This is a genomic window from Stenotrophomonas sp. 169 (genome assembly GCF_014621775.1).
In the GTDB taxonomy this organism is placed as follows: Bacteria; Pseudomonadota; Gammaproteobacteria; order Xanthomonadales; family Xanthomonadaceae; genus Stenotrophomonas.
Genome location: NZ_CP061204.1, coordinates 2,232,569 through 2,347,911 on the forward strand (window position 1 = coordinate 2,232,569; position 115,343 = coordinate 2,347,911).

Annotated in this window: 101 protein-coding genes and 1 pseudogene (2 of these 102 running past the window's edge); 80 read left to right on the forward strand and 22 right to left on the reverse strand. The window is 67.0% G+C overall.

All coding sequences use genetic code 11. The features are described from left to right. Positions 1-786, reverse strand: the 5' portion of a protein-coding gene (locus tag ICJ04_RS09590) for an MFS transporter (protein ID WP_188324057.1). It extends 717 nt beyond the left edge of the window; only the first 786 of its 1,503 coding nucleotides appear in the window; the start codon lies at positions 784-786; its stop codon lies off the left edge, out of view. Positions 787-941: 155 nt separating this feature from the next. Here ICJ04_RS09590 and ICJ04_RS09595 point away from each other — a divergent pair, with 155 nt between their 5' ends. The 4 genes from ICJ04_RS09595 to ICJ04_RS09610 are packed head-to-tail and all read left to right on the forward strand — an operon-like array spanning position 942 to position 4,842. Then, positions 942-1,655 (forward strand): DUF3348 family protein, encoded by a 714-nt coding sequence (locus tag ICJ04_RS09595; RefSeq protein WP_188324058.1) that lies wholly within the window; start codon positions 942-944, stop codon positions 1,653-1,655. Beyond that, a complete protein-coding gene (locus ICJ04_RS09600; protein ID WP_188324059.1) occupies positions 1,645-3,855 on the forward strand; it encodes a hypothetical protein in 2,211 nt (736 codons plus the stop codon). The genes ICJ04_RS09595 and ICJ04_RS09600 overlap by 11 nt, the downstream gene beginning before the upstream one ends. Before the next feature lie 2 nt (positions 3,856-3,857). Beyond that, on the forward strand, positions 3,858-4,490 hold the full coding sequence (locus ICJ04_RS09605) for an OmpA family protein (RefSeq protein WP_188327277.1): 633 nt from the start codon (positions 3,858-3,860) through the stop codon (positions 4,488-4,490). Further along, the gene (locus ICJ04_RS09610) at positions 4,480-4,842 is read left to right on the forward strand and encodes a DUF2894 domain-containing protein (protein WP_188324060.1); all 363 of its coding nucleotides are present in this window, start codon (positions 4,480-4,482) and stop codon (positions 4,840-4,842) included. The genes ICJ04_RS09605 and ICJ04_RS09610 overlap by 11 nt, the downstream gene beginning before the upstream one ends. A gap of 187 nt (positions 4,843-5,029) precedes the next feature. Here the strand turns inward: ICJ04_RS09610 and ICJ04_RS09615 are convergent, their stop codons facing one another. Both ICJ04_RS09615 and ICJ04_RS09620 read right to left on the reverse strand, forming a co-directional pair. Further along, positions 5,030-5,776, reverse strand: coding sequence for a SapC family protein (locus ICJ04_RS09615; protein WP_188324061.1), 747 nt, complete (start codon positions 5,774-5,776; stop codon positions 5,030-5,032). A 115-nt stretch (positions 5,777-5,891) separates the two neighbouring features. Next, entirely contained in the window at positions 5,892-6,164 is a 273-nt protein-coding gene (locus ICJ04_RS09620) for a hypothetical protein (protein ID WP_188324062.1), read from the reverse strand. 275 nt (positions 6,165-6,439) lie between these two features. Between ICJ04_RS09620 and ICJ04_RS09625 the strand changes: the two genes are divergently transcribed. After that, a complete protein-coding gene (locus tag ICJ04_RS09625) occupies positions 6,440-8,644 on the forward strand; it encodes a TonB-dependent siderophore receptor (RefSeq protein WP_188324063.1) in 2,205 nt (734 codons plus the stop codon). 327 nt (positions 8,645-8,971) lie between these two features. Here ICJ04_RS09625 and fusA read toward each other — a convergent pair whose 3' ends face one another. The 11 genes from fusA to ICJ04_RS09680 form a co-directional block, all read right to left on the reverse strand. After that, on the reverse strand, positions 8,972-10,999 hold the full coding sequence (gene fusA / locus ICJ04_RS09630; RefSeq protein WP_188324064.1) for an elongation factor G: 2,028 nt from the start codon (positions 10,997-10,999) through the stop codon (positions 8,972-8,974). A gap of 402 nt (positions 11,000-11,401) precedes the next feature. After that, positions 11,402-12,163: a heme ABC transporter ATP-binding protein gene (locus tag ICJ04_RS09635; RefSeq protein ID WP_188324065.1), complete on the reverse strand. Its 762-nt coding sequence runs from the start codon at positions 12,161-12,163 to the stop codon at positions 11,402-11,404. Next, a complete protein-coding gene (locus tag ICJ04_RS09640; RefSeq protein WP_188327278.1) occupies positions 12,160-13,164 on the reverse strand; it encodes an iron ABC transporter permease in 1,005 nt (334 codons plus the stop codon). The genes ICJ04_RS09635 and ICJ04_RS09640 overlap by 4 nt, the downstream gene beginning before the upstream one ends. A gap of 53 nt (positions 13,165-13,217) precedes the next feature. Beyond that, positions 13,218-14,291, reverse strand: coding sequence for an ABC transporter substrate-binding protein (locus ICJ04_RS09645; protein WP_188324066.1), 1,074 nt, complete (start codon positions 14,289-14,291; stop codon positions 13,218-13,220). A gap of 54 nt (positions 14,292-14,345) precedes the next feature. Next, entirely contained in the window at positions 14,346-15,722 is a 1,377-nt protein-coding gene (locus tag ICJ04_RS09650) for an ATP-binding protein (RefSeq protein ID WP_188324067.1), read from the reverse strand. Between the two features lie 121 nt (positions 15,723-15,843). Further along, positions 15,844-16,764: an alpha/beta hydrolase-fold protein gene (locus tag ICJ04_RS09655; RefSeq protein WP_223202844.1), complete on the reverse strand. Its 921-nt coding sequence runs from the start codon at positions 16,762-16,764 to the stop codon at positions 15,844-15,846. Positions 16,765-17,345: 581 nt separating this feature from the next. Next, the gene (gene crcB / locus ICJ04_RS09660) at positions 17,346-17,747 is read right to left on the reverse strand and encodes a fluoride efflux transporter CrcB (protein ID WP_188324069.1); all 402 of its coding nucleotides are present in this window, start codon (positions 17,745-17,747) and stop codon (positions 17,346-17,348) included. Beyond that, the gene (locus ICJ04_RS09665; RefSeq protein ID WP_223203063.1) at positions 17,747-19,042 is read right to left on the reverse strand and encodes a replication-associated recombination protein A; all 1,296 of its coding nucleotides are present in this window, start codon (positions 19,040-19,042) and stop codon (positions 17,747-17,749) included. The genes crcB and ICJ04_RS09665 overlap by 1 nt, the downstream gene beginning before the upstream one ends. A gap of 144 nt (positions 19,043-19,186) precedes the next feature. Beyond that, the gene (lolA, locus tag ICJ04_RS09670) at positions 19,187-19,825 is read right to left on the reverse strand and encodes an outer membrane lipoprotein chaperone LolA (RefSeq protein WP_188324071.1); all 639 of its coding nucleotides are present in this window, start codon (positions 19,823-19,825) and stop codon (positions 19,187-19,189) included. Between the two features lie 79 nt (positions 19,826-19,904). Next, positions 19,905-21,848, reverse strand: coding sequence for a DUF3857 domain-containing protein (locus ICJ04_RS09675; RefSeq protein ID WP_188324072.1), 1,944 nt, complete (start codon positions 21,846-21,848; stop codon positions 19,905-19,907). Between the two features lie 69 nt (positions 21,849-21,917). Next, a complete protein-coding gene (locus ICJ04_RS09680) occupies positions 21,918-24,275 on the reverse strand; it encodes a DNA translocase FtsK (protein ID WP_188324073.1) in 2,358 nt (785 codons plus the stop codon). Between the two features lie 254 nt (positions 24,276-24,529). On the opposite strand from ICJ04_RS09680, the gene trxB reads away from it, so the two are divergent. Further along, positions 24,530-25,501, forward strand: a complete 972-nt coding sequence (trxB, locus tag ICJ04_RS09685) for a thioredoxin-disulfide reductase (RefSeq protein ID WP_188324074.1) — start codon at positions 24,530-24,532, stop codon at positions 25,499-25,501. A 45-nt stretch (positions 25,502-25,546) separates the two neighbouring features. On the opposite strand, the gene ICJ04_RS09690 is transcribed toward trxB, so the two are convergent. Next, entirely contained in the window at positions 25,547-25,951 is a 405-nt protein-coding gene (locus ICJ04_RS09690; protein ID WP_188324075.1) for a hypothetical protein, read from the reverse strand. A 386-nt stretch (positions 25,952-26,337) separates the two neighbouring features. Between ICJ04_RS09690 and ICJ04_RS09695 the strand changes: the two genes are divergently transcribed. From ICJ04_RS09695 to ICJ04_RS09710, 4 genes are all read left to right on the forward strand, one after another. Beyond that, positions 26,338-27,471, forward strand: a complete 1,134-nt coding sequence (locus ICJ04_RS09695; RefSeq protein ID WP_188324076.1) for a GNAT family N-acetyltransferase — start codon at positions 26,338-26,340, stop codon at positions 27,469-27,471. Positions 27,472-27,639: 168 nt separating this feature from the next. Continuing rightward, a complete protein-coding gene (aat, locus tag ICJ04_RS09700; RefSeq protein WP_188324077.1) occupies positions 27,640-28,383 on the forward strand; it encodes a leucyl/phenylalanyl-tRNA--protein transferase in 744 nt (247 codons plus the stop codon). Between the two features lie 144 nt (positions 28,384-28,527). Further along, a complete protein-coding gene (gene infA / locus ICJ04_RS09705) occupies positions 28,528-28,746 on the forward strand; it encodes a translation initiation factor IF-1 (protein WP_005409596.1) in 219 nt (72 codons plus the stop codon). Between the two features lie 131 nt (positions 28,747-28,877). Then, positions 28,878-29,786 (forward strand): hypothetical protein, encoded by a 909-nt coding sequence (locus ICJ04_RS09710; RefSeq protein ID WP_188324078.1) that lies wholly within the window; start codon positions 28,878-28,880, stop codon positions 29,784-29,786. 63 nt (positions 29,787-29,849) lie between these two features. On the opposite strand, the gene clpA is transcribed toward ICJ04_RS09710, so the two are convergent. Together clpA and clpS are read right to left on the reverse strand one after the other, a co-directional pair. After that, complete coding sequence (gene clpA, locus ICJ04_RS09715; protein WP_188324079.1) at positions 29,850-32,129, reverse strand: ATP-dependent Clp protease ATP-binding subunit ClpA; 2,280 nt, start codon at positions 32,127-32,129, stop codon at positions 29,850-29,852. Between the two features lie 327 nt (positions 32,130-32,456). Continuing rightward, entirely contained in the window at positions 32,457-32,783 is a 327-nt protein-coding gene (gene clpS / locus ICJ04_RS09720) for an ATP-dependent Clp protease adapter ClpS (RefSeq protein WP_188324080.1), read from the reverse strand. A 97-nt stretch (positions 32,784-32,880) separates the two neighbouring features. Here clpS and ICJ04_RS09725 point away from each other — a divergent pair, with 97 nt between their 5' ends. From ICJ04_RS09725 to ICJ04_RS09750, 6 genes are all read left to right on the forward strand, one after another. After that, positions 32,881-33,351, forward strand: coding sequence for a hypothetical protein (locus tag ICJ04_RS09725; protein ID WP_188324081.1), 471 nt, complete (start codon positions 32,881-32,883; stop codon positions 33,349-33,351). Position 33,352: 1 nt separating this feature from the next. Further along, entirely contained in the window at positions 33,353-33,814 is a 462-nt protein-coding gene (locus tag ICJ04_RS09730; protein ID WP_188324082.1) for an NUDIX hydrolase, read from the forward strand. Then, positions 33,811-34,950 carry a tRNA 2-thiouridine(34) synthase MnmA gene (gene mnmA / locus ICJ04_RS09735; protein WP_188324083.1) on the forward strand — a complete coding sequence of 380 codons (1,140 nt, stop codon included), beginning with the start codon at positions 33,811-33,813 and terminating at the stop codon, positions 34,948-34,950. The genes ICJ04_RS09730 and mnmA overlap by 4 nt, the downstream gene beginning before the upstream one ends. After that, positions 34,947-35,561 carry a high frequency lysogenization protein HflD gene (gene hflD, locus ICJ04_RS09740; protein WP_188324084.1) on the forward strand — a complete coding sequence of 205 codons (615 nt, stop codon included), beginning with the start codon at positions 34,947-34,949 and terminating at the stop codon, positions 35,559-35,561. Before mnmA ends, hflD begins: the two co-directional genes overlap by 4 nt. Positions 35,562-35,802: 241 nt before the next feature. Then, positions 35,803-36,993, forward strand: a complete 1,191-nt coding sequence (locus ICJ04_RS09745) for a methyl-accepting chemotaxis protein (RefSeq protein WP_188324085.1) — start codon at positions 35,803-35,805, stop codon at positions 36,991-36,993. A gap of 6 nt (positions 36,994-36,999) precedes the next feature. Further along, a complete protein-coding gene (locus ICJ04_RS09750; RefSeq protein WP_188324086.1) occupies positions 37,000-37,239 on the forward strand; it encodes a hypothetical protein in 240 nt (79 codons plus the stop codon). Positions 37,240-37,835: 596 nt separating this feature from the next. Here the strand turns inward: ICJ04_RS09750 and ICJ04_RS09755 are convergent. Further along, positions 37,836-40,607 (reverse strand): EAL domain-containing protein, encoded by a 2,772-nt coding sequence (locus ICJ04_RS09755; RefSeq protein WP_188327279.1) that lies wholly within the window; start codon positions 40,605-40,607, stop codon positions 37,836-37,838. Positions 40,608-40,767: 160 nt separating this feature from the next. Between ICJ04_RS09755 and ICJ04_RS09760 the strand changes: the two genes are divergently transcribed. Together ICJ04_RS09760 and ICJ04_RS09765 are read left to right on the forward strand one after the other, a co-directional pair. Beyond that, on the forward strand, positions 40,768-42,879 hold the full coding sequence (locus ICJ04_RS09760; RefSeq protein ID WP_188324087.1) for a PAS domain S-box protein: 2,112 nt from the start codon (positions 40,768-40,770) through the stop codon (positions 42,877-42,879). Beyond that, positions 42,879-44,654: an EAL domain-containing protein gene (locus ICJ04_RS09765; protein WP_223202845.1), complete on the forward strand. Its 1,776-nt coding sequence runs from the start codon at positions 42,879-42,881 to the stop codon at positions 44,652-44,654. The genes ICJ04_RS09760 and ICJ04_RS09765 overlap by 1 nt, the downstream gene beginning before the upstream one ends. A gap of 533 nt (positions 44,655-45,187) precedes the next feature. Here the strand turns inward: ICJ04_RS09765 and ICJ04_RS09770 are convergent. The 4 genes from ICJ04_RS09770 to flgA all read right to left on the reverse strand — a co-directional run bounded on the left by ICJ04_RS09770 (position 45,188) and on the right by flgA (position 47,878). Continuing rightward, positions 45,188-46,324: an ATP-binding protein gene (locus ICJ04_RS09770; protein ID WP_223202846.1), complete on the reverse strand. Its 1,137-nt coding sequence runs from the start codon at positions 46,322-46,324 to the stop codon at positions 45,188-45,190. Positions 46,325-46,508: 184 nt separating this feature from the next. Continuing rightward, the gene (locus ICJ04_RS09775) at positions 46,509-46,847 is read right to left on the reverse strand and encodes a flagellar protein FlgN (RefSeq protein WP_188324088.1); all 339 of its coding nucleotides are present in this window, start codon (positions 46,845-46,847) and stop codon (positions 46,509-46,511) included. After that, on the reverse strand, positions 46,844-47,146 hold the full coding sequence (gene flgM, locus ICJ04_RS09780; protein ID WP_188324089.1) for a flagellar biosynthesis anti-sigma factor FlgM: 303 nt from the start codon (positions 47,144-47,146) through the stop codon (positions 46,844-46,846). Before flgM ends, ICJ04_RS09775 begins: the two co-directional genes overlap by 4 nt. 75 nt (positions 47,147-47,221) lie before the next feature. Then, entirely contained in the window at positions 47,222-47,878 is a 657-nt protein-coding gene (flgA, locus tag ICJ04_RS09785) for a flagellar basal body P-ring formation chaperone FlgA (protein WP_188324090.1), read from the reverse strand. A 103-nt stretch (positions 47,879-47,981) separates the two neighbouring features. Here flgA and ICJ04_RS09790 point away from each other — a divergent pair, with 103 nt between their 5' ends. From ICJ04_RS09790 to cheD, 62 genes and pseudogenes are all read left to right on the forward strand, one after another. Next, positions 47,982-48,920, forward strand: coding sequence for a chemotaxis protein (locus ICJ04_RS09790; protein WP_188324091.1), 939 nt, complete (start codon positions 47,982-47,984; stop codon positions 48,918-48,920). Between the two features lie 235 nt (positions 48,921-49,155). Next, positions 49,156-49,551: a flagellar basal body rod protein FlgB gene (flgB, locus tag ICJ04_RS09795; protein WP_188324092.1), complete on the forward strand. Its 396-nt coding sequence runs from the start codon at positions 49,156-49,158 to the stop codon at positions 49,549-49,551. Between the two features lie 3 nt (positions 49,552-49,554). Next, positions 49,555-49,962, forward strand: a complete 408-nt coding sequence (gene flgC / locus ICJ04_RS09800) for a flagellar basal body rod protein FlgC (protein WP_188324093.1) — start codon at positions 49,555-49,557, stop codon at positions 49,960-49,962. Between the two features lie 23 nt (positions 49,963-49,985). Next, positions 49,986-50,669, forward strand: coding sequence for a flagellar hook capping FlgD N-terminal domain-containing protein (locus ICJ04_RS09805; protein ID WP_188324094.1), 684 nt, complete (start codon positions 49,986-49,988; stop codon positions 50,667-50,669). A 31-nt stretch (positions 50,670-50,700) separates the two neighbouring features. Then, positions 50,701-51,924: a flagellar hook protein FlgE gene (gene flgE, locus ICJ04_RS09810; RefSeq protein ID WP_188324095.1), complete on the forward strand. Its 1,224-nt coding sequence runs from the start codon at positions 50,701-50,703 to the stop codon at positions 51,922-51,924. A 35-nt stretch (positions 51,925-51,959) separates the two neighbouring features. Next, complete coding sequence (locus tag ICJ04_RS09815; protein WP_188324096.1) at positions 51,960-52,709, forward strand: flagellar basal body rod protein FlgF; 750 nt, start codon at positions 51,960-51,962, stop codon at positions 52,707-52,709. Positions 52,710-52,844: 135 nt separating this feature from the next. Then, complete coding sequence (gene flgG, locus ICJ04_RS09820; protein WP_188324097.1) at positions 52,845-53,630, forward strand: flagellar basal-body rod protein FlgG; 786 nt, start codon at positions 52,845-52,847, stop codon at positions 53,628-53,630. A gap of 10 nt (positions 53,631-53,640) precedes the next feature. Continuing rightward, positions 53,641-54,336 carry a flagellar basal body L-ring protein FlgH gene (gene flgH, locus ICJ04_RS09825; protein ID WP_188327281.1) on the forward strand — a complete coding sequence of 232 codons (696 nt, stop codon included), beginning with the start codon at positions 53,641-53,643 and terminating at the stop codon, positions 54,334-54,336. An 11-nt stretch (positions 54,337-54,347) separates the two neighbouring features. Next, on the forward strand, positions 54,348-55,466 hold the full coding sequence (locus ICJ04_RS09830; RefSeq protein WP_188324098.1) for a flagellar basal body P-ring protein FlgI: 1,119 nt from the start codon (positions 54,348-54,350) through the stop codon (positions 55,464-55,466). A gap of 1 nt (position 55,467) precedes the next feature. Further along, the gene (gene flgJ, locus ICJ04_RS09835) at positions 55,468-56,661 is read left to right on the forward strand and encodes a flagellar assembly peptidoglycan hydrolase FlgJ (RefSeq protein WP_188324099.1); all 1,194 of its coding nucleotides are present in this window, start codon (positions 55,468-55,470) and stop codon (positions 56,659-56,661) included. Positions 56,662-56,669: 8 nt separating this feature from the next. Beyond that, positions 56,670-58,550: a flagellar hook-associated protein FlgK gene (flgK, locus tag ICJ04_RS09840; protein ID WP_188324100.1), complete on the forward strand. Its 1,881-nt coding sequence runs from the start codon at positions 56,670-56,672 to the stop codon at positions 58,548-58,550. Next, the gene (gene flgL / locus ICJ04_RS09845; RefSeq protein ID WP_188324101.1) at positions 58,547-59,755 is read left to right on the forward strand and encodes a flagellar hook-associated protein FlgL; all 1,209 of its coding nucleotides are present in this window, start codon (positions 58,547-58,549) and stop codon (positions 59,753-59,755) included. The genes flgK and flgL overlap by 4 nt, the downstream gene beginning before the upstream one ends. 64 nt (positions 59,756-59,819) lie before the next feature. Next, positions 59,820-61,313 carry a flagellin gene (locus tag ICJ04_RS09850; RefSeq protein WP_188324102.1) on the forward strand — a complete coding sequence of 498 codons (1,494 nt, stop codon included), beginning with the start codon at positions 59,820-59,822 and terminating at the stop codon, positions 61,311-61,313. Between the two features lie 296 nt (positions 61,314-61,609). Beyond that, the gene (locus ICJ04_RS09855) at positions 61,610-63,118 is read left to right on the forward strand and encodes a flagellin (protein ID WP_188324103.1); all 1,509 of its coding nucleotides are present in this window, start codon (positions 61,610-61,612) and stop codon (positions 63,116-63,118) included. Between the two features lie 197 nt (positions 63,119-63,315). Further along, the gene (fliD, locus tag ICJ04_RS09860; RefSeq protein ID WP_188324104.1) at positions 63,316-64,662 is read left to right on the forward strand and encodes a flagellar filament capping protein FliD; all 1,347 of its coding nucleotides are present in this window, start codon (positions 63,316-63,318) and stop codon (positions 64,660-64,662) included. A gap of 112 nt (positions 64,663-64,774) precedes the next feature. After that, positions 64,775-65,194: a flagellar export chaperone FliS gene (fliS, locus tag ICJ04_RS09865; protein WP_188324105.1), complete on the forward strand. Its 420-nt coding sequence runs from the start codon at positions 64,775-64,777 to the stop codon at positions 65,192-65,194. Then, positions 65,191-65,490, forward strand: coding sequence for a hypothetical protein (locus ICJ04_RS09870; protein WP_188324106.1), 300 nt, complete (start codon positions 65,191-65,193; stop codon positions 65,488-65,490). Before fliS ends, ICJ04_RS09870 begins: the two co-directional genes overlap by 4 nt. Continuing rightward, complete coding sequence (locus ICJ04_RS09875) at positions 65,487-66,065, forward strand: PilZ domain-containing protein (RefSeq protein ID WP_188324107.1); 579 nt, start codon at positions 65,487-65,489, stop codon at positions 66,063-66,065. The genes ICJ04_RS09870 and ICJ04_RS09875 overlap by 4 nt, the downstream gene beginning before the upstream one ends. A 274-nt stretch (positions 66,066-66,339) precedes the next feature. Then, positions 66,340-66,975: a response regulator transcription factor gene (locus ICJ04_RS09880; RefSeq protein ID WP_188324108.1), complete on the forward strand. Its 636-nt coding sequence runs from the start codon at positions 66,340-66,342 to the stop codon at positions 66,973-66,975. A gap of 250 nt (positions 66,976-67,225) precedes the next feature. Further along, positions 67,226-68,635: an RNA polymerase factor sigma-54 gene (rpoN, locus tag ICJ04_RS09885; protein ID WP_188327282.1), complete on the forward strand. Its 1,410-nt coding sequence runs from the start codon at positions 67,226-67,228 to the stop codon at positions 68,633-68,635. Between the two features lie 12 nt (positions 68,636-68,647). After that, the gene (locus ICJ04_RS09890) at positions 68,648-69,022 is read left to right on the forward strand and encodes a response regulator transcription factor (RefSeq protein ID WP_188324109.1); all 375 of its coding nucleotides are present in this window, start codon (positions 68,648-68,650) and stop codon (positions 69,020-69,022) included. 1 nt (position 69,023) lies between these two features. Next, the gene (locus tag ICJ04_RS09895) at positions 69,024-70,505 is read left to right on the forward strand and encodes a sigma-54 dependent transcriptional regulator (RefSeq protein WP_188324110.1); all 1,482 of its coding nucleotides are present in this window, start codon (positions 69,024-69,026) and stop codon (positions 70,503-70,505) included. Between the two features lie 223 nt (positions 70,506-70,728). Next, on the forward strand, positions 70,729-71,166 hold the full coding sequence (locus ICJ04_RS09900) for a hypothetical protein (protein WP_188324111.1): 438 nt from the start codon (positions 70,729-70,731) through the stop codon (positions 71,164-71,166). A 184-nt stretch (positions 71,167-71,350) separates the two neighbouring features. Continuing rightward, positions 71,351-71,713, forward strand: a complete 363-nt coding sequence (gene fliE / locus ICJ04_RS09905) for a flagellar hook-basal body complex protein FliE (protein WP_188324112.1) — start codon at positions 71,351-71,353, stop codon at positions 71,711-71,713. 12 nt (positions 71,714-71,725) lie between these two features. Next, a complete protein-coding gene (fliF, locus tag ICJ04_RS09910; RefSeq protein WP_188324113.1) occupies positions 71,726-73,366 on the forward strand; it encodes a flagellar basal-body MS-ring/collar protein FliF in 1,641 nt (546 codons plus the stop codon). A 7-nt stretch (positions 73,367-73,373) separates the two neighbouring features. Next, positions 73,374-74,360 carry a flagellar motor switch protein FliG gene (gene fliG, locus ICJ04_RS09915; RefSeq protein WP_188327283.1) on the forward strand — a complete coding sequence of 329 codons (987 nt, stop codon included), beginning with the start codon at positions 73,374-73,376 and terminating at the stop codon, positions 74,358-74,360. Further along, a pseudogene (locus ICJ04_RS09920) lies at positions 74,357-74,985 on the forward strand (FliH/SctL family protein). The gene fliG and the pseudogene ICJ04_RS09920 overlap by 4 nt, the downstream one beginning before the upstream one ends. Continuing rightward, positions 74,982-76,367: a FliI/YscN family ATPase gene (locus ICJ04_RS09925; RefSeq protein ID WP_188324114.1), complete on the forward strand. Its 1,386-nt coding sequence runs from the start codon at positions 74,982-74,984 to the stop codon at positions 76,365-76,367. The pseudogene ICJ04_RS09920 and the gene ICJ04_RS09925 overlap by 4 nt, the downstream one beginning before the upstream one ends. Then, positions 76,364-76,822 (forward strand): flagellar export protein FliJ, encoded by a 459-nt coding sequence (gene fliJ, locus ICJ04_RS09930; RefSeq protein ID WP_188324115.1) that lies wholly within the window; start codon positions 76,364-76,366, stop codon positions 76,820-76,822. The genes ICJ04_RS09925 and fliJ overlap by 4 nt, the downstream gene beginning before the upstream one ends. Continuing rightward, positions 76,822-77,940, forward strand: a complete 1,119-nt coding sequence (locus ICJ04_RS09935) for a flagellar hook-length control protein FliK (protein ID WP_188324116.1) — start codon at positions 76,822-76,824, stop codon at positions 77,938-77,940. The genes fliJ and ICJ04_RS09935 overlap by 1 nt, the downstream gene beginning before the upstream one ends. A gap of 413 nt (positions 77,941-78,353) precedes the next feature. Continuing rightward, the gene (locus ICJ04_RS09940) at positions 78,354-78,875 is read left to right on the forward strand and encodes a flagellar basal body-associated FliL family protein (RefSeq protein ID WP_223202847.1); all 522 of its coding nucleotides are present in this window, start codon (positions 78,354-78,356) and stop codon (positions 78,873-78,875) included. Positions 78,876-78,884: 9 nt separating this feature from the next. Further along, the gene (gene fliM, locus ICJ04_RS09945) at positions 78,885-79,892 is read left to right on the forward strand and encodes a flagellar motor switch protein FliM (RefSeq protein WP_188324117.1); all 1,008 of its coding nucleotides are present in this window, start codon (positions 78,885-78,887) and stop codon (positions 79,890-79,892) included. Beyond that, on the forward strand, positions 79,889-80,224 hold the full coding sequence (gene fliN / locus ICJ04_RS09950) for a flagellar motor switch protein FliN (protein WP_188324118.1): 336 nt from the start codon (positions 79,889-79,891) through the stop codon (positions 80,222-80,224). The genes fliM and fliN overlap by 4 nt, the downstream gene beginning before the upstream one ends. A 2-nt stretch (positions 80,225-80,226) precedes the next feature. Continuing rightward, complete coding sequence (gene fliO / locus ICJ04_RS09955; protein ID WP_188327285.1) at positions 80,227-80,637, forward strand: flagellar biosynthetic protein FliO; 411 nt, start codon at positions 80,227-80,229, stop codon at positions 80,635-80,637. A 79-nt stretch (positions 80,638-80,716) separates the two neighbouring features. Beyond that, positions 80,717-81,439, forward strand: a complete 723-nt coding sequence (gene fliP, locus ICJ04_RS09960) for a flagellar type III secretion system pore protein FliP (RefSeq protein WP_188327286.1) — start codon at positions 80,717-80,719, stop codon at positions 81,437-81,439. 31 nt (positions 81,440-81,470) lie between these two features. Further along, positions 81,471-81,740 (forward strand): flagellar biosynthetic protein FliQ, encoded by a 270-nt coding sequence (locus tag ICJ04_RS09965; RefSeq protein ID WP_188324119.1) that lies wholly within the window; start codon positions 81,471-81,473, stop codon positions 81,738-81,740. A 107-nt stretch (positions 81,741-81,847) separates the two neighbouring features. Beyond that, positions 81,848-82,639: a flagellar biosynthetic protein FliR gene (fliR, locus tag ICJ04_RS09970; protein WP_188324120.1), complete on the forward strand. Its 792-nt coding sequence runs from the start codon at positions 81,848-81,850 to the stop codon at positions 82,637-82,639. A 135-nt stretch (positions 82,640-82,774) separates the two neighbouring features. Next, the gene (locus ICJ04_RS09975) at positions 82,775-84,880 is read left to right on the forward strand and encodes an EAL domain-containing protein (RefSeq protein ID WP_188324121.1); all 2,106 of its coding nucleotides are present in this window, start codon (positions 82,775-82,777) and stop codon (positions 84,878-84,880) included. A 133-nt stretch (positions 84,881-85,013) separates the two neighbouring features. After that, entirely contained in the window at positions 85,014-86,159 is a 1,146-nt protein-coding gene (flhB, locus tag ICJ04_RS09980) for a flagellar biosynthesis protein FlhB (protein ID WP_188324122.1), read from the forward strand. Continuing rightward, positions 86,156-88,258 carry a flagellar biosynthesis protein FlhA gene (gene flhA / locus ICJ04_RS09985; RefSeq protein ID WP_188324123.1) on the forward strand — a complete coding sequence of 701 codons (2,103 nt, stop codon included), beginning with the start codon at positions 86,156-86,158 and terminating at the stop codon, positions 88,256-88,258. The genes flhB and flhA overlap by 4 nt, the downstream gene beginning before the upstream one ends. Positions 88,259-88,408: 150 nt before the next feature. Then, positions 88,409-90,313: a flagellar biosynthesis protein FlhF gene (gene flhF, locus ICJ04_RS18335; RefSeq protein ID WP_223202848.1), complete on the forward strand. Its 1,905-nt coding sequence runs from the start codon at positions 88,409-88,411 to the stop codon at positions 90,311-90,313. Further along, positions 90,300-91,187 (forward strand): MinD/ParA family protein, encoded by an 888-nt coding sequence (locus ICJ04_RS09995; protein ID WP_188324124.1) that lies wholly within the window; start codon positions 90,300-90,302, stop codon positions 91,185-91,187. The genes flhF and ICJ04_RS09995 overlap by 14 nt, the downstream gene beginning before the upstream one ends. Continuing rightward, a complete protein-coding gene (locus ICJ04_RS10000) occupies positions 91,184-91,927 on the forward strand; it encodes an RNA polymerase sigma factor FliA (protein ID WP_188324125.1) in 744 nt (247 codons plus the stop codon). Before ICJ04_RS09995 ends, ICJ04_RS10000 begins: the two co-directional genes overlap by 4 nt. Positions 91,928-91,948: 21 nt before the next feature. Further along, positions 91,949-92,341: a chemotaxis response regulator CheY gene (gene cheY / locus ICJ04_RS10005; protein ID WP_188324126.1), complete on the forward strand. Its 393-nt coding sequence runs from the start codon at positions 91,949-91,951 to the stop codon at positions 92,339-92,341. Continuing rightward, on the forward strand, positions 92,341-92,973 hold the full coding sequence (locus ICJ04_RS10010; protein WP_188324127.1) for a protein phosphatase CheZ: 633 nt from the start codon (positions 92,341-92,343) through the stop codon (positions 92,971-92,973). Before cheY ends, ICJ04_RS10010 begins: the two co-directional genes overlap by 1 nt. 2 nt (positions 92,974-92,975) lie before the next feature. Next, complete coding sequence (locus ICJ04_RS10015) at positions 92,976-94,814, forward strand: chemotaxis protein CheA (protein WP_188324128.1); 1,839 nt, start codon at positions 92,976-92,978, stop codon at positions 94,812-94,814. A gap of 72 nt (positions 94,815-94,886) precedes the next feature. Then, the gene (locus tag ICJ04_RS10020; RefSeq protein WP_188324129.1) at positions 94,887-95,627 is read left to right on the forward strand and encodes a flagellar motor protein; all 741 of its coding nucleotides are present in this window, start codon (positions 94,887-94,889) and stop codon (positions 95,625-95,627) included. Position 95,628: 1 nt separating this feature from the next. Then, positions 95,629-96,612 (forward strand): flagellar motor protein MotD, encoded by a 984-nt coding sequence (gene motD / locus ICJ04_RS10025; RefSeq protein WP_188324130.1) that lies wholly within the window; start codon positions 95,629-95,631, stop codon positions 96,610-96,612. A 12-nt stretch (positions 96,613-96,624) separates the two neighbouring features. After that, positions 96,625-97,407: a ParA family protein gene (locus tag ICJ04_RS10030; RefSeq protein ID WP_188324131.1), complete on the forward strand. Its 783-nt coding sequence runs from the start codon at positions 96,625-96,627 to the stop codon at positions 97,405-97,407. After that, entirely contained in the window at positions 97,404-98,444 is a 1,041-nt protein-coding gene (locus ICJ04_RS10035; RefSeq protein ID WP_188324132.1) for a chemotaxis protein CheW, read from the forward strand. Before ICJ04_RS10030 ends, ICJ04_RS10035 begins: the two co-directional genes overlap by 4 nt. 298 nt (positions 98,445-98,742) lie before the next feature. Next, positions 98,743-99,051 carry an STAS domain-containing protein gene (locus tag ICJ04_RS10040; RefSeq protein ID WP_188324133.1) on the forward strand — a complete coding sequence of 103 codons (309 nt, stop codon included), beginning with the start codon at positions 98,743-98,745 and terminating at the stop codon, positions 99,049-99,051. Further along, on the forward strand, positions 99,048-99,413 hold the full coding sequence (locus ICJ04_RS10045) for a response regulator (protein WP_188324134.1): 366 nt from the start codon (positions 99,048-99,050) through the stop codon (positions 99,411-99,413). The genes ICJ04_RS10040 and ICJ04_RS10045 overlap by 4 nt, the downstream gene beginning before the upstream one ends. A gap of 46 nt (positions 99,414-99,459) precedes the next feature. Further along, a complete protein-coding gene (locus ICJ04_RS10050; RefSeq protein ID WP_188324135.1) occupies positions 99,460-101,445 on the forward strand; it encodes a chemotaxis protein CheA in 1,986 nt (661 codons plus the stop codon). 471 nt (positions 101,446-101,916) lie between these two features. Continuing rightward, positions 101,917-104,151 carry a methyl-accepting chemotaxis protein gene (locus tag ICJ04_RS10055; RefSeq protein ID WP_188324136.1) on the forward strand — a complete coding sequence of 745 codons (2,235 nt, stop codon included), beginning with the start codon at positions 101,917-101,919 and terminating at the stop codon, positions 104,149-104,151. 301 nt (positions 104,152-104,452) lie between these two features. Beyond that, a complete protein-coding gene (locus tag ICJ04_RS10060) occupies positions 104,453-106,645 on the forward strand; it encodes a methyl-accepting chemotaxis protein (protein WP_188324137.1) in 2,193 nt (730 codons plus the stop codon). 203 nt (positions 106,646-106,848) lie between these two features. Beyond that, positions 106,849-107,628 carry a flagellar brake protein gene (locus tag ICJ04_RS10065; RefSeq protein WP_188324138.1) on the forward strand — a complete coding sequence of 260 codons (780 nt, stop codon included), beginning with the start codon at positions 106,849-106,851 and terminating at the stop codon, positions 107,626-107,628. A 273-nt stretch (positions 107,629-107,901) separates the two neighbouring features. Further along, positions 107,902-108,393 carry a chemotaxis protein CheW gene (locus ICJ04_RS10070; RefSeq protein ID WP_188324139.1) on the forward strand — a complete coding sequence of 164 codons (492 nt, stop codon included), beginning with the start codon at positions 107,902-107,904 and terminating at the stop codon, positions 108,391-108,393. 128 nt (positions 108,394-108,521) lie between these two features. Beyond that, positions 108,522-108,902, forward strand: coding sequence for a hypothetical protein (locus ICJ04_RS10075; RefSeq protein ID WP_188324140.1), 381 nt, complete (start codon positions 108,522-108,524; stop codon positions 108,900-108,902). Positions 108,903-108,998: 96 nt separating this feature from the next. Further along, complete coding sequence (locus tag ICJ04_RS10080; protein ID WP_188324141.1) at positions 108,999-111,353, forward strand: methyl-accepting chemotaxis protein; 2,355 nt, start codon at positions 108,999-109,001, stop codon at positions 111,351-111,353. A 249-nt stretch (positions 111,354-111,602) separates the two neighbouring features. Further along, positions 111,603-113,885, forward strand: coding sequence for a methyl-accepting chemotaxis protein (locus ICJ04_RS10085; protein WP_188324142.1), 2,283 nt, complete (start codon positions 111,603-111,605; stop codon positions 113,883-113,885). Positions 113,886-113,944: 59 nt separating this feature from the next. Then, the gene (locus ICJ04_RS10090) at positions 113,945-114,811 is read left to right on the forward strand and encodes a CheR family methyltransferase (protein ID WP_188327287.1); all 867 of its coding nucleotides are present in this window, start codon (positions 113,945-113,947) and stop codon (positions 114,809-114,811) included. Further along, positions 114,808-115,343, forward strand: partial view of a chemoreceptor glutamine deamidase CheD gene (gene cheD, locus ICJ04_RS10095; protein WP_188324143.1) — the 5' portion only. Its footprint extends 64 nt past the window's final position; 536 of the gene's 600 nt are visible here — the first part of the coding sequence; the start codon lies at positions 114,808-114,810; its stop codon lies off the right edge, out of view. Before ICJ04_RS10090 ends, cheD begins: the two co-directional genes overlap by 4 nt.

Genomic DNA, 115,343 nt, shown 5'->3' on the forward strand with positions numbered 1-115,343 from the left:
ACGGAAGATCGCAAAATCGAGCAGCGGATACGGCAAGGTCTGTTGACGGCGCACGAAGGCAGCACCTGCGATCACCGCCACCAGCAGCGCGATCGCGCCGGTGACCCAGGCGGGCGGCACCGCGATCCAGGACTTGATGGCCAGCACGAGCCCGGACAGCGCGACCAGCGCGAGCAACGACGAGGCGACGTCCCACGTGCGACTGGCATCGGGCACGCCCTTTGGCGCGAGCACCAGGGTGGCGATGATCGCCAGCACCACCACCGGCACGTTGATGAGAAACACCGAACCCCACCAGAAGTGCTGCAGCAGCAGACCGCCGATGATCGGCCCAAGGGCTGCGCCGATGATCGCGACCGAGCCCCAGATCGCGATGGCGATGTTGCGCTCGCGCTCTTCGTGGAAGGTGAGGCCGATCAACGCAAGCGTCGCCGGCATCATCGCCGCAGCCCCCACCGCCAACGCGGCGCGCGCACCGATCAGCTGGCCCGCGGTCTGCGAGAACGCCGCCCCCAGCGAGGCCACGCCGAAGGCGACCAGCCCGGCCAGGAACATGCGGCGATGTCCGATACGGTCACCCAGCGTGCCGGCACCGAGCAACAGGCCGGCCATCACCAGCGGGTAGGCGTTGATGATCCAGAGCTGCTGGCTGTCGCTGGCATCCAGTTCGCTGGCCAGCGTGGGCAGCGCCGTATAGAGCACGGAGTTGTCCAAGGTGACCAGCAACAGGCCGGCCGCCACGGTGAACAGCAGACTCCAACGGCGGGCAGGAGAAAGGAGGGTCATGAGGGCGACACGAAACGAGGAATGATCAAACTATACCGGACGTCCGGTATAGTTGGTGAACGCCACCCGCTGCTGCCGCCATCAGCGTCCTGCCGCACCAGTCAGGCGACAAGGAACGCAAGCGTGTAAAATCGCGTCTTTTGGCCCTTCCGAACATGGCGAAACCGTCACACCGGCCGCCCGTCGCAGGGCCTCCCCTGATCCGCACCCTGGCCCGCTTCGGCCACCCGCCGCTCTCCTCCGACAGCCCCGCCCTGCCCGCCGCGCTGGGCAACTGGGTCGATTGGAACCGCGCGGTCGCCCTGGCGCGCGCGCTGGACGGCGCACTGCCACCGGCTCCAGACGTCGCCGCGACACTGACGCGTGAAGCCGTCGAAGAGGAGTGTGCGCGTGCGCACAGCGCCCACCGCGACGCAATACACGCGCTGGTCGAAGCGCTCGACGATTCACTCGACGCGGCGGAACTGCAACGCCGGCACGCCACACTGCAGCGCGGGCAGCTCACGAGCACCGGCCGCCTGCGCGGCCGACTGCGCGATCTACTGGCGCAAGGGGACGCCCAGTGCGCGCGCCTGGCCGAGATCGATGCGGTGATGGAACAGGCACTGGCGCCGCGTGAGTTCCGCTTGCTGGACGCGCTCGGTGCGCGCCTGGCCGCCCATGCCAAGGCCACCCTGGCACCCGCCGATCCGGAAACCGGTGACGACACGGCACCCGGCACGGCCTCCCCTCCTTCCGCGCCCTGGCCGGCGGCACTACGCGACGATGTGCGCGAACTGCTGCTGGCCGAGCTCGACCTCCGCTTCCACCCGATCGAGGGGCTGCTTGCGGCCCTTCATCCGCACCGAGCAGGACCCCATGCTGCGTAACGCTTTGCACCTGATCATCTTCGTCCTCGGCCTGAGCGCCGCCCTGTGGATCGGCATCGGCTATATCGGCCACCACGCCGTGGGCGCGGCAGTCGCCTTCCTCATTGCAGGCTGCTACTGCGTGGGCGCGATGGAGCTGCTGCAGTTCCATCGCGCCACCCGAGCGCTTGCCACCGCCGTGGCCGACGCAGGCAGTGCACGCGATGACCTCGGCAGCTGGCTGCTGCGCTTGCCGGAGGGGCTTCGCACCGGCGCCCGACTGCGTATCGAAGGAAGCCGCGCTGCCCTGCCCGGCCCGGCGCTGACGCCCTACCTGGTCGGCCTGCTGGTGCTGCTGGGCATGCTCGGCACGCTGCTGGGCATGATGGCGACCCTGCGCGGCACCGGTGTGGCGCTGCAGAGCGCGACCGATCTTGCGGCCATCCGCGGCTCGCTGGCCTCGCCGGTCGAAGGACTTGCTGTGGCGTTCGGCACCTCGATCGCCGGCGTCGCGGCATCGGCCATGCTCGGCCTGCTGTCGGCACTGCTGCGCCGCGAACGCCACGCAGCCGTGCAGGCGCTGGACCTGCGAATCGGCAGCGACCTGCAGGCCCACGGACAGGCATGGCAGCGCAATGAAAGCCTGCGCCTGCTGCAGGGTCAATCCGACCTGCTGCCCACCCTCGTGCAGCAGATGCACGCACTGGTAGAGAGCGTGCAGCAGGCGAACCAGGCCAGTCACGCGCAGTTGGATGCGCGGCAGGACGCGTTCCTGATCCGCCACGAGCAGACACAGCAGCAGCTGACCCAGCAGATCCAGTCCGTCGTGGACGGCATGCAGCAGGCAGGCGCGGCCAGCCACGATCAGCTTGCCGCGCGCCAGGAGGCGTTCCTGACCCGCAACACCGAGGCGCAGGTGCAACTGGCCGATGCGCTGAGTACGTCGCTTGAGCGTGCCGTGACCCGCGGCAGTGAAGCCATCGGCAGCGCCCTGCAGCCCCTGCTGCAGGAAACGCTGGGCAGCCTGGAAGATACCGCTACGCGTACACAGGCAAGCGTGACCTCCGCCGTACAGCAGCAACTGGACGGCGTGCAGGCCGCCATCGACCGCGTATCCACCGAAGCGGATCGTCGCGTGGACAGCGCGCTGCAGGGCCAGCAGCAGTCCAGCCGGGCGCTGCTTGATGCGCTGCGCGGGTCGCATGACGAAGTGATCGAGCGGCAGCAGCAGCGCAACGAGGAGCTGCTGCAGCAGATCGATGCGCGCCAGCGCGAGCAGCAGCAACGGCTGGGCAGCGAATGGTCGGCGCTGGCGGAGCGCCAGCAACAGGCGCTCGCGGCATTGACAGAACACGCGAGTCAATCCGCACAGGCGTCCCTGCTTGCCCAGCAGCACCTGGTCCGCGACACGCTGACCGACCTGCAGCAGCGCCAGGAAGCACTGATCGAGCGCGCTGGCGAAGGCGACGCCGCCCGGCTGACACAGTGGTCGGAGGCCTTCGCCACGATCACCGAACAGACTGCCCTGCGGTGGGAACACAGCAGCGAGCAGGCGCGCCAGCAGCAACAGCAGATCATCGCCACCCTTGAAGCGGCCGCGCGCGGGATCAGCGAAGAAGCGCGCGCACAATCCAGCGCGACCATCACGGAGATTGCGCGCCTGCTGGAAACGGCAAGCGAGGCGCCGCGTGCCGCCGCCGACGTGGTTGCCGAGCTGCGCCAGCGCCTGTCCGACAGCCTGGTGCGCGACACCGCCCTGCTGGAAGAGCGCGCGCAGTTGCTGGGCACGCTGGGCACGTTGATGGAGTCGATCCAGTCTGCCTCGCTGGCCCAGCGCGGTGCCGTTGATGACCTGATCACCAACGCACAGGGGCTGATGCAGCGCACCGGCGAGCACTTTGCCGAACAGGTCGACGCACAAGCGCAGACCCTGCAGGCCGTGATCACCGGCGTCAACGATGCCGCCACCGGCACCCGCACGCTGGCCAGCGGGCTGGAAGGCGCGGTGACCACGTTTGCCGACAGCAGCACATCACTGTCCGCCCACCTGCAGCAGCTCGCCGGTGCGCTGGATGCCTCGCTGGCGCGCAGCGATGAGCAACTGGCTTACTACGTGGCGCAGGCACGTGAAGTCGTTGACCTCAGCCTGTTGTCGCAGAAGCAGATCACCGAGGAGCTTCGCCAGCTGGGCGATGCACGTGGCGCAGCAGGTTCGGCATGAGCCTGCATGACGAACTGGAAGACGAAAGCAGCACCCCCATCTGGGCGGCGTTCGGCGACCTGATGTCGGTGCTGCTGGGCGCGTTCGTCCTGATCCTGGTCGGCGTGGTCGCGATGCAACTGGAACTCACCAGCCGGTTGGACGCAGAGGTAAAGCAGCGCGAAGCCGCCGAGCAGACGCTGGAGCAGGCGCTGGCCGGCCCCTTGGCGGGCGGGCGGGTGACGCTGGTGGATGGGCGCATCGGCATCAGCGGGAATGTTCTGTTCGCACTGAACTCCGATCAGTTGCAGCCCGAAGGGCGCGAGGTACTGCGCAGCCTGGCCGGACCGCTGAAAGGCTGGCTGGCGCAGCGCCAGGACATCCTGATGGTCAGCGGCTTCACCGATGACCAGCCGGTCCACGCCCACAACCGCCAGTTCGCCGACAACTGGGAGCTGTCGGCGCAGCGCTCGCTTACGGTTACCCGGACGCTGATCGCCGAAGGCCTGCCCGCATCTGCGGTGTTCGCCGCGGCCTTCGGCGCCGAGCAGCCGGTCAGCTCCAATGCGGACGAAGCCGGCCGCGCACGCAATCGCCGGGTGGAAATCGCACCAATGCCGCGACCCGGCGCGAAGGCGCCCACCGATGGCCACTGAGCAGGACGTGCAGGGATTGGCGGGCCTGGTCAGGCGGCTGGACGAAGCGTCAGCGTCCGCCGCGCACTATCCGCACCTGCCTGCCTTGCAGCCGCTGCGCGATGCCTGGCAACAACTGCACGCCGACAGCCGCCTGCGCATCGCCTTGCAGCAGACCCCCGCCGAAGGCGGCCCGCTCAATTCGGCCGTCCTGGTGCACCGGATGCTGGACACGATGCACGCGCTGTCGCCAGCGTACCTGCGTCACTTCATCGCCCACGCCGACACGCTGGCCTGGCTGGAACGCTTGCCACCGGCCAACGCAGCAGCCACCAAGCGCCCGCCCCGCAAGCGCGGCAAAGCCGAGCGGTAGAGCCGTGTGGTAGAGCCGACTTTAGTCGGCTTACGGACACCAGCCGACTGAAGTCGGCTCTACCAGGAGCAGAACAGCGCCGCGCCGCGCCGCATGTATCCCACCCACGCATCAGCAGCACCGTGGACGCCCGGGAGCATTACAATCCGGGCGCCCCGTCCATCGGGACGCCCGCGCCGTCCCGCGATCACGCGTCGCGCTGTGCCTGCAAACGCGTCAGGTCAGCAAAACGGGACAGCGACATCAGGTGCTGGTGCACCAGGCCCAGCCAGCCATTGCGGTGCCATTCCAGCACCACTGCATCGGGCAGCGCCTGCAGCTTTTCCACGTCCACCACACTGAAGCCCTGCAGGGTCAGCTCGCGGCCGTTCGGCAGGCGCACATTCGCATTGCGCACGGCCAGCAGGTCGTGTTCGATCAGCGCCTTGGAAAACGCCTGGGTGCGATCATGCTCGCCCGTGAAACGGCCACAGAATTCCATCGCCTGCTGCAACAGTTCGCTCGGCTTGCCGTCAACGAACAGCGCTTCGCCTTCCGTGCCGCCCTTGACCAGGCGATCACTGTCTTCGTCCACACCGAGCACGAAGTTCTGGCTGCCGTCGGTGTCGATGAAGATGAAGGGATGACGGCGCACGTAAGCGGGCACGTAGGTATCCGGCTCCCACTTGCCATCGGTGATGAAGAGGTTGGTTTCCGTGACACCCGTGGCGGCCATCGGCACCGCGCCGGGGCCAGCGAACAGGATCGGGAAGTGATGCAGCGCCAGCGAGAACTCGCCGACGATCAGCGGGATCGCATTGCTCTTCGCCGCAAAATCCAGCTTGCCCGGCAGGATGCGCAGGTCACCGTGGATATCGGACTGCAGCGGCACCGGGCGGCTGTAGAACAGGATGTTGCTGCCTTCTGCGGGCGGGGTGTCGTTGCCGGTCGTCATCGTGGAATGCCATCTCTACTCGTCGCGCCAGCCATCCCGGGCGCGCATGCGGGTGGAACTTCAATCCCGCATTATCAACAAGCCGTGTTGCAATCACCACCCCGTCACGAATGACTCATTTCAGCTGCAGCGGATAACGCTGCCACAACACGTGCACGAGGAAGCCGGTGAGCTCGGCATCCTTGCCGCGGATGGACGAGCGGATCTTGTCCAGCAGCACCATGTCACTGCACTTGCGCACGTCGGCATGATTGGCCTGGCCCGCCCGACGTGCGCGGTAGCGCGCCGCGCGCTGCGCATCGCTCATCGCATACCCGAATTTCGGCGGCCTGCCCCGTTTGCGCGGCAGGGACAGTTCAAAGGTGCCGGGGTCTTTATCGTCGCGCATGCGGGGGGACAGATGAAACGGCCGCGCACTTTATCGTGAGGCATCACTTTAATCCAGCTTTTTCGTCACGAATCCGCTTGATTTCAGGCGTCTCGCGACTGTTTTTCAATCGCCTCCACATACGTCACCCATCGCCAGCTGTTATTGATGCGAATGCTTCTTGATTGCATCTCTGGCTCGGTGGCGTTACGCTGGCTGTCACCTTCATCAACCGCAGGGCCCCGCGCACCTGGATCTGCCTGATCCGTGCGGCGCCGGCCGGCACACGCACGCCCATGACCCAGACCGCACGCGCCCCGCTCTCCTCTCTTTCATGCCACCCGCTCGCCCTCGCCTGCGCGCTCGCCGCGTTCGCACCCGCTGTCCACGCGCAGCACGGCAGCGCTACCGAGCTGGATGCAGTCCGTGTCAACGCGTACCGCGCGGCGAACAGTGTCAGCAGTGCCACGAAAACCAGCACGTCGGTTGCCGAAACACCGCAGTCCGTGTCGGTGATCGAACGCGCCGAGCTGGATGCGCGCGGGGTGCAGTCGCTCAACGATGCCATGCGCTACGTGGCCGGCGTCAGCCTTGAGAGCTCGGGCATCGACAACCGCGTCGACGATTTCCGCATCCGTGGCTTCGATGCGGGTAGCTGGGCGAACAACGTGACCCTGGACGGGATGCGTGCACCGCAGGGCAGCCAGTGGAACCGCAGCATGTTCGACAGTTGGAACCTGGAGCGCGTGGAAGTGCTGAAGGGACCGTCTGCGGTGATGTACGGCCAGGTCGCACCCGGCGGCATGGTCAACCAGGTCAGCAAGACGCCGCAGCCGGACCAACGTCAGCAACTGCGACTGGGGCTGGATGCGCACGGTCAGTACAGTGCAGCGTTCGATGTGGGCACCGGCACCGACGATGATGCGCACCTGGTGCGCCTGGTCGGCCTGTATCGCGACGGCGACACGCAGATCAAGTACACCGAGCAGCAGCATTGGTTCCTGGCGCCGAGCTACACCTGGCAGATGGCCGAGCGCACGCGCATCACTTTGCTGGGCATGTATCAGAAGGACGACGGCGGGTCGACCTACCAGTTCCTGCCGATGGACGGCACGCTGCGCGCCACGTCGCAGGGGCACATGAAGAACACGACCTTCATCGGCGAACCGGACTGGAACACCTTCAACCGCACCCTGTGGACAGCAGGCTGGATGTTCGAGCACGCCTTCAATGACCAGGTGACCTTCAGCCAGAGCGCGCGCCGCACGCACGTGGATTCCCTTTATCGCGGCGTAGTGACCAATGGCGCACTCAACGCCGACGGCCGCACGCAGGCACGACGCGCCACCTACGGCACCGGCGATTCCGATGGGGACACCTTCGATACGCGCCTGCAGGCGCGCTTCACGACGGGCAACGTCGACCATGTCGCGCTGCTGGGCTGGGACTGGCAGCGTGCGGACTGGGAGGGCGTGCGCGGCGCGATGAGCAGTCCGCGCCCGATCGACATCTTCAACCCGGTCTACACCGGCTACGTGCCGCAGGTCACCTCACTCAGTCCCACCGAGGGCAGCAATCGGCAGAGTGGTGTCTACCTGCAGGACCAGCTTGCGCTGGGCAACTGGCGGTTAACGCTGGGAGGGCGCTACGACTGGACCAAGGACGACGCATCGAGCGCGACACGCAATCCGGTCACCGGCGCAACGGTCACGCAACCGCGCAGCGTGATCAAGAATGAAGCATTCACCGGCCGCGCGGGCCTGCTGTACGTGTTCGACAACGGGCTGACGCCGTATGTCAGCTATGCCGAATCATTCCAGCCCTCCTCCACCAGCCCGCTGAACAACTTCGCCGGGACTGCATTCGATCCGGTGACGGGCACCCAGTGGGAGGCGGGCATGAAGTACCAGCCCGCTGCGATCGATGGCCTGGTCACGCTGTCTGCGTTCGACCTGCGCCAGCAGAACCTGCTCACCCAGGATCCGGACCCGAGCCACAACACCTGTGGCGCCACCGCCAATGCGCGCTGTTCGATCCAGGACGGTGAGGGGCGGGTGCGTGGCGTGGAACTGGAGGGACGCGTGACGCCCTTCGAAGGCTTCAGCCTGATCGGCGCCGCTACGTGGATGGATTCGGAGATGACCCGCTCCGACCAGTACCAAGGCAAACAGCTGATCATGGTGCCGGACTACACCGCCTCGTTCTGGGCGGACTACACGTTCCGTGGCGGCGCGCTGGATGGCCTCAGCCTTGCCGCGGGCACACGCTACAACGGGCGCAGCTACGGTGACAGCGCGAACCTGTACCGCATTCCCGGTTACACCCTGTTCGACGCGGCCATCCGCTACGACGTGGGCCGCATCGGCACCAGCGATCTGCAGCTGGCGTTGAACCTGAGCAACCTGGCGGATCGCCGCTACGTTTCTACCTGCACCACGGTGTCATCGTGTTATTACGGCAGCGGCCGCACGGTGATGGCGACCGCACGTCTGGGTTGGTAACAGCAGAAGCCGGTTGTTCGTTCCGGCCCCGCGATGTCGGACACAGGCCGCGCTGCGCGCTCGCCGACCATGGGTCGGCGCTACCGATGCAGCACCGCGCTGTAGCTACCCGGTAGCGCCGAGCCGTGCTCGGCGGCCTTTCGTTCCGGCGCCGCGATATCGGACACAGGCCGCGCTGCGCGCTCGCCGACCATGGGTCGGCGCTACCACTGCAGCGCCCCGGCGATGGCCAATGCGTGCCGCGCTGTGCGCTCGCCGACCCTGGGTCGGCGCTACCCCCGGGCACAAAAAAAAGGGGCGGCCGTGGCCGCCCCTCAGTTCCTTTCCTCATGCTGCCGGCGCGTAGCCATGCAGCTGCATCGTGCTGCTGGCGCGCCCCTGGCTGAGCGAGCGCAACGCGTTGCTGTAGCCCGCCAGTCGGGCCAGCGGGGCCAATCCGCTGACCTGCGATCGACCGTCCTGCTCGTCGATCGCCTGCACCCGGCCGTGGCGCCGCTGCAGGTCACCGACCACGTCGCCGACCGTCGTGGCAGGTGCCAGCACCTCAAGCGCCATCAGCGGCTCCAGCAGTTGCGTGCCGGCCTGCAACAGGGCGGACTTCACCGCCTCTGCGCCAGCGCGATGGAACGCCTGCTCGGACGAGTCCTTCGCATGGGTCTGGCCGTCAAGCAACACGACGTCCACCCCCACCACCGGGTGACCCTGTGGCCCGCTTTCCAGCGCCACGCGCACGCCCTGCTCCACTGCCCGGATGAAGCCACGCGGTATCGCGCCGCCGACCACGCGGTCGATGAACACCACGGCATCGTCGTCGCGGGGACGCAGGTCCAGCACCACGTGGGCAAACTGGCCCTGCCCCCCACTCTGCTTGACCACACGGCCCACCATGCCCAGCACCTCGGCGGCCGGCTTTTCCAGGTAGGCCACCCGGGGCTGGCCCACCCGCACGTCCACCTTCCACTCGCTGCGCAGGCGTTCGATCATCACCTCCAGGTGCAACTCGCCCATGCCCCATACCCGCGTTTCACCGCTGTCCTGATCGGTTTCCACGCGGAACGACGGATCTTCCTGGGCCAAGCTGGCCAGCCCTTGGCTGATGCGCAGCAAGTCACTGGCCTGCACCGCTTCCAGCCGCCATGCCAGCACCGCCGGCTGTGTCTGGATGGCTTCCAGCACCAGCGGCTGCTCCACCGCCGACAACGTCTCGCCGCTGCTGGCGTCCTTCCAGCCCATCACCGCGACGATATCGCCGGCCTGCGCATGGTCGATGTCGTGCAGCTGGTCAGCCTGCACCCGCACCAGCCGCCCTACACGTCGTGAACCGACGCGGGAGCTGGCGACACGGTCGCCCACCCGCAGCGTGCCGGCGTACACGCGCACGAACGCCAGCGCGCCCTGCTGCGGATGCGTGACCTTGAACAGCAGCGCGGCCAGCGGCGCCTGCGCGTCGGGTAGCACGTCCACCACCGATTCGCCCTGGCGGGCAGTCACCGCAGGCCGGTCCAACGGCGAAGGCAGGTAATCCACTACCGCATCCAGCAGCGACTCGATGCCCTTGCCCTTGAACGCAGCACCGGCGAGCACCGGCACCCCAGCGCCGCGTACGGTGATCCGTCGCAGCGCCGCGCGCAGCGCTGCATCGTCCACCGCAGCGCCCTCCAGCCACGCATCGGCCACGCCGTCATCGAGCTCCGCGACGGCCTCGACCAACGCATCGCGCGCTGCCCGCCACGCCACGGCCTCCACGTCCGTCCAGGGTCGCCGCTGCAAGGTTCCTGCAGCGTCCCAGTGCAGCAGCTGGCGATCCACCAGATCGACCCAGCCAGCGAAGTCGCCTTCAGTGCCGACCGGGATGCCCAGGGGCAACGGACGTGCGTGCAGGCGCTCGGCGAGCTGCTGCACCACGCGATCAAAGGACGCGCCGACTCGGTCCATCTTGTTGACGAACGCGAGCAGCGGCACGCCATGCCGACGCGCCTGCCGCCATACGGTTTCAGACTGCGGCTGCACACCGTCGACGGCCGAGAACACGGCGACCGCACCGTCGAGCACGCGCAATGAGCGCTCCACTTCGATGGCGAAATCGATGTGTCCGGGGGTGTCGATCAAGGTCAGGCGATGTGCCGGCAGATCGCGCGGCGCCCAGTGCGCCTGCACGGCGGCCGCGCCGATGGTGATGCCGCGCTCGCGCTCGATCGCCGAAAAATCGGTGGTGGCCGCCCCGTCGTGGACTTCGCCGACGCGGTGGATCTGCCCGGTTTTCCACAACAGGCGTTCGGTGAGCGTGGTCTTGCCCGCGTCGATGTGCGCGATGATGCCCAGGTTGCGGCGCAGCGAAAGGGTGTGGGTGTTCATGGTGGAGCTCCTGCTGATGCCAACCACAAGGAACCGCGTGTCCCGGTTGGCGGCAGGACACGCGGCTAGCGTTCGGTCTCGGCGATCTGGTGCATGGCACGTTCTCCTTCGTGGGTGCGGCGGTTGAAAACAAAAAAAGCGCCCGGTTGGGCGCTCTGCTGGGGGTCCAAGGGCGACCGGTATGCGGTCAGCGGCCTTGCAGTCCACCGGGCAGACGCCCCCGTTCCGCGCAGGCGCGGAGCAGCAGGTGAAACGTCAGCAGCGGAACAGCGTTCATTGGACGGGCCAGCGAATGAAATGGAAGAGAGGCGCTAGTGTGCGCTTGTTCGCGCTGGAAACAAGCGCTGATTGAATGCACCAGCAGAACACTGCAACGGATTACAGGGCATTCGATCGATCTGGCTACACCACCACGACCAGCGGCACCGGCCGCCGTGGGTGTTGCAGCACCAGCACGTCCTGCTGGTACACGCGGCGCAACGTGGATTCGGTCAGCACATCGGCAGGCGGCCCATCCGCCGCCACGCGCCCCTGCTCCAGCAGCACGATGCGATCGGCATAGCCTGCGGCCAGATTGAGGTCATGCAGGACCACGATCACGCACGCCCCGGCATCGGCCAGGCCGCGGACGGTTCGCAGCGTGCGCTCCTGATGGCGAAGGTCGAGCGCGGCCGTCGGCTCATCGAGGAACAGCACCGGCGTGGCCTGAGCCAGCACGCGCGCGAACGTCGTGCGTGCGGACTCCCCGCCGGAGAGCTGCTGCACCTCGCGCTGGCGGAGCGGCTGCAGCTCGGCCGCATCCAGTGCAGCCTCTACCTGGCGTGCATCGTGAGCAGGCTCGGGCGGATGCGGCAGGCGCCCCATCGCCACGACCTCTTCCACGCTGAAGGCAAAGCGCACGGCATGCTCCTGTGGCATCACCGCACGCTCGCGCGCCAGCGCGCCGGCCTGCATCGCCTGCAGCGGCCTGCCATGCAGCAATACCTCGCCCGAATCGGCCTGCAGGTCGCCGCATGCCACGCCGAGCAGGGTGGACTTCCCTGCCCCGTTCGGCCCGACCAGCGCCGTGACGGTGCCGGCCATGAACCCCAGGTCGACCGCCGCGAGGATGGCCCGCTGCTGGCGCACGACGCCCACGTTGCGAAGGGTCAACAGCACGCTCATACGCCTCCCTTGCTGCGCCGCTGCATCACCAGCCACAGGAAAAACGGCGCCCCCAACGCAGCGGAGAACAGGCCAAGTGGAATTTCAGATGGCGGATCCAACGTCCGCGCGATGGTGTCGGCCACCACGATCAGCAATGCACCCAGCACGCCGGACAGTGGCAGCATCCAGCGATGTCCCGGCCCCACCAGCAGCCGTGCCACGTGCGGAACAATCAGGCCGACGAAGCCGACCGAGCCGGCGAACGCGACGGCGGCACCGACCAGCAGCGCACTGAACGCCACCAGCCGGCGACGCGTCCGCGCCACATCCAGACCCAGATGCTGCGCCTGTCGCTCCCCCAGCGCCAGCATGTCCAATGGCGTGGCAAGCCGCAGCAGGCACACCACTCCGATGGCGAACAGCGGCACCACCGCTGCCACATCGGCCCAGTCCGCGCTGGCCAGCGAACCCAGCTGCCAGAACACCAGCGACTGCAGTTGCGCCTCGCTGGCGATATACGTGAAGAAGCCGATCAACGCCGAGCAGAACGCTGCCATCGCGATACCGACCAACAGCAGGGTCGCATTGCCGTCACCCCGGCCGGGCCGGGCAAGCAGGTACGTGATGCTGATCGCCACCGCGCCCCCCGTGAACGCAGCCAGTGGGATCACCCATCCGCCCACGCTGGCCGCGCCGAGCACGATGGCCGCGACCGCGCCCAGGGCCGCGCCCTGGCTGACACCGACGATCCCCGGATCGGCCAGCGGATTGCCGAACAAGCCCTGCAGGCTGGCACCGGCCATCGCCAGCGACGCCCCCACGATGGCACCCAGCAGCACGCGCGGGATCCGCAGTTGCCACACCACGGCCACATCGCGCGCGCTTACCTGTGCGGCATCCACCAGACCCAGCTTCACCCCCAGCGCCTGCAGGACCTCCATCGGCGGCAGGCGCAACGGCCCGACAGCGAAGGACGCCAGCACCGCCGCCAGCAGGGCGATGAACACCACCACAAGCATCAGCTGGCCACGTCGGCGTCGCCGGTCCGGCGGCAGCTGGAACGACATCACGGTCATGCCGGCGGAAGCGCCGCCAGTGCCCGCGCCAGCACCAGCGCGCCTGCCCCCGAGCCCACGCTGGTGTACTTCAACTGCAGGTCCGGCATCACCCACACGCGTCCGGCCTGCCCGGCCGGCGTCTGCTTGAGCGTGGGATAGGCCTTCCACAGACCGTCGGCACCGCCGAACAACTGCAGGTCATGCGCGGTGACCAGAATCACCTCCGGCGCAGACGCCAGGACACCTTCGTTGCTCAGCGCGGAAAAATTGGCCACACCCGCTTCGGTCCCGATGTTCAGGCCGCCCGCCAACGCGATGAGCGTGCCGGAGGCACTGTCTGCACCGGCCACGGTCGGATTGCCGCCAGCGCCGGTAGCCGATACGTGGATGACCCGGGGCCGACGCGTGCTGGCCGCGGCGATCGCGGCGGCTTCTTTCAGCTGTTCTTCCACCGCACGCGCCAGCACTGTACCGGCCTCGGCGCGCCCCACCGCGGCGGCCACCTTGCGCACCTTGTCAGGCGCCGGCTGCAGATCGTCGATGATCACCGCATCCTGCCCCACCGCACGCAGCTTGTCCGCCAGATCGCCATGACGGCGCAGGCTGTTGCCCAGGAACAGTGACCCGCCGAGGCTGAGCACGCCTTCCACGCCCGTAGTGCGATTGAACAGGAAGCGATGGGGCGCGGACCGGCCCGCATCGGTCGTCGCGTTGGTCGGTGCGGCGAATATCTGCGCGCCCTGCCCCAATGCCTCGATCACCGCGATGATGTCATCGCCGCCCGCGATGATGCGGCTGGCATCGTCGACCTCCACCTCCACACCGTCGTCGGACCGGACCCGGGCCGGCAACGTCGCCTCGCCCGCCGCCACCGACGGGACGCGCTCGCCGCCGATCCGTTGCCAGCCGCGCGGCAGCACGGCGGAAGGGTCCGCCTGCTTTTCCGGCGCGGCGGAAGGCGTTGCAGCCGCCTGTACGGCGACGTCGGCCTTCGCCGGCTCGCCACTTCCGCTGCAGCCACTCACGGCAAGGGCGACTGCCATCGCCATGGCCAGCGTCGAAGCGGATCGGGTGATCGGATGGTTCATGCAGGGGCTCCTGGACGGGGCGACACGTGGCCGCCCCGTCGATACGAGTGCAGGTTACGGTTGGCGCAGCGCGATGCGGGTGATCCGGTCACCGTTCGGATCGTCGGCGCCCTTGGATTTGTTCACGGCGAAGACATTTCCCTTCCCGTCGGCACGCACGTGGTTGGGGAAGGTGCCGCCATCGAGATTGCCGACTACCTTTCCATCGACATCCACCACCGTCACCGTCCCCGCACCGCGATTGCTGACGTAGGCCAGCGCGGACACCGGATCGAAGGCGACGTTGAGGGCGCCGGCACCCACGGCGACATCGTGCAGCACCTTGCCTGCCGCCACGTCGACGATCAGCAGGTTGTCACTGCCCTGCGAAGCGACGAACAGACGCCCTGTCTTCGCATCGTAGGCCACGCCGGACGCACTGGCCGCATTGCCCAGTGCGATCACCTTGTCGACCTTGCCGCTGGCCACGTCGATCACCGCTGCTTCGGCGGTACCGATGCTGACGGTGAACAACTTGCCGGCTTGTTCGTCGAGCACCAGGCTCATCGGCACGAACTTGCCCTCGTCTTCGCCGGAGGCCAGCGTGATGGGGGGCAGCGGCGCGAGCGTTCTGGCATCGAAGACCGACAGATGGTCCTCGCCAGTTGCCGACGCGAAGACCTTGCCATGCACGCTATCGACCACGACATCGCGCGCGTGCGGCACCGCGCCGACATCGAACTGGCGGACCAGCGACAGATCGGCCTGCCGATACACGGCGACCGTATCCTGCCGCGTGTTGGTCACCCACACGGTGCCGTTGGCATCATCCACGCCGACGCCGTACACCGCGTAGACACTGTCCCCTTTGCCGCCGGGCACCTTCGCCGGGGTGATGGTGTTGAGTAACTTCAGTGAAGCCGGATCCACCTTCAACAACTGCGACTGGGTCACCGGCGGGCGGCCCACGGCCGAGGTCACGAAGATCGCGTTGCTGGCCGCGCTGTACGCGCTCTGGTACAGGCCCTGCACCAGCTTGTTGGACGCCGAGCTGAAGCGATCCTGCCCGCTCAGTGCCAACTGCGGTGACACCCGCAGCGTGGCGACCGCCGCGGCCGCCGGACCCGTTGCGCGTGCGACCAGGGGATGCTGGCCCGGCACGGCGTCGTCTGGAATGAGCAGCTCGGTCTTGAACTGGCCGTTGCCATCCACCGTCAACGGCACCGAGGTCAGCACCGTGTCGCCACGCAGCAGATCCACCCGCTGGCCTGGGACGAAATCGCTGCCGATGATCTCTGCCTTGCCGCCCGCTACGGGGTTTTCACTGCGGGCGGTGAGCTTGCCCTTGAAGCCATTGGCCGGTGCATCGAACACGGGCTGTGCGGATACAGCGACGGCGAACAGGATGCCGGCGGCGAGGATGCTGGTGCGAAGCGGAGTACAGAGGGTCATGACAGGCTCCTTGCAGGGGTGCGCCGTCTGGGCGCAGGGTGTCATTGCCTGGGCGGTTCGCCTGCCATGCGCAGGATGCCTGGGCAGGGTGGTCTGCGACGGGGTCGCCGCAGGCCGGAAATCAGGGGCGTGCGGGGTCACCGCTGTGATCGGCGATACCGTACAGCGCGGACAGCGCGGCCTTGAACGAGGCCGGCAACATCGGCCCGTGGCCCAAGCCCGGAAACTCGCGATAGCGCACTTCCAGACCCGGTTGCGTGGCAAGCCGACCGGCCAGTGCATGCGCGGCATCCGGCGGTGCGCCACCGATACGGCGCAGGTGCGCGACCACGCGCGGGTTGTCCATGTCGCGCACCCCGCGGTTGCCGGTGCGCTCATCCCCACCCAGCATCACCCACAGCTGGGCGGACTGGCCGGCGCGGTTTTCGCTGAACTGCGTTTCCATGTCGCCCAGCGGTGCACCTTGGCTCCACCACAACGACGGACTGGCCGCGATGTACTGCTGGAACGCCGCGGGCCGGGTGTACAGGCTGCTGAGCACGAACAGCCCGCCCAGCGAATGCCCCCACAGTGCTTGCTGCTGCGCATCCACGTTGGCGCGCCGCGCGACCTCGGGTTTGATCTGGCGCTCGATGACGTCCTGGAACGCGAACGCGCCGCCGCCGACGACCTGCGCGGTGCCGTTTTCATCGTCGGCGCGGTCGATCCAGGCGGTGTAGTCGCGGGTGCGCTGCAGCGAATCGATGCGGCGCTCGTTGTCATAGCCGACCAGCACCAGCACCGGCGGCGCCTTGCTGGCGGCGAGCTCGGTCAGCAGCGGCGAGTCGAGCACCATCGCAACGGCATTGCCATCCAAGGCATAGAGCACCGGAGCGGGAGTCGCACTGGCCTTCAACGGGATCGCGAGATTGACGCGCCAGTGGCGCTCCCCGTCCGGACTATGGACCACGAACCGTTCGAAACGGTAGCTGGCTGAGGGAGCATCGAGCACGGTCCGGCCCATCATCTGATCGGGATTGCGCTGCTGCGCCTGCACGGACATCGCGGCAGCGAGGCCGAATAGGCAGCACGCGGTGAGCAGCACAGCGCGTTTGAGAAAGGACGTGCGGTGGAACATGGGGGCAAGGCTCGCAACAGGTGCGCCGGCACCGGCCGGTGTCCGACAAGGCATCGAACGCCTCGTACGCCAGTCTATCAAATGCGAATGGTTCTCGCTTTCGCTTACGCAACGCCCGAGCACGTCTGACGGCCAGCGGCCGTCACTACCGGTGAAACGGCCTGCACCCGGTAGCGCCGAGCCACGCTCGGCGAGCGCGCAGCGCGGCGCCTTTGTTTCTCCGCCGAGCACGGCTCGGCGCTACCCGGGCGTTGCATCCCGATCACCGTCAGCCGGTCGGCCCAGACGGTAGCGCCGAGCCATGCTCGGCGAGCGCGCAGCGCGGTGCTTTTGTTCCCCGCCGAGCACGGCTCGGCGCTACCCGTGCGTTGCATCCCGTCACCTTCAGCCGGGCAGCCCACCCGGTAGCGCCGAGCCACGCTCGGCGAGCGCGCAGCGCGGCGCCTTTGTTTCTCCGCCGAGCACGGCTCGGCGCTACCAGGGCGACGTGCCCCACGATTGCGCCCTCACAGCGCCCGCGCGGACTCCGCCAAGCGTGCACCCAGCCACACCAGGAACATGCCGCCGACCACGCTGACGCCCAAGTACAGCGGCACCAGCGCAGCCCGATCATTTCGCGCGAACACCAGGGTTTCCAGCATCAGTGACGAGAACGTGGTCAAGCCACCCAGCAGCCCGATCACCAGGAACGCGCGCAACAACATCACGTTGCCCCCACGCTGCTGCAGCCACACCAACAGGTAACCGGCAACGAACGCGCCGATGAAGTTCGCCGTCAACGTGCCCCACGGAAATCCCTGCCCCACACTGCGCAGCAGGGCATCACCGATCAGGAACCGCAGCGCCGACCCCAGTGCGCCGCCGGCCATCACCAGTCCCAGCTGCTGCCACCACAGGCCACTGCCCATCAGCTGTCGCCCTGCCCCACGTCCTGCTTGCCCGCCCGCGCCTGCTCGCGCTGCGCGCGCAGCCGGTCCAGCTTTTCCTTCAGCTTGATCTCCAGCCCGCGCGCGACCGGCTGGTAATAGACGCGCTCGCCCATCGCATCCGGGAAACCCGTCTGGTCCAGCGCGATGCCGCCCTCCATATCGTGGTCGTACTGGTACGTCGCGCCATAGCCCAGGTCCTTCATCAGCTTGGTCGGCGCATTGCGCAGGTGCAGGGGCACCTCCAGCGTGCCCGATGCACGCACGTCGGCGCGCACCTGGTTGAAGGCGGCATAGCCGGCGTTGGATTTGGCGGTGCTGGCCAGATACAGCACCAGCTGCGCAAAGGCGAGCTCGCCCTCCGGGCTGCCCAGACGCTCGTAGATATCCCACGCCTCCAGCGCCATCGACTGCGCACGCGGGTCGGCCAGGCCGATGTCTTCGATCGCCATGCGGGTCAGGCGACGCGCCAGATACGCAGGATCGCACCCGCCATCCAGCATCCGCGTCAGCCAATACAGCGCCGCATCGGGGTTCGATGAGCGCACCGATTTATGCAGCGCCGAGATCTGGTCGTAGAACTGTTCGCCGCCCTTGTCGAAGCGACGGGTGCGGTCGGCCAGCACCTGCACGAGGGTCTGCGGGGTGATCCGGCCGCCCTCGTCCACGGCCAGTTCGGCAGCGATTTCCAACAAGGTAAGCGCACGCCGCACGTCACCGTCAGCCGCCGTGGCGATCTGCAGCAGCAGCGCGTCATCGACCTCGATGCCCTCGGTGCCCAGGCCACGCTCGCTGTCGGCCAGCGCACGTTGCAGTGTCTCCACGATGTCCTGCGGCGACACGCCTTCCAGCACGTGCACGCGACACCGCGACAGCAACGCCGAGTTCAGTTCGAACGACGGATTTTCCGTGGTCGCGCCCACGAACAGGATCGTGCCGCGCTCGATGTGCGGCAGGAAGGCGTCCTGCTGGGTCTTGTTGAAGCGATGCACTTCGTCGACGAACAGAACGGTGCGGCGCCCTTCGGCGAACCGCTGCGCCGCTTCGGCCAGTACCTGGCGCACCTCGGGCAGGCCGGACAGCACCGCCGAGATGGCACGGAACTCCGCGTCGGAATACTGCGCCAGCAACAAGGCCAAGGTGGTCTTGCCGCAGCCCGGCGGCCCCCACAGGATCATCGAGTGCACGCGTCCGGACTCGACCGCACGACGCAACGCGCTGTCCGGCGCCAGCAGGCGCTTCTGCCCGACCATCTCATCGAGCGTGCGTGGGCGCATCCGCTCGGCGAGCGGGCGCAGATGATCCCGATCCACGCTCAGTAGATCAGGGCCGGGAAATGAAGAGGTACGTTGTCTGGCCACACGCCTATTGTAAGGCCACGACCCTGCACGCGCCGAGCAGGGCCCGGCGCGCGGGCGCCATCATTCGCCGATGACGTCGGTGCCAGCGGGCGGCGTAAAGGTGAACGTGCCGCGTGCGAACGTCGGGTTGCGCTTCCAACCGCTGAAGCTGATCTGCGTGCGCTGGCCGACGGCATCGGTGATTTCCATCCGCGCCAGCCCCTGTGCATTGAAGCCCAGGGCGGCGAACTGGAAGCTGGCCTCGGTTTCACGCTTCGGCGTCAACGACAGCCACTGCAGCCCATCGCGCGGCGCCGCTTCTTCGCTGACATCGTATTGCTGATCCAGCAGGGCCGGATTGATCAGCGCAGTCAGCGGGCTGTTCTGTTCTTCCTTGCCCTGCGCGCGCACGGTGGCCTGCTCCAGATCGGGCTCATACATCCACACCTTGCTGCCATCGGCCACGATCTGCTGCACGTGCGGGCGCTGGTACTCCCAGCGGAACAGGCGCGGCGCGGACAATGCGACGCGGCCACTGGTGGTTTCCTTCACCTTGCCACGCGTGTCGAATACCTGCTGGCTGAACTGCCCATCCAGACCCTTCAGGCCGGTGGTGAAGGTTTTCAGCTCATCGCGTGCACCTGCCCAGGCACTGGTCGAGACCAGGCACGCAGCGGCAAGCACGGTGGTGGCAAGGGAGCGTCGGATCTTGGCGTGCATGTCGAGTTCCAGGAGAACGTGGAAGGATGAAGTGGAGTGTGCCCGGCATATGCTGAATGGGCGATCCATGGTGTCGTGGTCAGCCTGCGGCCGGCACCCGACCGTAGACGATCTGCCCGCGGAAGCCGCGACGTACCTGCTGGAACAGCTCGCGGAACGCGGCGTAGTCTGCGGGCTGGCACAGCGCCTCGTCGCCACGGACGGCATGTTGCTGCAGCCGGTGGCGGGCTACCACCTGCTGGCCATCGCGCTGCCACTGCACCGAATAGCGTCCGGCGGCGTTGCTGAAGTCCTGCGCGGCAGGCAGTGCGATGAGGGGCACGCCGTCCGGCAACCGCACGCGGTAGGTCTCTTCGCGCAGGCTGGCGTCGCACTGGAACGGCGTGGCGTTGTCCGGCGCCGACGTCGCGGTGTAGGCGTCACGGAAGGATTCGGCCCCCGGCGGGTCGGGCAAGGTCATGCCGCCGACCAGGTTGAAATCCACGTAGTCGCTGGCGCTGAAATCGAAGACGTAGTTGAACCGCTGCTGCAGGTCCTGTGGGTCACCCTGCAACTGCAGACGGCCCTGCCCGTCGAAGCCAGAGGCGGCCATCATCGTGGCTTCGGCGCGCGCGCGGTTCTGTGCGTTCAAGCGCACGAACGACGCACGCATGCCGATTTCCGCACTGTCGCCGGGTTGCAGCCGGGTCTGGCCACGCAGGTTTCCGGCTCGGTCGAACACGAAATCCGCCTCGAACGCCATGCCGTTGCGCACGTCGTCGTTGGCCGGCGTACGCGCAAGCGTGGCCGGGCGGGTCAACAGCACGGGCGCACCGAGGTCGCCATCGGGCAGCTGCCCGGAGCGGGCCCACGCACTGGTGGAATCGAGATAGAGATCAAGCGAGGGCACATAGGTGATGGCGTGATTGAAACGCCCCAAGGTGGGCACCGCCGGCAGGGTCGGGCCGCCGGACGCGCCGATCAGCACCGCCGTGCTGTCGATGCCCTTCGCAGCCAGCAGCGCTTCCAGGATCACCACGTGGTCCTTGCAGTCACCGTAGTGGTTGTCCAGCACGCTCTGCGCACTGTTGGGCTCCAGGCCCCCGTTGCCGAGGTAGACGGCAACGTAGCGGATGTTCTGCGCCACCCAACGGTACAGCGCATCCACCTGCGCGCGGCGGTCACCGATGCCGGCCGTCAGCTCGTCGGCCAGCGCCTGCAGGGCCGGCGTCACCGTCGCTGCACTGCCCGCTTTCAGCTGGTAAGCCCGCGCCATCTGCGGCCAGTCCGCGTATGTGCTGGCCATGATGGTGGGACTGAACTCCCATGGCGACGCCGTCCAGTTCTGTGCCGGCAGTGAGTAGCTGCGCGCATAGCTCCACTCCCAGCGCGCGAGCCCGGCGCGCACCGTCGGCCGGTCGCTGCCCCGCACCCCGTCGCTGCGCACCTTCATCGCCAGGCCGGCCGGAGCGCTCAGGGTGACCCGCGCGTCTTCGTACTGGTTGAAGACGCTGAAGGTTTCCCACAGCCCGAAGTAACCGGGGAAATACGGCTTCTGCTGCGTGCGGCGGGTGGCATAGACCACGCGCGAGCCGGGTGCCAGGTTGGGGAACACGATCACCCGCACTTTGCGGTCGGCGTACATCGCGGCCGACGCACTGGAGTAGCTTTCCTGGGTATAAATGCGGTCGGCCGGCACATCGCGCCGCTGCCCGTCCGCGGTCAAGGTGTAAGCCTCCAGCACTTCCAGGCTTTCCATCTTTTCGCTGTAGCTCAGCCGAACCTGGCTGAACTGATCGACCGCGCTGCGCGTCTTCAGCAGGATGTCGTAGTGCTCGGTCTGCGTGTTGCTGGAGTCGGCGCTCACCACGTAATCGGCGCGGTAGCGGGCGAAGCTGAAATTGTTGCTGGCCTCGGCCGGCGCGGTACCCGGTGCATCAGCCGCACGCGAAGTGGGCGCTGGCACGACCGGCGCGTCTGCCGCGAAGGCGCAGCAGGCAGGCAGCAGCAAGGTTGCCAGCAGTCCGTTGCGGAGCAGTGCCATCGAATTACCCGTCTACAGAAGGATGAAAGAGGGACGGGGTGACCACCCTGGGTCGTCACCCCGCCGGGATCATTTCGGCGGCGGCGGCGCCAGCACGGTGCGGTCGCCGTTGTGCTCGGGCGAACTGACCACGCCGGCCGCTTCCATCGCCTCGATCAGGCGCGCAGCGCGGTTGTAGCCGATTTTCAGGCGACGCTGCACACCGGAAATCGAGGCGCGGCGCGTCTCGGTAACCACGCGCAACGCCTCGTCGTACAGCGGATCGGACTCATCGCCGGACGATGCGGTTTCCGGCAGGCCACCGGCGCCGACGACCACGCCATCGCCCATCGTCTGCACTTCGTCCAGCACCCCGTCGATGTAGTCGGCCGGGCCCATCGCCTTCAGGTGCTCCACCACGCGGTGCACTTCTTCGTCGGACACGAACGCACCGTGCACGCGGTCCGGCAGGGCGGTACCCGGCGGCAGGTACAGCATGTCGCCGTGCCCGAGCAGCGTTTCCGCGCCGGACTGGTCGAGGATGGTGCGCGAGTCGATCTTCGAGCTGACCTGGAAGGCGATGCGGGTCGGGATGTTGGCCTTGATCAGACCGGTGATGACATCCACCGACGGGCGCTGGGTTGCCAGGATCAGGTGGATGCCGGCGGCACGCGCTTTCTGTGCCAGCCGGGCGATCAGTTCTTCGACCTTCTTGCCGACGATCATCATCATGTCGGCGAATTCGTCGATGAAGATGACCACGAACGGCAGCGTCTCCAGCGGTCGCGGCGCCTCGCCCAGCTCCGGGTTCGGCTTGAACAACGGATCCATCAACGGCTGTCCCGCGTCCTGTGCGTCCTTGACCTTCTTGTTGAAGCCGGCCAGGTTGCGCACGCCCACCGCGCTCATCAGCTTGTAGCGGCGCTCCATCTCGGCCACGCACCAGCGCAGGCCGTTGGCGGCCTCCTTCATGTCGGTGACCACCGGCGCCAACAGATGCGGAATGCCCTGGTAGACGCTCAGCTCCAGCATCTTCGGGTCGATCATCAGCATGCGCAGGTCTTTCGGGCTGGCCTTGAACAGCAGGCTGAGCACCATGGCGTTGACCGCCACCGACTTGCCCGAACCGGTGGTACCGGCGACCAGCAGATGCGGCATGCGCGCCAGGTCGGCCACCGTCGGGCGACCGGCGATGTCCTTGCCCAGCGCCAGGGTCAGCGGACTGGGCGATTTGTCGTATTCCTTCGAGCGCAGCAGTTCGGACAGGAAGATCATTTCACGGGTGACATTCGGAATTTCCAAGCCGATCACCGACTTGCCCGGAATCACATCGACCACGCGCACGGACTTCACCGACAGGCCGCGGGCGATGTCCTTGTCCAGCGTACTGATCTGGCTGACCTTGATGCCCGGCGCCGGTTCAATCTCGAAACGGGTGATCACCGGGCCCGGATAGGCCCCCACCACCACCGCATCGATGCGGAAATCCTTGAGCTTGAACTCGATCTGCCGCGACAGCGTCTCCAGCGTCTCTTCGTCGTAGCCCTTCGGCTGCGGCTTGGGATCATCCAGCAGCGCCAGCGGCGGAAGATCCGAACCGTCGCCATTGACCCCCTGGAACATCGGAATCTGGTTGTCGCGCTTGGCGCGATCACTCTTCTCGATCACCGGCTCCGGACGCGGCTCGATCTTCACCGGCTCGCGCTTGGCGCGCACCTCGGCGTCGACCTTGCGCACTTCCTGGCGCTCCTCACGCAGATCGCGGGTCTGCTTCCACTCGGTGGCCTGCTCTTTCTTCTTTTCCAGCAGCGGTGCCAGCGACATCACGCCCTTGCCGATCTTCTCCATCACCGACAGCCAGGACAGCCCGGTCGCCAGGGTGATCGAGGCCAGCAGCAGCACCAGCACGAACAGGTTGGCGCCCAATGCCCCAAACCCCACGCTGAGGGAGCTGGCGACCAGCTTGCCGAGGATGCCGCCGGCCGAGGCTACTTCCGCACTGAACAGACGCATGTGCAGGAATCCGGTGCCGGCGATCAGGAACCCGACCAGGCCGACCAGCCGCAGGGCGGGATCCAGGTCGTTCTCGCCCTTGGCCTCGCGCTTGAGACCGAACATCGCGAACCAGGCCAGCGCGCCGAGCAGCAACGGCAGCAGGAACGCCATGTAGCCGAACAGCTGCAGCAGCACATCGGCGATCCACGCCCCGGCGCGGCCGCCCATGTTGTGCACCGGCGCCACGATGCTGCCCGTATGCGACCAGCCCGGATCAGTTGCCGAGTAGGTGAACAGACTGGCAACCAGATACAGCAACGCCGGCGCCACGGCGATCAGCCCCAGGTCGCGCCACAGGCGCTGACGGGTGGGATTGCTTTCAGACGGAGACGGATCGCGGCGACGGGGCTTGCCTTCGGCCGATCGGCTGCGTTCGGGGACCTGCTTCGCCACCTTGGACACTACCTTTGGAATACGCTGTTAGTGGTTGATAATAAACGAAGCGCGTCGATTTTCCGTCACCCTCGGCTGACGGACGCGTGGCCAGGGTCGGGATGGGCCGCCTGCAAGGCGGAGGACATCAGGCGCATCGCCGCGTTCCAGCCAGCGGGTTGAATCCCCCTGCCCCTGCCATCACTCTATGACCTGCCCCCAGCGCGCGCAAACCGCCGCCGCGCCTTGATCCCCTTACCTTTTCGCGAGTCTACATGAGCACCACGCTGCCTTCCCGCCATCAGAAGCTTGTCATCCTCGGTTCCGGCCCGGCCGGCTGGACCGCCGCAGTCTATGCCGCGCGCGCCAACCTGAAGCCGGTGGTGATCACCGGCCTGCAGCAGGGCGGCCAGTTGATGACGACCACCGAGGTGGACAACTGGCCGGGCGACGCCCACGGCCTGATGGGCCCGGACCTGATGACCCGCATGCAGGCACACGCCGAGCGCTTCGAGACCGAGGTCATCTTCGACCATATCCATACCGCCGACCTGTCGCAGCGCCCGTTCAAGCTGATCGGTGACAGTGCCGAATACACGTGTGATGCGCTGATCATCGCCACCGGCGCGACGGCGAAGTACCTCGGCATCCCGTCCGAAGAGACCTTCAAGGGCCGCGGCGTATCGGCCTGCGCCACCTGTGACGGCTTCTTCTACCGCGACCAGGACGTGGTGGTGGTCGGCGGCGGCAATACGGCGGTTGAAGAGGCGCTGTACCTGTCCAACATCGCCCGCAAGGTCTACCTGGTCCACCGCCGCGACACGCTCAAGGCGGAAAAGATCATGCAGGACAAGCTGTTTGCCAAGGTGGCTGCAGGCAAGATCGAGACCGTCTGGCACCATCAGATCGACGAAGTGCTGGGCAACGACGCCGGGGTCACCGGCGTCCGGGTGAAGTCCGTGCAGGACGGCAGCACCCGCGACATCGAGGCCCACGGCTTCTTCGTCGCCATCGGCCACCACCCGAACACCACCCTGTTCGATGGCCAGCTGGCGATGAACCACGGCTACCTGGAGATCCGCTCGGGACTGGGCGGCAACGCGACGCAGACCTCGGTCGAAGGCGTGTTCGCCGCCGGCGACGTGGCCGACCAGCATTACCGCCAGGCCATTACCTCGGCCGGCTTCGGCTGCATGGCCGCGCTGGATGCCGAGCGTTATCTCGACGCGCAGGGTAAAGCGAGCTGAGGTACGCCGCCGATGGAGTCGACCGCAAGTCGACTCCACCGCTGATCAAGGGAAGTAAAAGTTGTAAGGCTGTCCCTGATACATCGCGCGTATCTGCGTGTGCGGCGGCATGCCTGCGAGATAGGCGTAATGGAGCAACAGGCTCCCAAGCTCCTGCTCGAGCTGTTCATTGGAGCCATCATCCTGCTCTGGAAGAGCTCCGGCCCCTAGGTCCATGTATATCAGGCTGTCCTCCAGATCCGCCCAGCTCCGGATCGTGACGTCGGTTGAGCTCCCTCGCCTCCTGCGGAAGGTGTCCATGTACTGCTGGGCCTCTCTTTGCAGGACTGCATCCAGCGCCGCATCCCGCGCCCGGGGGTTGACCGCCCCACTGGGTGAACTCCCAGCCGCAGCGGCCAGCCCAAGCAAGAGCCCCAACGCACACTTGTTCTTCCTGATGCACATCCCCATCCCCTCTTCCTGCCGGCCACCGCGGCCGGCGCTCTGAAGTCAATTTGCGCGCATCCGCCGACTCGTAACGTGCGCAGGCACTCGCTATTTGCCAAATCGATAGCGTCATTCCAATCGCCACCCGCAGACGATCAAGGGTTACTTCTCGGGTAAGGAGGCCGCTCGTTGCGCCCGCATTTTCGCTTCAGGGCGAGGGTCAGCAAGTTGCCACACGGCTCGCTGGCGGCGACTGCCCAGTCTGGCAGCTTCGTCTTCCCGCTGGAGTCTCGGAAAATCCGAGTGACCGGTAGGAAGCGAGCAGAGAAACGCATCAACGGGCAGCCACATCACCTGACCCACCACTGCCAAGGCATCCCACGCCCAGTCCCGTGCTCTATCCTGTGCGCATGCCGCAGATCCGTTTCCTCGAAGACCTCCAGACGCTCCCCGCCACGCAGTGGGATGCCCTGCACGACGGCAGCAACCCCTTCGTCAGCCATGCCTTTCTGTCCGGCATGGAGCAGCACGGCTGCCTGCGCGAGGACTGGGGCTGGCGGCCGCAGCACCTCACGCTGTGGGAAGGCGAAACACTGGTCGGCGCCATCCCGGGCTACCTGAAAGAGAACTCGCACGGCGAATTCGTGTTCGACCATGCCTGGGCGAATGCGTATGCGCGCCATGGTCGCGACTACTACCCGAAGTGGCTGGGCGCAGTGCCCTACTCGCCGGTGACCGGTCCTCGGCTGCTTGCCGCAGACCCGGCCACGCGCGCGACCCTGCTGGCCGCCCTGGTCGAAGCGCTGCCCGCGCTCGGCGTGTCTTCGGCGCACATCAACTTCCACCGCGCCGACGAAGAGTCCGCGTTCGGCACGGCGTGGCTGCTGCGCGAAGACATCCAGTTCCAGTGGCAGAACAGCAGCGGCTGGCAGGATTTCGAGCAGTTCCTCGCCGCGATGAACCACAAGCATCGCAAGAACATCCGCCAGGAGCGCAACAAGGTCGCCCGCCAGGGCATCTGCTTCCGCGTGGTGCACGGCGATGAGGCCAGCCGCGCCGACCTGCAGGCGATGTATCGCTTCTACCTGCAAACCTTCCTGGAATACGGCAATGCCCCTGCACTGACCGAGCCGTTCCTGCGTCACTTGGCCAGCACGCTGGGGCGTGGGCTGGTGATGTTCCTGGCCGAGCAGGACGGCGAGCCCATTGCCGGGGCGCTCTGCCTGCGCGGCCGCGACACCTTGTATGGCCGTTACTGGGGCGGGGCCACCCTGCCCGGCCTGCATTTCGAGGCCTGCTATTACCAGGGCATCGAGTACTGCCTGCGGGAGGGCCTCACCCGCTTCGAGCCCGGCGCGCAGGGCGAACACAAGCTGGCGCGCGGCTTCCTGCCCACCGTGGTGCGCAGCCGTCACTGGATGGCCGATGCCGATTTTGCCGATGCGCTGCGGCCGTGGTGCGCACAGGAGCGTGCCGAGGTCAGCCGCTACCACCGCGAACTCGCGCAGCATGCGCCCTACCGTCACGAAGAGCCGGCGGATTGAGCGGTGGCCGTTGCCCGGTTGCAGCAGCCCGCTCAGGCGGTCCGCGCGCTCGACGGTCAACAGGTCGACGGCTATCCTGACCGCTGGTTGCATACAAAGGTGCATCGACCCCATGTGCACGATGGTTGAGCAAGGCCGGTCGACAGATGCCAGGGTGCGCGGGATCCAATGAGTCGCCAGCTCCCTTGGCGTCTGGCCGATCCAGCCGACAGCCCGTTCCCCCCTGCCGAGACGGCGCTCGAACAGCCCGCTGGCCTGCTGGCCATCGGCGGAGACCTGCAGCCGGTCCGCCTGCTCAATGCCTATGCCGGCGGCATCTTTCCGTGGTTCAGCGGCGACGAGCCGCTGCTGTGGTGGTCGCCCGATCCGCGCATGGTCTTCCAGACGGACCGGGTCCACCTGTCGCGCCGGTTTGTCCGCCAACTGCGGCACCTGGAATGGAGGGTCACCGCCGACACCGCCTTCGAACAAGTGATGCGGGCCTGTGCCCAAGCGCCCCGCCCCGGCCAGGAGGGCACCTGGATCAGCGAGCCGATGGTGAAGGCGTACGTCGACCTGCACCGGCTTGGTTTCGCGCATTCGGTAGAGGTGTGGCAAGGCGACACGCTCGTTGGCGGAATCTACGGGATCGGCATCGGACAGATGTTCTTCGGCGAAAGCATGTTCAGCGCCGTCAGTGGCGGCTCGAAGGTGGCGTTGTGGGCGCTGGCGACGCTGCTGCGCCGTCAAGGCGTGGCCGTCCTTGATGCACAGGTGGAGAATCCCCACCTGCTGCGCATGGGCGCCGAACACTGGCCACGTGACCGGTTCCTCGCCCATGTGCGTGAGGCCGTGCAGCGGCCCGGGCAGCACGAAAGCTGGGCCCACACCATGGGCTCAGTGGCTGTCTCCGATATGCTCGGCCACGACTGAGCGACGGCGGTGGTTCCCGCGTCAGCACCGGTCTCGATACCCACGCTGCTGTCGGTTAACGCAATCTTTGCAAAACCGCCGACATGTGCGTAAAATGCTGCGGCTTAGGCCCCCGTGGCCGCTCTCTGAACCGCACAGGATTACATGTCGAAAGACGACTCCATCGAGTTCGAAGGCACCGTCAGCGAGACGCTGCCGAACACGACGTTCCGTGTCCGCCTGGAAAATGGTCATGAAATCATTGCCCATATCTCCGGCCGCATGCGCAAGAACTACATCCGCATTCTGACTGGTGACCGGGTCAAGGTTGAAATGACTCCGTACGACCTGACCAAGGGCCGTATCACCTACCGCATGAAGTAAGCGGTCCGGCGCATCTGCGTCGACAAGAAAGGCCAGCCACCGAGTTGGCCTTTTGGCGTGCGTGGAATATGCAAGCCGTGGATGCTGGTGCGGAGGCACAGTGACCTTCCCGTTCGAAGGATCCCGCCTGTATGCCCTCCATCGCCACTGTGGACGCAGCCCGCACGCTGCCAACGCCGGGCAACACGCCCACATCTGAACCCGCAAGGCCGGGGTTGGCGGCCACCCTGCGATGGATCGGCAATGGCCTGCTGGATGGCGTGGTGTCGGCGGCGACGACTGCAGATACCCTGCGTCGCGCACTGCTGCGGAATCCGGCGGCGGCCCTGATGGGCCTGCTGGCAGTGGGCAATGCAGTCAGCGCCGCCCCCATGGCGCGCACAACCCCAGCGGTGAAGCGCACCGACGGCCGGTATATCGGCGAACAGGTGGCCGCCTGCATCGACGCGCGGCAGCGGAAAGGGATCGATCGCGCACTGGTCGCCCCCGCCTGCCTGGGCGACGTGGCATACGCGCTGGCCCTCGATCGCCCCTTTCATCCGGAACGGTTCCCCAGCATAGGCGGAAAGCCGCCCGCCCCGGGCACCCCGGGATGGCCCTACGTGGCGCTCGCACAGCGCGGCATGCGCGTGGACGCCAGCATTCCGGGGGACGACAGCAACCAGGACATCATCGACCATGCCGGAAGCATTCTGCTCGACACAGATGCAATGGCCGACCGCATTGACGCTGCTGCAAAGCGTGTGATCGATGCGTGCGACCTGTGGGACCAGGTAGACCGCTACCTCTTCATCAGCTCGGACGTAGATAATGCAGTGGACACGATGCCCTGCGCGACGGACAACATCGGCGGCCCGACGGTGCGGGAACTGAGCCGGGCCGTGGATGCCGTCTACTTCCAGACGACGATGGTTGCCAACGAGACACAGTATTTCCACGTCAAGCATGATGTGTCGAAGCTATCCCCCGATGCACGAAGGGTAGGCACTCGCTTCCACCAGCTCGTCACTGATCGGATTGTGTCCTTGATCGGAATCTGAAACAGAAACGGCGCAGGAGTAGCCAAGCCACTCCTGCGCCGTGATTCACCGTCATCGCACCCGTCACACCGTAGCAGGCAACAACCGCTCCGGCTCGGCAAACGCCTCCACCACCAACTCGTTGTCGCGCACATCGATGGTGACCCTGCCCCCATTGACCAGCTTGCCAAACAGCAGCTCGTCGGCCAGTGGACGCTTCACCTTGTCCTGGATGACGCGCGCCATCGGACGCGCACCCATCAATGGATCGAAGCCATGCTGGGCGAGCCAGTCGCGCGCGGTCGGTGTGGCCGACAGGCTGACGTGCTTTTCCTGCAGCAGCATCTCCAGCTCGATCAGGAACTTGTCCACCACACGCAGGATGTGCTCGAAGCCCAGCGCCTGGAACTGCACCACTGCATCAATCCGGTTGCGGAACTCCGGCGTGAAGCTGCGGCGGATGGCCTCCATCGCATCGGTGGCATGGTCCTGCTTGGTGAAGCCGATCGAGCGTCGCGACGCCTGGGTGGCGCCGGCGTTGGTGGTCATCACCAGCACCACGTTCTTGAAGTTCGCTTCGCGCCCGTTCGTATCGGTCAACACGCCCCGGTCCATGACCTGCAGCAGGATGTTGAAGATGTCCGGATGCGCCTTTTCGATTTCGTCGAGCAGCAGCACGCAGTGTGGCGTCTTGACGATCTTCTCGGTCAGCAGGCCGCCCTGGTCGAAGCCGACATAGCCCGGAGGCGCACCGATCAGGCGACTGATCGAATGACCTTCCATGTACTCGGACATGTCGAAACGGACCAGCTCGATGCCCAGCTGCAGCGCCAGCTGCTTGGTCACCTCGGTCTTGCCGACACCGGTCGGACCGGCGAACAGGAAGTTGCCGATCGGCTTTTCGGGATTGGCCAGGCCGGAGCGGGCCAGCTTGATCGCCGACGACAGGGTCTCGATGGCCGGGTCCTGGCCGAAGATCACCATCTTCAGGTTGCGCTCCAGGTGCCTCAGCACGTCCTTGTCCGTGGCGCTGACCTGCTTGGCCGGAATACGCGCCATCTTGGCCACGATCGCTTCGATTTCCTCGATGTCGATCAGCTCCTTGCGCTGCCCTTCCGGCAACAGGCGCTGGCGGGCACCGGCCTCGTCGATCACGTCGATGGCCTTGTCCGGCAGCAGACGGTCACCGATGTGCTTCACCGACAGGTCGACGGCGGCCTGCAGCGCATCGTCGGCGTAGGTCACGCCGTGGTGCGCTTCATACTTCGGCTTCAGGCCCTGCAGGATCTCGTAGGTTTCGCCCACGGTCGGCTCGACGATGTCGATCTTCTGGAAGCGACGCGCCAGCGCACGATCCTTCTCGAAGATGCCGCGGTATTCCTGGAACGTGGTGGAACCGATGCAGCGCAGCTCGCCCGACGACAGCGCCGGCTTGATCAGGTTGGAGGCATCCATCGTGCCACCGGACGCCGAACCGGCACCGATGATGGTGTGGATCTCGTCGATGAACAGGACGGCATTGGGCACCTTCTTCAGGGCACTGAGCACGCCCTTGAGGCGCTTTTCGAAGTCGCCGCGGTACTTGGTGCCCGCCACCAGCGCGCCGAGGTCCAGGGAGTAGATGACCGCATCGGCCAGCACCTCCGGCACCGAGCCTTCGACGATCCGGCGCGCCAGGCCTTCAGCGATCGCGGTCTTGCCCACGCCGGCCTCACCCACGTAGAGCGGGTTGTTCTTGCGTCGACGGCACAGCACCTGGATCGTGCGCTCGATTTCATCGGCACGGCCGACCAGCGGATCGATGCGGCCGTTGCGAGCCTGCTCGTTGAGGTTGCTGGCGAACTCGGCAAGCGCATCGCCCTTGCCCTCCCCTTCGCCCGCCTCGGGCCGACCCTCGGGATCGGCCGGCGAGGACGACTCACCGTCTTCGCCCAGCTTGGCGATGCCGTGGGACAGGTAGTTCACCACGTCCAGACGGGTCACATCCTGCTGGTTGAGGTAGTAGACCGCGTGCGAATCCTTTTCGCCGAAGATGGCGACCAGCACATTGGCGCCGGTCACTTCCTTCTTGCCCGAGGACTGCACATGGTAGACGGCGCGCTGCAGCACCCGCTGGAAGCCCAGCGTGGGCTGGGTGTCGCGCCCATCGTCTTCGGCCAGGCGCGAGACCGAGGCCTCGATGGCCTGCTCCAGCTCCTGGCGCAAGCGCTCTGCATCCGCACCGCAGGCCTTCAATACGGCCTGGGCGGATGGATTGTCGAGCAGCGCCAGAAGCAGGTGCTCGACGGTCATGAATTCATGCCGCGCTTCCCGTGCTCGCTTGTAGCACTGGCCAATGGTGTGTTCGAGGTCTTTGCTGAACATGCTCTACTCCGGCGGCAGTTGAAGACAATATGCGGCCTGACCACACGTTTTCCATCACCCTAGCGGAACCCCACGTTCATACGGCGTTAGCGTGGGCGCATGCGCTCCGTCAGCACGACTTGACCATACGCTACAACGAACCCGCCCTGCGTGCGCCCCGTCATGCGCAAACGCGCGCAGGAACAGGCCCGGCGCGGCCCGGACAGGCGGAAACGAGCGATGGACGCAAGGGGCCGGCCTGGACCGGGGAGGCCGGCTGCGGCGCTGCCCATGGAACGCAGCAACCCATCCGGGGCGCTGCGGAGGCGGCCGATGACCCGCTGGGCGTCAGGCCTTTTCCATCGTGCACAGCAGCGGATGCTGGTTCATCCGTGCGTACTCGTTGACCTGGGCGACCTTGGTTTCAGCCACTTCGCGGGTAAATACACCGCAGATGCCGCGGCCACGGGTGTGCACATGGAGCATCACCTGCGTGGCCCGGTCCAGGTCCAGGCTGAAGAACTGCTGCAGGACGTCCACCACGAAATCCATCGGGGTGTAGTCATCGTTCAACAGCATCACCTGGTAGAACGGCGGCGGCACGACCTCAGGCCGCGCTGGTTCAAGCAGCACGCCGTGGTCGGAATGGGATTCGTGGGAAGTCTCGCGAGGCATCCGCTTATTATAGTGGCTGACCCCGGCGGATTGGACGACAAACACAGTCGGCTTCACAATCTGCCGCATTCCGCCGCACCACCTTCACAGGATTCCCATGAAACGGACACTTCCCCTCACTGCCCTGCTGGCCCTGTTCACGTGTGCCCCGGCCACTGCCCAGGAAGCCGACAAGGCGGTGGCCCGCCATCTGGAGAAGCTGGGTTACACCTATGAGATCGACGACGACGGCGATTACCGTATGGTCTTCGACGTGGAAGGTGATCGCACCCAGCTGGTCTATGTCCGTTCGACGGTTGAGGAGTTCGGCAGCCAGCAGGTGCGGGAAGTGTGGTCGCCGGGCTATCACTCCAGCACCGACGCGTTCCCGGCGGCGGTGGCGAACCGACTGCTGGAAGATTCCCAGGACGCCAAAATGGGCGGCTGGGTGAAGCAGCAGAAGGTGGCGATGTTCGTGGTGAAGCTCGATGCCGCCGCCTCGGCCGAGGCACTCAGTGATGCCATCGACGCGGCCAGCCGCACCGCCGATGCCATTGAACTGGAACTGACCCAGCAGGACGAACTCTGAAGTGAACGGTATCGCGCAGCGCTGGGCACCCCGGGTCACCGTGGCCACGGTCGTCGTCGACCAGGGCCTCGTGCTGCTGGTGGAGGAACGCATCGAAGGACGCCTGGTACTGAATCAGCCCGCTGGCCACCTCGAACCCGAGGAGTCGCTGGCCAGCGCCGCCCTGCGCGAAACACGCGAAGAAACCGGCTGGGATGTCGAGCTGACCGGGTTCGTCGGCTGCTACCAGTGGACAGCACCCGACGGCACCGCCTTCCTGCGCTTCTGCTATGCCGCACGGCCCCTGCAGCACCACGCGGATGAGCCGCTTGACGAGGGGATCGAGCGAGCGCTGTGGCTCAGCCCGGCGGAGCTGCAGGGCGAGCAGGCCCGCTGGCGCAGCCCGCTGGTCTGGCAGGTGCTGGCTGACTATCTGGGCGGCCAGTGCTACCCGTTGCAGTCGGTGAAGGAGCTGGGCGCATGAGCACGCCGAGGGTCATGGTGGGCGTCTCCGGCGGCGTCGATTCATCGGTCGCGGCCTGGCGTCTGGTCCAGCAGGGCGAGCCGGTGGCCGGGCTCTTCATGCAGAACTGGGCCGAGGATGGCAGCGGCGAATGCCGCGCCGAGGACGACCGCCGCGATGCGGTGGCGGTCTGCGGCCTGTTGGGCATCCCGTTTCACTTCCGCGACTTCTCTGCCGCCTATTGGAAGGAGGTGTTCGCACACTTCCTGGCCGAGTACGCAGCCGGGCGCACCCCCAATCCCGACGTGCTGTGCAACCGCGAGGTCAAGTTCAAGCACTTCCTGGATGCCGCGCGGGAACTGGGCGCCGAGCGCATCGCCACCGGCCATTACGCGCGCATCGCCCAGCAGGGCAGCCAATGGCACCTGCTGCGCGGGGCGGACCGGTCCAAGGACCAGAGTTACTTCCTGCATCAGCTGGGACAGGCGCAACTGTCGGCCACGGTGTTCCCGATCGGCGACCTCAACAAGAGCGATCTGCGCCGCATGGCGCGCGATGCCGGGCTGCCCACCCACGCGAAGAAAGATTCCACCGGCATCTGCTTCATCGGCGAGCGCGACTTCCGCGACTTCCTTGGCCAGTACCTGCCGGCGCGCACGGGCCGCATCGTCGACCCCGACGGCGTGGAGATCGCCGAGCATCCCGGCGTCTTCTATTTCACCCTGGGCCAGCGCGAAGGCCTGAACATCGGCGGCGTACGCGGCCGACCTGCGGCACCGTGGTACGTGGTGGGCAAGGATGTGGACACCAATACCCTGTATGTCGACCAGGACCGGGAAAGCCCGTGGCTGATGTCCACCGTGCTGGTCAGCGAGACGGCGCACTGGATAGCCGGCGCACCGCCGGCGCGCCGCTTCACCTGCACCGCGCAGACGCGCTATCGGCAGCCCGATGAAGACTGCACCGTCAACGTGCGCGATGATGGCACCCTGCTGGTCACGTTCCCACGACCCCAGCGTGCGGTGACGCCCGGCCAGTCGCTGGTGCTGTACGACGGCGAGGTCTGCCTGGGTGGCGCTGTGATCGCAGCCACCGACGCACCGCTGGAACAGCGCCTGCGCCCTACTTCTTCTCCTTTCAAGGTAATTGCTGAATGAGTTTTACTGTCGACGACCGCGTCCTCGCCCTGGCTGGCATCGCCCAGGCCCTGCAGCAGGTCCGCCGCATCGCCGATACCGGCCATTCCGATGCCGCCGCCGTGCGCACGGCCATGGACAGCGTGTTCCGCATCGATGCGGGCTCGCCGCAGGACGTCTACGGTGACCGCGAGGCACTCAAGCCCGGCCTGCGCCTGCTGCACAACTATTTCCGCAACCAGGGCCAGGACCCGATCCTGCCCAAGCTGGCACTGGCTGTACTGCAGCTGGAGCGCCGCTTCGTCAGCGAGTCGGACACCATCGACAAGGTGACCGCCGGCATCGAGCGCGCCAGCCGCCAAGGCCGTGAACTGGGCGACAGCGGTCACCCCGACGTGCTGGCCACGCTGGGCGGCGTCTATGCAGACACCATCAGCCACCTGAAGCCCCGGGTGATGGTGCAGGGCAATCCGCATTACCTCGGCCAGGCCGGCGTGGTGGCGGAGATCCGCGCACTGCTGCTGGCCGCCGTGCGCTCGGCGGTACTGTGGCGCCAGCTGGGCGGCAGCTACTGGGATTTCCTGTTCGCCCGCAAGGCGATGCTCGAGGCAGTGGATCGTGCCCTCCGCTAACGCCGACGGGTTGTAGAGCCGACGGGTAGAGCCGACTTCAGTCGGCTGTCCCTCACCCAGCCGGCTGAAGCCGGCTCTACCCATCTATGCACCCAGCCGGCTGAAGCCGGCTCTACCGCGATGCCTGTGCCACCACGGCCGTGATCAGCTGGTGCGAAAAAAGCATACGACGACGCACATCGGCGTTAAAGAGAACCGGGGTACGGCCGATACTGCATTCGTGACTCTCCCGGGAACGTCCATGTCCTCTCGCACCATCATTCGCCTGGCTGCTCCGCTGGCGCTGACCCTGCTGCTCCCCCTCGCCTTCGCACTGGAGTGGCCTGCGGCCCTGCGCTGGGCGATCCTTTCCACGATGACCCTCAGCTGGCTCGGGTTTGCCTGGTGGAGCAGCCGCAGCACGCTGCACCGCTCGCCGGAGCAGGATCGCGTCCTGCGTGAGCAGGACCAGCTGCTGACCGAACTGCGCAGCTTCGTCGGCAACGAAATCGAAGGCTCGCGCAGCGAAGTCGAGCGTGCCCGCGACTTGATCCGCCAGGCGGTATCCGGCCTGGGCGGCAGCTTCGAAGCGATGAACCGCAAGTCGCGCCAGCAGAACCAGGCCCTCGCCCGCATCGTCGACCGCACCGGTGAAGACGGTTCGGCCGGGCTGGACGTGGCGCGCTTTGCACAGCACGCCAGCCACCAGATGGAACAACTGGTGGAGGCGCTGGAACAGGTCAGCGGCCAGAGCAGCACCACCGTGCAGCACATCGATCAGATGGCGCAGCACCTGGATGGCATCTTCGCGCTGCTGGAAGACGTCAAGTCCATCGCCGACCAGACCAACCTGCTCGCCTTGAATGCGGCCATCGAAGCGGCCCGTGCGGGCGAAGCCGGACGTGGCTTTGCCGTGGTAGCCGACGAGGTCCGCAACCTGTCCGAGCGCTCCACCACCTTCAACGAGCAGATCCGCAAGCTGGCGCACAGCTCGAAGGATGCCATCGCCAAGGTGCGCGAAACCGTGTCTCACATGGCCTCGCGCGACATGGACCGCTCCCGCGATGCACGCATCGAAGCCGCGTCCATGGTCGACAACGTGGCGCAGATCAATGCCTCGCTGGGCGACGGCATGCGCGAAGTGTCTGACTGTGCGCGCGCCATCGACGGCAGCGTCGCGGAAGCGGTGCGTGCCCTGCAGTTCGAAGACATCGCGACCCAGGCCCTGGGCGGCGTGCACGTTCACTTGGACCGACTGACCGCGATCAACCGCGAAGCACTGGCGCTGCAGGAACTGCTGCACCGTCACGGTGGCGCGGCGGACGAAGAAGTGGCGACCGCGCTGCAGCGCACCGGCAACCGGCTGCGCGACATGCGCAACGAATGGGAGCGACCGCCGCACAAGCCGGTCACCCAGCAGAGCATGGGTGCTGGAACCGTCGAACTGTTCTGACCCGGCATGCAGGCTGTCGCAGAAGCGCGTGAAGAAGGCCCCGGCACTGCCGGGGCCTTTGCATGCCCGCCTCCCCCTGCGGCACGCACGTCGGCACGCGAGCAGCTGCAACAGCTGGAGCAACTGGCACGGGCCGAGCTTGCCCTGCTGGCCCTGCGCGCCGCAGCCCAGCCGGCAGCGCCACCGCCCTGCCCGGAGCATGCGAGCGTAGCGTGGGATCTGGGGCTGGACGCTGCGGATCTGTAGTGCCGAGCCGTGCTCGGCGAGCGCACCGCGCGGCGCCCTGGCTTTCCGCCGAGCGTGGCTCGGCGCTACAACGGCATCAGCGCGCCCTCGCCTTCGCGGGAATTTCGATGTAATCGCTGCGGATCTGTAGCGCCGAGCCGTGCTCGGCGAGCGCACCGCGCGGCGCCTTGATCCTCCGCCGAGCGTGGCTCGGCGCTACAACGGCATCAGGGCGCCCTCGCCTCCGCGGGGATGTCCACGAGGCCGCTGCGGATATGTAGCGCCGAGCCGTGCTCGGCGAGCGCACCGCGCGGCGCCCTGGCCCTCCGCCGAGCGTGGCTCGGCGCTACCAGCGCATCAGGACGCCCCCGCCTTCGCGGGGATTTCGGCGTCGACGCTGCGGATCTGTAGCGCCGAGCCGTGCTCGGCGAGCGCACCGCGCGGTGCCCTGGCTTTCCGCCGAGCGCGGCTCGGCGCTACAACGGCATCAGCGCGCCCCCGCCTCCGCGGGGATGTCGGCGTCGACGCTGCGGATCTGTAGCGCCGAGCCGTGCTCGGCGAGCGCACCGCGCGGCGCCCTGGCTTTCCGCCGAGCGTGGTTCGGCGCTACCAGATGATCAGACGACAACCGCCGCCACGCCTCGATGGGCGGCATCACGCGGCTGCCGCAGCCATTGCGCCAGCTCGCGCGGCACCAACGGGCGCGAGTACAGATAACCCTGTATCTCATCGCAGCCTTGGCGACGCAGCATGGCGTCTTCCTGCGCAGTCTCGACCCCTTCGGCCACCACTTTCATCCCCAGCGCGTGGCCGAGATGGACGATGGCCTGGGTGACCTCGGCCGTGCCGGCATCGGCCAGCATTCCCTGCACGAAGCTGCGGTCGATCTTCAGCCGCCCCACCGGGAACCGGTTGAGGTAATGCAGGTTGGAAAAACCGGTACCGAAGTCATCGACCGCCAACGGCACGCTGTGGCGCTCGAAGACATCGAAGCAGTGGCGCAGGATCTCCGTGTCACGGATCAAGGCGGACTCGGTCAGCTCCAGCTCAAGCCGTGTGGGTGACAGGCCCTGCGCGTGGCAGACCTCGATGACCCGCTCAGCGAAGCCGCGCTCGCGCAGCTGGACCGCCGACACATTGACCGCGATGCGATCAAAGACCAGCCCGGCGCGGTCCCAGGCCGAGGCCTGCCGACAGGCCTCGTTGAGCACCCAATCACCTATCCGGACGATCTCACCGCACTTTTCGGCGATGGGAATGAACTCGGCCGGGCTGCAGTAGCCCAGGCCCGGCCGGTGCCAGCGCAGCAACGCCTCGATCGCGGGCGGCTGCTCGGCATCGGCATGCATCAGCGGCTGGTAGACCAGGCTGAACTCTTCGCGCTCGATGGCACCGTGCAGGGCGTGCTCGATGTCCAGGCGGCGCTGGATGCGTGCCAGCGCGTCCTGGCTGTAGTACTGGTAGGTATTGCGTCCCGCTTCCTTTGCCGCATGCATGGCCGCATCGGCCGCGCGCAGCAGGGATTCAAAGTCGTCTCGACCGCTTTCCAGCATCGCGATGCCAATGCTCGCGCCCACCTTCAACAGGTCCTGCCCGCGGTGCAGCGGCTCGGCCAGCGAGGCAATCAGCTTGCGTGCAACGTGCCCGGCATCCTCCGCCTCGGCCAGGTCGCGCAGTACGACAATGAACTCATCGCCGCTGAAACGCCCGAACAGGTCACTGTTGCGCAGCCCCTGGTGGAGACGGCTCGCCGCGGCTTTCAGCAGGGTATCGCCGGTCGCGTGGCCGAAGCTGTCGTTGATCGTCTTGAAGCCGTCGAGGTCGATGAACAGCATCGCCAGCGGCGTGCCGCGATCGCGCGCTTCTTCGATGGCATCGGCGGTCTGCTCGCGCAGCAGCATCCTGTTCGGCAGGCCGGTCAGCAGGTCGTAGTGCGCCAGCAGCTCGATGCGCTCGTTGGCTTCGCGTTCGCGGGTGATGTCCCGGAACAGCACGACAAATCGCGCCGGCAAGCCATCACGCCGGTCCATCTCGACCAGCACCTGCACCCAGACGCGCATCCCGGACTGGCGATAGAAGCACAGGTCCAGCTGCTCAGGCAGGCCGCCGGCACCAATGCGGTCGAGCACCGCCGCGAAGGCAGCGCGGGAGTCATCGGTATACAGCGCCATCGCCTGTTCCAGGCTGATCGGCTCCTTGCGCAGCCCATGGATGCGGTAGCACTCCTCGGTCCACTGCATCTGGCGGGTTTCAACTTCGATCTCGCAACCGCCGATCCGGCCCAGGGCGGAAACGCGGTTCAGCAGCTCGGTGCGCCAGCGGATAAGGGCATCGGTCTGGTGCTGTTCGCTGATGTTCTGCACTTGGCCCAGCACGCGCTGGACCAGGCCGTCGGCGGCCTGCAGGGGCTGCATCCACAGCCGCAGCTGCATTGCCGCCGATGTCTCACGGGCCGCCAGCTCGAGCTCCACGCTTGCCGGATGGCCGTCGCGCCACAGGCGCCGCCATGCCATGCGCAGCGCGCCGCGGGAGCGCGGCTGCAACCGACGCAGCCAGCCGCGCAGGCTGGCGGGTTGGCCGGCACTGACACCCAGCAGCGCCTGCAGCTCCGCCGACCACCAGAACCGCCGGCTGAGCGGATCCCAGGACCAGCTGCCCATGCTGGCGATGCGCTGCGCTTCCCGCAGGTGGACCTGCTGGTCCTGCAGAACCGTTTCCAGCTGTTTCTGCGGCTCGATGTCGGTATGCGTGCCCACCATGCGCAGCGCCTGGCCGTCCGCGGTCCGGCTGACCACCCGGCCCCGGTCCAGCACCCAGCGCCACGGGCGGCCCGGCTGGCGGAAGCGGAACTCGGCGCTGTATTGCGCATCTTCGCCGCGCAGGTGCCGCTGGATGGCGGCGCGGACATGGGCGCAGTCTTCAGGGTGGACACGGTCCATCAACGCGCTGGCGCCTTCCTGCAGCTCGCCCGCGCCCGACGCCTCGCCATAAGGCGAGCGCAGCATCCGGTCGCTGGCGACGTCCCAGTCCCACAGCCCGTGTCCGGCACTCTCCAGGGCAAGCTCCCAGCGATCGCCGGCCTGGCTGCCGGAGGGCCGGGGGATGCTGAGGGTAAAGGCGAGCAGGTGCCCATCGCCGTCATGCACGGCGCGCATCCAGCCGTCATGGCGGCCACCGGGCCCGCCGGGCAGGCTGCAGGGGATGATGCCCCCATCGGCTGCCAGCAAGCGGATGTCTTCAAGCATGGGCTGGTAGGCGGTGACCGCCGCAGGCAGGCCGTGTTCGCGCGCCACCGGATTGGCCGCGAGCGGATGGCCCTGCCGATCCAGGATGACCAGCGCCGAGGCGAGCGGGTGCTGCAACAGGCTGGCAATGATCCCTTGATCCACGCACTTGCTCCGATCACCCTCCCGATATCCGGGCACGAAATCGTTAGCGGCCGACTGCGGCGATAATTGAGCCAGCGGTGGCCCGTACCGATGTCCGGGCCGCGTTAAGATGGGGTCCGTCGTCGCCCACGCGTGCCCTGCGCCCAGGTCCCGAGCTGCCATGCCCCTGCAACCCAACGGCGACACCCCCATGGCCACCCCGTCCAGCGGCTTGGGCGATGCCCTGCGACGTGAACGTCGACGCGTGGTGCTGGTCTACCTGCTGCTGGCGATCGCCTGGGTGGCCAGCAGCGACGCGGCGGTCTACGCCATCGTCGCCGACCCGCGCCAGGCCGCATGGCTGCAGACCGCGAAAGGCCTGTTCTTCATCTTCGCCAGCGCCACCCTGCTCTACCTGCTGCTGCGCCCGTTCGGCGCGAACCTGCTGCAGGTCACCACCCGGCTGGCCGCATCGGACAAGCGACATCGCCAGGCCTTCGTCGGCAACCCCGGCCCGGTGCTCATCTATGACCTGCAGACGGCACGGATCCTGGACGCCAATCCGTCCGCCTGCACGCTGTTCGGCTGGGAACGCGAGCAGCTGCTCGGCCAGCCGATCGGCTGCCTGTGGCCGCCCGGCGCCGAAGCGCAGCTGGATGCAAAGCTGGAGCAGTTGCGCGAGCACCCCGAGCAGACCTGCGTGCTGCGATCGGCGCTGCAGTTGCGGGACGGCACGGTGCGGCAGATGGAGCTGCGCAGCAATGCCATCGATGTCGACGAGCGCCCTGCCCGCCTGCTGATCGTCATCGACCGTACCGCTGAAGATGAAGCCCTGGCACGACGGGACCAGGCGCTGGCGCGGGTCGAAGAAGCACACGAGCTGGCGCGCATCGGCGCGTGGCAGCTCGATCCGGCCACCGGGCTGGCCAGCTTTTCGCGGCAGGTCTACCTGCTGCTGGGGCGGCGCCCGCCACAGGCCCGCACGTGGCACCGCTTCGATGAACTGCTGGTGCCGGCCGACGCCGCTACTGCGGCGATGACCGAACAGCTGCTGGCGGGGATGAGCTCGGGCGAGCCGGTGCACGTCGATGTGCTGCTGCCGCTGCTCGGCATGGATGGCCGGCCATTGATGACCCACCTGCGTGCCGAGAGTGGCCTGGACGATGCGGGCCGCCCCCGGGTGCTCGGCACGCTGCAGGATGTGACCGAACGCGAGCAGTCCCGGCGCCTGCTGCGCGAGCGCGAAGAACAGTTCCGCGAGCTGGTGCGGGTGCTGCCCGATGGCGTGGTGATCCTGTCCGATGAACATGTGCTGTACGCCAATGCGTTTGCGGTGCGGCTGTTCGGCTATGACGGCCATACGCTGCTGGGCGAACCGCTGCAGGCACTGGTGGCCGAATCGGGACTGTCCTCGGTGCGCGCGCTGCTGCGGGAGCGGGTGCCCGAGGACACCGCCGGCCATGCCATCGTCAGCAGCATGCAGCGCGTGGACGGGTCTGGTTTCCAGGCCGGGCTGTCCGTTGGCGAAGTGCGCTACGGCGGACGCGACTGCCGCTTGCTGATCGTGCGCGACCTGAGCGACACCGAGCGCACGCGCATCGCCCTGGAAAACAGCAACCGTGAGCTGCACGCGATGGCCGGGCGCCTGTTCTCGCTGCAGGAGGACGAGCGCCGGGCCATATCGCGCGACCTGCACGATGACATCGGCCAGGCCATCACCGCGATCAAGCTGTCGGCTTGGGCTGCACTGGACGAAGAAGATGGCGCACGGCGCCGGGAAGACCTGCAGCAGATCGTCGGTCTGGCCGACAGCACGGTGGGCAAGCTGCGCGACCTGTCCATGCTGCTACGCCCGCCGCAGCTGGATGCGCTGGGGCTGGAGGCCGCGCTGCGCTGGCAGGCCGGGGTGTTGTTCCGCGCGTCGCAGACCGAACTGCTGGCGCACATCGATACCCTGCCCGAGCGGCCGGACAACGCCATCGAGCAGGCCTGCTTCCGCATCGCCCAGGAAAGCCTGACCAATGCGCTGCGCCATGCGCGCGCCAGCCAGGTGATGTTGCACCTGCGTGACATCGGCCAGGGCCGCCTGCACCTGCAGGTCCGCGACGATGGCGAAGGATTTGATCCCCACGGCCCGCGCGGGCTAGGGCTGATCGTCATGCGCGAGCGGGCGCAGAGCGTCGGCGGCCAGTTGCGCATTCAATCCGCGCCCGGCGAAGGTACCCTGATCGAACTGCATCTTCCCTATCGCGTCGACACCCGCTCGACGCACGCCTTGGAACACCTTCCGTAATGTGGAACAACTCCCTGCCCCAGGTCAGCATCGACGACGCACCGGATCGCCTGGGTGCCGGTAATCCGGAGCTGCAGGCGATGGTCACCGAGGCGGCCGGCGGCGGCGTGCCGCTGCTGTTGATGCACGTGGACATCGACCACTTCGCGTCGGTCAACGAGAACATGAGCGCCGAAGTCGGCGACCAGGCTCTGGTGCTTGTGGCCCAGCGTCTGAAGCTGTGGCTGCGCGGCCGTGGAAAGCTGTGGCGGCATGGCAGCGACGAGTTCCTGGTGGCGGTGCCGCGCACTCCTGACGTGCCGCTGGCCGAAGACCTGGCCGAGGAGCTGCGCCAGCAGCTCGAGCTTCCGCTGTCGGTGCTGCCGTACACCTTGTTCATGACCGGCAAGGTCGGCGTGAGCCTGTGTCCGGAGCACGCAAGCAACGCATCGCGTCTGCTCGACCACGCCGAGGATGCGCTTTACCAGGCCGCCCGCGAAGGCGGTAATGCCGTGCGCATCCATGCCCTCGACACGCCGCCGAGCGCGCACAGCGAGAGCATCATCGCGCGACAGATCATCGACGCCATTCCCAATGGCGAGTTGAAGTTGCGGTACCAGCCGCTGGTCAGCTCGCGCGATGGCCATGTGGTGGGCATGGAGGCGCTGCTGCGCTGGCAGTCGCCGACATTGGGCATGCTGGTGCCCGAGCGGTTCATGCGCACGGCCGAGCGGCTGGGCATCATCGTGCAGATCGGCACCTGGGTGCTGGAGGGCGCCCTGAAGCAGGCCAAGCTGTGGCGCGACCAGGGCTTCGATGATTTCACCATCGCCGTCAATGTCTCCACCCTGCAGCTGTTGCGTCCCAATTTCTTCACCGAGGTGATGGGACTGATGCAGGCTGCCGGCGTTCCCGCACCGATGCTGACGCTGGAAATCAACGAAAGCGCGCTGACCAACAACGTGAATTTCGTCCACGAAACGCTGGTCAACCTGCGCAACGAAGGCATCAGCCTGAGCCTGGACAATTTCGGCACCGGCGATTCCAGCCTGAGTGCACTGGTGCGCTATCCGGTGGACAAGCTGAAGATCGACCGCAGCTTCATCAAGAGTGCGCCGGCCGGCAACCGCGAGGCCGCCATCGCCCGCGCCATCATCGCCATGGGCCACCAACTGGGCATGACGGTGATCGCCAACGGCGTCGAGTCGCAGGCACAGCTGGGTTTCCTGCGCCGCAACGACTGCGACGTGTTCCAGGGGTATCTGTTCGGTGAGCCGATGTCAGCCGATGCGGCAGGCATGACCCTGCGCCGTCGCTACCTGCGTCCGGAAGCCTTCGCCGAGACGCGCCCGGACCGCACGCTGCTGCTGCTGGACGATGAAGAGAACGTGCTGCGCTCCCTGGTGCGGTTGTTCCGCCGCGACGGGTATCGGATCCTGGCAGCCGGCAATGTCCGTGATGCATTCGACCTGCTGGCGATCAACGACGTGCAGGTGATCCTGTCCGACCAGCGCATGAGTGACATGAGCGGGACCGAGTTCCTGGGTCGGGTGAAGATGCTGTACCCGGACACGATCCGCCTGGTGCTGTCCGGCTACACCGATCTCAACACGGTGACCGACGCCATCAACCGCGGCGCGATCTACCGTTTCCTGACCAAGCCCTGGAACGACGACGAGCTGCGCAAGCACATCCACCAGGCGTTCCGCACCTACGAAGAGCAGCGGCGCGGCAACGGCGGCGGTGCACCGGCGGCGGATGTGCTGGACACGGCAGAAGATCGCCTGCTGCGGTAGATGGTCGAACGGGTGGGACCCCCTCGCGGCGGGCTGCTTCAAGGCTACGTGCTTGGGGCCGGGCGGTGGGGCTGGTCGGGGGACGGCAAGAGCCGCATCCATGCGGGCCTCGTTTCGCGCCATCCATGGCACTCAACGCCCCCGCCCAGCCCCACCGCCCGGCCCCCTGACAGGTTCCGTGGCCGCCCGCCGCGTATGAAAAAAGAGAAAAGCGGTAGCGCCGACCCATGGTCGGCGGAAACCATCAGACCCCATTTCCCCACCCTCCGCCGACCACGGGTCGGCGCGACCGGTCGGCATGCCGACGGTTGCATGGCCGCCATGGACCTGTCGAAGGTGGGGCGGGGTGGGTTGGCGGGGGCGTTGAGTGCCATGGATGGCACGAAACGAGGCCCGCAGGATGCGGCTTTTGCCGTCCCCCGCCAATCCACCCCGCCCCGCCAGCCCACAGCCCTGCAGCCTTTGCAGTTGCAGTTGCTGTTGCAGTCGCTGTCGCCTCTGCAGGTGCCGGGCGCAGCCCGGCATACTTCCCGTTATCGCGGTTGCTTGATCGGCAGTACCACGCGGAACGTCGACCCCACGCCGGGCGTGCTGTCCAGGTCGATGCGGCCGTTGTGCTTGTTGATGATGCTGTAGGAAATCGACAAGCCCAGGCCCGTGCCACTGCCCACCGGCTTGGTGGTGAAGAACGGATCAAAGATCCGCTGGCGCAGCTCGGGCGAAATGCCGCCACCGCTGTCTTCGAACTCCACCCACGCATGCTCGCCGTCCACGCCGGTGCGCACGGTAATGACGCCGCGGTCGGCGATTGCGTGACCGGCGTTGAGCAGCAGGTTCATGTACACCTGGTTGAGCTCGGAGGGCAGGCACTCCACCAGCGGCAACTGGCCGAACTCGCGGTGCAGTTCCACCTTGTACTTCAGCTCGTTCCAGATGATGTTGATCGTCGATTCAAGACCGGAATGCAGATCCACCAGCTTCCACGACTCATCGCGGCCGGAATACGAAAAATCCTTCAGATCGCGGACGATGCGGGTAACCCGCTCGATGCCCTCGCGCGACTCGGCCATCAGCTGCGGCAGGTCGCGGCTGATGAAATCGATGTCCAGGCGGTGACGGATGTCGTCGATCTCCGGGATCAGCGTCTTCGGGTCCGGTGCGCGCAACGCGCGCTCGTATGCCTCGATGACCGTGAACAGGCTGCGCAGGTATTCCTGCAGGCTGCCCAGGTTGGAGTGGACATAGCCGATCGGATTGTTGATCTCGTGCGCCACGCCGGCCGCCAGCTGCCCGATCGAGGCCATCTTCTCCGACTGCAGCAGTTTTTCCTGCGCCCCGTTCAAGCGCAGATAGGCCTGGCGCAGCTCCGCATGCCGTTGCTGCAGTTCGCGCTCGTAGTCCTCCTGCCCTTCAATGCGACGGAACAGGCCAAGGTAATAGCCGATGGCCTGATCGCGGTGGTGATACAGCTGGGCCGTAACCACGCCCTCGCCCATCACCAGGCTGCCGCTCCACTGGCCTTCCTTGCGGGCCACGGCCATGGCATCGGGGGGCAGCAGGGCGCGCAGGCGCTGCGGCGCGCCGCCCTCGCCGGTTTCGCTGCCGGCCAGCAGTGCATCGACGGCGGGATTGGCAAGTACCACCGCATCGTCATCGGTGAACAGCAGCATTCCCTCGCGTACCGGCGCAAGCAGGGCCTGCAGCAGCTGTGGCGAAGGGAAAGGGACGGGGGCGTTCGAGGCGGCTGCAGGCACAGGGGCGTCCGGCGTTACGGAAAACGGCCCCCACTATACGACGAGCGCGCACCTGCCGGCCGCGCTGCGCGCAGCGCCAGCACGCACGGCACGCATCGGATCAGGCGACGGCCAACGGCCTGCGCGCGGTCAACTGCTGTGACTGGCCCTTGCTGTCATACGCCGGTGCATCTTCGCTGCGGCCCAGCTGGCGCAGGGCCCAGTTGACCTCGCGACGGCGCCGCGACAGCAGCACGCCGTTGGCGCGATTGCGCTCAGCCAGGACTTCCAGCTGCGCGGATTCGCCCATCGGCGGTGCACGGTCCAGCGTCCGCAACGCATCCAGCTTGGCGCTGGTGGCACGGATCAGGGCCTGCACGTCATGTGCGACCAAGGCCAGACGCTCTGCATCCAGCGCGTCACTGAGGCGTTGCATCGGCTCGCTCATCAGCGTGCTCATCCCTGCAGCTGCTGGTCCAGATCAAGCATGCGCGAGGCGATCGCTTCCGGGTTGATCCGGTAGCTGCCGTTCTGCAATGACTCGCGCACGGCCTGAACCCGCTCGGCGTCAATGGCCGGGGCACTGCTCAGGCTACGCTCGAGCGCCTGCAGGTTGGTCGCTTCACCGGTCAGCTTGAGGCTGTCCGCTGCTTCAATCGGGCGCGCAGGCGTATCGGCGCTGACGCCGGCGCGACTGGTCGGGCCCACCGCACGCAGCGTCTGCGCTGCCTGCATCGTGCCGTCGATTTTTTGGCTCATGGGAGCTCCTCGGGTTGCCGTTCAATATCGATAACGGCCGCCCGACCGTGATCTTTAGGGGATTTCTGCACTTTCTCAGCGCGTCACTAAAACGTCGCCGTTGGCGGCCACGGTCCCTTGTACCACCTTGCGGGAGGCCAGGTTCTCCACCGACAGCCGCTCGTTCTCACCGGCATCACCGAGTGCCTTGCCGACCACCCGTACCTCGACCGAGCCCCGGCGTGACACCAGCGCTACGTTGTCGCCACGCCGGACCAGCCGCTGCGCGACCAGGTCCGACGCGGACAGCAGGCTGCCGGCCGACAGCGTACGCCGCGCCACGCGCCCCACGGCCGCGGCAGGATCGGCCAGCACGGCACCGGCAATCCGCGCGGCGTCCCGCTGCGCCGTCCCGATATCGGCCGCAGACAGGGTTTCTCCAGCAGCTATACCGCGCGACAGCACCAGTACGGTCTGCTCCCGGCGCACCTTCACCGGCACGAACAGGCGCCAGCCGCCGGCATCCGGGCAGCTGACTTCCACGGTGGTGTTGGCGGTGGGCTGGGCAGTGAGCCCTTGGCCACAGGCAGGCAAACGCAGCGCATCGGCCACCACGGCCTCGCCTTGCGCCCCCTCGCCCAGCAGAGACAGCGCTGCAGTGCGGATGGTGTCCACCGGCTGCCACGAAGGTGCGGCCGCGACCGGCGCGCTGGCAAGGGCCAGCAGCCAGCACAGTGATTTAAAGGTAGGCATGCAACCCCCCACGGCAAAGTTCGACAGGCCCGCTGCAAGTGCTGTGCCAGATCACGCACGCACGACGACTCAAGTAAGGACCGCGAGCGCCGATACCTCTCCCATGTCACATGACCTGCTCAACCGCATCGATCAACGTACCCGCCTGGCTGGCCACAACCGCCTGGCGCTGCTGCTGTTCCGGCTTGGCGGACGCCAGCTTTTTGGCGTCAATGTGTTCAAGGTGCAGGAAGTACTGCGCCGACCGGAGCTGTTCCAGGTGCCCGGCTTGCCCAGCGAGTTCTCCGGGGTGGCCGATGTGCGGGGCCGCTCGGTGCCCGTGCTGGACCTGGGCGTGGCCATCGGTCACCCCGAGCGTGACAATGCCGATGGCCCCGGCTATCTGGTGGTCACCGAGTTCAACCGCTCGATCCAGGGCTTCCTGGTCAGCGGGGTGGAGCGCATCGTCAACATCGCCGTGCAGGACATCCACCCGCCGCCGGAACTGGGCGCCGAATCCAGCTACCTGACAGCCGTCACCCGCTTCCAGGGCGAGCTCATCCAGGTGATCGACGTGGAAAGCGTGCTGGCCGACATTGCCGGTACCCGCAGCGAAGCGGTGCTGGACCCGGCCCTGGCCATGCCGGCCGACGGTCCGCAGATGCAGGTGCTGGTGGTGGATGACTCGCGCGTCGCCCGGCAGCAGATCCGCAGCGTGTTGGACCAGCTCGGCGTGGGCGCGACCCTGCTGTCCGATGGCAAGCAGGCACTGGACCACCTAGTGCAGATCCACGCGGCGGGTGAAGATCCCGCCCAGCGGTACGCGATGGTGATCTCCGACATCGAGATGCCCGCGATGGACGGCTACACCCTGACGACGGAAATCCGGCGCCACCCGGGACTGGCCGGCCTGTACGTGCTGCTGCACACCTCCCTGTCGGGCGTGTTCAACAACGCGATGGTCGAACGCGTGGGCGCAAACGCCTTCGTCGCCAAGTACTCACCGCACGAACTCGCCGATTTCGTCCTGGACCGCCTGCGCAAGGTCGCCCAAGCCGCCTGACCCCGGCATCCCGAGCGTGGCCCGGCACTACCGTGCCCGCGTTCGCTGAAATGAAGCGGGGTGGCGGGCAGGCCTGGGCAGGACGCTGAGCCGCATGGATGCGGCGATGCAGCCTACACGGACGTACTTGCGGCGTGTCCTGCCCAGGCCTGCCCGCCGCCCCGCCCTCAGCCCAACGCCGCCGCTTTGGCACGGCGCTTGCAGCTTTCCCGGCACTGTTCCGTGGGAGCGCGCCATGTCCAACCTGATTTCCGACTACCTGGGTGTCCACGCCCAGGCCATGCCGTTGCGCGAGCAGCGCATGAAGCTGATCGCCAGCAACCTCGGCAATGCTGACACCCCGGGCTACAAGGCCCAGGACATGGACTTCGATGCCGCCCTGCGCAGTGCCCAGGGGCAGGCCGGCAACGGCCTGATGAGCACCACCAACGAACAGCACCTGGCCATCGGCAACGGACTGAACCCGTTCCAGATCAGCCGCGAAGGGGTGCAGCCCAACCTCGACGGCAACACCGTCGATCCCGATGCCGAGCGTGCCGCCTACGGCCGCGCCGCGCTGGAATACCGCGCCTCGCTGAGTTTCGTCGAATCCAAGGTGCGCTCCATGCTCACCGCGATCACAGGGCAATAAGCCATGAGCAATCTCCCCATCTTCGACATCGCCGGGTCTGCCCTGCAGGCGCAGTCGGTGCGCATGAGCACCATCGCCTCCAACCTGGCCAACGCCGATTCGGTCGCCGGCTCGCCCGAGGCGGTGTACAAGCCGCTGGAGCCGATCTTCCAGGCGGTCACCAGCCGCACCGACCCGAATGTCACCTCGGTGCAGGTCAAGGAGATCCAGCAGAGCGACGCCGCCCCGATCAAACGCTACGAACCCGGCCATCCGCTGGCCGACGGCGACGGCTACATCTACCAGGCCGACGTGGATCCGGTGGCGCAGATGGTCAACCTGATCTCTACCTCACGCAATTACCAGGCCGGCGTGGAAATGCTCGGTACCGCCAAGGAACTGGCCCTCGCCACGCTGACCATGGGCCGCTGACGCGCGCCCCGGAGACGAACCCAATGAGCACCGCCATCACCACCCAGTCCAGCCAGGATGTCTACTCCGCGCTGGGCCTGAACTCGCCCAACAGCAGCGCCAGCAAAAAGAAAGACACGTTGGAGCAGGCCGATTTCCTGCGCCTGATGACCGAGCAGCTGCAGCACCAGGATCCATTGAAGCCGATGGACAACACGCAGATGGTCGCGCAGATGGCACAGATGTCGACCGTGCAGGGCATCACCGACCTCAACACCACGGTCAAGGGGTTCCAGAGCTCGATGGCCAGCGACCAGGTATTGCGCGGCGCCGCGCTGGTCGGCCACGACGTGCTGGTGCCTTCGGAGAAGATGGTGCTGGAAAGCGAGGGCACCGTCGGTGGCCTCGTGGCTGCACCGAGCGCCGGCATGATCAACGTGGACATCACCGATGCCAACGGTCTGAAGGTGGCCCAGATCACGGTGGAGGCCGCCGCAGCCGGTGAGACCAACTTCGTGTGGGACGGCAAGGACAGCAGCGGCAACCGCCTGCCGCCGGGCAACTACTCGCTGGTGGCCAACCACACCGACACCGCCGGGGCGAAGACCAAGCTCGGCACGTACGTGGAAGCGCCGGTGGAAAGCGTGACCGTCGGTTCCGACGGGCTGTACCTGAATCTCAAGGGATTGGGCGCCGCCCCGATCGATTACGTGCTCCGCATCAGCTGAGCCCCCAGACCGCTTCAACGAGGAGTCCACCATGGCTTTCAACGTCTCGCTGTCCGGCATCAACGCCGCCAACACCGACCTCAGTGTCACCGCCAACAACGTCGCCAACGTCAACACCACCGGCTTCAAGCAGTCGCGCGCTGAATTCGCCGACCTGTTCTCGGCCACCAGCTACGGCCTGTCGCGCAATGCGGTGGGTTCGGGCGCACGCGTGTCCAACGTCGCCCAGCAGTTCAGCCAGGGCAACAATTCGCAGACCGGTCGCAGCCTGGATCTGGCCGTGTCGGGCGAAGGCTTCTTCACCATGAGCGTCAACGGCCAGCGCGCCTATTCGCGCGCTGGCAACTTCCAGACCGACGCGCAGGGCTTCGTGATCAACCCTGCCGGCGCGCGCCTGCAGGTGTTCACCCCCAATGCCGATGGCACGACCTTCGATTCCGGGCGCTTGACCGACCTGCAGCTGCTGACCACCGACAGCCCGCCCAAGCAGACCGGCAACGTGCAGCTGGCCTTCACCCTGCCCGCCAACAGCACCCAGCCGACCGTGACGCCGTTCGATCCCACCGACTCGAACAGCTACAGCCAGTCCAGCGGCGGCGTGACCGTGTACGACTCGCTGGGTGTCAGCCATACGCAGACCTCCTACTTCGTCAAGGGCGCCACCGCCAACGAATGGCAGGTGTACAACTACGTGGACGGCCAGTCGGCCGGCGCACCGAGCACGCTGCAGTTCAGCGAAAGCGGCGCCCTGGTCGCCCCGGCGAACGGCCGCATCACGCTGGATGGCTTCACCCCCGCCACCGGTGCCGGCCAGCTCAACCTGACCCTGGACGTGGCCGGCTCCACCCAGTACGGCGAGAAGTTCGCACTGCGCAACTTCCAGCAGGACGGCTACGCGGCCGGCAAGCTCAACGAGATCAGCGTGTCCGAGCAGGGCGTGGTGTTCGCGCGGTACTCGAACGGTGATGACAAGGCACTGGGCCAGGTCGCCCTGACCAACTTCAACAACGCACAGGGCCTGCAGTCCACCGGCGACAACATGTGGGTGGAGACCTTCTCCTCCGGTTCGCCGCGCACCTCGGCGCCGGATTCGTCGGACCTGGGCAAGATCCAGGCCGGCGCACTGGAATCGTCCACCGTGGACCTCACCGAGCAGCTGGTGAACATGATCGTGGCCCAGCGTAATTTCCAGGCCAACTCGCAGATGCTCAGCACCCAGGACCAGGTCACGCAGACCATCATCAACATCCGTTGATGATGGCCGACTGACCGCAGCACGGAGCTTCCACGATGGACAAGGCCCTCTACGTCGCGATGACCGGTGCGCGCGCTTCCCTGCAGGCGCAGGGCACGCTGTCGCACAACATCGCCAATACCGATACGCCTGGCTTCAAGGAAGCACTGGCCAACACCGAAGCGTTCCCGATCCGCGGACCGGGCTTCGCCTCGCGGGTGGACGCCGTGCACGTGGATGCAGGGTTCAACCGCCGCATGGGCGCCCAGCACATCACCGGCAACCCGCTGGACCTGTCACTGCAGGCCGGCAGCTGGCTGACCGTGCAGGCACCCGGCGGCGGCGAGGCCTATACGCGTGGCGCCGCCCTGTCACTGACGCCGAATGGCCAACTGGTCACCGCCGGTGGCCATGCGGTGCTGGATGAGAACGAAAACCCGATCGCCATCCCGCCCCACCAGGCGATGGAGATCGGCAACGACGGCACGATCTCGATCATTCCGCTGGGGGAAGGCCCGCAGACGATGGCAGTGGTCGGCCGGATCAAGGTGGTGGCCGCCGACGATGCGCGGCTGGAGCGCGGCCTGGACGGCCTGTTCCGCAACACCGATCCACAGCGGCCGTTCGTGCAGACCCAGGGCAAGGCCCTGGAAAGCGGCCAGCTGGAAGGCAGCAACGTGGATGCCGCCGGCGCGCTGGTGCAGATGATCCAGCTGCAGCGCCAGTACGAAATGCAGGTCAAGGTGATCAAGCACGGCGACGAGAACGCACGCAGCGCCAACAGCCTGCTGCGCCTGAACGGCTGACCCGCCGACAGATGACGGAAATCCGGCGCGCCGCAATGGCACGCCGCTTGCAGTACCCCCTGTGAAGCACCTGCGCCTGTCGCAGGTCATCCGCCCCGACCACGTCGGCGCGGGCAACCAGCAGAGGAACTGACCATGAACCAGGCACTGTGGATCGCCAAGACCGGACTGGACGCGCAGCAGACGCGCATGTCGGTGGTGTCCAACAACCTCGCCAATACGAACACGACCGGCTTCAAGCAGGACCGTGCCAGTTTCGAGGATCTGTTGTACCAGCAGGTGCGTCAGCCCGGTGGCGCCTCGTCGGCGCAGACCCAGCTGCCGACCGGCCTGCAGCTGGGCACGGGTGTGCGCGTGGTCGCCACGGCGAAGAACTTCGAGCAGGGCAGCCAGCAGCAGACCGGTCGCGCGCTGGACGTGATGGTCAACGGACGCGGCTTCTTCGAAGTGTCGATGCCCGACGGCAGCTCCGCGTTCACCCGCGATGGTTCGTTCAAGGTCAACCAGGACGGTGAGCTGGTCACCAACAGCGGTTACCCCGTGCAGCCCGGCATCCAGATCCCGGAAGGTGCGCAGACGCTGACCATCGGCACCGACGGCACCGTCAGCGTGAAGATGGCCGACGACGCGGCCACCGTGGAGATCGGCGCGCTCACGCTGACCGACTTCATCAATCCGGCCGGCCTGCAGGCCCGCGGCGAAAACCTGTACCTGGAAACGACCGCATCAGGCCCCGCGCAGAACGGCAACCCCGGCCTCAACGGCCTGGGCAACGTGGTCCAGGGTGCGCTGGAAGGCAGCAACGTCAACGTGGTCGAAGAGCTGGTGTCGATGATCGAAACCCAGCGCGCCTATGAAATGAACGCCAAGGCGATTTCGACCACCGACTCGATGCTCGGCTACCTCAACAACAACGTCTGACCGGACCGCCATCATGCTGCTTCCCGCCTCCCTCGCCCGCCTGTCCCTTGCTGCCGCCGCCATCGCGCTGCTGGGCGGCTGCGTGATCGCCGGCGACGTGCGTCCCTACCCGGCGATGCTGCCGGTGCAGCCGGTGATGCCGCTGCAGTCGCAGGCTACCGCCGGCGCGATCTACGCCGCCGGCCCGTCACTGCAGCTGTATTCGGACCGTCGTGCGCGCGACGTGGGCGACCTGTTGACCATCACCCTGCTGGAAAACACCCAGGCGCAGATGAGCGCCAACACCGCCACCAGCAAGGAGTCCGAGCTGGCCATCGGGACGCCGACGATTTTCGGCGCGCCGGTCACCCTGGGCGGCAAGGACATTCTGTCGGCCACCGCGAACGGTTCGCGTGATTTCACCGGCCGTGGCAACAGCGCGCAGAGCAACCGCCTGCAGGGCAACGTGACCGTCACGGTGATGCAGCGACTGCCGAACGGCAACCTGGTCGTGCAGGGGCAGAAGAACCTGCGTCTGAACCAGGGCGACGAGCTGGTGCAGGTGCAGGGCATCGTGCGCGCCGCCGACATCGGCCCGGACAACACCATTCCTTCCAGCCGCGTTGCCGATGCCCGCATCGTCTACGGCGGTCGTGGCGCGGTCGCCCAGTCCAATGCCATGGGCTGGCTGAGCCGCTTCTTCAACTCCGGCCTGGCGCCGTTCTGAGCATGCCTGCCATGACCCTTACCTCTTTCCCCGCCCGCCTGCTGATCGCCGCGCTGGCCGTTGCTGCCGCCGCGCTGCCCGCGCACGCTGAGCGCATCAAGGACATCGCCCAGGTCGGCGGCGTGCGCGGCAATGCGCTGGTCGGCTACGGCCTGGTGGTCGGCCTGGACGGCAGCGGCGACCGCACCAGCCAAGCCCCGTTCACTGTGCAGAGCCTGAAGAACCTGCTGGGCGAGCTGGGCGTCAATGTTCCGTCGAACGTCAATCCGCAGTTGAAGAACGTGGCAGCCGTGGCCATCCACGCCGAGCTGCCGCCCTTCGCCAAACCCGGCCAGCCGATCGACATCACCGTGTCGTCGATCGGCAATGCGGTGTCGCTGCGCGGTGGCTCGCTGCTGATGGCCCCACTGAAGGGAGCCGACGGCCAAGTCTATGCGATCGCCCAGGGCAACCTGGTGGTCGGCGGCTTCGGCGCGCAGGGCCGCGATGGTTCCCGCGTTTCGGTCAACGTGCCGAGCGTCGGCCGCATTCCCAACGGCGCCACCGTCGAACGCGCGGTGCCGGATGTGTTCGGCGCCTCCGGCGAGATCACCCTCAACCTGCACCAGAACGACTTCACCACCGTGTCGCGCATGGTCGCGGCATTGAACAACGCCTTCGGTGACAACGTCGCCCGCGCCGTTGATGGCGGCACGGTCGCGGTGCAGTCGCCGACCGACCCCGGTGCCCGCATCGGTCTGTTGGCCCGCATCGAGAGTCTTGAACTCACCCCGGGCAGCGCGCCGGCCAAGGTCGTGGTGAACGCGCGTACCGGCACCGTGGTGATCGGCCAGCAGGTGCGCGTTGGCGCAGCGGCCATTTCGCACGGCTCGCTGACGGTGACCATCCAGGAAGGCAGCAACGTGAGCCAGCCCAATGCGCTGGCCGGCGGCCAGACCGTGGTGACCCCGCAGTCCACCATCACCGCCACCAACGAGGGCAGCCGCATGTTCAAGTTCAACGGCGGCACCTCGCTGGATGAAATCGTGCACGCGGTCAATGCCGTGGGCGCCGCACCGGGTGACCTGATCGCGATCCTGGAAGCCCTCAAGCAGGCCGGTGCGCTGAGCGCCGAGCTCGAGGTCATCTGACATGCGCATCCAGCCGGCCTTCGAACTCAATCCAGCACAGCGAACCGACCCGGCCCAGGTCGACAAGGTCGCGCGCCAGCTTGAAGGTCAGTTCGCGCAGATGATGGTCAAGAGCATGCGCGAGGCCAGCTTTGGCGATTCGCTGTTTCCCGGCGAAAACACCATATTCCGCGAGATGTACGACCAGAAGATCGCCGAAGCGATGACGCGCGGCAAGGGACTGGGCCTGTCTGCGGTGATCACGCGCCAGCTTTCCGGCACGGACGGCGCCGGCCCGGCGCTGGACCCGCAGATCAAGCCGGCCGACGCCACCCGCGCGTACCAGCTCAATGCGCCCGCCACCAGCGCACCGCCCATGCCGCTCGATGATGCCGACCAGGCCGTGCGCATGCTGCAGCAGATGGCCGCCGGCACCTCGCCGCGGATGCTGCAGCCGATGGAGCAGACGCTGGACCTGATCGCCGGCCGTGACAGCAGCAGCCTGCATCAGGCCCTGGGCAGCAGTGATCCGTACGCATCGCAGGCGCTGGCGGCGACTGCACCGGTAGCGGCTGAAGACCAGTGGTCGGCCACCGCGACCAACCGGGGCACCGGACCGTCGGCCATCGACACGTTGGCCAGCAGTTCGGCCGTGGCGCGGCTGGGCTCGCATACACCGGAAGGCTTCGTCGCCGGCATCTGGCAGCACGCACAGACCGCGGCCAAGGAACTCGGCGTGGACGCGCGTGCGCTGGTTGCACAGGCGGCGCTGGAAACCGGCTGGGGCAAGCGCCAGATCACCCATGGCGATGGCCGCAGCGCGCACAACCTGTTCGGCATCAAGGCCACCGGCTGGAGCGGTGACCGCGCCACGGTAGGCACCCACGAATACGTCGACGGCGCGCGCCGCAACGAAACGGCCAGCTTCCGCAGCTACAGCTCGCCAGCGGAAAGCTTCGCCGACTATGTGCGCCTGCTGAAGACCAACCCGCGTTACCAGAAGGCCCTGCAGGCCGGTACCGACGTGCGCGGCTTCGCGCGCGGGCTGCAGCAGGCCGGCTATGCGACCGACCCGTCGTACGCCAACAAGATCGCCAGCATTGCTGGTGGCCCGACCATCGAACGCGCGGTAGCCGCCATCGGCGATGCCGGCGCGCAGTTGGGTCGCACCTTCGCCAGCACTGCCCAGGCAGCGCTGGGCATCGCCCGTCGCTGAGGACCCCTATGACCAGCGTGCTCTCCACCGGTACCAGCGCCCTGCTCGCCTTCCAGCGTGCCCTGGCGACCACCAGCCACAACGTAGCCAACATCAATACGGTGGGCTACAGCCGGCAGCGCGTGGACTTCGCCACCGCCGATCCGCAACAGATGGGGTATGGCACCGTAGGCAGCGGCACGCGCATCGCCGACATCCGCCGCGTCGCCGATCAGCTGGCCATTTCGCGCCTGCTGGACGGCAGTGGTGAGCTGGCGCGGTTGAAGCAGCTGTCGACCATGGCGGACCGCGTGGACTCGCTGTTTTCCGAAGCCTCGACGAACGTCGCCGGGGTGTGGTCGAACTTCTTCGACTCGGTCAGCGGGCTGTCGTCCAATGCGTCGGCTACCGCCGACCGGCAGAACGTACTGGACAGCGCCAATACGCTGGCCAACCGCTTCCGCCAGCTCAATACCAGCCTGGACAGCCTGAACAGCGAGGTCAACAACGGCATCAGTGCCGCGGCGACCGAGATCAACCGATTGGCGGCCGAAGTCGCACAGATCAACGGGGCGATCGGCAGCAATGCCGCCAACGCCGCACCGGACCTGCTCGACCGTCGCGACCAGCTGATCGCCAGCCTGGTGGGGTACACCGGCGGCAACGCGGTGATCCAGGACGGCGGCTTCATGAACGTCTACACCGCCGGCGGCCAGGCGCTGGTGGTCGGTGCGACCGCCAGCAAGATCACCACCGTCACTGATGCCTACCAGCCCGAGCGCCTGCAGCTGGCGCTGGAAACCCAGGGCGCGAAGGTGGTGCTGGATTCCAAGGCGCTGGGCGGCCAGGTCGGTGGCCTGATGGAGTTCCGCGAGACCGTGCTGACGCCGGCGCAGGCTGAGCTCGGCAAGCTCGCTATCGGCCTGGCCAGCACCTTCAACGAGACCCATCGCAACGGTGTGGACCTGTACGGCCAGATGGGCACGGACCTGTTCAACATCGGCTCGCCGCGGGTGACCAACAACACCAGCAACACCGGCAGCGCCACGATCCAGGCCAGCTTCGGTGACCTGTCCAAGCTGGATGCACAGAACATCGTGCTGCGCTTCGATGGCACCCAGTGGCAGGCCAACCGGGCCGACACCGGCGCCAGCCTGCCGTTGACCGGCAGCGGCAGCGCCGCCGATCCGCTGGTGATCAACGGCGTCGCGCTGGTGGTCGGCGGCACGCCTGCGGCCAATGACCGCTTCCTGCTGCAGCCCACCGCCAACGTGGCCGGCAGCATGAGCGTGGCGATCACCGATCCGTCGCGGCTCGCCGCCGCCGCGCCGATCAAGGGTGCCGCCGCGACCGCCAATACCGGCAGCGGCAAGCTGACCGACGTCAAGGTCGCCGATGCGGCCAACGGCGCGCTGCGCAATCCGGCAGCCATCGTCTTCACCGCCAACAACCAGTACACCATCAACGGTGCCGGCCCCTTCGCCTACACCGCCGGCCAGACCATCAGCGCCAACGGCTGGAGCTTCGTGCTGGATGGGGCGCCCAAGCCGGGCGACACCTTCAACATCACCCCGGTCGGTGCCGGTTCGTCGGACAACAGCAACGCACTGGCACTCGCCAAGGTCGAGAACGCAAAGACCTTCAACAGCGGCACGGTCACCTTGAACGGTGCCCTTGGCGGCCTGACCACCCAGGTCGGCGCGGCCGCCCGCTCGGCGCAGTACTCGCTGGATGCGCAGCAGGTCATCACCGACCAGGCGCAGGCCGCGCGTGATTCGGTGTCCGGGGTGAACCTCGACGAAGAAGCGGCCGACATGCTCCGCCTGCAGCAGGCCTACCAGGCCGCCTCGCAGCTGATCTCCACCGCCGACACCATGTTCCAGACCATCCTCGGAGCCGTCTCGCGATGAATGACCGTATTTCCACCGGGATGATGTTCAGCCAGTCGGTTTCGCTGATGCTGGGCAAGCAGTCCAAGATCAACCACCTGGAACAGCAGATCGCCACCGGCAGCAAGATCGTGTCGGCCAAGGACGATCCGGTCGCTGCCGGCACCGCCGTCGGCCTGGATCGCGTGGTGGCCGGGCTGGAACAGCTCGGCAAGAACGCGAACAACGCGCAGAACCGCTTGGGCCTGCAGGAAAACGCGCTGGCCCAGGCCAACGAACTGATGACCCGCGCGGTGGAGCTGACCATCCAGGCGAACACGCCGGTGCCCGGCAATACCGATCTGAAGGCGATCGTCAGCGAGCTCAAGACCATCCAGGACAGCCTGCTGTCGCTGGCCAACAGCAAGGACGGCAGCGGACGCTACCTGTTCGGCGGCAGCAACGATTCGGATGCGCCCTTCCTCAAGGCCGGCGGCGTGGTCAGCTACAACGGTGACCAGACCCAGCGCCAGGTGGAAGTGGCACCGGGCCAACTGGTCAACGACGCCCTGCCCGGCAGCGAAATCTTCATGCGCATCCGCACCGGCGACGGCACCGTCGACGCGGGCGCCGCCGCCGGCAACACCGGCAGTGGCCTGCTGACCTCGGTCAGTCGTGACGGCAGCGATGCCTGGACCGGTGGCGCGCTCAACGTGCGCTTCACCGCAGCAGGCGCCGGTGCCTATGAAGTGCTGGATGACACCGGCGCGGTAGTGGCCACCGGCACCCACGCATCGGGCGAAGACATCGTGGTGGGCGGCGTGCGTCTGCGCATCGAGGGCGTGCCCGCTGCGGGCGACAGCTTCGGTGTGGTGGCCTCCAGTTCGCGCGACATCTTCGCCACGCTGGACACCTTGGTGGCCGCGCTGGAATCCGATCCACAGACCGCCGCCGACCGCACCGGCATGCAGAACCTGCTGCAGTCGAGCATGCGCGACATCACCCGCGCGTCGGAAACCATGATCGATGCACGTGCCAAGGGCGGTGCCCAGCTGGCCGCCATCGACGATGCCGCCAGTGCACGCGAAGCCACCGCTGTAACCGTCAAATCCACCCTTTCCACCCTGCGTGACCTGGACTACGCCGATGCCATCGGCCAGTACAAGCTCGAAAACGCGGCCCTGCAGGCCGCGCAGACGATCTTCAGCCAGATGCAGGCGATGTCCCTGTTCAACAGTATCCGCTGACCTTCAACCGGGCGCCCTGAGCGCGCCTCTATCACCTGACCCGAGCAACCCACGGAGACGCCCCATGGCACAGATCATCAATACCAACACGATGTCGCTGAACGCCCAGCGCAACCTTTCCACCAGCGGCAACTCGCTGGCCACCTCGATCCAGCGCCTGTCCTCGGGCCTGCGCATCAACAGTGCGAAGGATGACGCGGCGGGCCTGGCGATCTCCGAGCGCTTCACCACCCAGATCCGCGGCATCAACCAGGCCGCGCGCAATGCCAACGATGGCATTTCGCTGGCACAGACCGCAGAAGGCGCGCTGGGCGAGATCGGCAACAACCTGCAGCGCATCCGCGAGCTGGCCGTGCAGGCGCGCAATGCCACCAACTCCGATTCGGACCGCAAGGCGCTGAACGCCGAAGTGCAGCTGCTGAAGGCTGAAATCCAGCGCGTCGCCGAGCAGACCAACTTCAACGGCACCAACCTGCTGGACGGCAGCTTCACCAACCAGGCGTTCCAGATCGGTGCCGACCAGGGGCAGATGATCAACATCTCGCAGATCGCCAACGCCAACATCAAGGCGCTCGGCAACTGGAACCAGGTGGACACCTCCGCCACGTTCACTGCCATCACAGCGATCGGCACCGGCGGCGGCGGCGCGGCGACCCCGGGCGTGGCCACGCTCAGTCTGGCGGCCGCTACCGATCCGAATGCCACGTTCACCTTCCAGGTGGATGGCACCCAGGTCACCGTCCCCGCTGGCACCGGCCGCGATGCGGAGGGTCTGGCGACCGCAGTCGCAGCGCAGATCAACACCATTCGCCCCGGCCTGGCCGTCGCTGATGGAAACGACGTCGCGCTGAGCAACACCACGGCTGCGCCGGTGGTGCTCAACAACTTCTCCAACGGCGTTGGCACGCAGACGGTGGGCGCCCAGGCCGCTGCCGGCACGGCCACGTTCTCTGCAGGCAGCTTCACCCTGACCGGCGCCAAGGGCGAGGCCACGATCAACTTCGCCGCCGCCGGCGGCAGTGGCCAGCGCGCAAGCGATCTGGTGAAGTCGATCAACGACCAGAGCTACAACACCGGCGTCACCGCCTCGCTTGACAGCAATGGCATGCTGCTGCTCGCTTCGCAGAACGGCGACTTCACCATCGCCGGCGGTGCCACCCTGGGCGACCAGACCGGCCTGACCGCAGGCACCACCGCCGCCGGTGCGATCGGCAGCGCATGGGCCGCCGGTGGTCCGAAGTCAGGCTTTGCCGACCTGGACATCACCTCCACGCTGGGCGCCGACAATGCGCTCAACGCAATGGATGCCGCGCTGACCTCGATCAACTCTTCGCGTGCCGACCTCGGCGCCGTGCAGAATCGTTTCAGCTCGACGATCGCCAACCTGACCACCTCCTCGGAGAACATGTCGGCCGCCCGCAGCCGCATCCGTGACACCGACTACGCGACCGAAACCGCTGAACTGACCCGCGCGCAGATCCTGCAGCAGGCCGGTACCGCGATGCTCGCGCAGGCCAACCAGGTGCCGCAGAACGTACTGAGCCTGCTGCAGTCGTAATACCGCCCTGCCCCGGTAGCGCCGAGCCACGCTCGGCGGATTGCCGCAGCAGACGCAGCACCCAAAGGCCCCGCCAGACAACTGGCGGGGCCTTTTTCCGTGCTGGATGCGCCCGCGAGGCATGCCGCGCCACGGCCATCACGAAAAAAATGTTGACGTTTGGCTAAAGGCTGGGCAGGGAGTGCCGTTATTGATTTCAGCAGCGGCAGCACACCCCCACGGGGGCGCCCATCCACTGCCCCCGTTACCGGCCAAGCTGATCTGCCGGACCCACTGCCAAAAAGGAAAACCGCACCATGGCACAAGTCATCAACACCAACACCATGTCGCTCAATGCACAGCGCAACCTGAGCACCAGCGGCAACAGCCTCGCCACCTCGATCCAGCGCCTGTCTTCGGGCCTGCGCATCAACAGTGCCAAGGACGACGCGGCAGGCCTGGCGATCTCCGAGCGTTTCACCACGCAGGTCCGCGGCATGAACCAGGCTGCCCGCAATGCCAACGACGGCATCTCGCTGGCGCAGACCGCTGAAGGCGCCCTGGGCGAAATCGGCAACAACCTGCAGCGTATCCGCGAACTGGCCGTCCAGTCGCGCAACGCCACCAACTCCGATTCCGACCGTCAGGCGCTGAACTCGGAAGTGCAGCTGCTGAAGGCTGAAATCCAGCGCGTCGCCGAGCAGACCAACTTCAACGGCACCAAGCTGCTTGACGGCAGCTTCCAGAGCCAGGCCTTCCAGATCGGCGCCGACCAGGGCCAGACGATCGACATCGCCCAGATCACCAATGCGAACATCGCCTCGCTGGGCAACTGGAACAAGGTCGACACGGCTGCCAAGGTCACCGGTGCAGCGCCGGCTGGCGAGGCAGGTGCAGGCGGCGGCGCCGCTACCCCGGGTACCGGTGCAGTCGACCTGTCGGCTGCCGATCCTGAAGCCGCGCTCAGCTTCACGGTAAATGGCACCACGGTCAACGTCGCTGCGGGCACTGGTCGTAGCGCCGCCGACTTCGCCACTGCTGTTGCCGGCGCCATCAACGGCCAGGCCGCAGGCCTGGCAACTGTCGATGGCGATGACAACCTGGTCCTGTCCAACACCACCGCTACCGCCGTCACCCTGGGTGGCGCGATTCCGGGCGGCGCCCAGACCGTTGCCGCACAGACCCCGGCCGGCGCTGCTGGCGCCAACACCTTCTCCGCTGGCAGCTTCACGCTGACCGGTTCGAAGGGTTCGGCGACCATCAACTTCACCGCTGCCGGCAGCTCCGCACAGCGCGCTGACGAGCTGGTCAAGTCGATCAACAGCCAGAGCTACAACACCGGCGTGTCCGCTTCGCTGGATTCCGGCAAGCTGGTGCTGACCGGCGCGGACGGCGACGTGACCGTGGCCACCGCCACCGGCACCGATGCCACCGCATTGACCGCACAGACCGGCCTGACCGCGGGTTCCTCCGCCGGCGCAGCGGGTGCCTGGGCTGCAGGCACGGCCGACACCGGCTTCGCCAACCTGGACATCTCCGACGTATCCGGTGCGGACAACGCCATCAAGGCAATGGACGCTGCGCTGAACTCGGTGAACTCCTCGCGTGCCGACCTCGGCGCCGTGCAGAACCGCTTCACCTCGGTGGTGGCCAACCTGAGCACCTCCTCGGAGAACATGTCCGCTGCCCGCAGCCGCATCCGCGATACCGACTACGCTTCGGAAACCGCTGAGCTGACCCGCAACCAGATCCTGCAGCAGGCCGGTACGGCCATGCTGGCCCAGGCCAACCAGTCCAGCCAGAACGTGCTGAGCCTGCTGCGCTGATCCCGGCGGCACGCAACACGGTGTAAGGAAGAAGGGGGCGAAAGCCCCCTTCTTCGTTTGTGTGATCCGCCAAGGGCGGTCGCTGGCACAGGGCTTGCATCGCACCGGGCAGCGCAGCAGCGCTCAAGCTCGCCCCGTGGCGGCCGATAGCAGATGCATGGCATCGGCGCGGGCCACCCCAGCACAAGGATCTTCCCATGTCCCTCGGCACCATCGGCTCCGGCCTCGATATCGCCAGCCTGGTCTCCCGGCTCGTCGCCAGTGAACGCGCCCCCAGGGAGAACCAGATCAACACCGCGGGCACGGCTGCAACGGCGAAAGTGTCCGCGCTGGGTACGATCAAGAGCGGCATGACCAGCCTGCAGAGCGCGCTGAGTACGCTGGTACGCAACGTCGCCACGCCCGGCTTGAAGACCAGCACCCCGACCGAATCCAACTTCAGTGCCACCATCGATACCAGCGCCACCGCCGGCAAACCGGCAGCCGGCACGCATGAGATCGAAGTCAGATCGCTGGCGCAGAACCAGAAGCTGAGTACCAAGGCGTATGAGAAGGACGCCGTCGTCGGTGACGGTGCGTTGAGCATCGGCTACGGCGACAAGACCATCGATGTCACCATTCCGGCCGGCTCGAAACTGACGGACATCGCCGCGGCGATCAACTCCGCGGCCGGTGGCAAGGGCGTGACCGCTGCGGTGATCACCGCCGATGACGGCCAGCACCTGGTGCTGAGCGCGGTGGATGCCGGCAGCAAGGGCGCCCTGACGATCAGCACGACAGGCGGCAACGGCGGCCTGGCCGACCTGGCGCACGATCCCGCCGGCACGTCGAAGATGACCGAGATGGTCGCCGCCAAGGATGCCGTGGTGGTGGTGGACGGTTTTACCCGCACGTCCAGCTCGAACACCATCACCGATCTGGTCCCGGGCGTCAGCCTGACCCTGACCAAAGCTGAGGAAGGCAAAAAGCAGACGCTGACGCTGACACCGGACAACAGCACGCTGAAGACGAACCTCACCTCGTTCATCACGGCGTACAACTCGGTGCAGAGCACGCTGAAAAGTTCCAGCGCGTACAACGCCGAAACCGGTACCGCCGCGACCCTCACCGGCGATGCGATGGTGCGCGGCCTGCAGCAGCAACTGCGCAACCAGCTCAGCGGCAACGTCAACGACCTGAAAGCGCTGGGCGTGACCATCGCCGCCGACGGCAGCCTGAGCCTGGATGCCGCGAAGCTGGACACGGCCATCGCCAAGGACCCCGAAGCGGCCAAGTCGCTGTTTGGCGCCGAAGGCAGCATCGGCAAGTCGATGACCGCCCTGCTGAAGAGCAACCTGGATGCCACCACCGGCAGCATCACCCAGCGCACCAATTCGCTGAACAAGGAAATCAAGGCGCTGGAGAAGCAGCTGGATGACCTGGATGCCCGCATGGAAAAAGTGTCAGACCGCTACACCAAGCAATTCACCGCGATGGAAGGCCTGGTGACGCAGATGCAGAGCGCCAGCAACTCGCTGTCCCAGCAGTTCGCCAGCAACAGCTGATCCGCGTCCCTCAAGTTCACCGGCCCCACCGCCGATACCATTGAAACACCGGTGCCGTCCCCCGCTCACCTGTTGGGAGCGCAGGCACGATGGCACCCCAGGAGACTGATACATGTACGCCACAAACCGGCAGTTCGCCGAGCAGTACCGCAAGGTCGGCGTCAGCACGTCCGTTGTCGATGCCGACCCGCACAAGCTGGTGGCGCTGCTGCTGTCCGGTGCCTGCGAACGCATCCGCACCGCCGAGGCCGCGCTGCAGCGCAACGACCAGGCACGCAAGGGCAAAGCGATCGGCGAGGCCTGCTCGATCGTGGGTCACCTTGACGGCTCGCTGGACCATGAAGCCGGCGGCGAGATTGCCGGCAACCTGTCGGCCCTGTACGAGTTCGTCATCGTGCGGCTCACCGAAGCCAACCTCAACAACGATCCCGTCGCCTTGCAGGACGCGCTGGGCCTGATGGTTGAAATCGATTCGGCATGGAGCGCCATTCCTGCCGACCAGCGCCAGATCCGCGGCGCTGGCGCGCCATGAACATCGCCTCGCTGCAGCCACTGCACGCCGCGCTGGACACGCTGGAAGCAGCGCTGCCGGTGGGTGACCATGCCTACAGCGAGCGGCTGATGAGCGAACATCTGCAAGCGGTCGCCGGTCTGTCGATGGCCGTGGAGCGGCCTACCGACGAAGCCATCCACGCCCTGCTGGCCCACCAGGCCAAGGTGATGGGCCGCATGGTGCAGCTGCGCGACGAAGCGGCAGCGCACATCAACCAGGGCAAGCGCTCCCTTCGCGCCGCCCATGCCTACCTGAAGGCAGAATCGCTGGCATGAACGATCCCGCCGCGCCCCTGATCCACCATCCGGCCGAAAGCGAGCTGTTCGACGAGACGCTCAGCTGCGACGTCGACCTGCCCGCCGACTTCCTGCGTGGCAGTGGCGTGGTGCGTGCATCGGTTGCCGAACAGCTGCTGCGCAGCGTGGCACTTGTGGAAGACAGTCGGGCCGAAGACAAGGACGACCGTGGCGAGACCAACCTGGCCCAGCAGCGCATTGAAGCGAAGCTGGACCTGGTGCTGGTGCTGGTGGGCCGCCTGGTGCGCCAGCAGGGTGATGCCCTGCCCCTGCGCCCCCTGCGCTGGTCACGGCGCGGCATTCGCCTGCAGTTGGGTCCGCGCAGCGGGGCGGCCATCGGCAGCCAAGGCGTGGTGCGCCTGCAGCCCAGCGACTGGCTCCCTGATCATGTTGATCTGCCGGTCCAGGTGGTAGCCGAGGCGGCCAACGGCGCCGGCGGGCATTACCTGTGGCTGCGTTTCAGCGAACTGGGCGAAGGCCTGGAGTTGGCGTTGGAACGCCACCTGTTCCGGATGCACCGGCGACAGATCGCCGACGCCCGCCGTCACCGCTGAGCGAACGCGGCCGGCGCCACAACAGCACCCCGCGCGAGACCCACCCGGTAGCGCCGAGCCACGCTCGGCGAGCGCAGCGGGGCCTTTCACCACCCCGCACGCGGCCAACATTCCGCCGAGCACGGCTCGGCGCCACAACAGCACCCCGCTCGCGGCCGGCATGACAACGGCTCCATACCGTTCCGCGACGGCCGTCGCTATCCCGGCGTGTCGCTATTGGCTGCCCGGCCCCGGTCCGTTAAGGTGGGGGCTCTCCTGCCCTTAGTTGCTGCCCTTGCGCGTTCTGATCGTCGACGACCACACCCTAGTTCGTGCTGGCTTGGGCCGGCTGCTGCAGGGATTCGCTGACGTGCACGTGGTAGCCGAGGCCAGCAACGCCGAGCAGGCCTTGCAGCAGGCCCTGCAGCATGCGCCCGACGTCGTACTGATGGATCTGTCCCTGCCCGGTCGCAGCGGCTTGGAAGCACTCAGCGATATCCTGCTGCGGGCCCCTGGCTCACGCGTGGTGATGATGACCATGCACGACGACGCTGCCCACGTGCGCGATGCCCTCGACCGCGGCGCGGTAGGCTTCGTGGTCAAGGATGCGGCGCCAGCCGAACTGGAGCTGGCATTGCGTGCCGCCCATGCCGGACAGGTCTTCCTCAGCCCGCAGATCTCCGCGAAGATGCTCGCCCCGCTGCTGGGAGGCCGGGAAAAGCCGGTCGGCGTCGCTGCCCTCTCGCCGCGCCAGCGCGAGATCCTGCGTCGTATCGGCGCTGGCCAGAGCAACAAGGAAATGGCAGCCGACCTCGGCATCAGCGTGAAAACCGTCGAGACCCATCGCGCCCGGATGATGGAATCGCTGGGCTGCCGCCGCGCGAACGATCTGGTGCTGATGGCGGCCCGCCATCAGACCGACCTGGGCTGATCGCCGGCGTCGCTTTCCCGTCACCCCGACAGGATGAGCGTGCCTTAAGGCCCGACGCTGCGTTCGCCCGTAACGCACATTCAGGCACTTAGCATCGACACGCGACGGAATTCGGTTGCGCTGTAAGGGTTTTCCTGACGCGGCGTCAGGAGATGCACCAAGGCCCTAAGGAACGCCCCGATTACACCCCGTCGTGCCTACAAGCAAGATGTGTTCCATAACGCGCCGGGGATGGCGACGGGGAATGCAGATGAAAGCCGCACTCAATGTCCAGCTGGGCCAGAACCTCCACCTGACGCCGCAATTGCTGCAGTCGATCCGCCTGTTGCAGCTCAACGGCCTGCAGTTGGAGCAGGAAATCCAGCGCGCTCTGGAAAACAACCCGTTGCTGGAAATCGAAGAAGCCAGCGAATCGGCAGCGGATGGCCCGGCCGGACCGGAGGCCTCGCTGGAGACGGCGGCCTTCGACGAACTGCCCGACAGCGGCATGTGGGACGTGCCCGGCGCGAGCTGGCAGGACGGCGACGATGACCGCATGGCGCGCATCGCTGCCGGACATTCCAGCGATCCCCAGCTGCGCGTGCTGCAATCATTGGCGCTGGAACTGGACGAGCGCGACTTGGCCGTTGCCGCGTTCTGGCTGGAGCATTGCGACGACGCCGGCTATCTTGACGCGCCGCTGGCGCAACTGCACCTGCTGGCCAGCGCCCATCTGGACATCCCCGCCACGGAAGTGGAAGCGGTCCGCCAGCGCCTGCTGCACGGTGACCCGGCCGGCATGGCCGCGCAGGACCTGGCCGAGTGCCTGTTGGCACAGCTGGATGCGCTGCCGGGCACGGTCGCGGCCCGCCATCTGGCACGCCGCATCCTGCGCGGGCCGCTGGATCTGCTCGCCGGCCACGACTACGCCGCATTGGCCAACGCATGCGATGCCGACGTAGCGGACATCTGCGAGGCGGTACGGCTGATCCTTTCCCTGCAGCCACGCCCGGGCGACAGCCTGCTGCCGGAAAACAATGCCACCGTGGTGCCGGATGTCAGTGCCTGGCACGCTGACGGACAGTGGCGGGTCGCCCTGAACACCCGTAGCAGCCGCCGCGTGAGCATCAACCGTGATTATGAACAGGCCTTGGCAGACTGCCCCGACGCCAGCCCGGCGATGCGCGAAATGCTGGCTGAAGCGCGCTGGCTGACCCGCGGGCTGTCGATGCGCCATGACACCCTGCTGCGCACGGCGCGGGTGATCGTGGAGCGCCAGGCCGCCTTCCTGACCCGTGGCGACGAAGCCATGGCACCGCTGACGCTGAAGGAAGTGGCCGATGCGATCGGCATGCACGAATCGACGATTTCGCGCATTACCACCGGAAAATACCTGCAGACCCCGCGCGGCACCTTCGAGTTGAAGCACTTCTTCGCGGTGCGCCTTGAAGGGGCCAGCGTGTCCGGCGCGGCCGTGAAAGCCATGGTGCGCCGCCTGATCGAGTCCGAACCGGCCGGCCGGCCGCTGGCCGATGAGGCGATCGCCGGACTGCTGGCGCGACAAGGGGTGAACATCGCACGCCGGACCGTTGCAAAATACCGGGAACAACTGGACATCGCTCCGGCCCGCGAACGCCGCCGGCAGACCGTCCGGCAACCGCTGATGGCCCGGACGGGCTGAGGACGAACTGGAATGGACAACAAGCTGACCGTGTTGCTGGTGGATGACCACGAGGGTTTCATCAATGCCGCCATGCGCCACTTCCGCAAGGTGGAATGGCTGGCCGTGGTCGGCAGCGCCGGTAACGGCCTGGAAGCCATAGAACGTTCGGAAAGCCTGCGCCCGAAGGTCGTGCTGATGGACCTGGCCATGCCCGAGATGGGCGGACTGCAGGCCACGCGGCTGATCAAATCGCAGGATGACGCGCCGTACATCGTCATCGCCAGCCACTTCGACGATGCCGAACACCGCGAGCACGCCCTGCGCGCCGGTGCCGACAATTTCGTCAGCAAGCTGTCCTATATCCAGGAAGTCATGCCGATTCTGGAAGGGCTGAAGGAAAACTGAGATGAGCGAGTCACGGATCCTGCTGCTGGACAACGATGCCGTCCGCGCCGAGCACACCGTTGCCCTGCTGGAGTTCATGGATTTCAATCCGCGCTGGGTCGCCGACGCGGCGGATTTTTCCACGGGCCGTTACCGCCAGAACGACTGGATGGCGGTGATCGTCGGCGAGTTGGACGACAGTGATTCCAGTGCCTCGCTGTACCAGTGGCTGGGCCAGAGCAGCCTGCCGCCGCCGGTGCTGCTGATCGACGGGGATGCGCCCGCCTTCGCGCGACGCCATGGCCTGCACGAGGCCAATGTGTGGCCGCTGGAAGCGCCGCTGCGCCATGCCCAGATGGAAGCGCTGCTGCGCCGCGCGAGCCTGAAGCGACTGGATGCCGAACACCAGGCCGGTACCGTGCAGGAACAGGGACCCACCGGCACCGGGCCGGCGGTCATCGCGCTGCGGCAGATGATCGAGCAGGTCGCCGCGTTCGATACCACAGTGCTGGTGCTGGGTGAATCCGGCACCGGCAAGGAAGTGGTGTCGCGTGCGATCCACCAGCGTTCGCCGCGCCGCGACGGCCCGTTCGTCGCGATCAACTGCGGCGCGATTCCGCCGGACCTGTTGGAAAGCGAACTGTTCGGTCACGAAAAAGGGGCGTTCACGGGCGCACTGAGCACCCGCAAAGGCCGCTTCGAAATGGCCGAGGGCGGCACGCTGCTGCTGGACGAAATCGGCGACATGAGCCTGCCGATGCAGGTCAAGCTGCTGCGCGTGCTGCAGGAACGCAGCTTCGAGCGCGTGGGCGGCAACGAAACGATCCGCTGCAACGTGCGCGTGATCGCGGCGACCCACCGCGACCTGGAAAGCCGCATTGCCGATGGCAAGTTCCGCGAGGACCTGTTCTATCGGCTCAATGTGTTTCCCATCGACGTACCGGCCCTGCGCGAGCGCCTGGAGGATCTGCCGACGCTGGCAGAAACCATCGCCGGCCAGCTGGCGCGGACCGGGCGCGGCGAAGTGCGTTTCTCCCCCGAAGCCCTGCAGGCGCTGACCGCCTATGCATGGCCGGGCAATGTGCGTGAGCTGACCAACCTGGTGGAGCGCCTGGCCGTGCTGCATCCGGGCGGCACCGTGCGCGTGCAGGACCTGCCGGTGCGCTACCGCGCCGACATCCCGACCGTGGCCACGCCGGCAGCGCCCGTCGCGGCGAATGCGCCGGAAGGTGAGGAGCGCCTGGACCTGCGCAGCTTCTCCTTCCATGCGCCTGGCCAGCACGCCCACGCGGCGCCGGCCGCCCCGGCCGCACTGCCCGATGATGGCCTGGACCTGCGCAACCACATGGCCAACATCGAACTGGCACTGATCCATGAAGCCCTGGAACGGACCCAGGGCGTCGTCGCCCACGCCGCCCAGTTGCTCGGCCTGCGCCGTACCACGCTGGTGGAAAAGCTGCGCAAGTACGGCATCGAACGCGATCAGCCGGAAATGACCGGCTGACCCATCCGCCGAGCACGGCTCGGCGCTACAACGGCATCACGCACGAACCGACCCGGTAGCGCCGAGCCACGCTCGGCGAGCGCAGCGGCGCTTTCCCTCACCCGCTCGCTGCGGGCATCCGCCGAGCACGGCTCGGCGCTACAACGCGCACTTTGCACATTTCCTGAAAGCCACGGCGACCACTCCGCCACACGCTGGGTACTCCGCTTCCTGGAGCCGCTCCATGCGCATCCTGCCTGCTGTCCTCGCCTCCTGCCTGCTGGTCCACGCTGCGGTCGCCGCCCCGCCCCAGCCGCCCGGCTGCAGCATGCCCAGCAGCATCGACAGCCGCCGCCTGACCAACCTCACCGATCCGCTGTGGCGACCGGACAACCCGAATGCGGGCCGCATGGTGCGGGTCGACTTCAGCGGTGGCCATTACCTGCTCACCGTACTCGGCACGCGCCTGCGCTATCAGGGCACGTACCACTACAAACGGATCGCCGCCAACATCGCCGCGATCGACATGCACGAAGCGTTTGAAGCGGGCGACAGCCATTACCAGTTGCTGCTGACCTGCCAGACCGACCTGCAGGGCCGCTTCGTGTTCACCCAGTTCGACGGTCCCCTCCCACCGAAGCGTCGCCAGAATGGCGGCACGTGGACGCTGCAGCCGCATTGACGGAACGGAGGCGGAAACCCGACGCCGGATTTCCGACGTCTCCCGGGGACAGCGCCTTCAGCGCTGACAGAAAGGCGCTGTCCTCCCCGCCCGGCAGACGTTCGGCAAACATTAACGATTCCGGCACGGCGCTTGCATCGGCACCAGGGCAACTCCCTGTTCCCGTTCCATGGAATCGCGCCACATGAGCCACTCCGTCACCTCGATCCTTTCGCAGATCCGCAGCTTCCAGACGCAGGCTACCCAGCCGCTGTCCAGTCCGCTGTCGGAGATGCCGCGTACCAATGCGATCCCGGGCGGAACCGCCATCGGCGGCCCTGCGCCGACCAGCTTCAGCGATACCCTGCGTGGCGCATTGTCATCGGTGAACGAAGCACAGGCGAAGTCGGGCGGACTGGCGCGTGATTTCGAACTGGGCGTACCCGGTGCCGACCTGGCCAAGGTCATGATCGCCTCGCAGCAATCGCAGATCGCCTTCCGTGCCACCGTGGAAGTCCGCAACCGTCTCGTCCAGGCTTACCAGGACGTGATGAACATGCCGCTGTAAGGACCGCATCCCATGGCACTCACCCTTTCCAAGGAAGCACTGAACGGCGAGAAGGCCGGCCAGTGGTTTGATCGCCTGCAGAGCCTGCAGATCGCACGCCGCCTCGGCCTGATGGCCATGATCGCCGTCGCCGTCGCCGCCGGCCTGGCGGTGTTTTTCTGGTCGCAGAAGCCCGGCATGGTGCCGCTGTACACCGGCCTGGACCAGAAGGCCACCGCCGAAGCCACCGACCTGCTGCGCGCGGCGCAGATTCCCTTCGAGCTGGATGCGGCCACCGGCGGCATCACCGTGCCGGAGAAAAACCTGCACGATGCGCGGCTGAAGCTGGCCAGCTCCGGCCTGACCGACAACGGACGCCTCGGCTTCGAGCTGATGGAGCGCGATCCCGGTTTCGGCGTCAGCCAGTTCGTGGAAAGCGCCCGCTACCAGCATTCGCTGGAAACCGAGTTGTCGCGCACCATCAACACCCTGCGTCCGGTGCGCGATTCGCGCGTGCACCTGGCCATCCCCAAGCCCAGCGCCTTCACCCGCCAGCGCGATGTCGCCAGCGCGTCGGTGGTGCTGGAACTGCGCGGTGGCCAGCAGCTGGAGCGCGGTCAGGTCGACGCGATCGTGCACATGGTCGCCGCCAGCATCCCCGATCTCACCCCGGAACGCGTGACCGTGGTCGACCAGAGCGGACGCATGCTGAGCGTGTCCGATCCGAACAGCGAAGCGGCCTTGAATGCAGCACAGTTCGAGCAGGTGCGCCGCCAGGAAACCTCGTTCAACCAGCGCATCCGTGAGCTGCTGGAGCCGATGACCGGCCCGGGACGGGTCAAGCCGGAAGTCAGCGTGGCGATGGACTTTTCCACCACCGAAGAAGCCCGCGAGCTCTACAACGGCGAGCCGGCCAAGGTGCGCAGCGAGCAGACCAGCGAAAATTCCACCGCCGCAACCGGTCCGCAGGGCGTGCCAGGGGCTGCCAGCAATGCGCCGCCGGGACAGCCCGCGCCTGCGGCGGCGACCGCAGCGCCGACCGAAACCTCGCGCAACGCCACCCGCAACTACGAACTGGACCGCACCCTGCAGCACACCCGCCAGCCCGCCGGACGCATCGAGCGCGTGTCGGTGGCAGTACTGCTGGACAACGTCCCGCGTCCCGGTGCCAACGGCAAGGTGACCGAGCAGGCATTGTCGGCCGCCGAACTCACCCGCATCGAGGGCCTGGTGAAGCAGGCGGTCGGCTTCAATGCCGAGCGCGGCGACACCGTGTCAGTGATGAACGCGCCCTTCGTGCGTGAAGTCATTCCGGTGGAAGGTCCCAAGTGGTGGGAGCTGCCGTGGGTGCAGGATGGCCTGCGCCTGCTGCTGGGTGCGGTGGTCGTGCTGGCCCTGTTGTTCGGCGTGCTGCGTCCGGCACTGCGCGCGATCAGCGGCAACGGCCCGCGCCCGGCGCAGCTCGGGCAGGATCCGCTGACCGCCGACGTGCAGTTGGTGGACGATGACATGGACCTACCCGCGCTGGAGCGTGACCGCAGCAGCCTGGGCAGTGTACCGCTGGCCCTGCCGGTGGATTCCTATGAAGAGCGCCTGCGCATGGCACGCGAAGCAGTGAAAACCGATTCCAAGCGCGTCGCGCAGGTCGTCAAGGGGTGGGTGGCGCATGAATGAGATGCCGATCAGCGGCGTACAGCGCGCGGCCATCCTGCTGCTTTCCCTGGGTGAGCAGGAAGCCGCCGACGTGCTGCGCCACATGGAGCCCAAGGAGGTGCAGAAGATCGGCATCGCCATGGCGACCATGAGCAATGTCACCCGCGAGCAGGTAGAAGGCGTGATGGACAGCTTCAACAATGAGCTGACCTCCAAGACCTCCCTCGGTGTCGGGTCGGACGACTACATCCGCAACATGCTGGTGCAGGCACTGGGCAGCGAGAAAGCCAGCAGCCTGATCGATCGCATCCTGCTCGGACGCAACACGACGGGCCTGGATGCGCTGAAGTGGATGGATCCGCGCGCGGTCGCCGACCTGGTGCGCAACGAACACCCGCAGATCATCGCCATCGTCATGGCCCACCTGGAAACCGACCAGGCCGCCGATGCGCTGAAGCTGCTGCCGGAGCGCACCCGCGTGGACGTATTGCTGCGCATCGCCACGCTGGACGGCATCCCGCCCAACGCGCTCAACGAGCTCAACGAAATCATGGAACGCCAGTTCTCCGGCAACCAGAACCTGAAGTCGTCGAATATCGGCGGCGTGCAGGTGGCCGCCAACATCCTGAACTTCATGGACAGCGGACAGGACCAGGTCATCCTGGGCGAGATCGCACGCGTGGATGCCTCGCTCAGCGGGCGCATCCAGGAAATGATGTTCGTCTTCGACGACCTGGTCGACCTGGACGACCGCGAGATGCAGCTGGTGCTGCGCGAAGTGAGTGGCGAACGGCTGGGCCTGGCCCTGCGCGGTGCGGACATCAAGGTGCGCGACAAGATCACCCGCAACATGTCCCAGCGCGCGGCGGAGATCCTGCTGGAAGACATGGAAGCGCGCGGTCCGGTGCGCCTGTCCGACGTGGAAGGGGCGCAGCGCGAGATCCTTGCCATCGTCAAGCGCATGGCCGATGAAGGCACGGTCGCCCTCGGTGGCAGCGCGGAGGCCATGCTGTGAACACGGCCATCCGCTGGAATGCACCCGACCTGCTGGCCGATGCGCAACCACTGCTCGACGAGCACCTGCTGCAGGGCGAGCCGGAGCACGAACCGGAGCCGCTGCTGCAGCCCCCTACCCTGGAAGAAATCCAGGCCATCCAGGACAGCGCCGAGAAAGAAGGCTTCAGCCATGGGCATGCCGAAGGCTTTGCGCAGGGCCAGGCCGAGGTGCGCCGCGTCGTCGCACAGATGGAGGGCATCCTGGACAACTTCAGCCGCCCCTTGGTGCGTCTGGAAAACGAAGCCGTCGCCGCGCTCGGCGAGCTGGCCGTGCGCATTGCCGGCAGCCTGGTCGGACGCGCGTACGAAGTGGATCCGGAGCTGCTGGCGCAACTGGTCGCAGAAGGCGTTGACGCCGTCGGTGGCAGCAGCCGCGAGGTGGAAGTGCGCCTGCATCCGGATGACATCGCCGCCCTCGCCCCCTGCTCACCCTGTCACCGCAGCAGCGTCTGGTGCCCGACCCCGCGCTGGGCCGTGGCGACCTGCGCGTACACGCGGAGAGCGTGCGCATCGACGGCACGCTGGAGGCGCGCCTGCGCGGTGCGCTGGACAAAGTGATGCGACAAGTAGGAGCCGGCGCATGAGCACGATCGATCTGCCGCTGCCGCCGGAATGGACCGGTGCACGCAACCTGCGCCTCGGTGCCCGCTTGGACGCCTTGAAATTCGACACGCTGCACGGGCGCGGACTCATCCGCGAGGGCGTACTCCGTCGCGCCGTGGGCCTGACCCTGGAAGCGGTCGGCTGCGAAGCGCCGCTGGGCGCCAGCTGCAAGGTGGAAGTGGACGGCGGCTGGGTGGACTCGGAAGTGGTCGGGTTCGCCGGCGACCGCACCTACCTGATGCCCAGCGCCGAACTGCACGGCCTGCTGCCCAATGCGCGGGTGGTGCCTTCGCTGCGCCGTGGTGGCGGCGTGGACGTGGGCGAAGGCCTGCTGGGGCGTGTCATCGACAGTGATGGCGTGCCGCTGGACGGAAAGGGCCCCATCCGCGCGGAGGGCTCGGTGGGCATGGCCGGCGTGTCGATGAACCCGCTCGCCCGCGAACCGATCACCCAGCCGCTGGATGTCGGCGTGCGCGCGATCAACGCATTGCTGCCGATCGGCCGCGGCCAGCGCGTGGGCCTGTTCGCCGGCTCCGGCGTGGGTAAATCAACGCTGCTGGGCATGATGACCCGCTTCACTTCGGCAGACGTGATCGTGGTCGGCCTGATCGGTGAACGTGGCCGCGAAGTCCGTGATTTCGTCGAATCCACCTTGGGCGAAGAGGGCCTGCGCCGCGCGGTGGTCGTGGCTGCACCCGCCGACCGTCCGCCGCTGGCACGCCTGCATGGCGCCTACCGTGCTACGGCCATCGCCGAGTGGTACCGCGATCAGGGCCTGAACGTTCTGCTGCTTATGGATTCCCTGACCCGCTTCGCCCAGGCCCAGCGTGAGATCGGTCTGTCCGTTGGCGAACCGCCGACCACCCGCGGCTATCCGCCCTCGGTATTCGCCAAGCTGCCGGCACTGGTCGAACGGGCCGGCAACGGGGCCAAGGGCCGCGGCTCCATCACCGCGTTCTACACCGTGCTGACCGAAGGCGATGATCCGCAGGATCCGATCGCCGATGCCGCACGTGCCATCCTCGACGGTCATATCCTGCTCTCGCGGCGGGTGGCCGACAGCGGCCTATACCCGGCAATCGACGTGGAATCATCGGTCAGCCGCGTGGTCACGGAAATCGCCGATGAAGCCTGGCGCCTGCGCATCCGCAAGTTGAAGCGGCTGGTCTCGGCGTATTCGTCCAATCGCGACCTGATCGCGATCGGCGCCTACCAGCGCGGCAACGATGCGGCGACGGACGAAGCGTTGGAGCGCTGGCCCGAGATCGTCGAGTTCCTCGGCCAGGACGTCGCCAAGGCGGCCGACCTTCCCCACAGCCAGGCCGCCCTCAAGCGCCTGGTGGAACCGGAGCACGCGGCATGATGCAATCAAAGCGTATCGATCCGCTGCTCAAGCGCGCGCAGGAAAAAGAAGACACCGTGGCGCGCGAGCTGGCTGACCGCCAGCGCACCCTGGACACGCATCTTTCGCGACTGGACGAACTGCGGCGCTATGCCGATGAGTACGCCAATGCGCAGATGGCCGCGACCAGCCCGGCACAACTGCTGAATCGTCGCGCCTTCCTGGACCGGCTGGACAGTGCGGTCACCCAGCAGACCCAGAACGTGGACAGCAACCGCGAGAAAGTGGAGGCCGAACGCGCGCGCCTGCTGCTTGCCAGCCGTGACAAGAAGGTGCTTGAGCAGCTGGCGGCCAGTTACCGCGCACAGGAACAGCAGGTCGCCGAAAAGCGTACCCAGCGCGAAATGGACGATCTCGGCGCTCGGCGGTCCCGCCTACAGCAGGTCGCAGACCCCGATTCCGGGGTGCAGTCGTGATGGCGCCGGCGCTGGGGGGCAGCACCGCCGGAACCGCAGTGGCCGCTGCCGGCACCTCGGCGCGCGGCAATGCACCCCGCGGCAAGGATGGCGCCGACGGTTTCGACCGCATGCTGCAGCAGGCGGACAGCCCCTCGCGTCCACCACGCTCCCGGCAGGACGCGAACGCCGACACGCCGTCCGACACCACCGCGACCAGCAAGGACCGCCCTTCCGCAGCACAGGACGGCGGCACCCGTGAGCCCCGCCCGGATGAGGTGGCAGACACCGAAGCCGCCGTCAGCCAGGCGGCCCAACCTGACGGTGTCGAGCACCGTGATGACGTGCCTGAGTGGCCACCTGCCGGCTTGGCCGGCCTGCTGCTGTCGATGCCGCCGCCCGCCACGGAAGCGTCCGCAGCACTTACCAGCGCGTCGACCTCCACTGCCGCGCTGACATCCCCGGCCATGGCATCGCCAGCACTGCCGATGGCCGCCGCAGCCCCCTCCGCAGGATTTGCCGTCGCCGTGGACGCGGAAGCCGGCGATACCGAACTGCCTGCCGACCTGATGGATGCCCTGATGGCCGCGGGTGGCACGGACGAGGCCGCGGCCAGCGACGACACCGCTACCGCACCCGGCCTGCTGTTCGGCCTGTCCTCACTGCAGGCGATGCGCACCGGCAGCGAACCCGCCCTGGCGCGGATGAGCGATCCGAATCCGACGCCGGTGCTGGGCCAGGACGGCTTCGACGACGCCGTCAGTGCCAAGGTGGGTTGGCTGGCCGAACAGAAGATCGGCCACGCCCACATTCGCATCAGTCCTGATGAGATGGGGGCGATCGACGTGCGCCTGCAGATGGACGGCGACAAGGTCCACGCCAGTTTCAGCAGTCCGCATGTAGAAGTCCGCCACGCGCTCGAAAGCAGCCTGCCGCGGCTGCGCGAACTGCTGGGTGAGCAGGGCTTCCAGCTGGCCCATGCCGATGTCGGCCATCAGCCGCAAGGTGAGCCGGGCCAGGGTGAGCAGCGGAGCAGCTTCACCGGCGAAGGACGCGATGCCGAGCGCGGCGTCGCAGAGGTCACGCTGTCCAGCGCCCAGCTGATCCGCCAGCGGGGCCTGCTCGACGTCCACGCGTGACGGATTACCGCCGCCAGTAATCCGTCGCGGCGAACGGCTGAGCCCCTCGTGGTCGGTCGGGGAAGCTGTTTCCTGGGGTTGGGCCGGGCGGGAGGGATTGGTGGGGGACGGCAAGAGCCGCATCCATGCGTGCCTCGTTTCGCGCCATCCATGGCGCTCAACGCCCCCACCAACCCCTCCCGCCCGGCCCTGACAGTCCGCGCGCGCGTCCCGCCACGGAAAGAAAAAAAGAAAAAGCGGTAGCGCCGACCCATGGTCGGCGAGCGCAGCGGGCCGTTGGCGGGAACATTCCGCCGAGCACGGCTCGGCGCTACCAGAGGCCGCATTGACCCATCTGGAGGAGGGAGCCCCTGAGTCAGGCTCCCGGCACAGCCCTTGCATGTCACCGCAGGCAACCTCCAGGAGCTTCACACGTGGCCGCAGCTGCAGACAAAACCAAGAAATCCGCCGACAAGGACAAGGCCGCCCCGTCGCGTCGTCCCATGCTGGTCATCGCCCTGATCGCCGTCGTTGCCGCCGCGGCCGCGGGCGGTGGCGTGTGGTATTTCACCCAGTCCGCGCACGGCGATGCCGGTGCACCGGCCGCCAAGGCCAAGCCCAAGGCGCCGCCGGCACCCGCCCAGTACTTCGGCCTTGAGCCGCCCTTCGTGGTCAACCTCAACGGCCCGGTCGATGGCCCCCGCTACCTGCAGGTGGAAGTACAGCTGATGACCCGCGACGCCACTTCGCTGGACGCCATCCGCACCCATTCCCCGGCGCTCCGCGCCCGCCTGCTGATGCTGTTCTCGCAGGTCACCCCGGACCAGATCGCCGATCGGGCCGGCAAAGAGAAGCTGCAGGCCGACTCGTTGGCTGAGGTGCAGAAAGTGCTGATGGCGGAAACCGGCAAGAAGTGCGCCGATGACCTGCTGTTCACCAGTTTCGTCACCCAGTAAGGGCCGGCCATGAATGACCTGCTGTCCCAGGACGAGATCGATGCCCTGCTGCATGGCGTCGACAGCGGCGCGGTGGAAACCGATGTCGATGCCTCCGTGCCCGGCGAAGCGCGCTCGTACGATTTCGCCAGCCAGGACCGCATCATCCGCGGGCGCATGCCCACGCTGGAGATGGTCCACGAGCGCTTCGCCCGCCTGTGGCGCATCGGCCTGTTCAACCTGATCCGCCGTTCGGCCGAGCTGTCGGTGCGCGGTATCGAGCTGATCAAGTTCAACGACTACATGCATTCGCTGTACGTGCCCACCAACCTCAACCTGATCCGCTTCAAGCCGCTGCGCGGCACCGGCCTGATCGTGTTCGAGCCGACCCTGGTGTTCGCCATCGTCGACAACTTCTTCGGCGGGGATGGGCGCTACCCCACCCGCATCGAGGGCCGCGAGTTCACCGCCACGGAAATGCGGGTCATCCACCTGCTGCTGAAGCAGACCTTCGCCGATCTGCGCGAGGCGTGGGCGCCGGTGATGGACGTGGAGTTCGAGTACCTCAATTCCGAGATCAACCCGCACTTCGCCAACATCGTCACCCCGCGCGAATACGTCGTGGTGTGCCGCCTGCACGTCGAACTCGACGGAGGCGGCGGCGACATCCACGTCACCCTGCCCTACTCGATGCTGGAACCCATCCGCGAACTGCTCGATGCCGGTATCCAGAGCGACCGCAACGACCGCGACGAGAGCTGGGGCAAGACCCTGCGCGAGCAGCTCAACGTGGCCGAGGTCAACCTGTCCAGCGTGCTCGCGACCAAGCGCATGAGCCTGCGCGAGCTGACCCGCTTGAAGGTCGGCGACATCCTGCCGATCGACCTGCCCAACGAGGTGCCGGTCTGCGTGGAAGGCATCCCGGTGTTCACCGGCCAGTTCGGCGTGGCCAATGGCATGAACGCTGTAAAGATCACCGCAACCCATCCGCCGGGCACCCGCCAGCGTGCGCCAGCTACCCAGGAAGACCCGCAATGAACGAAACCGAGCGCCAAGAAGCCATCGCTGCCCAGTTCGAGGCCCTGCAGGCCGAGGACACCGGCGGTGCCGATCTCAACCTGGACGTGATCCTGGACGTGCCGGTGACGCTGTCACTGGAAGTCGGGCGTGCGCGCCTGCCGATCCGCAACCTGCTGCAGCTCAACCAGGGCTCGGTGGTGGAACTGGAACGCGGCGCCGGCGAGTCACTGGACGTGCTGGTCAACGGCACGCTGATCGCACATGGCGAAGTGGTCGTCATCAATGACCGCTTCGGCGTGCGCCTGACCGATGTGGTCAGCCCCAGCGAACGGATCCGGAGACTGCGTTGAGCCTGCACGTGCTCATCGCCACCGGTCAGGCGGCAGCAAAGGTCGCCGCGCCCGCGGTAGGCCAGCATGCGCCCTCCACGCCCGGTCTGTTTGGTGCCGTGCTGGCGCTGCTGCTGGTGCTGGCGCTGGTGGTCGGCCTGGGCTGGCTGCTCAAGCGCATGCCGGGCAGCAGCTTCCGCCAGGCCGAGGGCCTGAAGATGGTGGCCAGCATCGCCGTGGGCGCCAAGGAGCGCGTGGTGGTGCTGGAAATCAACGGTGAGCAGATGCTGCTGGGCGTGACCGCTGGTGGCATCAGCAAGCTGCACACGCTGAGCGAACCGCTCCCGCCGCCGACGCCGATGCGCGTGCCGGACCTGAAGAACCTCCCCAATTTCGCCCAGTTGCTGCAGCAGCGGCTGCGCAAGGATTCCTGAAATGCGTTCGATCTCTCTGCCGCGCGCAGTCCATCGGCCCGCAGCCACCCGCTGGCTCCCTTGGCTGGCGTTGCTGGTGATGCTGCTGCTGCCCGCACTGGCCTTCGCGGTGCCGGGTGCGCCGGCCACGCCGCTGCCCGACGTGAATGTCGGCCGCATCGGTGGGCAGCCGGTCAGCCTGCCGCTGCAGACCCTGCTGCTGATGACCGCGATCACCCTGATCCCGTCGATGCTGCTGGTGCTCACCGCGTTCACCCGCATCATCGTCGTGCTGGCCCTGCTGCGGCAGGCGCTGGGCACCGGCCAGACGCCCTCCAACCAGGTCATGCTCGGCCTTGCCCTGTTCCTGACCGCGATGATCATGTTGCCGACCTGGGACAAGGCCTGGAGCACCGGCATGGCGCCTTACCTGGACGGGCAGATTGATTTCCAGTCCGCCTGGACGCTTACCACGCAGCCACTGCGCGCCTTCATGCTGGCGCAGATCCGCGAAACCGACCTGATGACCTTTGCCGGCATCGCCGGCCATGGCACCTATGCCAGTCCAGACGCGGTGCCCTTCCCGGTGCTGGTGGCGTCCTTCGTCACCAGCGAGCTGAAGACCGCCTTCGAAATCGGCTTCCTGATCTTCATCCCCTTCGTGATCATCGATCTGGTCGTGGCCAGCGTGCTGATGTCGATGGGCATGATGATGCTGTCGCCCATGCTGGTGTCGGCGCCTTTCAAGATCCTGTTGTTCGTGCTGGTCGATGGCTGGGTGCTGACCGTCGGCACACTGGCCGCCAGCTTCAATCCTTCCTGAGTCGCCCGGCCCCTCTTCCACTGGAATTCCGATGTCTCCCGAACTTGCCCTGACCGAACTGCGCGGCGGCCTGATCGCCACCCTATGGGTGGCCGGCCCCCTGTTGCTCACCGTGCTGGTGGTGGGCGTGGTGGTGGGCATCGTGCAGGCCGCCACCCAGCTCAACGAGCCGACCATCGCGTTCGTCGCCAAGGCGGCTGCGCTGACGGCCGTCCTGTTCGCGCTGGGCAGCCTGCTGCTGGGACATATGGTGGAGTTCACCATCCTGCTGTTCCAGCGCATTCCCCATCTGATCGGCTAGGTCGTGCGCTTCGTCCCACCCTGCATCGGCGCCCGATGGGCGCACGCGCCCTTCGTCGTCCGCCTGGACGGCTGCGACAGGGGCCGGATCCCGCTGGAGGGCGGCTGATGGATCCTGCGACCCAGATGGCGACCGACGGCCTGCAGGCCTTCGGCATGATCGGCGATACGCTGTGGACCCTGCTGCGGCTGGGCGCCATGATCATGGCAATGCCGCTGATCGGTACCCGAGCGGTGCCGTCCCGCATCAAACTGCTGCTGTCGGCCACGCTGTCGATTGCACTGGCGCCGATCCTTCCGCCCGTTCCCAGCTGGGTGGGATTCGATGCCGCTACCGTACTGACCATCTTCCGCGAACTGGTGATCGGGATAACGATCGGCTTCATGCTCCGGCTGGTGTTCGAGGCCGGCGCGTTGGCTGGCGAGCTGATCGCCCAAGGCACCGGCCTGTCCTTCGCGCAGATGGCCGACCCGATGCGCGGGGGCAGCTCGGGCGTCATCGGGCAATGGTTCTACCTGATGTTCGGCCTGCTGTTCTTCACCGCCAACGGCCATCTGGCGTTGATCTCGCTGCTGGTGGACAGCTATCGCGCATTGCCGATCGGCACCACCCTGCCCGATCCGCAGGCACTGACCACCTTGGCTCCCACCTTCCTGCTGACCGTGCTGCGTGGCGGCGTCGGCCTGGCGTTGCCGCTGATCGTGGCGATGCTGGCGGTCAACCTGGCCTTCGGCGCACTCGCCCGTGCAGCCCCGGCGCTCAATCCGATCCAGCTCGGCCTGCCGGTATCGCTGCTGTTGGGGCTGGCCCTGCTGGCCGTGCTGGCGGGCGAGATGGGCCCACCCGTGCAGCGCCTGTTCGATGCCGCCTTTGATGCGGCCGGTGCCGTGGTCCGCTGACCGCAGCACGCAAGGCAGCTCACTGACAGCAGGCAGGGACACCACCGCGCGTGCATCCACGCCATTTATCGGTAGATTCATCGTGAAGATGCGCTGACCTGCACGAGCCAGCGCAAGTCGAACAGGAGATCGACGATGCTGCAGGGCCGCTACGAGATTTCGTTGGTCATTTTGTCCCTGCTGGTCGCTGCGCTGGCATCGTTCACCGCACTGGCCATGGCATCACGCGCTGCGCGCAGCGACGGCGCGTCGGCGATGTGGGCCTGGCGGCTCGGCGGCGGCTGCGCCATGGGCCTTGGCATCTGGTCGATGCACTTCATCGGCATGCTGGCCTTCGCGCTGCCCATTGCGGTGGCCTATGACCGCACTCTGACCTCCGCGTCGCTGGCGATCGCCATCGGATCGTCCGTGTTCGCCCTCTGGCTGGTCACCCGGCCCACCCTGCCGCACGGACGGCTGGCCGGTGGCGCAGTGCTGATGGGCGCTGGCATTGCCAGCATGCACTACGTCGGCATGCTGGCCATGCGGATGCAGCCGCCCATCCAGTGGCATTTCGGCTGGGTCGTCGCCTCGCTGCTGGTGGCTGTCGCGGCGAGCTGGAGCGCCCTGTTCATCGTGTTCCGTCTGCACCGCTCACAGGCGCGCCTGTCGGCACGCCTGGCTGCATCGGTCATGCTCGGCGCCGGCATTGGCGGCATGCACTACACCGGCATGGCCGCAGCGCGGTTCCCGCAGGACAGCGTCTGCGGCGCATTGGCTGGCGGCAGCCTGCCCAGCGACATCCTGGCGCTGCTGGTCGTGCTGGTTACCGGGCTGATTCTGGGAGGGGCGTTGTTGTTGGCCTGGATGGAGCAACGCCTGCAGACCCACCTGCTGCGGGTACGCAACGCTTCACTCAGCCACAGCCTGGATGATGCACACGCCGAACTGACACGGGCTGCGTTGCACGACCCCCTCACCCGCCTGCCCAATCGCAGGCTGTTGCAGCAGCACATCGAGCAATCGCTCAGCGAGGTGACCACGTCGGGCCAGCGCTTCGCTGTGGTGTTCATCGATCTGGACGGGTTCAAGCACGTCAACGACGCATACGGGCACCAGACCGGCGATGCGCTGCTGATTGCAGTCAGCGAGCGGCTTGGCCGCCTGCTGCGTCCGCGTGACCTGCTTGCACGCCTGGGTGGGGATGAGTTCGTGCTGGTGGCCGACCTGGACGCAGGGCAGGACATGACCCTGCTTGCGCAGCACATGCTGCAGGCGCTGGATGTCCACGATCTGGTCGTCGGCCACGAGTTGCGGGTGAGCGCGAGCATCGGCATCGCCCTGTGCCCCGACCACGCGATGTCCGAGCGACAGCTGATGGCCTGCGCCGACGCTGCGATGTACCAGGCCAAGCAGCGGGGTCGCAACCGCTATGTGGTCTACATCGATGGGATGGATTCCGATGCCGCTGCGCAAGCGGCGCTGCAGGCCGAGCTTCGCGCCGCCATCGACGGCCACCAGCTGCTGCTGCATTACCAACCGAAGCTGCGGGTAGAAGACGGGGACGTCTGCGGTGCCGAAGCCCTGGTCCGCTGGCAGCATCCGCAGCGCGGCCTGATCGCCCCCGACCAGTTCATCGGCCTGGCCGAACGCAGCGGCCTGATCGGCGCGCTGGGGCGCTGGGCGCTGGATGAAGCGTGCAGGCAGCTGCGCCAGTGGCATTGCCTTGGCCAGGACGACTGGACGATATCGGTGAACCTGTCGCCGCTGCAGTTCACCGCGCCCGGCCTGCTGCAGGATGTGGCCAGTGCGTTGGCACGTCATCAGCTGCCCGCGCGCCAGCTCATCCTTGAAATCACCGAGAGCACGGTGATGCGCGATACGACGACCAGCACCGACCTGTTGCAGGGGCTGTCGGCGCTGGGAGTGGGCATCTCCATCGACGACTTCGGCACCGGCTATTCCAGCCTGTTCTACCTCAAGCGCTTGCCCGCCACGGAACTGAAGATCGACCACGCCTTCGTGCGCGACCTGGCCAACAGCCGCGAGGACGTGGTCATCGTGTCGTCCATCATCGCGCTGGGCCGCGCCCTGCACATGGACGTGGTGGCCGAAGGCGTGGAAACCATCGCCCAGCGGCGCTGCCTGGAGCAGCTGGGATGCACCTCCCTGCAGGGCTATCTGCTGGGGCGTCCGGTCGAGGCCGCACGTTTCCTGCAGTTGCACGGTGAGCGAAGGCCGCAGGTGGAGCCGACCCCGTAGCGCCGAGCCACGCTCGGCGGATGCCCGCATCGTCCGGGCCCGCTGCGCTCGCCGACCCTGGGTCGGCGCTACCGGTGATCTGCAACGGCACGGATCTTGCAGCCTGCCGGGTACCCCCCTGGATCTGCGCGCGATGTCCGAGAACGAAGACGGCGGCGAAAAAACCGAACAGCCAACTGAAAAACGACTGCGCGAGGCCCGCGAACAGGGCAATACGCCGCGCTCGCGCGAGTTGGCGACCGCCGCGGTATTCGGCGGGGGCGTGCTGGCGGTGATGGCCACCGGCGGGCAGCTGGCCAGCGGCGGCATCGACTGGATGAAGCAGGCGCTGACCCCCGACCTCTCGCTGCGCCAGCACCCGATGGAGCTGTTCGGCCATGTCGGCGACCTGTTCCTGCGCCTGCTGCTGGTCACCGCACCGCTGTTGATCGTCTGCCTGCTGGCCAGCTTCCTGGCCCCGGTGGTGATGGGTGGCCTGCGCTGGTCCGGCAAGGCGATGATGCCCGACTTCACCCGCATGAATCCCGCCTCCGGCCTCAAGCGCCTGTATGGCCCCGAAGCGGTCGCCGAGTTCGTCAAATCCCTGCTGCGCGTGCTGTTCGTCGGCACCGCCGCCACCATCGTGATGATGGGGGGCATGGACCTGCTGCGTGGCCTGCTGCACCAGCCGTTGGAGACCGCCATCGTGCGCGGCCTCGGCTTCACCTTGAAGCTGCTGCTGGCCACGGCGGTAGCGATGCTGCTGCTGGCTTTCATCGATGCGCCGTACCAGCGCTGGAACTGGCTGCGCAAGCTGAAGATGACCCGTGAAGAACTGCGCCGCGAGATGAAGGAAAGCGAAGGCAGCCCGGAGGTGAAGGGGCGCATCCGCCAGCTGCAGCACGAAATGTCCAACCGCCGGATGATGGAAGCGGTACCCACCGCCGACGTGGTGCTGGTCAATCCGACCCATTACGCAGTCGCGCTGAAGTACGAAGGCGGCAAGATGGGCGCGCCCAAGGTGGTCGCGCTGGGGGTGGATGAAACCGCCCAGCACATCCGCAAGATCGCCGAGGGCAACAAGGTGGCCATCGTCTCGGCGCCGCCTTTGGCACGGGCCTTGTATCGGGAAGGGGAACTCGGAAAGGAAATCCCCGTGAGACTGTATTCGGCCGTTGCCCAGGTGCTCTCCTACGTCTACCAGCTGCGCAGCTGGCGCACCGGCCCCATGCCCAGCCAGCCGTACGTGGACGTGGCCGAATACGCGCCGGGCACCGCGCCTGACGGGGCGCCGCGATGAGCGCCCAGCCCGGCACCTTCAATACCCGCAGCATCCTGGCGATGATCCGCCAGGGGCTCGGCGCGCCGCTGATCGTCATGGCCCTGCTGGCCATGGTGGTCGTACCGCTGGCCGCCCCGGTGCTGGATGCGCTGTTCACCTTCAACATCGCCATTTCGATGATGGTGCTGCTGGCGGTGGTGTATGTGAAGCGTCCGCTGGACTTCACCATCTTCCCGATCGTGCTGCTGGTCACCACGATGCTGCGGCTGGCACTGAACGTCGCCTCCACCCGCGTGATCCTGCTCAACGGCCAGAACGGCCACGAGGCCGCCGGCAAGGTGATCGCCGCCTTCGGCGAGTTCGTCATCGGCGGCAACTACGCCGTCGGCATCGTGGTCTTCGCGATCCTGACCATCATCAATTTCGTGGTGATCACCAAAGGTGCAGGCCGCGTCTCCGAAGTGACCGCGCGCTTCATCCTCGACTCGATGCCCGGCAAGCAGATGGCCATCGATGCCGACCTCAATGCCGGATTGTTGACGCGTGAAGAGGCCAAGGCCCGGCGCGAGGAGGTCCGCGAGGAAGCAGACTTCTACGGTGCGATGGACGGTGCCAGCAAGTTCATCCGTGGCGACGCCATCGCCGGCATCCTGATCCTCTTCATCAACATGATCGGCGGCCTGGCCGTCGGCATGCTCCAGCACAACATGGCCTTCGGCGACGCAGCGGCCACCTATACCCTGCTGTCCATCGGTGACGGCCTGGTGGCGCAGCTGCCGGCGCTGCTGGTGTCCAGTGCGGTGGCGATGCTGGTCACCCGCGCCTCGCGCTCGCAGGACATGAGCCAGGCCATGATGGGCCAGGTGTTCGGCCAGTACCGTGCGCTGGCCATCACCGCCGGCATCATCGGCGTGGTCGGCCTGGTCCCGGGCATGCCGAACGTCGCCTTCCTGACGCTGGCGACGATCCTGGGCTTCATGGCCTGGAAGATATGGAAAAAGAGCCAGTTGGCCGAGGCGCAGGCCAACGCCGCGCCGACCGCCCAGCCGATGGACGCGCTGGGTCGCCCCGCCGCGGCCGCACCCAGCGCCGAACTGACCTGGGACGAACTGCGTCCGGTCGACCCGCTGGGCCTGGAAGTGGGCTACCGGCTGATCCCGCTGGTCGATGCCGCGCAGGGCGGCGAACTGATGGCCCGCATCAAGGGCGTGCGTCGCAAGCTGACGCAGGACATCGGCTTCCTGATTCCCTCGGTGCACATCCGCGACAACCTGGAACTGCCCGCCACCGCCTACCGCCTGCTGATCCACGGCGTGCCGGTCGCCACGGCGGAAATCCATCCTGACCGCGAACTGGCGCTGGACCCGGGCAGTGCCTTGGGCCAGTTGGACGGCATCGCCGGCAAGGACCCGGCCTTCGGCCTGGATGCCACGTGGATCCAGCCCCATCAGCGCGCCCATGCGGAATCGATGGGCTACACCGTGGTGGACCCGGCCACCGTGGTCGCCACCCACCTGTCCCACCTGATCCGCGAGCATGCGCCGGAGCTGCTGGGTCATGAGGAAGTGCAACAGCTGCTGGCCAACCTGGCCAAGAGCGCCCCGAAGCTGGTGGAAGACCTGACCCCGAAGGCCGTGCCGCTGTCGGTGGTGGTACGCGTGCTGCAGAACCTGTTGATCGAGCGCATCCCGGTACGCCAGCTGCGCAAGATCGCCGAGTCGCTGGTGGAAACCGCACCGTCCAGCCAGGACCCGACCGTGCTCACCGCGGCAGTGCGCAACACGCTGGGCCGTTTCATCGTGCAGGAGATCGCCGGCATGTCCGCCGAGCTGCCGGTGTTCACCCTCAACCCGCAATTGGAACGCGTCTTGCAGGAGTCCACGCAGGGTAACGGCGCTGCGCTGGAACCCGGACTCGCCGAACGGCTGCACCAGAGTCTTGCCGACTGTGTCAGCAAGCAGGAAGCCCGCAACGAGCCCGCCGTGGTGCTGGTACCGGGCCCGGTCCGTGCCGCGCTGGCACGCCTGGTCCGTCACAGCGTTCCATCGCTGTCGGTGCTGGCGTACAGCGAGGTGCCGGAAGACAAGCGGTTGAAGCTGGTCGGCACGATCAGCTGACCGCAGGCCTCCACCGGCGCCGGGAAACCGGCAGCAGCGCCGCCGCCACCGTAGTGATCCAACCATTTTCCAAGGGGACCCCGCACCGTGCAGACCACCGAACAATCGCGATCCCCTGCCACCGAACCGACTCCGTCCCGGTACCCCAGCATGAAAATCAAACGCTTCGTCGCCGCCGACATGCGATCGGCCATGAACCTGGTCCGCAAGGAACATGGACCGGATGCGGTCATCCTGTCCAACCGGCGGATCGAGGAAGGCGTCGAAATCGTGGCGGCCGCGCATTACGACGAGAGCGTGGTGCAGCGTGCACTGGAAACCGCCCGCAAGGACAGTGCACCCGTACAGGCAGCCGCACCGGCGCCGCGTCCGCGCACCGCCGCCGACGCGATGATCGCCGCGATGACCCGTCGCCGCGAGCCGGTCGCCGAGATCGAACCGGTGGCGGCGACCACGTCGGCCGTTGCGGCCCTGGCACGCGCAGCGGTGGGCGCGACGGGGCGTACGTTGAACAGCAGCGATGAGATCGTCATGCAGCGCGGCAGCGAAGGATTCGCGGCGACCCTGGCCCGTGCCGCCGGCGGTGCGCTGCACCGCGAAGCGCCGCAGCGTGTCAACGAACCGGCGCTGCCGGAGCAGATCTTTGCCCCGTTCGAACACGCACAGCCCGAACCGCGCCAGCAGGCCACCGCACCGCGCCCACTGCCGCCGCTGCCGCGCGCCTGGGTGGAAGACGAAGCCTTCGCCACCGAGCCGCCGGTCGTTGCCGCGCCGGTCATCCGCCCCCCGACCGTGCTGCCGCCGCCGCTGCCGATGGCCTTCGCTGCGCAGATGCCGATGATCGGTAGCGCCGAGCCACCCTCGGCGGACACCCTCCCGGCGCCGCAGACCCCCGCCGCCGCGGACACACTCTCGACGCCGCAGCCGCCTGCCGCCCTGGACATCTCCGCGGCCCCGCAGCCGCCTGCCGCCCTGGACATCTCCGCGGCCCCGCAGCCGCCTGCCGCCCTGGACACCTTGCCGGCGCCGACCTCCGGTAGCGCCGAGCCACGCTCGGCGGACACCCTGCCGGCCCTGCAGGTCGCCGAGGCCGTACAACCGGCGCGACCCATCGTCGCCCCGCCGACCCTCACCGTCATCGCCCGCGACGACGAAGAGATGCGCCACCTGCGCAACGAAGTCGCCGGCATGCGCCAGGTGATCGAACGCGAAATGCACCGCTTCACCGATGAGCGCCTGCGCGGCAATCCCGTGCGCGCCGCCGCGCTGGACCTGATGGACGAATATGGCTTCGATGCCGGCATCGCCCGCGACGTGGTGCTGCAGATCCCGCTGGAGACCGAAGCCCACCGCGGTCGCGGCCTGATGCTGGGCCTGCTCTCGCGCAAGCTGCCGATCTCGCCGGTCGACCCGCTGGAAGCAGGCGGTGTGATCGCGCTGGTCGGCCCCACCGGAGCCGGCAAGACCACCACCATCGCCAAGCTTGCCTCGCGCTTTGCCGAAAGCCACGCCCCGCGCGATGTCGCCCTGGTCACCACTGACACCACCCGTATCGGCGCCCGCGAGCAGCTGTACGGCTTCGGCCGCCAGCTCGGCATCGCCGTGCACGAGGCCAGCAGCGGCACCGACCTGGATCAGTTGCTGGAACGCCTGAAGGACTACAAGCTGGTGCTGATCGACACCGCAGGCGTCGGCCCGCGCGACCGCACCCTGGCCTCGCAGCTGCAGTGGCTGCGTGCCGCGCCGAAGGTCAGCACCCTGCTGGTGCTGCCGGCCAACACCAGCTTCGGCGACATGGACGAAGTGGTGCGCCGCTTCAGCGCCGCCAACCTGCAGGGCGTCGTGCTGAGCAAGCTGGACGAGACCGGTCGCTTCGGTACGGCCCTGTCGGTCGCCGTCGACCACCGCCTGCCGATCACCTGGGTGACCGATGGCCAGGACGTTCCTGAAGACCTGCACCGGGCCAGTGCGGCCAATCTTGTACTTCGCCTTGAAGATTTGCGCCGCGCGGCCGATATGCCCTGCAACCCGGAGTTGAACCATGCAGTCGCGTGAATACGCCAAGCTGACCACGACCTTCCCGTTGTCGGCCACCCGCAGCCAGCCGCTGGGCCCGGTCCGCACCATCGCCGTCACCGGCGGCAAGGGCGGCGTGGGCAAGACGAACGTTTCGGCCAACATGGCCGTGGCGCTCGCTGGCATGGGCAAACGCACGCTGCTGCTGGATGCCGACCTCGGCCTGGCCAACATCGACGTGATCCTCGGCCTGAAGCCGGAGTTCACCCTGGCCGACCTGATTGCCGGGCGCTGCACGCTGGAAGAAGTCATCATCGAGGGCCCCAACGGCGTGCTGGTGGTTCCGGCTGCATCCGGTCGGCGGCACATGGCCGAGCTGGCACCGGCCGAGCACGTCGGCCTGGTCAACGTGTTCTCCGAGCTGGAGCGCGACCTGGACGTGATGGTGGTCGACACGGCCGCCGGCATCACCGACGGCGTGCTGACCTTCTGCCAGGCCGCGCAGGACACCGTGGTGGTGGTCTGCGATGAGCCGGCCTCGATCACCGATGCCTACGCGCTGATCAAGGTGTTGTCGCGCGAACGCGGCGTGGATCGCATCCAGGTGGTGGCCAACATGGTGCGCGACCCCAACGAAGGGCGCGTGCTGTATGAAAAACTCAGCCGGGTCTGCGAGAAATTCCTCGCCGATGTCTCGTTGAACTACCTCGGCTGCGTGCCGCAGGATGACTGGCTGCGCATGTCCGTGCAGCGCCAGCAGCCGGTGGTGAAAGCCTATCCGTCCAGCCCGTCGGCGCTGGCGATCAACGAGATCGCCCGCCGCACCGCGCGCTGGCAGGCACCGACGGAGCCGCGCGGTGGCGTGGAGTTCTTCCTCGAACGCATCCTCAAGCAGCGGGGGGTGGTGGCATGAAAGGCGCCGCTCAATACCGCGAGGTGCAGCGCACGGCCGCAACCGAGTGCATCGCGCAGCATTCGGACCTGGTGCGGCGCATCGCCCACCACCTGGCCGCGCGACTGCCCGCCAGCGTCGAAATCGATGACCTGATCCAGGCCGGCATGATGGGCCTGATGGAAGCGTCGCGCAGCTACGACGCCGACCAGGGGGCCTCGTTTGAAACCTATGCTTCGATCCGCATCCGCGGTTCGATGATCGATGAGATCCGTCGCGGCGACTGGGTGCCGCGCTCGGTGCACCGCCGCGCCCGCGATGCCGCCTCGACCATCCGTCGCCTGGAGCAGACCACAGGTCGCGCCGCATCGGCCACCGAAGTGGCCGCGGCGATGGACATCCCGCTGCCGGAATACCTCCGGCTGATGGAAGATGCCTCGCGCGGCCAGGTGCTGAGCCTGGAATCGCGCATCGAAGACCAGGGCGAGCTGGATACCGTCGCCCAAGGCGGACCCACCCCGCAGCAGGTGCTGGAGCGCAGCCAGTTCGGCAGCGAGCTGGGCAAGGCCATCGGCCACCTGCCCGAGCGCGAACAGCTGGTGCTGTCGCTGTACTACGAACAGGAATTGAACCTTAAAGAGATCGGCGCAGTGCTCGGTGTGAGCGAGTCGCGGGTCTGCCAGATCCATGGCCAGGCGGTATTGCGCCTGCGTGGCCGACTGAAAGCCTTCGAGGCCGTTGACGCGGGCCTGGAAGCATAAGTACCCAAGAGGAATGAAGCTTTGAACAAGAACATGCGCATCCTGATCGTCGACGATTTCTCGACCATGCGTCGCATCGTCAAGAACCTGCTGGGCGACCTGGGCTTCAGCAACACCGCCGAGGCCGAGGATGGGCATGCCGCGCTGGCGTTGCTGCAGAGCCAGTCCTTCGACTTCGTGGTGACCGACTGGAACATGCCGGTCATGACCGGCATCGAGCTGCTGAAGGCCATCCGTGCCGACGCCAAGCTGAAGACCCTGCCGGTGCTGATGGTGACCGCCGAAGCCAAGCGCGAGCAGATCATCGAGGCGGCACAGGCCGGCGTGAACGGCTACATCATCAAGCCCTTCACCGCACAGACGCTGCAGGAAAAACTGGGCAAGATCTTCGAACGCCTGGCGGCGAGCGCTTGATGGACGTCGCCATGGACAAGGCGTGGCTGGTGCAGCGCCTGCAGGAAGCATTGGCCGCACTGGAAACCGGCGATGAAGCCGGCTGGCGTGTGCAGATCGATGCGCTGGCGGCGGCACGCACCCAGCCGATGATGGCCGGCCTGTCACGGTTGGCCCGCGAGCTGGGCCAGGCGCTGGGAGAACTGCCCACCGTGGGCCACGACGCCGATGCCGAAGAGCTCGACGATGCGTGTGCGCGCCTGGACCACGTGGTCACGATGACCGAGCAGGCCACCCACCGCACCTTGGATCTGACCGAGGAATGCCGTGCCCTGACCGCCCGCCTGGGCGAGGAGGCGCTGCCTGCACTGGAGCAGCAGCAGGCACTCGAGCGTATCCGCCACAACCTGACCGAGATCGCGCTGACCCAGAGTTACCAGGACCTGACCGGCCAGATCATCCGCCGGGTGGTGGGCATCGTGCGTCGCGTACATGAAGGCTTCGGTGCCCTGGGCCTGCCGCCGGAACTGCAGGCATCGCGCCAGCAGGGCCGCACTGAGCCGGCGCTGGCCGGACCGGCCGTGGCCGGCGTGGATCGCCACGCGGTGTCCCAGCTGGACGCCGACGACCTGCTGTCCGACCTGGGGCTCTGAGCATGAGTGGAATCGCCGACGACATCGCTGCGGACTTCATCATCGAGGCGCAGGAAATCCTGGATCGTCTCGGCGAGCAGCTGGTCACCCTGGAGCAGGACCCGCAGGACAGCCCCCAGCTCAATGCGGTGTTCCGGGGATACCACACGCTGAAAGGCGGTGCCGGCTTCCTCGGCATCCACGCCATGGTGGAGCTGTGCCATGCCGCCGAGGAAACCCTCGGCCTGGCGCGCTCCGGACAGGCCACGCTGCAGCCGCATCACTTCGATGCAGGCCAACAATCGCTGGACTATCTGCAGGCGATGCTGGATGCGGTGTCGGCCGGCGAAGAACCGGGCCATGCCCCGCCGGACCTGATCGCCCAGTTCGATGTCGGCGTGGCCCCCTCGCCTGCCGCGTCGGCCCCGCTGGCCGGCAATGACGCCGGTTCGGAAATGATCAGCGACGATGAGTTCGAGGCCCTGCTCGACCAGTTGCATGGCGGCGCCGCGCCCACGGCGGTCGCGCCCAAGGCCGACGATGGCATGATCAGCGAGGACGAGTTCGAGGCCTTGCTGGACCAGCTGCATGGCGGCGCTGTGCCGGGCAGTACACTCGCGCAGCAGGCGCCCGTTGCACAGGCGGCCCCGCCGCCGAAGCGCCCTGTCGCCGCCCCCACGCCCAAGCCCGCCAAGCCGCTGGCCGAGGCCGAACACACCGTGCGCGTGGACACCAAGCGCCTGGATGCCATCGTCAACCTGATCGGCGAACTGGTGCTGTCGCGCAACCGCCTGAAGACCCTGCGCGTGCGTTTGCGCGACGAAGAGCTTGATCGCGCCGTGTCCACGCTGGACATCGCGACCGCGCGTCTGCAGTCGGCGGTCATGCGCACCCGCATGCAGCCGGTGGGCAAGGTCTTCTCGCGTTTCCCGAAAGTGGCGCGCGATGTCGCGCGCTCGCTGAACAAAGAAGTGGAACTGGAACTGTTCGGCGCCGAAACCGAACTGGACCGCAACCTGGTCGAGGCACTGGCCGATCCGCTCGTGCATCTGGTGCGCAATGCCATCGACCACGGCGTGGAGATGCCCGACCTGCGTGAGGCACAGGGCAAGCCCCGCAGCGGCCACGTGCGCTTGTCCGCGCAGCAGGAAGGCGACTACGTCAGCATCGAAGTGCAGGACGACGGCGCGGGCATCGACCCGGAGAAACTGCGTGCCAAGGCGCGCGAGAAGGGCCTGATCGATCCGGAGGCCGCTGCCCGCCTGAGCAGCGAAGAATGCCTGCACCTGGTGTTCCTGCCGGGCTTCTCGACCAAGGCCGAGGTCACCGACATCTCCGGCCGCGGCGTGGGCATGGACGTGGTGCAGTCGCGCATCCGCGAACTCAGCGGACAGATCCAGATCCAGTCCGAACTGGGCCGCGGCAGCCGCTTCATGATCCGCGTGCCGCTCACCCTGGCCATTCTGCCGACCCTGCTGGTACAGGCCGGCGAGGATGTGTACGCCCTGCCGCTGGCACGCGTGCTGGAGGTGCTGCATGCACCGGCCACGTCCCTCGGCTGGTTCGATGGACGCGCCGTGCTTGATCGCCTGTCGCACACCCTGGCCCTGGTGGACCTGCGCCACTGGCTGGACGTGGAACCGGCACCGTCGCACCTGCTGACCATCGTCGTGCTGCAGGCGGGCGAGACCCGCTTCGGCCTGGTCGTGGACCAGGTGCGGGGCCGCGAAGAGGTCGTCATCAAACCGCTGCCCAAGGCCCTGCGCGGGCTGCGTGGTTATGCCGGGGCGACCCTGATCGGCGATGGACGCATGGCCCTGATCCTGGATGTGGACGGCCTTCGCAGCCCGCACGACGGATGAAAACTGTGACGCCGGTCGGCCACTCCCTGGCCACCACCTCAAGTCACCCCGCTACAGGCCGATAACCGATCCATGGACAGACTCAGCCTCATCGGACTCTTCCTCGCCTTGGCATCTCTGGTGGGGGGCAGCATCCTCAAGGGCGCCGGCCTGGCGTCGTTGTGGTCGCCTGCCGCGTTCGTCATCGTCATCGTCGGCACCCTTGCCTCGATCCTGCTGCATACCGCGCCGGCAGTGTTCAAGCACGCCTTCAAGATCGTGCGTTGGGTCATCCGCCCGCCGCAGAGCGACCGCCGCCAGCTGATCACGCAGATCGTGGAATGGAGCAACATCGCGCGCCGCCAAGGCTTGCTGGGTCTGGAGGCGCAGGTCGACGCGCAGAGCGATCCGTTCCTGCGCAAGGGGCTGCAGTTGCTGGTGGATGGCGTGGAGCCGGAAACCATCCGGCACATGCTGGAGATCGAACTGAGCAGCCAGGAACACAAAGACCTGGCCGCGTCGAAGGTATTCGAAGCCATGGGCATCTATGCCCCGACGCTGGGCATCATCGGCGCAGTGCTGGGCTTGATCGCCGTGATGAAGAACCTTGCCGACCCCAGCAAGCTGGGACACGGCATCGCGGCCGCCTTCACCGCTACCATCTACGGCATCGCCTCGGCCAACCTGCTGTTCCTGCCGGTGTCCGCCAAGCTGAAGAGCGTGATCGCCCACACCACGAGGGATCGCGAGATGGCCATCGAAGGCATCATCTCGATCGCCCACGGCGAGAACCCGCGCAACATCGAAACCAACCTGAGCGGATTCCTGCACTGACATGGCCCGCCGCCGTCACCACGAAGAGCATGCCAACCATGAGGCCTGGGCGATTCCGTACGCCGACCTGATGACGCTGCTGCTTGCCTTCTTCGTGGTGATGTATGCCATCTCCACGGTGAACGAAGGCAAGTACCGGGTAGTCGCCAGTGCCTTGAGCAGCGCCTTCGGGTCTGCGCCACGCACCATCAACCCGGTGCAGGTAGGCAGTCACCAGGTAAAGGGCGGCGGCTGGGACACCCCGTCGGTCATCAACGCCGGCAGCCGCGTCGGTCCCTCGGCACCTGCCCCGGCCAACGACCCTACCCTGCTGCCCTCGATGGCATCGCAGATGCGCTCGCCCATCTCGTTCCGCGACCAGGAGCAGCTGAAGCAGGCGGAAAAACAGCTGGATGGCATCGCCGACCGACTCACCGCCGCGCTCACACCGTTGATCGACCGCGGCATGATCACCGTGCGCCGTACCGAGCTGTGGATCGAAGTAGAGATCAACAGCGACATCCTGTTCCCCACCGGCGCATCGATGCTCGATGTGCACGCACGCGACACGCTCGCCAAGCTGGCCGAGGTGCTGCGTGACGTGCCCAACAGCGTGCGCGTGGAAGGCCACACCGACAACATCCCGATTGCCACGGCCCAGTTCCCCTCGAACTGGGAACTGTCGGCGGCCCGTGCGGCGAGCGTGGTGCATCTGTTCGCCGATCAGGGGCTGCAGCCCGCCCGGCTGGCGATGGTCGGCTACGGCGAGTTCCGCCCCCGCGAAGACAACACCAGTGCGGACGGCCGCAACCGCAACCGCCGCGTGATGGTGATCATCCTGGCCGATACCAGCCACGGCGTGGATCCCATCAGCCAGCGCCTCAACGCCTCCAGCGACGCCGACGCGCCGGTGATCGCCCCCATTGCCTTACCCCCCTCCCGCAGGCGCCCCGCGCGCCCGCCCCGGCCGGCAGCCCCATCGGCGCCGCCGTCACCCCCGCCATGAAGGAGTAGACCGATGCGCATCTGGGCAATCGCCAACCAGAAGGGCGGAGTCGGCAAGACCACCACCACCCTCGCACTGGGGCGCCAACTGGCCGGCCTGGGCCATCGCGTGCTGCTGATCGATCTCGATCCGCATGCATCGCTGACCCGCTCGTTCGGCATTCCGCTGGATCCACCGCCGGCGGGCGTACTGGATCTGTTCGCCACCCCGCCGGTGGAGCTGTCCGTGCTCAGCCACCCCAGCGCCATTCCCGGCCTGGACCACGTCTGCGCGCAGGCCGCACTGGCCACGCTGGAACGGCGCAGCGCCAACCAGCCGGGCCTGGGCCTGTCACTGCAGAACGCGTTGGCCCGCCACAAAGGCCGTCACGATTACATCCTGCTGGACTGCGCACCCACGCTGGGCTTGCTGATGATCAACGCACTGGCAGCCGCTGATCGACTGATCATTCCCACCCAGGCCGAGCCGTTGGCCCTGCACGGTCTGGATGGCATGGTCCGCACCGGCGAGATGGTGGAGCGCTCGCGTCGCCGTCCGCTGCCGATGTCGATCCTGCCTACGCTGTTCGATCGACGCACCCGCGCCGGCAACGAGACGCTGAGGCAGATGCAGGACCGCCACCTCACGCGGGTCTGGGATGACGCGATTCCGGTCGACACCCGCATGAGCAGCGCTGCCACCCTGATGACGCCGGTGGAAGGCGATGACTACCCTGGGCGCGGGCTCGCCGCCTATCGGCGTGCGCTGGAGTGGATCCTGACCGACGATGCGCGCGCGCTGGAGCAGGCCGCATGAACAACGAACAGGTGCTGGACGACTATCTGGAGCAGTTGCTGGGTGACGCGGTGGCATCGACCGACGCGCCTGCGACCGACGCTGCGCAGGTGCTCGCCCCTGCAGTGACGGGCGACGCGGACGACGCGCGCGAGCCCACTTGGGATGATCTGCCGCATGAGGTCGTCTACGAAACCGGCGCCCCCGCCGTGGTGGACGATGAAGAAGCCGCGCTGCAGGCTGCCTTCGATGCCACCTTGGACGCGATGGACCAGGCCAGCGCCGCGACGCCGCCCGAACGCCCACCGACCTGGGATGACCTGCCCGACGAGGTGATCTACGAAACCGGCGAGGACATCGCGGCCGTGCTGGCCAATGCGGACAGCCCGTCGCTGGAAGCCGCCTTCGCCGCCGCTGCCGACCCGGCCGCGGCAGACACGGTGATCCTGGCAGCGCCCGCCGCGCCGATCGCCGCCGCCGCGGTTGCCCGCGCCCCCGCGCCCGCGCGCATTCCGAACCGCCCGTCCAACCTGCCGCCGCCAGCGAGTACGACCGGCGCGCCCAGCACATGGCAGGAGCTGCAGGAACAGGCCCGTGAGAACGGACATGCGTCCTCACCGCAGCGCCGCGCCGCCGAGCGCAGCTCGCGCTGGCTGCGCCTGCGCTGTGGCAGCCAGGCCTACGCGCTGGAGCTGCTGAAGGTGCAGGAGGTGGTGCTGCCGGTGCCGTTGCTGTCGCTGCGCGGCACCGCCCCGGCCATGCTGGGCATCATGAACCTGCGTGGGCAGGTGGTACCGGTGATGGACCTGGGCATCCACCTGGGTGGCGCCCCCGCGGGCGAAGATGCGCTGACCCGCATCGTGGTGCTGGAGGAGAACGGCGACATCATGGGCCTGCGGGTCACCGCGGTCGAGGATGTGACCAACCTCAGCGACTCGCAGATCGAGCCCCCGGACACCGCGCGTATCTGCCGGATCAGCAACGACATCTTCCGTGGCGTGGCCCGCGTAAGCGCCCAGCCGATGATCCTGCTCGACGCCACGCGCCTGCTCAACTGATCAGCGCAGGCGCCCGGCCTCGGCCTGGTTCCTGCGCTTGTGCGCTCCTGCTCTCCGCCCAACTGCGGTCAAGGGCAGACTGTCAGCGAGGGGGCGGGCAGGGTCAGGCAGGACTGTGTGAGGCAGGAGCCGAACACAAGCCTACATGGACGTACTTGCGGCGTGTCCTGCGTGGCCCTGCCCGCCCCCTCGGCCCCGGGTCCTGCTCCCGCCCTGGCCCAGAAACAGAAAAACCCATCCCTAAAGCTTTCCCGGAAATTGCCGCTATGAAGTCTGGAACCGTTTGTCCGGAGCAACAATGAGCACAGTGGACCTGGGTGAAGATCTCGGCATCGAGAGCAGCACCGAGCTGAAGAACCGCCTGGCCCCGCTGCTGGCCGAGGCCGCGCCCGTGGTGCTTGACGCCAGTCGGGTCAGCCGCATCCACACCGCAGCGGTGCAGGTGCTGTGCGCGTTCGTGCACGACCGCCGCAGTGCGGGCCGGCCGACACAGTTCAGCGGATGCACCGCAACCTTTTCCGACGCCGCGCGACTGCTCGGCGTCAGCCAGGCCCTCGGCCTGGATGTACCCCATGACAACCTGAATTCTGTGGAGAACGCGGCATGAGCGCACGTATCTTGGTGGTGGATGACTCGGCGTCGATGCGCCAGATGGTCTCCTTCGCCCTCACCTCGGCCGGCTTTGCCGTCGAAGAAGCCGAGGATGGCGCCGTCGCACTCAACCGCGCCAAGGAACAGCGCTTCAACGCAGTGGTGACCGACGTCAACATGCCCAACATGGATGGCATCTCGCTGATCCGCGAGCTGCGCCAGTTGGCCGAGTACAAGTTCACCCCGATGCTGATGCTGACCACCGAGTCAGCGGCCGACAAGAAATCCGAAGGCAAGGCGGCCGGCGCGACCGGCTGGCTGGTGAAGCCGTTCAATCCCGAACAGCTGATCGCCACCGTGCAGAAAGTCCTGGGCTGATCGCCCTCGCCGCCCCCGTCCCCCGCGCCCCTGGAACACACCTGACATGAGCATGGACCTGCAACGATTCCACGCCACCTTCTTCGAGGAAAGCCGCGAAGGGCTGGATGCGATGGAAGCTGGACTGCTGACCCTGGAATCCGGCCAGCACGATGCAGAGATCATCAATTCGGTGTTCCGGGCCGCGCACTCGATCAAGGGCGGCGCTGGCACCTTCGGCTTCGATGCCATCGCCGCGTTGACCCATGTGCTGGAAACGCTGCTGGACGAACTGCGTGCCGGCAAGCGCGCGCTGGAAGCCAACGCCGTCGACGCCATGCTGGCATCGGTGGACGTGCTGCGCGCCCTGCAGCGCGAAGCCGAACACGGCGTGCAGGCCGACCCGGCCGTGGTCGCCGCGATGAAGGCGCGCCTGGAAGGTATTCTGTCCGGGCAGGCGCCCGCCGCCGCCGCAAGTGCGCCCGCTGCCGCCGTTGAAGCCGAGCCGGAAGCCTGGCAGATCGGCTTTACGCCGGCACCGTCGATGTTCATGAGCGGCAACGATCCGCTGCGGATCATCCGCGAGCTGGAGCACCTCGGCCCGCTGCAGGTGCAGGCCCGCATGGAACGCCTGCCCGGCTTCGAGCAGCTGGATCCGTTCGAAGCGCACCTGGCATGGGACCTCGGCCTGATCGGCAAGATCAAGCGCAGCCAGATCGAAGACACCTTCGCCTGGGTGGTCGATGACTGCGAACTGGACATCCGTCCGGTCGCGCCGCCCAGCCTGGCCCTCGATCCGGTGGTCGAGGTTGCCCCGCAGGCGGCCGCTGCACCGATCGCAGCAGCCACCCCCAGCGCGGCGCCAGCCGCACCGCCGGCCGAGGCAGAGACTTCGATCCGGGTGAGCGTGGACAAGGTCGACGCCCTGATCAATCTGGTGGGCGAACTCGTCATCACCCAGGCCATGCTCAAGCAGGTCTCCAACCACATCGACCCGGCCCACGCCGAGCGCCTGTTCGCCGGCCTGGACCTGCTGGAGCGCAACACGCGTGACCTGCAGGAAGCGGTCATCGGCGTGCGCATGCTGCCGGTGGATGCGGTGTTCCGCCGCTTCCCGCGTCTGGTCCGCGACCTCTCCACGCGATTGGGCAAGCAGGTGCGCCTGAAGACGATCGGCGAAGGCACCGAGCTGGACAAGGGCCTGATCGAAAAGATCGCCGATCCCCTGGTCCACCTGGTGCGCAACTCGATCGACCACGGGTTGGAAATGCCGGAGTTCCGCCGCAATGCGGGCAAGGACGAAACCGGCACGATCACGTTGGCGGCATCACACCAGGGCGGCCACATCGTCATTGAAGTCAGCGACGACGGCCACGGCCTGAACCGCGAACGCATCCTGGCGAAGGCGGCCGAGCGCGGCCTTGCTGTGCCGGACAACCCCACCGATTCGCAGGTCTGGGACCTGATCTTCCAGCCTGGTTTCTCCACGGCAGATGCCGTGACCGACCTGTCCGGCCGCGGTGTGGGCATGGACGTGGTCCGTCGCAACATCCAGGCGCTGGGCGGTGAAGTGCAGATCGAAAGCCGCGCCGGTTTCGGGACGCGCACGCTGATCCGCCTGCCGCTGACCCTCGCCATCCTCGACGGCATGACCGTTTCGGTGGCGGGCGAAACCTTGATCCTGCCGCTGGCCTATGTACTGGAAGCATTGCAGCCGCAAGCCAGCGACATCCGCACCATGGCCGGCGAAGGCCGCGTGCTGCGCGTGCGCGGCGAGTACCTGCCTATCCTGTCGTTGAGCGAGTACTACGGCTACGGCCAGCGTCACAGCGATGAGTCGCTGGTGGTGGTGGTGGAAGGCGATGGCCAGAAGATCGCGCTGGAAGTGGACGAACTGGTCGGCCAGCAACAGGTTGTGGTGAAGAACATCGAGAACAACTACCGCCGCATCGGCGGCGTGTCCGGCGCCACCATCCTCGGCGATGGCCGCGTGGCCCTGATCGTCGACATCGGCGGCCTGGTCCGCTCGCTGCGGGTGCCGCAGGCGGCCTGAGCCGCGCTGCGCTGACCTCCGGTAGCGCCGAGCCATGCTCGGCGGCTTTTCTGCCCGCGATCACGACGCCTGATACAGTCCGCGCTGCGCTGACGTCCGGTAGCGCCGAGCCACGCTCGGCGGCTTTTCTGCCCGCGATCACGACGCTTGATACGGGCCGCGCTGCGCGCTCGCCGAGCGTGGCTCGGCGCTACCAGCGATTCCTGCGCTGACGTCCGGTAGCGCCGAGCCATGCTCGGCGGCTTTTCCGCCCGCGATCACGACGCTTGATACAGGCCGCGCTGCGCGCTCGCCGAGCGTGGCTCGGCGCTACCGGGCATTGCGGCTGACGAACAGATCGCGCTACAGATCCACGCGGCGATGCCGCTATCTGTGTAGACGGCGTGATGATGCCCCCTCCATTGCGGGCCGTTTCCTGAAAAGTTCCCACGGCCCTGCCGCGGGCGCATCGTCCTGCCCTGGAGCACCCCCATGAAGTGGTTCCGCGATCTCCCCATTGCCCGCAAGCTGGCCGTGGGATTCACCCTGACCACCCTGATGACCCTCGTGGTAGGCGCTTTCGCCCTGCTGCGCCTGTCTGAAGCCAACACCCAGCTGCGCGGCATGGCCATCGATGCCATTCCTTCCGTGCAGCATCTGGGCGAGGTGCGTTCGCAGCTCGGCGAGTTCCGCACCTACGAAATGGCCCAGCTGACCATGCTGGACAAGCCGGAGAAGGTTGCCGACTACAACACCCGCATGGACGCCACCGCCAAGGTCGTGCGTGAGGAGCTGGACGCGTATGCCGTACTGAAGGCCGACGCGCAGGAGCGCGCGCTGTTCGACAAGGTCAAGGCAGGCGTCGATGCGTATTTCGCCGCCAACGTACAGCTGCGTGCGGCGGGCGCAAGCGGTGATGCGGCGCTGGCCCAGCAGGTGTCCGACGAGCAGTCGCGCCCCCTGCGTCGCAAACTGTTTGAAGACCTCAAGGCGCTGAGCGCCTACAGCGGCACCGTCATGGACGCCGGCATCGCGCGCGCCAATGCCACGCACCGCAACAGCATGGTCGCCATCATCGCGGCGATGGTGCTGCTCTCGCTGGTCGCCGCAGCACTGGCCGTCACTATCTCGCGCGTCATCACCGTGCCACTGGGCAAAGCCGTGCAGGCCATCCAGGCGGTTGCACGCGGTGACCTGAGTGTCAGCACGCCGGCCACCAGCAGCGACGAAGCCGGCCGCATGCTGACCGCGACCGCCGAAATGACCGCCACCCTGCGCCGTTTCTCCGGCCAGACCCAGCAGATGGTGGAAATGCATGCGGGCCCGGACATCAACCACCGCATCCCGGAAGATTTCCCGGGTGTGTACGGTGAGCTGGCGCACGGCATCAACACCGTGATCTTCGAGCACCTTGATTCCATCCGCGATGCAATCGACGTGCTCAACCAGTACGCCGCCGGCAACCTGGCGCCGGATGCACGACGCCTGCCCGGCACCCGCGCGATCCTGCACGAATCGATGGATGCCGCAAAAGCCAGTCTGATGGCCATCAATACGCAGATCCAGCAGCTGGCCTCCGCGGCGGCGGCAGGTGACTTCAGCCAGCGCGGCGACGCGTCCCGCTTCGAGCATGACTTCAAGCTCATGATCGAGCAGCTGAACACCATGATGCACGTGGCCGACGGCAACCTGTCGCAGCTTTCGCAGCTGCTGCAGGCGATCGCCGCCGGCGACCTGACCGCGCGCATGGACGGCGAGTTCCACGGTGTATTCGCGCTGATGCGCGATGATGCCAACACCACCGTCAGCCAGTTGACCGGCATCGTGTCGCGCATCCAGGTGTCGGCGCAGAGCATCCGCGGTGCAGCCAGTGAAATCGCAGCCGGCAACAACGATCTGTCGCGCCGTACCGAACAGCAGGCCGCCAATCTGGAAGAAACCGCCGCATCGATGGAGGAACTGACCTCCACCGTGCGCCAGAACGCCGAGCACGCGCGCCAGGCCAACCAGCTCGCCATCGGTGCCGCCGGTGTCGCGTCGCAGGGCGGCGAAGTGGTGGGTCAGGTCGTCAGCACCATGAGCGCGATCGAGGCGTCTTCCAAGAAGATCGCCGAGATCATTTCGGTGATCGACGGCATCGCGTTCCAGACCAACATCCTGGCATTGAACGCGGCGGTCGAAGCGGCCCGCGCCGGTGACCAGGGCCGCGGCTTCGCCGTGGTGGCCAGCGAAGTGCGCACGTTGGCACAGCGCTCAGCCGCTGCCGCGAAGGAGATCAAGGGCCTGATCGACGAATCCGTCGACAAGGTGGCCGATGGCTCCGCACTGGTGCACCGGGCCGGCGCCACCATGGGCGAGATCGTCGCCTCGGTACAGCGCGTGACCGACATCATGGCCGAGATTTCCGCGGCCTCGCAGGAGCAGTCTGCCGGCATCGAACAGGTCAACCAGACCGTGGTGCAGATGGATGAAACCACCCAGCAGAATGCCGCGCTGGTGGAAGAAGCCACTGCCGCCGCACGCTCCATGGAAGAACAGGCCATGCAGCTGACCGATGCGGCAGCGCAGTTCCGTATCGCGGGCGGTGCCGCCAGCACCACGGCCGCCGCGGCCCCCGTCGTGCCATCGAAAGCCAAACCATCGGCAGCCCGTACGACGGCCCGCAAGCCTGCGCCGGTCATCCGCCAGCCCGTCCTGGCGGGCGAAGGGGACTGGCAGGAGTTCTGATCACCCCGGGTCGCGCTCCCTGCCGCGTCCCGGCGTTGGATCCCCCTCGCGCGCGGGAGGGATCCAACCACACTCATCCGATGCAAGGAGTGCCATGGACGCACCTGCAGAACCGGTAGCCACTGCCCGCCGACGCCCACTGAGGGCGATCGCGGGCCTTCTGCTGTTGGCCAGCTGGATCGGCTGGGCCGTCCCTGCCCTCTGGCACCAGAACAGCACATCCCCTGCTCCGCTGTGTGTCGCGTTCAACGACCGCCGCTGAGTGTCTACACCGCAGTCCATGCCAAAAGGAGCATTGCGCATGTCCGCACCCTCCCGCACCGCCGAGTCGTTCGTCGGTCACGAAAAACTTCCCTTCCTGCAGGTCCTCGGCGCAGACGCCGACCGCCTGTTCCTCGCCCTCACCGCCGTGCTCGCTCTGGTCTCGATGGGCCTGGCGCTGCGTGCAGGCATCTGGATGCCTTTCCTGGCGATCAGCCTGCCGACGGCCCTGGTGGTCGCCGCACAGGTCCAGCTGCTGCCCGGCACGCGGCTGTCGCGCTGCACGGTGGCGCTGGGCTGGATGGTGCTCGCCGCCACCTTGATCCACCAGACCAACGGACTGCTTGAAACCCACTTCACGGTCATCGTCTTGATCGCGCTGCTGCTGTATTACCGCGACTGGCTGCCGTTGGTGGTTGCGGCGGTCGCGATCGCGATCCACCACGTTGCGTTCTTCTGGCTGCAGCAGCGGGGCCTGCCCTACCCGGTCTTCAGCGCCGGCAGCGGCATCGGCGTGCTGGTGCTGCATGCCAGCTACGTCGTGGTGGAGACCGGGCTGCTGTCGGTGATGGCGATCCAGATGCGTCGCCAGCTGGTACTGCTTGGCCATGACCCACGCCAACTGGCCGTGCTGGCCCGTGGCGTGGCGGCCGATCAGCCTTTGCCCCCCGGCATCCATGCAGGCCAGTTCCCGCCGGACTCGCTGGCGGGCGCCTTGGTGCAGACAAGCACACAGCTGCTGCAGCGTCGTGAGCGCGAACAAGCGGTGCTGGGCGAAACGCTGCGCATCCGCTCCGCACTGGAGGATGTCACCACCAACGTGATGATCGCCGACCGCGAGCGCAACATCGTGTTCGTCAACCGTCCCCTGCAGAAGATGCTGGCCGCTGCCGAAGCCGACCTGCGCCGCGACCTGCCGCAGTTCAGCGCAGCTGACCTGCTCGGCCGCAACATCGATATCTTCCATCGCAACCCGGCCCACCAAGCCACGCTGCTGGACACGCTGACCACCACCTACCGCGCGCAGATCCGCGTGGGCGGGCGCGTGCTGCAGCTCATCGTCAACCCCATCATCAATGGCGAGGGAGAGCGCCAGGGCTTCGTGGTCGAATGGGCTGATCGCACCGTGGAAGTGCAGGTGGAAGAAGAGCTCGGCCACATCGTGCAGGCGGCGGCGGACGGTGATTTCAGTGGCAGGGTGGCCTGCGCAGGGAAGACCGGCTTCTTCCTGCAGCTGGCACAGCATCTCAATGCCCTGCTGGACGCGAATGCCACCAGCATCGAACAGATATCCGCCCTGCTGTCATCGCTGTCGCGGGGCGATCTCACGGTGCGCATGGAGGGCGACTTCCACGGCGTCTTCGCCCGCATCCGCGACGATGCCAACGCCACCGTCGACCAGCTGACCGGCATCGTCGGCAGCATCAAGGATGCGTCCAGCCACATCAACCACACCGCATCCGGTCTCGCGCAGGGCAATGAGCACCTCGCCAGCCGCACGGAGCAGCAGGCCGCCAGCCTGGAAGAAACCGCGGCGACAATGGAAGAACTGACCGCTGCGGTGCGGCAGAATGCCGAACATGCGCGTACCGCCAACCGCGTCGCCAGCGGCGCCGCGGACGTGGCGGCAGCCGGTGGCGCGGTCGTCGGCAATGTGGTGACCACCATGTCCGACATCGAGCGTGCGTCACGACGCATTGCTGAAATCATCTCGGTCATCGACGGCATTTCCTTCCAGACCAACATCCTGGCGCTGAACGCCGCGGTCGAAGCCGCGCGTGCCGGTGAGCAAGGCCGTGGCTTTGCTGTCGTGGCCTCGGAAGTGCGCGTGCTCGCACAGCGCTCGGCAGACGCCGCCAAGCAGATCAAGGGCCTGATCGAAGACTCAGTGGACAAGGTGACTGAGGGGACCACCCTGGTGCAGCGCGCCGGGGCGACCATGGACGAGATCATGCAGTCGGTGCAGCAGGTCAACCAGATCATGGGCGAGATCGCGGCGGCATCGCAGGAGCAGAGCGCGGGCATCGAACAGGTCAACCAGAGCATCAGCCACATGGATGCGTCCACCCGGCAGAACGGCGCTCTGGTGGAAGCGTCCACCGAGGCCACGCAGGCGATGAGCGAACAGGCCGCGCGCCTGGCCGAAGCCGTGGCACGTTTCCGCCTGCAGGCCGACGACGGTGAAACCGCCGTGATGCGGCGGCTGCGTGAGCTCGCCGGGCACGCGCCCTGAGGGACCTGACGGCCGCTGGGTAGTGACGGCCGCTGGCCGTCAGCTCCCTGCCGCTGCGCTCGCCGAGCGTGGCTCGGCGCTACCGGACGTGTCCGCGTAACACGCCGGCGTCGCGGGCTTCAGGAAAGCACGGCTTTGCCGATATGCTGAAAGACGCACCGTGCCGCACGTCACGGTTTTTCCCGCTCTCGAACGCAGAACCGATGTCCGCAGGCAGCCACGACGACGCACAGGAACACCCTACCGCGCAGGACGACAGCGCCGATGAGCGTTTCCTCGTGCGCAATCCGCTGCAGGTGCGGCAACTGCTCCGGCAGCTGATCGAGCACCGATCGCTGATCAACGCCCACATTGGTGGACGCGACCAGAGCTTCCCCACCGCCGTACTGGAAATCGACGAGGACGAAGAGCAGCTGATGCTGGATGGCAGTCCGCAGGAGGCGTCGAACCGCGCCGCCGAGGCCGCCGGCTATCTGTTGTGCTTCGCCCAGCTGGATCGCGTGCTTGTGCGCTTCCGCGTGGATATCGTGCAGCGGGAGCAGAACGGCCGCCATATCGCCTTCCGCGCCAGCCTGCCGGACGAGATGATGCATCTGCAGCGTCGCGAGATGTACCGGCTGGAGACACCGATCACGGACTCGCCCCACCTGCTGCTGCCTGCGGCCGATGGCCGGCCTGAGCCACTGTCGATGCGCGTGGTGGATATCAGCGGCGGTGGACTGGCGGTAGCCCTGCCCGCCGAGTACAACGTCTTCGGGATGCAGAAGCGCTATGACGCCGTGCTGTCCGTGCCGGATGGCCCGGACCTGCAGATCAGCCTGATCGCCTGCAACGAGCGCGTGCAGAAGCTCCCCAGCGGCGTCGAAGTGAACCGCGTCGGCCTGCGCTTCGACCGCCTGCCGCGCGGCGGCGACAGCACCATCCAGCGCTACATCTTCCGCATCGACCGCCAGCGCAGCGCCCGCAAGAACGGCGAATCGTAGCCGGCGGACTGATACCCCGGTAGAGCCGGCTTCAGCCGGCTGCTTGCTGACACCCGGTAGAGCAGGCTCCAGCCGGCTGCTTCGTCCCGTTGGCGGTGCCGACTGAAGTCGGCACTACCAGTCGGCATACCGGTCGGCGTTACCGATCGGCATTACAGGCCGGCATTACAGGCCGGCACTACGGGCTGCCGTTGCAGGTCAGCGCTAAAGTCGTGGCAGCAGCAGCCGATACCGAGCCTGAGACCGCGAATCACGGCACCCAGGACACCCTCGATGAACGACAAGAACCAGGCCCACGCCGATACCGGCGGCGAGTTCCTCAGCTTCACCCTCGGCGACGAGCACTACGGCGTGGACATCCTCAAGGTGCAGGAAATCCGCGGCTATGACGCGGTGACCCGCGTGCCGGACGCACCGGATTACATCAAGGGCGTCATCAACCTGCGCGGCACCATCGTGCCGGTCATCGACCTGCGCCTGAAGCTGCGCCTGGAAAACGCCCGCTACGACGCCTTCACCGTGATGATCGTGCTGAACGTGGAAGACCGCGTCGTCGGCATCGTGGTGGACAGCGTCTCCGATGTGATCCCGCTGGCCGCAGAGCAGATCCGCCCGACCCCCGAATTCGGCGCCGCCGTCGATACCCGTTTCATCTCGGGCATCGGCACCCAGGACGACCGCATGCTGATCCTGCTGGACATCGAAACCCTGCTCGACAGCGCTGACATGGGTCAGCCCGCTGCGCTGGAAGAAGTGGCTGCCTGATCGTCACCGATCAAAACAAAATCCTTCAGTTCCACCTGCAACGGCCGATAGGGGAGTCAGGACCGCCCGCGATGGAACGCGCCAGGCCGGCCACCCGATCACCATTCTTCTTACTGGAGTACCCGTCGATGAAGTCCCTGCTCGCTTTTGCGTCTGCCACCCTGCTGGCCGCCACCGCCCTCACCGCCTCCGCGCAGTCGGCCATGATTCCGCCGGAAATGGCAGCCCGCCAGGTCGGCAAGGACGGCATGGTCTGCGGCAAGGTGGAAAAGGCCCGCTTCGCTGAAGGCTCGGAAGGTTCGCCGACCTTCCTGTACATGGGCGGTGCGTTCCCGCGCCACACCTTCTCCGCGCGCATCGCCGGCGCCAACCGCGGCAAGTTCAGCTTCCCGCTGGAAACCCTGGAAGGCAAGACCGTCTGCGTGATCGGCAAGATCGAGCGTGATGCCTCGCGTGCTGAAATCGAAGTCAGCTCGCCGGCTGGCCTGAAGCTGGCCGACATCAAGTAATACCGGCCTGTCCTGCCACGCCGGCCCGTCCGGCGTGGCTGCTGCACCCGGACCATGGTGGTCCGGACGCGTCCGCCTTTGGAGAGTGCAACGCCCATGCCCTGGATCAACAACCTCAAACTGATGCCCAAGCTGATGGCCACCTTTGGTGTCCTCCTGCTGGTGATGCTGCTTCAGGGCATCGTGGCCTACCGTGGCCTGGACTCGCTCAATGACGTGACGACGACGCTGGCCGGCAAGCGGATGGAAAGCATCCGCATGGCCGGCGAAATGCGCGGCATGCTCGGCGAGTACCGCAACTCTTCCTACCAGCAGCTGATCCGTGCCAGCGATGACGTCAAGGCCGAAGCACGCACGCGTGCCGCAGACCTGCGCAAGCAGCTGGACACCTCCATCAAGGCCTATCCGGGCCTGGTCGATGGGGCGCAGCAGAAGGCGCTGTTTGACACCTTCGTCAAGGACTGGAACCAGACCCTGACCTCCTATGATTCGGTCAGCGAGATGCTGGAACTGCAGCTGCCCGACGACGCCATCGATACCTTCGTCGGTGAAACGCGCACCCTGCACCGCAAGTCGTCGGATGCGCTGGAAGCGCTGATCGCCGAAGACAACCGCCTTGCCCGCGCTGCGCGCGACGAGGCCACCTCGACCTACGCCACCTCGTCCATGCTGATGCTGATCGCCCTGCTGGGCGGCGCGGCACTCGGCCTGGTGCTGGTGTATCTGTTCGCCCGCTCCCTGGTGGGCAGCGTCCGCGGCGCGGTCAGCGTTGCCAACGAAGTCGCCAGCGGCAAGCTGGACGGCCACATCGACACCTCGCGTTCGGATGAAGTCGGCGACCTGATGCAGGCCATGCAGCGCATGCAGCGCGACCTGCGCGAGCGTATCGAACGCGACGAAGCCATCGCCAGCGAGAACCTGCGCATCCGCACCGCGCTGGATTACAGCTCCACCGGTGTGTTCCTCAGCGATGCGAACCAGCAGATCGTGTACGCCAACAGCGCGCTGCAGCAGTCGCTCGTCGAGCATGCCGACGAACTGCGCAAGGACCTGCCGGGCTTCGACCCCGAAGCACCGCTGGTCGGCCGCCCGGTCGCCGAGCTGGAACACGGTGGCCAGGCCGATGCGGCCGTCATGGCCGAGCTGGCCAAGACCGGCGTCGCCCGCCGCGAAGTGCAGTACGGCCAGGCGCAGTTTGCCCAGGTCATCACCACCATCCGCAACGAAGACGGCGACACCGTCGGCCATGTGACCGAATGGCGCGACCGGACCCCGGAAGCTGCCGTGGAAGCAGAAGTGGCGCAGGTCATCGCCCGCGCCGCCGCCGGCGACCTCACCGGCCGTGTCGGCAGCGAAGGCAAGGACGGCTTCTTCCTGCAGCTGGCCAACCAGATCAACGGGCTGCTCAACGCCAACGCCAGCAGCATTGAGCAGATCTCGCAGCTGCTTGCCGCCCTGTCGCGCGGCGACCTGACCGCCCGCATGCAGGGCGACTACCAGGGCGTGTTCGCCCAGATGCGCGACGACGCCAACGCCACCGCCGAGCAGCTCAGTGGCATCGTCACCCGCATCAAGCACTCCAGCCGCGCCATCAACTCGGCCGCCGGTGAGATCGCCAGCGGCAACAGCGATCTGTCGCGCCGTACCGAACAGCAGGCCGCGAACCTGGAAGAAACCGCCGCATCGATGGAGGAACTGACCTCCACCGTGCGCCAGAACGCCGAGCACGCACGTCAGGCCAACCAGCTCGCCATCGGCGCCGCCGGTGTCGCCTCGCAGGGCGGCGAAGTGGTCGGCCAGGTGGTCACCACCATGTCGGCCATCCAGACCTCCTCCAAGAAGATTGCTGAAATCATCTCGGTGATCGACGGCATCGCGTTTCAGACCAACATCCTGGCGCTGAATGCCGCGGTGGAAGCCGCCCGTGCCGGTGAGCAGGGCCGTGGCTTCGCCGTGGTCGCCAGCGAAGTGCGCACCCTGGCCCAGCGCTCCGCCGCTGCCGCCAAGGAGATCAAGGGCCTGATCGACGACTCGGTCGGCAAGGTCGCCGATGGCTCCGCCCTGGTCAACAAGGCCGGTGCCACCATGAGTGAAATCGTCGCCTCGGTGCAGCGCGTGACCGACATCATGTCCGAGATCTCCGCCGCCTCGCAGGAACAGTCCGCCGGCATCGAACAGGTGAACCAGACCGTCGTGCAGATGGATGAAACCACCCAGCAGAACGCCGCGCTGGTGGAAGAAGCCACCGCCGCCGCGCGGGCCATGGAAGAACAGGCCGGCCACCTGAGTGAAGCCGTTTCGGTGTTCACCCTGGATGAGTCCGACGTGCAGCATGAGGCCCCGGCCGCCGCCCGTCCGCGCGCCGCCGCCCCCGCCGCGCCGGCAGTGCGTCGTCCCACCACCCGCCAGCCCGCCGCCGAGCTGGCCGAAGGGGACTGGGCAGAGTTCTGATCCGACGACATCTTCGGATGAGGCCGGGCCATGTGCCCGGCCTTTTTTTATCCCGCCGCCCGCGATACCCGGTAGCGCCGAGCCACGCTCGGCGAGCGCACCGCGCGGCCTCCGTCAGGCATCGCCTTGCCGGCAGGAAGTAACCGCCGAGCCCAGCGCGGCGCGACCAAAGCACTCAATTGTCCGCCGCAGCGGCCGATAACGTGGTTGACGCAGTACCGCGTCCCCTTCCCTGTTCTGGCCCCCTCCATGACGCTCAAGCAACGCTGGCATCGCTACTTCGACAACCTTCCGGTCCGCCGCAAGCTCAACCTGTTGACCGTGCTGATCGCCATCGGCGTCGTCGCGCTGTCCATCGTGGCGGCGCGCATGCAGTACCTGGACCTGACCGAAACCCGCAAGGAATCGCTTGCCGTCCAGGTCGAGCTTGCCGAGGGCGTGCTGACCCATTACCAGCGTCTGTCCGCCAAGGGTGAGCTGACCGAAGAAGCCGCCAAGGCCGCCGCGCTGCAGGCGATCGATGCCATGCGCGCCCAGGACGATGCCTACTACTACAACGTGCTGGACACGAACTACGTGTTGCTGATGCATCCGTTCAAGCCCGATCGTGTCGGCAGCGTGCAGAAGGACTACACATCGGTCGACGGAGTACCGCTGTACTACCTGCAGGTGGGCATGGCGCGCATCGGCGGCGGCTACACCTACTACCAGACCAACAAGCCCGGCGCCGAGAAGCCCATCGACAAGGTCACCTACGCGCACATGTTCGCGCCGTGGCAGTGGGTGGTCACCAGCGGCGTCTACATGGACGACGTGCAGGCGCAGGCATGGACCTTCACCCTGATCATGGCGCTGACCGGCGGCCTCGTCGTGCTGCTGGTGCTGGCGCTGAGCTGGGTGATCGGCAGCCGCATCGCCACCCCGCTGCGCAAGGCGACCCTGGTGGCCGAAGGCATTGCCGCCGGCAAGTTGGACAACACCATCGGCGACCAGCCGCACGATGAAACTGGCCGCTTGCTGCACAGCATGTCGCGCATGCAGGATCAGCTGCACGCGGTAATCGGCGGACAGCGGGAGATGGCCCGCCGCCACGAGTCAGGCGAGCTGTCCTACCGTATCGACGCCAGCACCGTGCCCGGCGAGTACGGGCAGATGGTGCGTGACACCAACACCCTCGTCGGCAACCACGTGCAGACCCTGCACGATGTGCTGGGCGTGGTGCAGCAGTACGCCGTTGGCGATCTGCGTACCGATATCGCCCGCTATCCGGGTGAGAAGGCGGCCATCACCACGACCGTGGACGCCGTAAAGGCCAACCTCGCCCGTATCAACGCCGAGATCAAGCGCTTGGCTGGTGCGGCGGCGGCCGGTGATTTCAGCCAGCGCGGCGATGCGGCCTCGTTCGAGCACGACTTCCGTGCCATGGTCGAAAACCTCAACGCCATGACCGCCGTCAGCGATGACAACCTGGGCAAGCTGTCGCGCCTGCTGTCCGCCATCGCCGAAGGCGACCTGACCGCCCGCATGCACGGCGAGTTCCAGGGCGTGTTTGCGCGGATGCGCGACGATGCCAATGCCACGGTGATCCAGCTGACCCAGATCGTCGGCCAGATCCAGGGTGCCACCAGCAGCATCACCTTGGCCGCCGGTGAAATCGCCAGCGGCAACAGCGATCTGTCGCGCCGTACCGAACAGCAGGCCGCCAACCTGGAAGAAACCGCTGCCTCGATGGAGGAACTGACCTCCACCGTGCGCCAGAACGCCGAGCACGCACGCCAAGCCAACCAGCTGGCCATCGGTGCGGCGTCCGTCGCCTCGCAGGGTGGCGACGTCGTGGGCCAGGTGGTCACCACCATGTCAGCCATCCAGACCTCGTCCAAGAAAATCGCCGAGATCATCACCGTCATCGACGGCATCGCCTTCCAGACCAACATCCTGGCGCTGAACGCTGCGGTGGAAGCGGCGCGCGCGGGTGAACAGGGCCGCGGTTTCGCCGTCGTCGCCAGCGAAGTCCGCACCCTCGCCCAGCGCTCGGCTGCGGCGGCCAAGGAGATCAAGGGCCTGATCGATGACTCGGTCACCAACGTGGCCGACGGCTCGGCACTGGTGAACAAGGCCGGTGCCACCATGGGCGAGATCGTCGCCTCGGTGCAGCGCGTCACCGACATCATGGCCGAGATCTCCGCGGCATCGCAGGAGCAGTCCGCCGGCATCGAACAGGTCAACCAGACCGTGGTGCAGATGGACGAAACCACCCAGCAGAATGCCGCGCTGGTCGAAGAAGCCACTGCCGCCGCGCGGGCCATGGAAGAACAGGCCACCCAGCTCGCCGATGCCGTGGCGATCTTCCGTCTGGACAACCAGGTCAACGCCGCCGTGCGCGCCGTGGCCGAGCGCATCGAGCGCCCGGCGCATCGCGCATCCACCCCGGCACCCGCCGCATCCCGCGCGGCCGCCCGTCCGCCGGCCCGCGCGCCTGCGACGCCGCGTGCGCTGTCGACCCCTGACGATGGCAACTGGCAGGAATTCTGATCCGTCCGGCGTGGGCTTGTCCCGCGCCACCGTCCCCGCTCTGGACACACCCTGTGACCCTGCCCGCCTCCCCGATCATCCGCAGTGACAACCGCGAGTTCGACTTCGCCGACCGCGATTTCCGCCGTGTCTGCGAACTCATCCACCAGCGGGCCGGCATCGCGCTGGCCCCCGCCAAGCGCGACATGGTCTACGGCCGCTTGTCGCGGCGCCTGCGTGCGCTCGGCCTGCGCAGCTTCCAGCAGTACCTGGACCTGCTGGAAAACGGCGGCGATGACGAATGGCAGGCGTTCACCAACGCATTGACCACCAACCTCACCGCCTTCTTCCGCGAGCCGCATCACTTCGAGAAACTGCGCGAAGAACTGATGGCACGTGCCGCCACGGCGACCAGCGCCAATCCGCTGCTGCTGTGGTCCTGCGCGGCGTCCACCGGCGAAGAGCCCTACTCCATCGCCATCACTGCCTGCGAAGCCTTTGGCACGCTGAAGCCGCCGGTACGCATCGTGGCCACTGACGTGGATACGCAGGTGTTGGCCACCGCAGCACGCGGCGTGTACGCGATCGATCGCGTGTCCGGGCTGGAGCCCGACCTGCGCCGCCGCTACTTCCAGCGCGGGACAGGCCCCAATGATGGCCAGTGCCGCGTCGTGCCCGCGCTGCGCGATCTGATCGACTACCGCCCGCTGAACCTGCTGGCGCCACGTTTCGACATCGGTGGGCCGTTCACCGCGCTGTTCTGCCGCAACGTGATGATCTACTTCGACAAGCCCACCCAGCGCGATATCCTGGGGCGGCTGGTCAAGCACCTGGCCGATGACGGGATGCTGTACACCGGTCACTCGGAGAACTATCTGCACGCTGCCGACCTGATCCAGCCCTGCGGCCGCACCTTGTACCGCCGCGCACCGGGGGCCCCGGTATGAGTGCCGCTGCACTGCGCGAAGACGATGTCATGCGGTACTACGACAGCCGTTTCAAGGTGACCGCGGCCAAGCTGCTGCCCACCCAGTACCTGGTGGTGGACGATGACACCGCACTGACCACCATCCTCGGTTCCTGCGTGGCCGCCTGCCTGCGCGACCCGGTGCTGCGCATCGGCGGCATGAACCACTTCCTGCTGCCGGAAGGCAATGTCGGCGACGGCGCGCCCGCGCGCTACGGCAGCTACGCCATGGAACTGCTGATCAACGACCTGCTCAAGCGCGGCGCCAACCGCAAGCGCCTGGAGGCCAAAGTGTTCGGTGGCGCCAACGTGTTGAAAGGCTTCACCAGCAATCCGGTCGGTACCCGCAACGCCGAGTTCGTGCGCCAGTACCTGCAGGCCGAACACATCCCGATCATTGCCGAAGACCTGTGCGGCATCCATCCGCGCAAGATCTGGTTCTTCGCCGATAGCGGGCGCGTCGTGGTGAACCGCCTGCCACATGCGCACGAGGCCGAAGTGGCGGCAACCGA

Excerpts from the sequence above, each read along its gene's own strand:
- ICJ04_RS09595 (WP_188324058.1), top strand. The coding sequence starts at position 942 with ATGGCGAAACCGTCACACCGGCCGCCCGTCGCAGGGCCTCCCCTGATC.
- ICJ04_RS09600 (WP_188324059.1), top strand. The coding sequence starts at position 1,645 with ATGCTGCGTAACGCTTTGCACCTGATCATCTTCGTCCTCGGCCTGAGC.
- ICJ04_RS09610 (WP_188324060.1), top strand. The coding sequence starts at position 4,480 with ATGGCCACTGAGCAGGACGTGCAGGGATTGGCGGGCCTGGTCAGGCGG.
- ICJ04_RS09615 (WP_188324061.1), bottom strand. The coding sequence starts at position 5,776 with ATGACGACCGGCAACGACACCCCGCCCGCAGAAGGCAGCAACATCCTG.
- ICJ04_RS09620 (WP_188324062.1), bottom strand. The coding sequence starts at position 6,164 with ATGCGCGACGATAAAGACCCCGGCACCTTTGAACTGTCCCTGCCGCGC.
- ICJ04_RS09625 (WP_188324063.1), top strand. The coding sequence starts at position 6,440 with ATGACCCAGACCGCACGCGCCCCGCTCTCCTCTCTTTCATGCCACCCG.
- fusA (WP_188324064.1), bottom strand. The coding sequence starts at position 10,999 with ATGAACACCCACACCCTTTCGCTGCGCCGCAACCTGGGCATCATCGCG.
- ICJ04_RS09635 (WP_188324065.1), bottom strand. The coding sequence starts at position 12,163 with ATGAGCGTGCTGTTGACCCTTCGCAACGTGGGCGTCGTGCGCCAGCAG.
- ICJ04_RS09640 (WP_188327278.1), bottom strand. The coding sequence starts at position 13,164 with ATGCTTGTGGTGGTGTTCATCGCCCTGCTGGCGGCGGTGCTGGCGTCC.
- ICJ04_RS09645 (WP_188324066.1), bottom strand. The coding sequence starts at position 14,291 with ATGAACCATCCGATCACCCGATCCGCTTCGACGCTGGCCATGGCGATG.
- ICJ04_RS09650 (WP_188324067.1), bottom strand. The coding sequence starts at position 15,722 with ATGACCCTCTGTACTCCGCTTCGCACCAGCATCCTCGCCGCCGGCATC.
- ICJ04_RS09655 (WP_223202844.1), bottom strand. The coding sequence starts at position 16,764 with ATGTCCGTGCAGGCGCAGCAGCGCAATCCCGATCAGATGATGGGCCGG.
- crcB (WP_188324069.1), bottom strand. The coding sequence starts at position 17,747 with ATGGGCAGTGGCCTGTGGTGGCAGCAGCTGGGACTGGTGATGGCCGGC.
- ICJ04_RS09665 (WP_223203063.1), bottom strand. The coding sequence starts at position 19,042 with ATGCGCCCACGCACGCTCGATGAGATGGTCGGGCAGAAGCGCCTGCTG.
- lolA (WP_188324071.1), bottom strand. The coding sequence starts at position 19,825 with ATGCACGCCAAGATCCGACGCTCCCTTGCCACCACCGTGCTTGCCGCT.
- ICJ04_RS09675 (WP_188324072.1), bottom strand. The coding sequence starts at position 21,848 with ATGGCACTGCTCCGCAACGGACTGCTGGCAACCTTGCTGCTGCCTGCC.
- trxB (WP_188324074.1), top strand. The coding sequence starts at position 24,530 with ATGAGCACCACGCTGCCTTCCCGCCATCAGAAGCTTGTCATCCTCGGT.
- ICJ04_RS09690 (WP_188324075.1), bottom strand. The coding sequence starts at position 25,951 with ATGGGGATGTGCATCAGGAAGAACAAGTGTGCGTTGGGGCTCTTGCTT.
- ICJ04_RS09695 (WP_188324076.1), top strand. The coding sequence starts at position 26,338 with ATGCCGCAGATCCGTTTCCTCGAAGACCTCCAGACGCTCCCCGCCACG.
- aat (WP_188324077.1), top strand. The coding sequence starts at position 27,640 with ATGAGTCGCCAGCTCCCTTGGCGTCTGGCCGATCCAGCCGACAGCCCG.
- infA (WP_005409596.1), top strand. The coding sequence starts at position 28,528 with ATGTCGAAAGACGACTCCATCGAGTTCGAAGGCACCGTCAGCGAGACG.
- ICJ04_RS09710 (WP_188324078.1), top strand. The coding sequence starts at position 28,878 with ATGCCCTCCATCGCCACTGTGGACGCAGCCCGCACGCTGCCAACGCCG.
- clpA (WP_188324079.1), bottom strand. The coding sequence starts at position 32,129 with ATGTTCAGCAAAGACCTCGAACACACCATTGGCCAGTGCTACAAGCGA.
- clpS (WP_188324080.1), bottom strand. The coding sequence starts at position 32,783 with ATGCCTCGCGAGACTTCCCACGAATCCCATTCCGACCACGGCGTGCTG.
- ICJ04_RS09725 (WP_188324081.1), top strand. The coding sequence starts at position 32,881 with ATGAAACGGACACTTCCCCTCACTGCCCTGCTGGCCCTGTTCACGTGT.
- mnmA (WP_188324083.1), top strand. The coding sequence starts at position 33,811 with ATGAGCACGCCGAGGGTCATGGTGGGCGTCTCCGGCGGCGTCGATTCA.
- hflD (WP_188324084.1), top strand. The coding sequence starts at position 34,947 with ATGAGTTTTACTGTCGACGACCGCGTCCTCGCCCTGGCTGGCATCGCC.
- ICJ04_RS09745 (WP_188324085.1), top strand. The coding sequence starts at position 35,803 with ATGTCCTCTCGCACCATCATTCGCCTGGCTGCTCCGCTGGCGCTGACC.
- ICJ04_RS09750 (WP_188324086.1), top strand. The coding sequence starts at position 37,000 with ATGCAGGCTGTCGCAGAAGCGCGTGAAGAAGGCCCCGGCACTGCCGGG.
- ICJ04_RS09760 (WP_188324087.1), top strand. The coding sequence starts at position 40,768 with ATGCCCCTGCAACCCAACGGCGACACCCCCATGGCCACCCCGTCCAGC.
- ICJ04_RS09765 (WP_223202845.1), top strand. The coding sequence starts at position 42,879 with ATGTGGAACAACTCCCTGCCCCAGGTCAGCATCGACGACGCACCGGAT.
- ICJ04_RS09770 (WP_223202846.1), bottom strand. The coding sequence starts at position 46,324 with ATGCTGCTGTTCACCGATGACGATGCGGTGGTACTTGCCAATCCCGCC.
- ICJ04_RS09775 (WP_188324088.1), bottom strand. The coding sequence starts at position 46,847 with ATGAGCACGCTGATGAGCGAGCCGATGCAACGCCTCAGTGACGCGCTG.
- flgM (WP_188324089.1), bottom strand. The coding sequence starts at position 47,146 with ATGAGCCAAAAAATCGACGGCACGATGCAGGCAGCGCAGACGCTGCGT.
- flgA (WP_188324090.1), bottom strand. The coding sequence starts at position 47,878 with ATGCCTACCTTTAAATCACTGTGCTGGCTGCTGGCCCTTGCCAGCGCG.
- ICJ04_RS09790 (WP_188324091.1), top strand. The coding sequence starts at position 47,982 with ATGTCACATGACCTGCTCAACCGCATCGATCAACGTACCCGCCTGGCT.
- flgB (WP_188324092.1), top strand. The coding sequence starts at position 49,156 with ATGTCCAACCTGATTTCCGACTACCTGGGTGTCCACGCCCAGGCCATG.
- flgC (WP_188324093.1), top strand. The coding sequence starts at position 49,555 with ATGAGCAATCTCCCCATCTTCGACATCGCCGGGTCTGCCCTGCAGGCG.
- ICJ04_RS09805 (WP_188324094.1), top strand. The coding sequence starts at position 49,986 with ATGAGCACCGCCATCACCACCCAGTCCAGCCAGGATGTCTACTCCGCG.
- flgE (WP_188324095.1), top strand. The coding sequence starts at position 50,701 with ATGGCTTTCAACGTCTCGCTGTCCGGCATCAACGCCGCCAACACCGAC.
- ICJ04_RS09815 (WP_188324096.1), top strand. The coding sequence starts at position 51,960 with ATGGACAAGGCCCTCTACGTCGCGATGACCGGTGCGCGCGCTTCCCTG.
- flgG (WP_188324097.1), top strand. The coding sequence starts at position 52,845 with ATGAACCAGGCACTGTGGATCGCCAAGACCGGACTGGACGCGCAGCAG.
- ICJ04_RS09830 (WP_188324098.1), top strand. The coding sequence starts at position 54,348 with ATGACCCTTACCTCTTTCCCCGCCCGCCTGCTGATCGCCGCGCTGGCC.
- flgJ (WP_188324099.1), top strand. The coding sequence starts at position 55,468 with ATGCGCATCCAGCCGGCCTTCGAACTCAATCCAGCACAGCGAACCGAC.
- flgK (WP_188324100.1), top strand. The coding sequence starts at position 56,670 with ATGACCAGCGTGCTCTCCACCGGTACCAGCGCCCTGCTCGCCTTCCAG.
- flgL (WP_188324101.1), top strand. The coding sequence starts at position 58,547 with ATGAATGACCGTATTTCCACCGGGATGATGTTCAGCCAGTCGGTTTCG.
- ICJ04_RS09850 (WP_188324102.1), top strand. The coding sequence starts at position 59,820 with ATGGCACAGATCATCAATACCAACACGATGTCGCTGAACGCCCAGCGC.
- ICJ04_RS09855 (WP_188324103.1), top strand. The coding sequence starts at position 61,610 with ATGGCACAAGTCATCAACACCAACACCATGTCGCTCAATGCACAGCGC.
- fliD (WP_188324104.1), top strand. The coding sequence starts at position 63,316 with ATGTCCCTCGGCACCATCGGCTCCGGCCTCGATATCGCCAGCCTGGTC.
- fliS (WP_188324105.1), top strand. The coding sequence starts at position 64,775 with ATGTACGCCACAAACCGGCAGTTCGCCGAGCAGTACCGCAAGGTCGGC.
- ICJ04_RS09870 (WP_188324106.1), top strand. The coding sequence starts at position 65,191 with ATGAACATCGCCTCGCTGCAGCCACTGCACGCCGCGCTGGACACGCTG.
- ICJ04_RS09875 (WP_188324107.1), top strand. The coding sequence starts at position 65,487 with ATGAACGATCCCGCCGCGCCCCTGATCCACCATCCGGCCGAAAGCGAG.
- rpoN (WP_188327282.1), top strand. The coding sequence starts at position 67,226 with ATGAAAGCCGCACTCAATGTCCAGCTGGGCCAGAACCTCCACCTGACG.
- ICJ04_RS09890 (WP_188324109.1), top strand. The coding sequence starts at position 68,648 with ATGGACAACAAGCTGACCGTGTTGCTGGTGGATGACCACGAGGGTTTC.
- ICJ04_RS09895 (WP_188324110.1), top strand. The coding sequence starts at position 69,024 with ATGAGCGAGTCACGGATCCTGCTGCTGGACAACGATGCCGTCCGCGCC.
- ICJ04_RS09900 (WP_188324111.1), top strand. The coding sequence starts at position 70,729 with ATGCGCATCCTGCCTGCTGTCCTCGCCTCCTGCCTGCTGGTCCACGCT.
- fliE (WP_188324112.1), top strand. The coding sequence starts at position 71,351 with ATGAGCCACTCCGTCACCTCGATCCTTTCGCAGATCCGCAGCTTCCAG.
- fliF (WP_188324113.1), top strand. The coding sequence starts at position 71,726 with ATGGCACTCACCCTTTCCAAGGAAGCACTGAACGGCGAGAAGGCCGGC.
- ICJ04_RS09925 (WP_188324114.1), top strand. The coding sequence starts at position 74,982 with ATGAGCACGATCGATCTGCCGCTGCCGCCGGAATGGACCGGTGCACGC.
- fliJ (WP_188324115.1), top strand. The coding sequence starts at position 76,364 with ATGATGCAATCAAAGCGTATCGATCCGCTGCTCAAGCGCGCGCAGGAA.
- ICJ04_RS09935 (WP_188324116.1), top strand. The coding sequence starts at position 76,822 with ATGGCGCCGGCGCTGGGGGGCAGCACCGCCGGAACCGCAGTGGCCGCT.
- fliM (WP_188324117.1), top strand. The coding sequence starts at position 78,885 with ATGAATGACCTGCTGTCCCAGGACGAGATCGATGCCCTGCTGCATGGC.
- fliN (WP_188324118.1), top strand. The coding sequence starts at position 79,889 with ATGAACGAAACCGAGCGCCAAGAAGCCATCGCTGCCCAGTTCGAGGCC.
- fliP (WP_188327286.1), top strand. The coding sequence starts at position 80,717 with ATGCTGCTGCTGCCCGCACTGGCCTTCGCGGTGCCGGGTGCGCCGGCC.
- ICJ04_RS09965 (WP_188324119.1), top strand. The coding sequence starts at position 81,471 with ATGTCTCCCGAACTTGCCCTGACCGAACTGCGCGGCGGCCTGATCGCC.
- fliR (WP_188324120.1), top strand. The coding sequence starts at position 81,848 with ATGGATCCTGCGACCCAGATGGCGACCGACGGCCTGCAGGCCTTCGGC.
- ICJ04_RS09975 (WP_188324121.1), top strand. The coding sequence starts at position 82,775 with ATGCTGCAGGGCCGCTACGAGATTTCGTTGGTCATTTTGTCCCTGCTG.
- flhB (WP_188324122.1), top strand. The coding sequence starts at position 85,014 with ATGTCCGAGAACGAAGACGGCGGCGAAAAAACCGAACAGCCAACTGAA.
- flhA (WP_188324123.1), top strand. The coding sequence starts at position 86,156 with ATGAGCGCCCAGCCCGGCACCTTCAATACCCGCAGCATCCTGGCGATG.
- flhF (WP_223202848.1), top strand. The coding sequence starts at position 88,409 with ATGAAAATCAAACGCTTCGTCGCCGCCGACATGCGATCGGCCATGAAC.
- ICJ04_RS09995 (WP_188324124.1), top strand. The coding sequence starts at position 90,300 with ATGCAGTCGCGTGAATACGCCAAGCTGACCACGACCTTCCCGTTGTCG.
- ICJ04_RS10000 (WP_188324125.1), top strand. The coding sequence starts at position 91,184 with ATGAAAGGCGCCGCTCAATACCGCGAGGTGCAGCGCACGGCCGCAACC.
- ICJ04_RS10010 (WP_188324127.1), top strand. The coding sequence starts at position 92,341 with ATGGACGTCGCCATGGACAAGGCGTGGCTGGTGCAGCGCCTGCAGGAA.
- ICJ04_RS10015 (WP_188324128.1), top strand. The coding sequence starts at position 92,976 with ATGAGTGGAATCGCCGACGACATCGCTGCGGACTTCATCATCGAGGCG.
- ICJ04_RS10020 (WP_188324129.1), top strand. The coding sequence starts at position 94,887 with ATGGACAGACTCAGCCTCATCGGACTCTTCCTCGCCTTGGCATCTCTG.
- motD (WP_188324130.1), top strand. The coding sequence starts at position 95,629 with ATGGCCCGCCGCCGTCACCACGAAGAGCATGCCAACCATGAGGCCTGG.
- ICJ04_RS10030 (WP_188324131.1), top strand. The coding sequence starts at position 96,625 with ATGCGCATCTGGGCAATCGCCAACCAGAAGGGCGGAGTCGGCAAGACC.
- ICJ04_RS10035 (WP_188324132.1), top strand. The coding sequence starts at position 97,404 with ATGAACAACGAACAGGTGCTGGACGACTATCTGGAGCAGTTGCTGGGT.
- ICJ04_RS10040 (WP_188324133.1), top strand. The coding sequence starts at position 98,743 with ATGAGCACAGTGGACCTGGGTGAAGATCTCGGCATCGAGAGCAGCACC.
- ICJ04_RS10045 (WP_188324134.1), top strand. The coding sequence starts at position 99,048 with ATGAGCGCACGTATCTTGGTGGTGGATGACTCGGCGTCGATGCGCCAG.
- ICJ04_RS10050 (WP_188324135.1), top strand. The coding sequence starts at position 99,460 with ATGAGCATGGACCTGCAACGATTCCACGCCACCTTCTTCGAGGAAAGC.
- ICJ04_RS10055 (WP_188324136.1), top strand. The coding sequence starts at position 101,917 with ATGAAGTGGTTCCGCGATCTCCCCATTGCCCGCAAGCTGGCCGTGGGA.
- ICJ04_RS10060 (WP_188324137.1), top strand. The coding sequence starts at position 104,453 with ATGTCCGCACCCTCCCGCACCGCCGAGTCGTTCGTCGGTCACGAAAAA.
- ICJ04_RS10065 (WP_188324138.1), top strand. The coding sequence starts at position 106,849 with ATGTCCGCAGGCAGCCACGACGACGCACAGGAACACCCTACCGCGCAG.
- ICJ04_RS10070 (WP_188324139.1), top strand. The coding sequence starts at position 107,902 with ATGAACGACAAGAACCAGGCCCACGCCGATACCGGCGGCGAGTTCCTC.
- ICJ04_RS10075 (WP_188324140.1), top strand. The coding sequence starts at position 108,522 with ATGAAGTCCCTGCTCGCTTTTGCGTCTGCCACCCTGCTGGCCGCCACC.
- ICJ04_RS10080 (WP_188324141.1), top strand. The coding sequence starts at position 108,999 with ATGCCCTGGATCAACAACCTCAAACTGATGCCCAAGCTGATGGCCACC.
- ICJ04_RS10085 (WP_188324142.1), top strand. The coding sequence starts at position 111,603 with ATGACGCTCAAGCAACGCTGGCATCGCTACTTCGACAACCTTCCGGTC.